The sequence below is a fragment of the Bounagaea algeriensis genome (assembly GCF_054491375.1).
Genome location: NZ_CM137102.1, coordinates 1,943,141 through 2,057,895, shown reverse-complemented (window position 1 = coordinate 2,057,895; position 114,755 = coordinate 1,943,141). Strand labels below are relative to the sequence as shown.

The following is a 114,755-nucleotide window of genomic DNA, read 5'->3' as shown; positions in this document are numbered from 1 at the left end:
CCGCACCAGCAGGTCGCCGCCGGTTCCCTGTTCCATCGCAACCGTCCTCGTCGTCTCGGTCGTGTGCACGCCCGCGGATGCCGTGCGCTGCCGCTGCCGTGCCCTGCCGCTGCCGTGCTCTGTCGCTGCCGCGTCCTGCCGGGGCCGCACCCTGCGCTGTCGTGCCCTGTCGCTGCCGTGCGCCGGTCAGGCGTGCCGTGCGATACCGCCTCCCACGTCGATGTCCGATCCGGTGATGTAGGAGGCGCGCGGGGACAGCAGCGACACCGCGGCATAGGCGACCTCCTCCGCTCGACCGAGACGCCCCAGCGGAATTCCGCGGTTCCGCGCCAGTTCGGCGCTCCAGCGGTGCCAGTCGAGCTCGGTGCCGGACTGCTCGTACCTGCGTCTCCACTGACCGGTGTCGATCAGCCCCAGGCACACCGAGTTCACCCGCACCCCGTCCTGCGCGAGGTCACCGGACAGGGTCTTGGTCAAGTTCAGCAGTGCGGCCCGCGCCGCCGAGGTCGCCGCCAAATGCGCCTCCGGCTGGCGGGCGAGGATCGCGTTCACGTTGACCACCGCCCCGGCGTGCGAACGGCGCAGCGCCGGCAACGCGGCGCGAACCGTGTTGAGCACGCTGAACAGTTTGAGGTCGAGTTCGTCCCTCCACTGTTGCCCGCTGGTCTCGTCCCACGAGGCCAGCAGGGAACGTCCGGCGTTGTTCACCACTCCGTCGAGCCCGCCGAACTCGTGCGCTGCCGCCTCGACGAAACCGCGCGTTCGGGCCTCGTCGAGCACGTCGCACTGCTGGACGTGCAGCTGCGCACCGCACGCGCGCGGGAGCTCCTCGAGCGCCGCGCGCAATCGCTCGGCGTCGCGCGCGCACGCGGCCACGTTCGCGCCTTCGGCCAGCAGCATGGCCGCCGTTGCGAGACCGACTCCGGAGCTTCCCCCGGTGACGACCACGCTCTTGCCCGTGAATCCGAGGTCCATAGCACCCTCCGCACTGGAATTCCGCTGACCGCGGCCGGCGCGCCGGCCGGGCGCAACGCTCAGCGGCAGACGAATCCGCCGTCCACCGGCAGTGTCTGGCCGGTGATGTAGTCGGCCGCGTCCGAGAGCAGGAATCGAACCGCTCCCACCAGGTCCGCCGGCTGCTGCGGGCGCGGCAGTGCCCGGTTTCGCCGGTAGAGCTCGTGGCGTTCGGCGGGGATGCTCTCGGTCGCCTCGCATTCGGTGATCCCCGGCGCGACCGCGTTGACGGTGATCCCGTCCGGCCCGGCATCGCGCGCCATCGCCCTGGTCAGGGCCACGATCCCGCCCTTGGAGGTCACGTAGTGCGCCAGTCGCGGCGGCCCGTAGAAGGCCACGTCCGAGGAGAGGTTGAGGATCCGGCCGTTGCCGCTCGCGCGCAGTTGCGGGTACAGCGCCCGGGCCGCCAGCCAGCTGCCGCGCAGGTTGACCGCCAGCACCCGCTCGAACTCGTCCGGTTCGAGTTCGTAGAAGTACTTCCCGCCCACGCCGTCGGCCAGTGCCGCGTTGTTGACCACCGCGGAGGCACCGCCGAGATCGGCGGTGCGCGCCGCCAGGCGCGCGACCGAGTCGGGATCGGCGACGTCCGTGTCGACCCGGTGCACCGGTGTACCGTGCGCGGCCAGCTCGCGGACGGCGCCGGCGGCCAGCTCGGCGTCCCGTTCGGCGATCACCACGGCAGCACCTGCCGAGCAGAGCTCGCGCGCCACGGCGAACCCGAGGCCGCGGCCGGCCCCGGTGACCACGATCAGGCGATGGTCGAGGTCGAATGTCATGGCAGGCCTCCCGTCTCTCCGGCCGGATCGTCGACGTCGGTCAGGAACCGTTCGACGGCGTCGTTGAACTCGGCCGGTCGTTCCTGGTTCGCGGCATGCCCCGCGTCGGCGATCCGCACCATCCGCGCACCGGGGATCCCCTCGGCGAGGTGGCGGCTCTCGTCCACACCGGTCACACCGTCCTCGTCCCCGACCAGGACCAGCGTCGGGACCGCCACCTCTCCGAGCACCGCCGAGAGGTCAGCACCCGCCATGCTCCGAGCGGCGTTGGCGTAGCCGGGCAGCCGCAGCCCGGACATCACGTCCACGACGTGCGCCGCGACCGCCGGGTCCGCCGCCGGTGCCACCAGACGCGGACCGCTGCGGCGGGCGAATTCCACCGGTCCCCGCTCGGTGCGCTCATCGACCCTCCTGCGCATCGCGGCGGCGGCGGTCGCCGAACGCCCGGAACCGCGCGAGGACCCGGCCAGGGCCAGCGACCGCAGCGCCTCCGGAGCGCGCAACGCCGCGCGGAGGGCGATCACGCCACCCCACGAGACCCCCAGCACGTGCACCGGTCCGACGTCCAGGGCGCGGACGACGTCGAGCACGACCTGGGCGTAGTCCTCCAGGGCCGGAGTTCCACGCAGGTCCGGGGAGGCGCCGTAGCCGGGCGCGTCCCAGGCGAGGACGTGGCGGTGCGCGCCGAGCGCGGCCAGCTGCGGCCCGAACGAGTCGGCACAACCCCCGATGCCGTGCAGCAACAGCAGCGGCGGGCCACCGGTTCCGGACATCGCCAGGTCCACACCGGCCAGTCGGGTGCGTTCGAACGGTGCGGAGCGCCTGCGGTGGTTCATGCGAACGCTCCCGTCGGCGAGGCGAGCCGCGCGACGGCGTCCAAGACCGCGTGCGGAACCACGCCGCTCGTTGCCGGGTTCTCCGCCGAGGGGTGGTTGCCGATCTCGAACCGGTACTCCCCCGCAGGCCCGTGCGCTGTGATCACGTGGCTGGTCCGCGGTGCGTCCGGATCGGCCACGACCGCGGCCGTCACGAGGTCCCAGCGGCCGACGGCCAAGGCCGCGGAAGCGGCGACGTTGGCCGAGGCCGGGAACGCCGCGACGATCTCGCTCGCCGGTCCGCGCGCCAGTTCCAAGGGTTCGGAGGTGGTGCGGACCCGCCGCGCGAGGTCCTGGTCCATCCAGGGCTGCAGCAGGGCCGAGGCCTTCTTCGTGGTCACGATCCGAACGGCGTCCAGCCCGTCCGCACCTGCCGCCGCGGACAACAGGTCCAACCCGCCGATGGCGCCCGTGCACAGTCGCAGCCTGCCGGGGCCGGTCTCGCGCAGCGTCTTGAGCAGCACCGGGTCCGCGAGCGCACCGGTGGACACCGCGAGGAGGTCGGCACCGGCGGCGACCACCGCCGGACCGATCTCCGACAGCGCTCGCTGACCGGCGCATTCGACCACCAGGTCCGACTCCGCCAGCACCTCCTGCACCGCCGCGGCCGGCAGGTCGGGCGGGTCGTGCTCGCCCGCGTGGACCACGCCGGTCAACTGCGCACCTGGCACGTCCGCGCGGTGGATCGCACGCGCCACGGCACCGCCGATGGCACCGCATCCCAGCATCCCCACCCTCATTTGCCGACCCAATCCAAGTAGCCCCGGTCCGGCACGCCCGCCATGTGACTGCGCGCGTCCTTCGACGGCGGGCCGGCCGTTCCCCACTGGTCGGACAGTTCAGGGGTGCGCCGCCACACCCGGCACAGCCACTCGTCCTCGTCGACCTGCGCGACGTCGGAGGTGTACTCGCAGACCAGGCCGGCGGGATCGGCGAAGTAGGAGAACGTGTTCGCCCCGGGACCGTGCCGTCCCGGCCCCCACAGCGGTGTGATCCCGTTCTGCTTCAACCGCCCGATCCCGCGCATGAAGTGGTCGATGGAGGCCATTTCGTAGGCCACGTGGTTGATCGACGTCCACTCGGCCTGGTTGAACGCGATCACGTGGTGGTCGGAGTTGCACCGCAGGAACACCATCTGGTGCTCGGACCAGTCGGAGACCCGCATGCCGAGCACCTCGGTGTAGAAGGCGCAGGCGGCGTCGATGTCCACGGTGTTGAGCACGACGTGCGCCAGCTTGCGCGGCACCGCCGGGTAACCGTCCGGGTCCTGGGCGGGAACCGCCTCGACGTCGCAGGACAGCTCCACCAACCGGCCTTCCGGATCGACGAACTGCAGTCCGTATCCGCCACCGATCTGGTCCAGCCGCCCCGGTTCCCGCAGCAGCGGAACCCCGCGCTCGGCGAGCCTGCGGCCGGCACGGTCGATCTCCCGGGGCGTTCCCACGGCGAAGGCGATCTTCCCGAGGCCGTTGCGCTCGGCCTGGTTGAGCTCGACGATGTGGTGCTCAGAACCGGTTCCGCGCAACCAGGCGACCCCGTCGTCCGCCTCGACGGGCGTGAGTCCCCAGACCTCGCGGTAGAACTCGGCCGCTTCGGCGCACCGCGTCGAACGCAGCCCCACGGACCGCAACGCCCGCAACCGGACCACGGGTTCGGCGTCCTGGAAGTACATCGTTGCCTCCAAAGTGCTCAGTCGACGGCCGCTGCGCGGCTTCGGGGCCGGGGGTGTTCACCTCGTGCTGCGACCTGCTTCTTGGCTTCGGCCCGCAGCATCCGGCGCAGCCGCACCAACGCGATGTCGTGCTGGTAGAGGTTCTCCCTCGCCCAGGCGTCGTCAGGCATCGCCTCGGCCATGGCGCGGTCCTGCTCGAGCACGTCCCAGTGCCGCGCCTCGATCCGGTTCTTGTACAGCAGCCGCCAGCTGTCCCGCTGCCAGCCGGTGACCTTGCGGCAGCGCCAGAAGAAACCCGCGTGCTGCGTCTCGTTGATCGGGGTCACGCAGGCCACGATGGTGAAACCGCCGCCGGGGCCGGCGGTTTCGGGGTACGGGATCTCGAGCACCACCGACTGCAGTCCCGTGTCGACCCACTGCGCCCAGTCGAAGTTGACCCCGCGCTGGTCGGTCTTCTCGAAGACGAACCCGTCGTCGGTGTCTCGGACCTGGAACGCCGCCTCTCGCTTGCCCGAGAACATCGTGTGGCTGTTGCGGTGCAGGAACGCCCCGTGCATCGGGTCGAGCAGGTTGTCCAGTGACAGCAGGTGGGAGGCGTCCCACTCCACGTAGGCCAGGAAGTGCTCCCACTCCCCTCCGGCGATCGGCTCGGGCACCTGCAGCGCGGGCGGTGCGGCTTGCTCGTCGAGTCCGAACCGGGCGAAGACCGCTCCGGCGCGCTCCTCGGCGGGGAAGGTCCGCAAGGCCGACCGCCCCTCCAGCGCACATCCCGGACTTCCGGGGACGGACGCCACAACGCCCTCCCCGTCGACCTGCACGCCGTGGTAGTTGCAGGCGATCCGGTCGCCCATGTGCACTCCCAGGGACAGCCGCGCACCGCGGTGCGGGCACCGGTCCTCCTGAACGTGCACCGTCCCGGCGGCGTCGCGCCACAGCAGCAGCTGCTCACCGAGCCGGTCGATCCTGGTCAGCTCCCCGGGTCGGATCCACCGGGACGGGCACAGCGGGTACCAGCGGTCCCGCAGCCCCAGTCGGACGAGCTGCTCGGCTTCGCCGCGCGAATCGTGCGCGCTCATCGGGCATCCGCCTCCTTCGCGCCCAGCCGGGCGAGCTCCGCGGTGAACGAGCGCTGCGTCCACTCCGCCCCGTCCGGCGGGCGCAGTCCCGTCTCGTTGAAAGCGGCGACGACATCGGACAGTTCGTGGATGCCGCGCCCGTACACGGCTTCCAGCTCGTCGGCGAAGGCGTCCTCGTAGTTCGTGGTGGGTGTGCTCCTGGACTGCACCGGTTCCAGGTTCAGCGGTGTCTTCGGTGACATGTGTTCTCCTCAGCGTTCGATCAGGGGAGATCGAGCACGAGTTCGGTGGAGCGGCAGCCGGAGACGCAGATCATCATCGTTTCGCCCGAATCCCGCTCCCCGTCGGTGAGCACGTGGTCGCGGTGGTCCGGCTGGCCGCTGAGGACCTTCGTCTCGCAGGTGCCGCAGATCCCTTCCTGGCACGAGCTGGGAACCTCGATGCCGGCCTCGGCGAGCGCGTGCAGGATCGGGACACCGGCGTCGACGCGGACCCTCTCGCCGGATCCGGCGCACACCACGTCGAAACCGTTGGAATCGCCGGTTTCCGCCGGGTTCTCCTCCTGCGGCGCACGGAAGCGCTCCACCCGCAGCGCAGCACCCGGCGGCAGGGCCGTTTCCACGCCCTGGATCAGCGGTTCCGGACCGCAGCAGTACACCAGGGTTGCCGGTGCGAGCTCGGACAGTTCGGCCGCCAGGTCGGGCGGTCCGCCGCTCTCGTCATCGGCGCGCACGCGCACTTCGCGCTCGCCGATGTCGTGCAGCTCCGGCAGGAAGGCCATACCGGACCGCGAGCGTCCGCAGTAGAGCATGCTCCACGTTTCCCGCCCGCGCGCGAGCTCCCGCGCCATCGCCAGCAACGGCGTGATGCCGATGCCGCCGGCGATCAGCAGGTAGCGCTGGGCCGGCTCCAGTTCGAAAGCGTTGCGCGGCCCGTCGACCTCGACCAGCGTGCCGGCCGTGAGCCGCTCGTGCACCCAGGAGCTGCCGCCGCGCGAGGACAGCTCCCGCAGCACCGCCACGCTCCAGGTGTCGCGCTCCCCCGGATCTCCGCACAGCGAGTACTCGCGCACCAGACCGTTCGGCAGGTGCAGGGACAGGTGGGCGCCCGGCGACCATTCCGGCAACGGCCGCCCCTCCGGATCGCGCAGGTCCAGCTGCACCACACCATCGGCCTTGAAGGTCGTGCGGTGCACGCGCAACGTCCGGGACATGATCGTCACCCCGCTCGCTTCACATCCGGTTCAGTCGCGTGTGACGCCGTGCATCGGCGAGGTCGTCGGATACGTCGGCAACTGCGGCTTCTGCGCACCGATGATCACGCAGAACAGGGCGTCGCGGTCCCCGATGCACCGGAGGCTGCGCGGCACCCCGGCGGGCACGCGGACGAGATCGCGGTAACCGAGTTCACGGGTCGCGGTCTTCGTTCCGTCGTGCACGTCGTGCACGGTGACCGCCAACGTCCCCTCGAGGACGTAGAAGACCTCCTCCACGTCGTGATGGGTGTGCTCGGGGCCCACCGCGCCCACCGGCAGGCGCATGTTCGAGAAGGTGAAGTGCTCGGACGGCAACGTCGCGCCGTCGCCTTCGTGGTTTCCCGTGGCACCGGACCCGATGTAGCGGACCTGGGCGCGCCGGAACTCCTCGCCGGCCTTGGCCTGGAAGGCGAGCGTGTCCCAGTCCTCGTGCCGGGAGGCCCGGCTGGCGATGCAGGAGTCGATCAGCGCTTCCAGGTCGGCGGTGCTGGTTTCAGTGACGCTCACGGCTACCTCCTAATAATTTAGCTCTAAGTGAGCTATTGGTAAGTGTTTTTAGCACCACGCCGAGAGCCGGGCAACCCCCGCAACAGGAAACCCTGATTCCGCAGGCTTGTTTCTCGGTCAAGAACGATCCGACTTGAGCGAACCACTCGACACCGATGGGGTCTTTCATTTAGTTGTAAAGCATTCGGGGTGGCTGGAGACGAACAGGAGGTGCGCCGTGGCGGGATCGGGAGTCACGCAACCGCAGGACGAGATCCTCGTGGCCGGACGCTGGTCGCCCGGCGGCGGAGAAGTGCTGCGCTGCGTCGACCCTTCCGACGGGAGCCCCCTCGCGCGCCTGCGCGCGGCCTCCGCGGCCGATGTCGACGAGGCGGCCCGCGCCGGCGCCGCGGCCGCGGACGACGCGGCATGGCGCGAGATGCTCCCGCACCAACGAGCGCGTGTTCTCACCCGCGTCGGCGACCTGATCGAGCACCACGCCGACGAGCTCGCGCTGCTGCAAACGCGCAACACCGGCAAGACGCTCGCCGAGACGCGCGCCCTCGTCTCCAGCGCCGCCGGAACCTTCCGCTTCTGCGCCGCGGCGCTGGAGACGGCCGAAGGCTCACTGCCCCAACCGCGCGGAGCGCACCTGACGATGAGCCTGCACGAGCCGATCGGCGTCGTCGGTGCGATCACGCCGTGGAACTCGCCGATCGCCAGCGACGCCCAGAAGATCGCCCCTGCCCTGGCCGCCGGCAACGCCGTGCTGCTCAAACCCGCCGAAGCCACACCGCTGATCTCGCTGGCGCTCGCGCGGCTCATCCAGCGCGCCGGACTGCCGGACGGGCTGCTGTCAGTGCTGCCCGGCAAGGGGCACACGGTCGGCGACGCCGTCGTCCGGCACCGGCTGGTGGGCAAGGTGTCGTTCACCGGTGGCACCGACACCGGCCGCGCCATCGGCCGCATCGCCGCCGACAAGATCATGCCCGTCACGACCGAACTGGGCGGCAAGTCGCCCACCATCGTGTTCGCAGACGCCGATCTGGACCAGGCCGCGGCGGGAATCCTCTTCGGGATCTTCTCCTCCAGCGGGCAGAGCTGCATCGCCGGCTCGCGGATCTTCCTGCACGAGAGCGTCCGGGAGGAGATGACCCGGCGCCTGGTCGACGGTGCCCGCCGCCTGCGACTCGGCCCCGGCACGGATCCGAGCACGCAGGTCGCCCCGCTGGCGACCTTCGAGCACCGGGACCGGGTCGCGGCACTGGTCGACCGCGCGCGCGAGGAGGGCGCGGACGTGCTGTGCGGCGGCGCAGCTCCGCACGAGCCCGAGCTGACCCGCGGTGCCTACTACCCGCCGACGCTGCTCGCCGGCCTGGGAAACGATGCGCAGACCTGCCAGCAGGAGATCTTCGGACCGGTGGGCGTGCTGCTGCCGTTCACCGGTGAGGACGACCTCGTCGAGCAGGCCAACGACACCGTCTACGGGCTCGCCTGCGGGATCTGGACCGGCGACTACCGACGCGCCTGGCGCGTCGCGCGGCGCATCGACGCCGGCACGGTGTGGATCAACACCTACAAGCAGTTCAGCATCTCCACCCCGTTCAGCGGCATGAAGGACAGCGGGCTGGGCACCGAGAAGGGCCGCGACGGGATCCGCTCCTACATGCGCCAGAAGAGCCTGTACTGGGGGCTGGAGGAGAGCCCCGTCCCCTGGGCCCAGTAGCTCCTCCCGCCGCAGCGGGCCCGCCGGTCACCGGACGGTGCGGGCGCGGGCGGTTCACTCCGCGCGCGCCCGCACGGCGGCGAGGTCCAGCGACGTCTCCAGCCTGCTGAGCAGGTCGGCGAGGCGGTCCTGCTCGGTCTCGGTGAGTCCGGCGAGCATCCGCCGCTCGTTGGCGAAGTGCGCGGCGCTGACCTTGTCGATGACGTCCAGCCCCTGTTCGGTCAGGTCGACGTAGACCACGCGACGGTCGTCGGGGTCCCGTTCCCGCCGCACGAGACCCGCTCGCTCCAGTTTGTCGACCCGCTGGGTGATCCCTCCCGTGGTGACGAGGTTCGCGTCGGCCAGTTCCCCTGCGGTCCGGCGGAACGGACTGCCCGCGCGCCGCAGCGCGGCCAGGATGGAAAACCCCGACATGGTCAGGTCGAAGGAGGCGAAGACCTCCGTCAACTGCTCCTGGTACCGGTAGTACGTGCGGTGCAGGCGCCCGAGGACGGCCATGGCGGAGGCGTCGAGTTCGGGGCACTCCCGACGCCACTCCTCCATCATGAAGTCCACGGCGTCCGGCCGCGCACCGTTCCGTCGCGCCACTGTGCTCACCCTCCGAGTCCGGGAGAAGTACTGAGCAGTAAGAATAACAGCGCTAAACGAACGAGCGGTGCCGCCGTGGCTACGACCTCCAGCGCCTCGCGCGGGGACAGGTCCCGCGAAGGATGCGCGGGACCGCCATCCGGCTGGCCCGGTAGGCCTCTCGGCAGAATGGACAGTTTCCAATCTAGTTCTCAACAACTTGTTGAGATACCTGGTGGCGGCACCACGGAAGACACCTCGCGAATATTTCTCATGTTTGTCTCCTTGACGACAACTCGGGGCGTACCCACACTCCGACTTGGCTTTCGGAATCCGATTTCCACATCACGGAACAATGCGCGGGCGAGTCGCTCGCAGAGCTACTGACCTGAGGACGGTGCAGCAGTGCACGAGGGAAGCGACGCTTCGGCCACGGCGCCGCGAAAAGTGAAGAAGTCGTTCCGGATGCCGCACATCTACGTCATTCTCTTCGCCTTCAGCGCGCTCGCCGCCATCGCCACCCACTTCGTTCCCGCCGGGCAGTACGACCGCGTTCCGGGCCCCGACGGGGAGGCCGCCATCGACCCCGACTCCTTCCGGTTCATCGAGTCGGCTCCGGTGGGCCCGGTCGGATTCATCACGGCCATCCCCAACGGCTTCATCGCGGCAGCCGAAGTCGTGTTCTTCACCTTCGTCATCGGCGGCATGTTCATGGTCATCCGCGAAACCGGGATCATCGAAACCACCGTGGACAAGCTGACCCGCCGCTTCGCCGAGCGGCGCATCCTGGTCATCCCCGTGCTCATGGTGCTGTTCGCCGTCATCGCCAGCCTCATCGGCACCCAGGAACTGGCGCTGGTGTACGTGCCGGTCATCCTGCCGCTGCTGATCGCGCTGGGATTCGACTCGGTCACCGCGGCCGCGGTGGCGCTGTGCGCGACCAGTGCCGGATTCACGGCCGGAGTGCTGAATCCGGTCAACACCGGCCTGGGGCAGAAGATCGCGGGGGTTCCGGTCTTCTCCGGCGTCCCGCTGCGGCTGGTCGTGCTGGTAGCGCTCGTCAGCACCGCCATCGCCTACGTCATGCGCTACGCCTCGAAGATCCAGGCCGATCCCGAGCGGAGCCTGGTGCGCGGTGAAGCCGCGGAGATCGAGAAGCAGCAGCTCTACCGGCACTCGCTGGCCGAAAGCGCGCTGACCTTCTCGCCGCGGCAGAAGACGGCGGGTGCGGCCACGCTGGTCCTGTTCGGCGTGCTCGTCTGGGGCGTGCTCACCCAGGACTGGTTCATGGTGGAGATGTCCGGCCTGTTCATCGTCATCGGCATCGTGGCCGGTGTGCTCGCGGGTTTGACCGCGACGCAGATCTGCGAGGCCTTCAACAAGGGCCTCGGCCAAGTGCTGGTCGGTGCGATGATCGTGGGCGTGGCCCGCGCCGTTGCGGTAGTGCTCGAAGAAGGCCAGGTCATGGACACGCTGGTGCACGGCCTGGGCAACCTGGTGGGTGGTTTCCCGGCCGTCCTGTCGGCTGTCGGCATGTTCCTCGCACAGCTCGGGTTCAACTTCCTCGTCCCGTCCGGCAGCGGGCAAGCCCTGGTCACGATGCCCATCATGGCCCCACTGTCCGATGTGCTCGAAGTGACCCGCCAGACCGCCGTGCTCGCCTACCAGCTCGGCGACGGCCTCGGCAACATCCTGTACCCGACATCCGGCTACTTCATGGCCACGCTCGCCCTGGCCGGAGTGCGGTGGGACAAGTGGGTCCGCTTCTTCTTCCCGCTGTTCTTGCTGTGGATCCTCATCGCAGCGGGCTTCACCGTCTACGCCCAGATCACGCTCTGGAACGGGTGATCGGACGGGCCGGAACAACCTCGGTCTCCCAGCGGCCGTGACGCGTCCAACGGGGGCGAGCACCGGCGCCCTACCTGCCAGCAGTCCGCGAATTCTCCGCTCGTCCCGTCCGCGAGCCCGCCCGGGCCGCTGCGACCAGCTTCGCCGCCACCGGTGTTTCCGGCCGCGTCAGCAGACGTCCCAGCGCGGCGGTTTCGACGCACCTGCCACCGTCGAGGACGTGCACGTCCTCGGCGATGTTCGACAGCACCGCGAAGTCGTGGCTGATCACCACCAGGCTCGTGCCGGTGGTGGCGGCCGTCCGCGCGAGGACGTCGAGAAGGTCGGCGCGGGTGACCGCGTCGAGCGACGCGGTGATCTCGTCGCAGACCAGAACGGCCGGGCGCGCCAGCAGCGACCGGGCCAGGGCGGCGCGCTGCAGCTGCCCGCCGGACAGTTCCGCCGGCCGCCGCACGACGTGCTCCGCGTGCAGTCCCAGCGAGGCGAGCATCCCGACCGCTGCCCGGTGGGCGTCGTCCGGGCAGGACCGCAACAGCAGACGCGCCGTTCTGGCCACTTGCTCGACCACCGAGCGGTATTCGTCGAAGGACGAACGCGCGTCCTGGTGGACGTACTGGACCTGCCGCCGCTGCTGCAGGGTGCGACGCCGCAATCCGGCGGGCAACGCGACGCCGTCCAGCCGGACGTACCCGGCGTCCGCGGAGGTCAGTCCCGCCAGACACCGGCCCAGCGTGGTCTTGCCCGCACCTGAAGGCCCCGCGATGGCGACGTGTCGCCCGCGCGGCACGGACAGGTCGATGTCCGCCAGCACCCGGATGCCGCCCCGGGCCGTCTTCCCGAGTCCCTCCGCCGCGAGCACCGGAGGTTCCTCCCGGGACGCCACCTCGCCATCCCGCCAACCGTCCACTGCGGGCACTTCCGGCAACCGCGGTTCGGCGGTCAGCAGAGCGCGGCTGTGCTCCTGATCCGGATCGTGCAGCAGACTCGTCGCCGCACCGCGTTCGACCACGCGGCCCTGCTGCAGCACCAGCACCTCGTGCGCCAGTTCCCGCGCGAGCCCCAGGTCGTGGGTGAGCACCACCAGTGCGGTGCCGTCCCTGGCCAGATCGGACAGCGTGCCGGTCGTTTCGGCCTGCGTCGTCGTGTCCAGCCCGGTGGTGGGCTCGTCGAGAACGATGACCTCGGGACGGGTGATCAGCACCTGCGCGAGCGCCGCCCGCTGTTGCTGACCGCCGGACAGTTGGTGCGGGTAGCGGCGCAGCAACCACTCACCGGTCGGCAGTCGCACCGCCCGGAGCGCCTCCTGGATCGCCTCCCGGCGGGCCGAGCGCCCGCCGTGGCGCAGGGCCGCCAACTCCCCGAGCACCTTCCCGATCCGACGAGCCGGGTTGAGCACGGCAGCGGGATGCTGCGGCAGGTAGCCGATGGTCCCCGCACGGGCTCGGCGACGCTGCGGCGGGGCGAAGCCGAGCAGGTCGCTGCCGCGCAGCCGAGCGCTTCCGGTGAGCTCGACACCAGGGCGCTGCTCGCCCTGCACGGCCAGCCCGAGAGTGGTCTTGCCGCTGCCCGACTCGCCGAGCACGGCGATGACACGTCCCTCGGGCACGTCGAGGTCGACGCCGTCGACGAGCCGCTGCTGCCCGGCACTTGCGCTGAGGCCGCGTGCTGCGAGTATCGGCGCGTTCAAGCCGGCACCACCTCCCTGTTCGCCAGGACGCGGTCGACGACGAGGTTGAGACCCGTGCACAGCGACACCAGCAGCATCGCCGGGACCAGGACCGCCAGCGGTTGCAGGAACAGCGCTTCCCGGTTGCGTTCGACGAGCACCGCCCAGTCACTGGCGCCGGATGTCAGCCCCACCCCGAGGAAGTTCGCCGATGCGATCAGGTACAGCACCAGGCTCAGGCGGCTGCCCGCGTCCATCGCGACCGGCCCGAGCACCGACCGCCCGACGTATCCGATGTGGACACGCCACCACGGTTCGCCCTGCATGCTCATGGCTTCGACCGCCGTGCGGCATCCCGGCGCGAGCGCGGCGCTGCGCACCAACCGCACCACCCCCGGAAATTGCAACGCGGCCACGGCCACCACGACGGTGAACGCTCCGCTCGCTCCGGTGGCGGCCAGCACCAGCAGCACCAGCAGGCCGGGCAGCGCGAGCAGCAGGTCCAGCAACCGCAGCACGGTCTCGTCGAACCATCGTCGCTGCTGCCCCACCAGGGCCAGCGCCAGCGGCATCCCGACGGCGTAGGCCAGCAGCAGGGCGGCTCCCGCGAGAACCACGACCGACGTCCCGCCGGTCAGCGCCAGGGCGAGCACATCGCGTCCGAGGACGTCCGTGCCGAGCGGGTGCCCGGCGGTCGGTGGCAGCACCGGGGCCGAGGAGGAACCGGCCGAGCCGGCCACCAGCGGTCCCACCGATGCCGCCAGCAGCGGCACCGCCAGCAGGAGCCAACCGAGCGTTCCGGCGACTCCGGGCAGCGGCGGGCGGCGCACTACAACACCTCCCGTTGCGGTACCAGCCGGTGCGCGGCGAGATCAGCCAGCAGGTTGACGAGCACGGTGGTCAGTGCGAAAACCAGGGCGTATCCCTGCACGACGGGCAGGTCGCGCGCCTGGACGGCGTCGAGGAAACCGGAGCCCATGCCCGGAAGGGCGAACAGCGCCTCCACGACGACCACACCGCCGAGCAGACCGTCCACGGCGCGGGCGAGCTGCTGCACGGCGGGACCGAGCGCGTTCGGCAGGACGTGGCGGGTCACCACGGCCCGCTCGGGAAGACCGAGCAGGCGCGCGTGAACCGCGTATTCGGCGCGGGAGCACTCGGCGACACCGATGCGCACCTGACGCGACAGCGCGCAGAGGTGTTTGCCCGCCAGAACCGCCACCGGCAGCACCAGCACGGCGGGATCGGAGAGCAACGACCACCCGGACATGCCGGCCGCCGTCGCGGGCAACCACCCCCACTGCACCCCCAGCAGGCCGACCAGCACGAGCCCGAGCGCGAACTCCGGCACCGAGTTCAGCAACACGGTTGCCGTGTTCAACGCGCGGTCCGTGCGCGATCCCTCGCGCAGTCCACTGAGGATTCCGATGGCCAGTGCCAGCGGGAGCACGACCGCCAGCGTCAGGACCGTCAGCAGCGCCGTCGTGGCCACGTCGCGGGCGAGCTGCTCGGCCACCGGCGTGCCCGTCAACAGCGAGGTCCCGAGATCACCGTGCACGAGCCCGCCGATCCAGTGCAGGAACCGCACGGGCACCGGGCGATCCAGGCCGAGCTGTTCGCGCAGCGCGGCCACCTGCTCCGCGTCGGCGTGCTCGTCGAGGATCACCACCGCGGTGTCCCCGGGAAGCAGCGACGTCAGCGCGAAGACCACCACCAGCACCGCGACCGCCTGCGCACCGGCGGTGAGCAGACGTCCGGCCACGTAACCGGACATCAGGTCAGGCGCGCCCGGTCGAAGCGAGCCCAGTCCAGGGAGTTCGGTGGTGCGGCGCGCATCCCGTCCAGCGCGCCGGCGATGCCGACGTTGTAGTTGCTGAACCCCCACACCAGCATGCCGCTGTCGTCGCGCGCCCGCTGCTGGGCCTGCCCCAGCAGGCGGGCGCGTTCGTCGTCATCGGCCGTGCGCAGGGCGCGCCGGAACACCGCGTCGAACTCCGGGGAGGCGTACCCGGTGTAGCTGCTCTCCGTTCCACCGCTGAGCACGCGGTCCGTCAAGTACGTCACGATCGGCAACGTGGCCGTCCGGACGTGCGCGGCCACGCCGTGTTCGGTGATCTCGGAGTAGTACGTCTCCGAGGACCGTTGCCGGGGAGTGACCTCGGCGCCGATTTCGCCGAGCTGCTGGGAGATCAGCGTAGCCGCGCGTTGGAAGTACGGGTCGGCCGTGCTCGTGTCGAGCGGGAAGGCCGGACGTCGAGCTCCGGCTGCGCGCAGCAGCTGCCGCGCGCGCTCGGGGTCGTGGGAACGCTGCGGGAGGTTCTCGGGGTAGTACTGCAAACCCCTGCCGAACAGGTCCTCGCCCACCTCGCCCTGCCCGCTCAGGGCGGTGTCGACCAGCTTCCGGCGGTCCACCCCCAGCTGGACCGCCCGCATGACGCGGGGGTCGGAGAACGGCGGTCGGTCGACCTTCAGCGCCACGGCTTGCATCGACGCTGCGGGTGAGGCGAGCACCTCGGTGCGCTGGTCCCGTTTCAGCAACGTCGCCGAGTTCGCCGCGACGTCGGGAGCGTAGTGGATCTGACCGGACATCAGGGCGTTGACGCGGGCGCTTTCCTCGTCGAGGGAGACGAACTCCAGCTCGGCCGTTTCGGGAGGGCCCGCCCAGTGCTCCGCGAAGGCGCTGAACACCGCCGAGGAGTTCGGCTCGAAGGAGCGGAAGCGGAACGGGCCGCAACCGACCGGCGCGGAGAAGTCGGTGGTGCCTTCCGGCACGATCTCCGTCGCCGGCCCGCCCCACGCCGCGGGGAACTCGAAGTTCGGCGCGTGCAGCACCAGTTCGAGATCGCGCTGCGAGAGTGCTCGACTGGCGGCGAAGTCCACGGCGAGGAAGCTCGAGCGGGCCGGTGAGCCGGTGGCGGGTTCGGCGATGCGCCGATAGCTGTAGAGCACGTCGGCGGCCGTGACCGGCCGGCCGTCGTGGAAACGGGCGCGGCGCAGCCGGATCCGCCAGCGGGATCCGGTGGCATCCGGCTCCCACGATTCGGCGAGCCGCGGTACGACGCGCATGTGGTCGTCGTAGCCGGCGAGCCCGTCGAACAGGGCCTTCGCGCGAGCTTGCTCGACGAACATCGAGCTGACGTGCGGATCGAGTGACTCCGTGGCCCCGGCGGTGGGGAAACCGGCGCGGATGCGCTGCCCGTCGCCGCGGGCCCCGCCGAAGCCGCAGCTCGCGAGCGGAACGGCCGCGGCGGCACCCAACGCCGTGGTCAGCAGGCGGCGTCGTCCCCACCGCGTGCCAGTGCCGAGTGCGGCCATGATCACGTGCTCCTTCCGGTCGGTACGCGGGACTGTTCCGGCTCGCCGGCGGCGAGCAGGCCGCGACGGTGCATGACCGCGGCACCCGCCGAGCCGGCCAGCCCTGCCACCAGCAGCGCTGCCCAGGGCATCCACCCCAGGGGCGAGCCGCTGGTGCTGTCCAGCAGCGTTCCGGTCACCCAGCTGACTCCGGCAGCGATCAGGCTGGAGACGAGGTAGTAGAAGCCGTAGTACGTGCCCGCCAGGCGCTCGCTGCCCACGATCGGGAGCAGCTCCATCGCGAAGGGGTTGGTGACGGCCATCCCGACCGTGAAGACGACCGTCGCCAGCAGCAGGGGAAGACATGCCAGCACGGTGGCGACCCCGGGTTCGGCGGGCTGCTGGGTGGGAAGCAGCGGACTGCTCAGCATCAGCGGTACGAACGACAGCGCCATGGCGGCCAGTCCCAGCACCACGGAACGGCCGGCGCTGAACCTCCGGCGGCACCAGTTGGTGATGCGCACCTGTCCGAACACGCCGATCACAGTGGACACGGCGAACACGGCGGCGGTCGCACCGGCGAAGCCGGACACGCGCTGCGCCTCCAGCGGCAGGGCGAGGTAGAGCTGGTTGTACAGGCCGAAGTAGGCCGAGAGCGCCAGGGTGAACACGAGGAAGCGCCGGTTGGCCAACACCTCGCGCCAGCTGCCGAGCACGCTCGTGTGCTGCGCTTCGATCGGTCGAGCCGGCAGGACGAACAACTGCAGGACCGTCAGGACGGCGAACACCGCGCATGCGATGAGCGCGACGACCCGGAAATCGGTCGCCAGCAGCGCGGCCCCGAGCAGGGGCCCCACGAAGGTTCCGGCGTGGCCGAAGACGTTGAACACCGCGAAGGCCTCGGCGCGCCGATCGCCGGCCTCGTGCATCAGGTAGGTCCGCACGGCGGGGTTGAACAGGGCCCCGGCGAGACCTGTGAGCACGGTGGCGACGACCAGCCCCGGCAGGGAGGTCAGCACGCCGAACAACCCGAACGAGAGCACGCGCAGCGCGCAGCCGGCGATGATCATCGGTCGGCAGCCCAACCGGTCGGCGGCCGTTCCGCCGAGCAGGAACATGCCCTGCTGGCTCAGGTTCCGCACACCGAGCACCACACCGACCAGAGCGGCGCCGTAGCCGAGGTCGTCGGTCATGTAGGAGGCCAGGAAGGGCAGCAGCATGTAGAAGCCCAGGGTGATCCCGAACTGGTTGACCACCAGCAGTCTCGCCGGCCACGAGAGCATCCGGAATCCGCTTGTTCTCACGAGTTCTCGTCCTCTCCGCACACGTCGCAGCGCTCGGCCGCCCCGTTCCTGCGGGGGCAGGGGTCGGTGACGGCCTCGTACCTGCTCCACTCCAGCGCCGCAGCGGCGGCCGGATCGTCCACATCGACCGGTTCCGCAGCACCGTTGCCGTGCAACCCGTTGCGACAGCAGAAATCGTCGTCGTAGATGGTGTCCCAGTACCGGTGCGGGCCGTCCGGGAAGACCGCCACGACCTCGTGGGCGCCGTCCTGGCGGGCGCACCAGGCGGCGACCGTGGCGGTGGCACCGGTGCTCCAGCCGCCGGTGACGAAGGCGTCCCCGGCCAGGCGGCGGCACGCCTCGACCGCCTGCGCAGCACCGACCCAGTGGACCTCGTCGAAGGCCTGGTAGTCGACCGCGGATGGGTGGATGCTGCTGCCCAGTCCCCGCATGATCCGGTGCCCGGCGGGCTGGCCGAACACGGTCGACGCGGGCGAGTCCACACCCACGATCCGTGCCTCGGGCCGGTGCTGGCGCAGCACCGGTGCGATGCCCCCGCTGTGCCCGCCGGTGCCGACGCTGCACACCACCGCGTCCACGTGGTCGAACTGGTCCACGAGTTCCAGTCCCAACTCCCGGTATCCGAGCGGGTTGTCCGGGTTGTTGTACTGGTCCGGCCAGTACGCGCCGGGCAGCGAGTCGAGCAGTTCGCTGACGCGCTCCCGCCGCGCCCGTTGCCAGCCACCCCGTGGATGGGGATGCCGCACGATCTCCACGCGCGCTCCGCGCGCCCGCAGCAGCGCGCGGGTCATCCCGTCGAGCTCGTCATCGGCGACGACGACCAGCGGATGCCCCAGGGCGGCGCAGACGTAGGCCAGCCCCACGGCCAGGGTTCCGCTGCTGGATTCCACGACCGGTGCTCCGGGCAGCAACTCGCCCCGGCGCCGCGCTCCGTCCAGCATGGACAATGCTGCTCTGGCCTTCATGCCGCCGGGTCCGAGGCCTTCCAGCTTCGCCCAGAACCCCGGGTGTTGCCGCGGGAGTGGTGTGTCCACCCGCACCGCGGGGGTGTTTCCGATCAGTTCCAGCAGCGAGAGGCACTTCGCACCGCCGGCCCGCTCACTTGCCCCGGTCAGTGTCACGGACGATCACCGCCGGCACTTCCGTAGAGGTGGATGTCGGTGGCGTCACCGGTGCACCAGAAGAAGGGGTAGGGCTCCGCCGAGAGGGCGTCGACGCGGGAACCGAGCAGCTCCCGCAGGACCGCGCTGCCGGTCTGGGCGAACATCGCCAGGGGAATGCCGCGTTCGCCGCACAGCTCGGAGATCTCGTCGAATGTGCCGTTGCCGAGAACCATCCCGGAGGCCACGACGGCATCCGCTCGTCCGATCGCTTCGGTGTGGCAGCGGATCACCGGCTCGTCCCACTCGGTCCGCCCGCCCTTGAGATCGCAAGCGACGTAGTCGACGCTCCGCTCGCGCAGGGCGGCCAGCAGCGAGTTCACCACTCCGATCACGGCGACGCACCCGCCCGCGGGCACGCGCACGAGTTCGGCGACGGCGCCGGCCCGCGCGGTCGACTTCTCCAGCGAGTCCCCCGCGGGCAACCGCACGGAACGGGCCTGCGGATGCCGGGCGTGCGGGTGCAGGTAGGCCAGGTAGGCGTCGAGCGCGGCCACCTGCACGGCCGGTTCGGCGTCCGACAGCAGGGCGTCGACACCGCACCCGACGACCTCCTGCACCTGCCGGTCCCCGAACGCACCGGGTTCCACGGCGCAGGAGCCCACGGCGTCGCCGACGCGGATGCTGAGCACCGTGTTGACGTAGCTGCTCCGCCTGTCGGAGTGCTGGGACCCTTGCACCGTCAGGAACGCCACGGAGCACGTGAGCGCGTGCGGGAGTTCGTCGTGGTCGCGCGCGAACCACCCGCTCCGCGCGCGTTCTGCCAGCAGCTGCAGTGAGGTGGCGCTGCGTTCGGCCGAGGCCGAAGCGGTCGAAAGCACAGTCGTCTCCGTACGATCCGCGAGAAGAGGGAATTGCCTGCGGGTCGGGGTCGTTCACACGACGTGTGAACCTGCCGCGGCAAGCGGGTCGCCGGGACGCTGCCGTCGAGCGGCGTGCGAGTCGTGGTGCACCTGCGTACCTCCTTCGGGGCTCCGCGACCCCGTTGCGAGTCGGCGCGGCGGCGTCAGTGTCCTGACTCGTGGATCCTCGTCGCCCTCCGGCCTTCCCACCGATCTTATCGGCAGTGGCCGTGGTTGGAGGGGAACTCCCCACTCACAGTGGCGGGACCGTGCCGGATTCGCACCGGCTTCCTGGACGCCGTCGCAGTAACGCGATCCAGAGGTACGCAGCCGCCCCGCCGGATGTCAAGTCGCGCTCGTCGAAGTCGCGTCGATCACACCGCAGCTTGTCATCGCAGCGGAACCCGGTGTGAGCAGCCGTTTTCCTCGGAGGCACTCGCTTTCAGCAACCTCTTCGCTGTTGCAATCATGTTGCATTACTCTCGTGCGCGGAGACCGGCCCCTGCGAGACCGTCCGAGGAGTCACGACATGCCCGAGAGCAACGGCCGAGCGATCGGCGACTACACCGTGCGGCGCGCACGCCCGGAGGACGTCGAGGGAGCGCGCACGCTCATGCTCGACACCTTCTACCACGTGCTCGGCCACGGTTACGTCGCCACGTGGCACGCCGACGTGATCGCTCTCGAGGAGACCTACTTCCACACACCCGGCCACGCCCTGTTCGTGGCAACCCTGGGCGACGAGGTGGTCGGCACCGCATCCGTGCGCTCGGACGGCCCGAAAAGCCCTCCGCACCCGCAGTGGATCGCCGCACGCTACGGAACCGGGGACACCGCGCAGATCTTCCGCACCTACGTCCGCCCCGAGCACCGCAGGAACGGACTCGCCCGCGCGCTCGTCGACCTCGCCCGCGAGTTCGTCGCCGATGTTCCCGAGTACAGCACGCTCTACCTGCACACGAACCCGGCTGTGGACGGGGCGGAGCCGTTCTGGCGCAGCCTGGCCACCGAAATCCACGACGGGCGGCACAACGGTGCGCACAGCCCGTGCATCCACTTCGAGATCCCCGTGCACACGGCGGTGTGATCCCCGGTTCCACCGGAGCGGCCGCGTGCGCCCGGGCGTTTCCCGCCGGGCGGCACCGGTGTGCGACCTTCACACGAACACACGAAGCATTCACCACTCAGCGAGGAAGGGCTTCCAGCGGATGGCGAGTGAACGCAGCTACGACGTGGTGCTTTTCGGCGCGACCGGGTTCGTCGGTGAGCTCACCGCGAAGTATCTCGCCGAGGTGGTGCCGCCGGGCTGCCGGTGGGCGCTCGCGGGACGCGACGAGGACAAGCTGGCCGCCGTGCGGCAGCGGCTCGGCGAGACCGATCCCAGCTTGCTGCACGCCGACAGCACCGACCAGGCCAGCCTGCACCGGCTCGCCGAGTCCACCCGGGTGGTGATCACCACCGTGGGGCCCTACCTGCACTACGGCGAGCCACTGGTCGCCGCGTGCGCCGCGGCGGGGACCGACTACGTCGACCTGACCGGCGAACCGGAGTTCGTCGACCGGATGTACCTGCGACACCACCAGGCAGCGCTGCGCACCGGCGCCCGGATCGTGCACGCCTGCGGGTTCGACTCGATCCCCTACGACCTGGGGGCGTATCACACCGTGCGGCAACTTCCCGCCGACAAGCCCGTCACCATCACCGGCCAGGTCCGGGTCAACTCGACCTTCTCCGGCGGCACCTACGCCTCGGCGCTGACCGCCTTCTCCCGACCGCGCCAGATGGCCGAGGCCGCCAAACACCGCCGCCGCACCGAGCCCCGCCCCGACCACCGGCGCATCCGCACTCCGCTCGGACCGCCGCGGCGGGACCGGGACAGCCGCACGTGGCTGGCACCGATGCCCACCCTCGACCCGCGGATCGTGGCGCGCTCGGCGGCAGCGCTGCCCGAGTACGGCCCGGACTTCACCTACCGGCAATACGCCGCCGTCAAACGGTTGCCCGTGCTCGCGGCCGGGGCGGCCGGTCTCGGCGCCCTCGCGCTGCTCGCCCAGATACCACCCGCCCGGCGTGCGCTCGGCAACGTCCGCGCCCCCGGCACCGGCCCGAGCGAGCAGCGCCGCGCGAAATCGTGGTTTTCCGTGCGCTTCACCGGCGAGGCCGGCGGGCAGCGGGTGCGCACCGAGTTCGCCGGCGGCGACCCCGGCTACGACGAAACCGCGAAGATGCTCGGCGAATCGGCCCTGTGCCTGGCCTTCGACGACCTCCCGGACACCGCGGGACAAGTCACCACCGCAACCGCCATGGGCCCCGCCCTGCTCGACCGGCTCCGCACCGCGGGGCTGACCATCCGCACCATCGACGGCGGCTAGACATCCCAGCGGTGGCGCTCGCGCTACGCTGGCGGCGATGGTTGATCACGACGCCGCGGGCCACGCGGGCGCAGAGCAGGAGGCGCAGTCGACGCAGGCGGACTTCGACCGACCCAGCATCGCCCGCATCTACGACTACCACCTCGGCGGCAACGCGAACTTCGCCGTCGACCGCGCAGCCGGCGACGAACTGGAACGGATCTTTCCCGACCAGCTCGCCTACTGCCGCCACAACCGCGCCTTCCTCGGCCGCGCGGTGCACACCCTGGCCACCGAGCACGGCGTGGACCAGATTTCACCCGCCCCGTGGCGATCCTCGCGCTGGGCATCCTCGACATCATCCCCGAGCCGGACGGGGCCGGGCTGATCGCGCACTACCGCGACGCCTGCCCCAGCGGCAGCGCGCTCGCCGTCTCCAACGGTGCGCAGCTGAGCAGGTCCACGGCGGATGTCGAAGGCGCCCGCGAGGTGTTCGCTCAAACCTCCACGCCACAGCTGCGGGTGCGCACCCGCGAGCAGGTGGCCGCGCTGTTGCCGGGCTACGAGTTGCTCGAGCCCGGCGTGGTTCCCACCGCCGCGTGGCGGCCGGAACAGCCCATCAGCGAGGCAGAAGCCGCCCGGTCCAACGCCCGCGCCGCCGTCGGCATGCTGTCCCGCCCACGAACGTGGAAGTAGGCCACGTTCTGCGCGCAGCGACGATGCCACTCGCGACGCCGCTCGTCGTCGCCGTCTTGACCGCTGCCCTCCGCTTCTCGAACGCGGCAGCGCGACGAGCGGGAGCGCCGGGTTGAACGCAGCGCCAGCGGGAACCCTCGTGGTAGAACGGACGTGCTGCATCGATCAACCCCTCGAAGGAGATACGCATGCGGAGCATCACCCTGGGCAAAACGGGGCTGGAGGTCTCCCGGATCGCTTTCGGCACCTGGCAGCTCGGCGGCGAATGGGGGTCCTTCGACGAAGAAGGCGCGATCACCGCCATCCGCCACGCCCGGGAACTCGGGGTCAACTTCTTCGACACCGCCCAGGCCTACGGCTTCGGCAAGTCCGAGGAAGTGCTGGCCAAGGCACTGCGCGAGGAGCTCGACCGCAACCGCGACGAGCTGGCCATCGCCACCAAGGGCGGGGTCAACCCCGGCGGTGAGCGCCCGCGCGACGCGCGCCGCGCCTTCCTGCGCCAAGGTGTGGAATCCAGCCTGCGCGCGCTGAAGCTCGACCACATCGACCTCTACCAGGTGCACTGGCCGGACGAGCAGACCCCGGCCGAGGAGACCGCCGCGGCCCTGCAGGAACTCGTCGACGAGGGCAAGATCCGCCACGTCGGAGTGTCCAACTACACCGCCGCGCAGATGGCCGAGTTCGACCGCACGCGCCCGGTGGAGACGCTGCAACCGCCGTACCACCTGTTCCGCCGCGGCATCGAGCAGGAGGTCCTGCCCTACACCCGTGAACACGAGATCGGCGTGCTGGTCTACAGCCCGCTGGCAAGCGGGCTGCTGACCGGACGGATGACCACCGACACCACCTTCGAGGATTCGGACTGGCGCGCCCAGTCCTCGGCGTTCAAGGGCGAGACCCTGCAGCGCAACCTCGCGGTGGTCGACCGGCTCTCCGAGTTCGCCGCCGCCCGCGGCCACTCCGTCAGCCAGTTGGCCATCGCCTGGGTGTTGGCCCAGCAGGGCGTGCACGCGGCGATCGTGGGTGCGCGCAGCGCCCGCAACATCGAGAACAGCCTCGCGGCCGCCGAAATCGACCTCAGCGCCGAGGACCTGACCGAGATCGAACGGCTGACCGCCGATGCGGTCTCCATCGAAGGTGCCGCGCCCGAGGGCGTGGTCTGACACCGCCGGCACCGACGGCCCGGGCCTGCGCGCCCGAGGCAGGTCCGGGCGGTCAACCGTCTTTGCGGGCCACGACGGCGAAACCGGGGAAGTCCTCGCCGACCGCTGCCGAGTCCTGCTCGGGGCGCCACAGCGGCACGCGCACCAGTCCCGGATCCATCGGCGTGAAACCGGTCAGCAGCGGTTCGATCTCGTCCCGTTCGCGCAACACCACCGGCCGGGCAGTGGACTGGTAGATCTTGGTGAACTGCTCGACCTCCTCCGGCGGCAATCCGGAGCGGCTCATGTGCGACAGGGCCAGGTAGCTGCCGGCGACCATGCGCTCCCGGTAGTGCGCGAGCACGTCGCCGAGGCGGCGTTCGTCCGGCACGAAGTGCAGCACGGCCGAGACCAGCAACGCCACCGGCCGGTTCCAGTCGAGGTAGGCCGAAGCGCCGTCGAGGACCCTGCCCACATCGCACATGTCCGCCCGCACCACTCCGGCCAGCGGGTTGCCGGCGAGCATCCGGGAAGCGTGCGCCGTGGCGACCGGGTCGATGTCGACGTAGACGATGCGGCAGCTCGGCTCGTCGCGCTGGGCGATCTCGTGGACGTTGCCGACCGTCGGCACCCCGGAGCCGAGGTCGAGGAACTGCCGCACGCCCCGCGCCACGAGGTAGCGCACGGCCCGACCGAGCCACGCGCGGTTGACCTGCGCGCCGATCTCGGTGAACGGCATGGTGGCGATGGCGCGTTCGGCGGCCTGCCGGTCGACCTCGAAGTTGTGCGCACCGCCGAGGTAGTAGTCGTACATCCGAGCGGGGCTCGGCTGGTTGAAGTCGATGTCGTCGGGTACCCACGAACCGGACACGGACGCCTCCCACGTTTGACCGTTGCCGACACACCGTATCGAGCGCGGCACGGCGCGAGAACGCGACCGGCACCGATCCCTGCCGCAGATCGCGGCTCGCGGCGCGCTGCCGCACTCGCCGCGAGCGACGAGAATGGTGCCGCACCCGAGCAACCGCAGGAGAAGCAGGTGGTCATGCGCGTCCTTCGTGATCTGTTCGCTCTGATCGCGCGAATAGGCATCGGCGTGGTGCTCATCGCGCACGGCTGGCAGAAGTTCGCCGAGTGGGGCATCGCGGGCACTGCGCAGAGCTTCCGCGGGATGGGCGTTCCCCTCCCCACCGTGTCCGCCTGGTTCGCTGCCCTCGTGGAGCTGGTCGGCGGGGTGCTGCTCATCCTCGGCCTGCTGCTGCCGCTGGTGGGCATCGCGGTGGCGGTGGACATGGCCGGGGCCGCGCTGTTCGTGCACGCCGGGCAGGGGCTGTTCGTGCCGGACGGGATCGAGCTGGTCCTCGTCCTCGGTGTGGCCGCCCTGGCGCTCGGGTTCGGCGGGGGCCGGTTGTCGCTGGACCACGGCCTGTTCGGCCGCCGCAGCACGCGTGCCGCCGAGCAGGTGCGAGCCGACGCGGCGGGCCGCCGGCCGCCGCGGGCGGACTCGTAGCCGACCGCGCCCGATTCAACACCGCGCGATGACGAGCGGGCGGTCTCGATCCGTGGCAAGGTCGGGACGCTCCGTCCACCGTGCGCGCCGGGAGAAGAACGTGGTCGATCAGGCCGAGACCGCCGAGAGCCACTCCCGGGGCCCGTCGCTGGCGCGGGCGAGCAGCGCGATGGCGGTGGCCACCGCCACCAGCCGCGTCAGCGGCCTCGTCGCGAAGGTGCTGCTGGCGACCGTGCTGGGCATCGGCGTGGTGCACGACTCCTACACCGTCGCCAACACCCTGCCGACCGTCGTCAACGAACTGGTGCTCGGCGGTGTGCTGACCAGCATCGCCGTGCCGCTGCTGGTGCGCGCCCAGCGCGACGGCGAGCGCGCCGGCGAGGCCTACGCGCAGTGGATGATCACCATGGCTGCGGTGGTCCTGCTGGTGGCGACCGTGCTGGCGGTGCTGCTCGCCCCGGCGCTGACGCAGCTGTACCTGGGCACCGACAGCCGTGCGAACTCGGCCCTGACCACGGCGTTCGCGTACCTGCTGCTGCCGGGCATCGTCTTCTACGGTCTGTCGGCGCTGCTGCAGGCCGTGCTCAACACCCGCGGTGTGTTCGCCGCACCGGCCTGGGCGCCGGTGGCCAACAACGTCATGCTGCTGCTGACGATGGCGGCCTACTTGGCCGTGCCGGGTGCGATCTCGACGAACCCGGTGCAGATGGGCGAGCCGAAGCTGCTGGTGCTCGGGCTGGGCACGATGAGCGGCATCGCCGTGCAGTGCTCGATCATGGCGGTGGCGCTGCGCCGCACCGGTTTCCGCTACCGGTGGCGTTGGGGCTGGGACCACCGGCTGGCCGAGTTCGGCGCGCTCGGCGGATGGGTGCTGGCCTACACCGCGGTCAGCCAGCTCGGCATGATCGCGGTGATCCGCGTGGCCGCGCACGGCACCCCGGGCAGCGTGACGACGTTCAACTACGCGTGGCTGCTGTCGCAGGTGCCCTACGGGGTGCTGGGGGTCTCGCTGCTGACCGCGCTCATGCCGCGGATCAGCCGGGCCGCGGCCAATCGGGACGTGCCCGGGTTCGTCGCCGACCTGTCCTTGGGCACGCGGATGAGTTCGCTGCTGCTGGTGCCGATCAGCGGGCTGATGGTCGTGGCCGGTCCGGCGATCGGCGTCGCGTTCTTCTCGCTCGGCGCCAGCGGGGTGGCCGCAGCCGATCGGCTGGGCATGGCGCTGGCCGCGGCGGCACTGGGCATCGCCCCGTACGCGGTGACCATGCTGCAGATGCGCGCGTTCTACGCGCTCAAGGACGCGCGCACGCCCACGTGGATCAACCTCGTCAGCGTGATCGTGCGGGCGGGGCTGTGCGCGGCGTGCCTGGTGCTGCTGCCACCGGAGGACGTGGTCATCGGCGCGGCGGCGGCGATGTCGGTGAGCTTTCTGTGTTCGGCGGTGCTCGGCCAGGTGTGGTTGCGCCGGCGAATGGGTGGGATGCGCACTGCGGGGATCGTGCCGAGCCTGGCGCGCACGACGGGGGTGACCGTGGTGGCCTGCGCGGCTTCGCTCGGCGTGATGGCCGCACTGGGACCGGCTACCGCGGCCCTCGGGGCGATTCCGACCGCGTGGGTGTCGCTGGCCACGCACACGCTCGTCGTCGGTGCGGTGGCGCTGGGTTTGCTCGCGCTGCTGCGGGCGCCGGAGCTGGGGCCGGTGCTGCAGCGGGTGCGGTCGGTGCTCGGCCGCGGCGGGCAGTAGCGCCGGGGGCCGGTTCACTTGCGCTGCCGCGATGTTCGACCGCTGCGGGCCGGTTCACTTGCGCTGCCGCGCGGGCCGGTTCATCCGCTCGTGGCGCAGCGCGCCGATCTCCGCTGGCTCTTCGATCGGTTCGAGCGGCTCGCCGAGGGCCCATTCCAGCAGCAGATCGGCCAGCGCCGGGTTGCGCGCGAGCACGGGCCCGTGCAGGTACGTGCACACGACGTGCCCCTGCACCGCGCCTTCGCTCGTCCCGTCGCCGTTGCCGATACCCCTGGTGAGCCTGCCGAGGGGCTGGGCGGCCGGGCCCAGGTCCGTGCGGCCGAGGTGGTTTTCGAAACCGGTGAGCGTGCCGACGCCGGGCAGCGTGCAGTCGGTGGTGATCTCGCCGATGGACCGGCGCGTGCCGGGTTCGGTGCTGGCATCGACGAGGCCGAGACCTTCGTGCCGCATGCCGTCGCCGGTGACGAAGCTGGTGCCGAGCACTTGGAACCCACCGCAGATGCCGAGCACCGGCACCCCGCGCTCGGCGGCGTGGCGCACCCCGGGACCGCGGGTGAGCACGCGCACCGCGGCGACCTGCGCCACGTCCTCTCCCCCGCCGAGCAGGTACAGGTCGCACTGGCCGGGCACTTCGGCTGCCGAGGAGTGCACGGTGACGGTTTCGGCGGTGATGCCGCGCCAGGCCAGCCGCTGGGTGAGCACCAGCACGTTGCCCCGGTCGCCGTAGGTGCCGAGCAGGTCCGGCAGAACGAAGGCGATGCGCACGGTCATGCGGCCCCCTTGTGCGCGAGCAGATCGCGGAACGCGGTGTAGTTGGCGACCACGTCCGGCTCGTCACCGGGCATGGCGGCCAGCGCCTGGTGCGGTCCGTCGGCGACGCTGCAGGCCACGCCCGCGTAGCGCAACCGCACGGCCACGTCGTAGGCGCGTTCACCGCTGACCCACACCGTTCGGCCGGCCAGCAGGCCGAAGTCGACGTCCCACAGCCACGACACGTCGTGCCCGTCGGCTTCCCTGCTGTTGACCACCAGCAGCAGCGGCCGGTCGTTCTCGGTGACGAGGTGCAGCATCTCCAGCCAGCTGGCCGGGTTCTTCGCCAGCAGCAGCCGCACGCGACGACCGGCCAGCCGCACGACGCTGTAGCGGCCACTGGCCTGGTGCATGGTGCGGATGCGGCCCAGCATGGCGTCTTCGCCGCCGCCGAGCTCGGCTCCCGCGGCCAGGGCGAAGGTGGCGTTGACGCGGTTGACGTAGCCGGGCAGCCGCAGGTCGAGGGCGTGCTCGGTCCCGCTGGGGTCGACGACGCCGCGGTCGGTCACTGTCCAGTCGGCTTCCGGTCGGCGCAGTCCGCACACGCATTCCCACTGCCGGTCGAGCTCGCCGAGGAACGTGCCGCAGCGGGGGCAGTTCCACGCGTCGTCGCGCCAGTGCACTCCGGCGGCGACCCAGGTGACCGCTTCGTGTTCGGCCACGGCCAGCACGATGTTCGGATCGTCGCGGTTGGCGACGACCCGCGTGCTCGGCACGCGTTCGAGCGCGCGGCGCAGGCTGGCGGCAACGGTGCGGACCTCGCCGACGCGGTCGAGCTGGTCGCGGCTGAGGTTGAGCAGCACGATCACCGCGGGTTCGATCTGCTCGGTCACCCGCGCCAGGTGCAGTTCGTCCACTTCCAGCGCGGCGAACGGGGCGCGGCGGTTGCTCATCAGGGCGGTGACGTGCCCGTCGAGCATGTTCGCCCCGGTGGCGTTGCTGACGGCGGGTGCCAGCGAGCGCAGCGCCTCGGCGGTGAGCTGCGTGGTGGTGGTCTTGCCGTTGGTTCCGGTGATCATGACCAGGCGTCGTGCGAGGCTCAACCGCCGCAGCAGGTCGGGTTGCACCCTCAACGCCACGCGGCCGCCGATCATGCCACCGCTGCCGGAACGGGTCAGGCGGGACAGCAGCGCTGCGGCACGCCCGAGTTGGACGGCGAGGGCGGTGCGCGGGTCGGTGCGGCGGCGCGCCGGGACGACGCGCCATTCGCGGTGCTCGGGAGCCTGTTCGGGCGGCCTCGACGGGGCCGGTGTTGATGGTTCGGAGGGTGGTGCGGGGTGCGGCACGGCCTGCTCGTCCTGCCGCGCGGCCTCTCCCCGGGCACCGGTGCCGAGTGCGCCGCGTGAGGCCCGGTCCCGCGCTCGGTCTGTCATTCGAGGTCCCCCTCGGGCAGCCGTCCCCATTGCACTGCTGCGACCGGCGGGCCGGGACATGAAAGGCACCGCGGACGTTCGGGAGGTCGCATTGCGGTCAGTGTGGCTCGACACGCGCGTGCTGGCCCGCCGATCACGCGGCCACGATGCACCGCGAAGCCGGACACAATGCCCTGAGCAGGGATTTCGCAGGTTTCCGGCGGATCAGGCGAGCAGTGTCACATTGCGATGTTGGCTATCGCGGATGAGGCGCGTGCGCCGGGCGAATGGATGCGCGCGAGCTGGGACACCCCCGCGGAAGGAAGCGCTGCGCGGCCGCTTTGGCGGGCGATCAGCGTGCTCGTGCCGGAACCTCGGTGGGCGACGGCGCGCGTGATGGGGGAACCGGGCTTTGTTGAGGAGAGGGAACCGTGGTGGAACTGGTGCTGGTGCTGGCCGCGTTCGTGCTGGCAGCACTCGGCTGGACGCTGTGGGACGTGCTGTCGGCGTGGCGGCGGCCGCGGTTATGAAGCACCGCGGACGACGCGGCCCTCGGGAACGCGGAGGGGGGAACGCAGAGCCCGGGGACCCCGCCGGAGAGAGGCAGGCGGGGTCCCCGGGAAACACCCGGTGCGCTGTGCACCGGTGGTTCGTGCTCGTCCCGGTGATCAGACGGCCAGCTGCTGGCCCGGCACGATCAGGTTCGGGTCGTCGAGCACCTGGCGGTTCTGCTCGAACAGACCTTCCCAGCTCACGCCGTACTGCTTGGCGATGCTGCCGAGGGTGTCGCCCTTCTGGACGGTGTAGTCCTCACCGCCGGTGCTCTGCTGGGCGGGCTGTTCGGCAGGCGCGGACTGGGCCTCGGACTCCGAGGTTTCGGTCTGGCCCTCGGCCGCGGCCTGATCCTCGGTTCCGCCGCCGGAGCCGGAGGACACTTCCTGGTTCTCCAGGCCGCCGTCGGCGGTGAGGCCGGCTTCCTGGCCGCACGAGGGCCAGGCTCCCGGACCCTGCTCCTGCAGCACCCGCTCGGCCACCGCGATCTGCTGTTCGCGAGTGGCGTCGGCGGCGTTCGACGCGTACTCGGTGCCGCCGAAGCCCTCCCACGTGGACTCGTTGAACTGCAGGCCGCCGTAGTAGCCGTTACCGGTGTTGATGCTCCAGTCGCCGCCGCTCTCGCACTCCGCCACGGCGTCCCAGGTCTCCTCCGAAGCCGCGTTCGCAGGCAGGGTCAGGGCGAACGGCGCGGCCACGGCGGCACCGGTCAGGGCGACACGCGCGATGTTGCGAGTAGTGCGATTGTTCGGCATGGTCTCTTCTCCCAGTGGCGCCTGCGAGCGCGGCCCGCCCCTGCCCCATTTCACGATCTCGGGGGTCGGAAATCCGCCGGCAGGGTTCGGCGCTGCGAATTCCCGGATCTTTGCTCGTGGCCGGCTCGGGGAATACCGACCAGGCATCACGCTACGGAGTGAGCCGGGACGAACCAAAATCCTCAGCGAGTGGCTCTCGTCATAGAAACGCACGCCCCACCGCTCACGATCGATCTTATTTACCCTGGGCACAAAGCGACGAAAAAGATCGCGACCAAACAAACTCGATCTTGGGAAGTGTGAACCACACCACCACAGCTGTTCCTTTTCGCATCACGCAGCGCGCCAAGGCGCACGCGCACTGTGGAAACGGGCACAACAGGCGCGTTCGGACCATCAATCTCAGCACGGGTGCAGCCGTTCCGTGATCGTGCCGTGATCGACGACTTGTTCGTGTTCTTTCACCATTAACTGAAACGACGAACAGAGTTGAGGTGCAGTCCAGCGGGGAGCTCGGTTTGACCAACGCCGACGCGCGAAAGCCCGCCGGGCGACCCGGCGGGCTTTTCGATGCGCGGATGGTGAGCCGACTGCTGCGAGCGCGGGAATTACGAGCTCGTCGAAGCTGCCGCATCTCCGCTCGTCTGCGCGGGCGCGGACGTCTGCGCGGGGGCACCGCTGCCGTCCGCCCCCTCCTCGTCCTCGCGGGGACCGGCGTCCTGGGCCGGGGCGTGCTTGGGCAACCACAGCCACGCCACTGCCGCGGCCACGAGGATCAGCCCGGCACCGACGAGATGGGCCACGTGCAGCCCGTCCATCCAGGCGTGCATGACCCGGTCGGCCAGGGACAACCCCTGCTGGCCGAGTTGCTGCGCCACGGCCAGCCCGCCCGGCAGTGACTCGCTGGCCAGCTCCTGCAACCGCTGCGGCAGCCCGGCCACCGCTTCGCCCAAGTGGGCGGCGTAGCTGCTGCCGAGCACGCTGCCGAGCACGGCCACGCCCAGTGAGGCGCCCACCTCCCGGGTGACGTCGTTGGTGGCCGAGCCCATGCCGGCGCGGTGCCGCGGCACGTTGGCCATGAGCTGGTCGGTGGCCGGGGCCATGGCCACTGACATGCCCAGCGAGGTCAACGCCAGGCCGGCCAGGAAGTGCGGATATCCGGAGTCCACGCCCAGCGTGCTCAGCACCGCCATGCCCGCGGCCGCCAGCACCATGCCCGAGGCGATCGTGGTGCGCGGGCCGAAGCGGCGCACGATCTTCGGCACCTGCGGGGCGATGATGACCATGACCACGCTCATCGGCAGCATCGACGCCGAAGCGATCAGCGGCGAGTAACCGAAGACGAGGATCAACGTCTGGCTCAGCGCGAAGAACACCCCGACCATCGCGAAGAACACCAGCGTCAACGCCACCGCCGCGGCGGAGAAGCCGGTGTTGCGGAACAACGAGATGTCCAGCATCGGGTCGGACACCCGGCGTTCCCAGAGCACGAACAGCGCCACGAGCACGAGGCCGACGGCCACGAGGATCCACGTCAACGGCGCGGCCCAACCGGTTTCCTGGGCCTGGATCAACGCGTAGACGACCAGGGTGATGCCTGCGGTGGACAGGACCGCGCCCAGGACATCGACCCCGCCCAGCGTGGCGTCACGACTGCCCTGGTGCTTGGGCACGTAGGGGATGCCGGCGAGCACGCCGAGGACCACGACGGGGATGTTGATGGCGAACACGGCGTGCCAGGTCGACACTTCCAGCAGCAGCCCGGCGATGACGGGCCCGAGCGCGGTGCCGCCGCCGGAGACGGCCGCCCACATGCTCACCGCCTTGGTCCGCTCGTGGCTGGGGAACACGCTGGTGAGGATCGACAGCGTCACGGGCATGATCATGGCGGCGCCGAGCCCGAGCACACCGCGGGCGGTGATCATCTCCGCGCTGCTGTCGACGAACAGCCACACGTAGGCCGAGGCGAGGCCGAAGACCACCATGCCCGCCTGCAGCATCCCCTTGCGGCCGTAGCGGTCGGCCAGCGCGGAGGTCGTGAACAGCAGTCCGGCGAACACCAGCGCGTAGGCGTTGTTGAACCACTGCTGCTGGGCCATGGACGCCCGCAGGTCCTGCGCCAGGTACGGCAGCGCAACACCCAGGGACGTGTTGGCGAGCATGGTCGCCGACAGGGCGAGGCACAGCACGAGCAGGGTGATCCAGCGGTGGCGGTAGGCCTGCAGGTCGATGCCTTCGGCCAGTGCGGCGCGCTCACCGGCGTCGCGCGCCGCCGCTTCACTCGCGCTCGACGTGCCCATCCCGGATCCGATGGACAAAGTACCTCCCTCTGCGGTCGCTTGCTCCCCCAGATTATGTCATGACTGACATCTGTCACTCATGACGCTTACCACCATTGACCCCTGCCCGCCGATTCACGAAGCTGGAGGCATGACGACCGCGTCCCCGACCGGCCGGGGGTCCGGCGCCGGGGCGGCACCGGGCGGAGCGGCCGGTGCCGCGAAACCGCCCGCAACTGCGAGCGCTGCCGCCGACCCTCCCGCACCCGAGAGCCCGACCGACGGGGCACCCGCAACCGAGGAGCCCGCCCCGGACCTTCCCGAGGACCGCCGTCACCGGCGCACCCTGCGCACCCGGCAGGCCATCGAGAGCGCAGCGCTGCGGCTGTTCCAGCAGCAGGGCTTCGAGGCGACCACGGTCGAGCAGATCGCCGAGGAAGCCGACATCGCTTCGCGCACGTTCTTCCGCCACTTCCCCAGCAAGGACGCCGTGCTCTTCGGCGACTCCGCGCGGGAAGCCGAGCAGATGCGGCAGGTGCTGGCCACCCGTCCCGCCGACGAGCACCCGCTGCGTTCGCTGACGATGGCACTGCTCGACGCCGCCGAACGCATGGAGTCCGACCGGGAACGCCACCTGATGCGCGCCCGGCTGTTCACCGAGCTGGAAGGCAACCGCGACTACGAGAAGCACCTCATCCGCCAGCAGTGGGTGCAGGACTACACCGACCTCGTCGCCGAACGCCTCGGCACCGACGTCAACGACCCGCGCGCCGGGGCGTGGGCGCTCATGCTCGCCGGTTCGTTCGGCTCGGCCGTGCACGCCTGGCTGCTGTCCACCGACGGCGCCCCGCTGCGCGAGATCCTGCAACGGCTGCTCGCCGACACCGGCACCGGACTCCTCGAAGCCACGGCCGAGCCCTGAAGCCGCGACCTCCTTTTTCTGGGCTCATTCCAGAGAGCACAATTTTCATGAAAATTGAGCGCCGTCCCCACACGATCGGCCGATCATCCGTCCCCACCCGATCGGCGGTGCATCAGCATCCGCCCGTCAGCGGTGAGGTGTTCGCGCACCCGACCGAAGAACGCGGTCAGCACCCGGTAGTTCTCGTCGGTGATCGCTGCCTCCGCCGGCTCCGCGCAGCCCACCCGCCGGCCCGGGTCAGCGCACGCGGATCGGCGCCGCGTCGCCGGCGGGAACGAGTTCACCGATGACCGGCGCGCCCGGGATCTCACCGGCGATGAGCAGACCGCCGGAGGTCTGCGCGTCCGCCAGCAGCAGCGCCTCGTCCTCGGCCACCCCCGCGAGGTCGCAGTGCGGTCGCACCCAGTCGAGGTTGCGGCGCGTGCCGCCGCTGACGTGACCGTCCGCCAGCGCCTGCCGCGCACCGTCGACGTAGGGCACCGCGGAGGAGTCGAGCACCGCGCCCACCCCGCTGCCCCGCGCGAGTTTGAGCAGGTGGCCGAGCAGGCCGAACCCGGTCACGTCGGTCGCGCACCGCACTCCCGCCGCCACCGCGTCCTGCGAAGCCCGGTCGTTGAGCGTGGTCATCCACGCCACCGCCTCGTCCGAGACCTGGCCGGTGGCCTTGTGCCGCGCGTTCAGCACGCCGAGGCCGAGCGGTTTGGACAGCGACAGCGGCAAGCCCGCCCGTCCGGCGTCGTTGCGCAGCAACTCCTCGGGCCGGGCCGTGCCGGTGACCGCCATGCCGTACTTGGGTTCCGGATCGTCGACGCTGTGCCCGCCGGCCAGGGGGCAGCCGGCCTCGGCGGCGACGGCCGCACCACCGGACAGAGCTGCACGCGCCACCTCGGTCGGCAACGTGTCCCGCGGCCAGCACAGCAGGTTCACCGCCAGCAGCGGGCGCGCCCCCATGGCGTACACATCGGACAGCGCGTTCGCCGCTGCGATGCACCCCCAGTCGTAGGGGTCGTCGACGACGGGGGTGAAGAAGTCCACGGTGCTCACCAGGGCGCGGTCCGCGTCGAAGCGCACCGCCGCGGCGTCGTCGCCGCTGTCGAGGCCGACGAGCATGTCACCGGCCCACGGCGCGTCGAGGCCGGCGACCATGTCCTGCAGTTCCCCCGGCGGGATCTTGCATGCGCAGCCGCCGCCGTGCGCGTACCGGGTGAGCCGGAGCCGTTCCGCCGTTTCCGTCATGCCGCGACGGTAAGACCGCATCGCCGCCGCGGTCTGGCGACACGCCTCACCCGTGCCGGTCGGGGCCCGCGCGGGTGAGGTCGATGCGGACGAGCACGCGCTGCTGTTCGCGCATCGCCGCGCGGTAGGCGTCCCAGTCCTCGTGCTCACCGTTGATCGTGCGGTAGTAGTCCACCAACCCCTCGAGCGCGTCCGGCAGGCCGAGGACGTCGGCGCGGCCGTCGACCTGCACCCACGAGCCGAAGAACGCCTCGGTGAACGCGCACAGCGCCACCTGCGGATCGCGGCGCATGTTGTGCGTCTTCGTCGCGGTCTCGCGGGTGCTGATGAGGGCGCGGCCGCCGTCGTCAACGGCGACCAGCACCGGGGACAGTTGCGGCGAGCCGTCGCGGTGGCGGGTCATCAGCACCGCGCGGTGGTGCTGCCGCAGGAAGTCGCGCGCTTTCCCGAGCTCCATGGCCGCCATCATCGCGTGCGCTCAGGCCGCTGTCGATTCGCCGATGCCGGCGGCGGCACCCGCCGCGTCAACCCAGCTCGGCGAGCACGCGCTGCACGATCCGGCCGGTGCTCAGGCCGTAGCGGTCGTGCAGCGTGGGCAGCGCGCCGGCGCCGAGGAACTCGTCGGGCAGGCCGATCTGCGCGAGCCCCCGCGCGCGGTTGTTCGTGACCAGTGCGCTGGCCACCGACTCGCCCAGCCCGCCGACGATCGTGTGGTTCTCGAGCGTGACCAGCAGCCGGTCGCTGTCGGCCACCCGCAGCAGGGTGGGCACGTCGAGCGGTTTGATCGTCGGGCAGTGCACCACGGAGACGTCGACGGCGTGCTCGGCGAGCTCCTCCGCGGCCGACAGCGCGCGCATCGTCATCAGCCCGCTGGAGACGAGCACGACGTCGCGGCCGGAGCGCAGTTCGGCGGCCTTGCCCAGCTCGAAGCGGTAATCGTACTCGTCGAGCACCGCGGGCACCTTGCCGCGCAGCAGCCGCAGGTACGTCGGTCCGTCCACTTCGGCCAGTTGTGGAACGGCCTGCTCGATGTCCACCGAGTCGCACGGGTCCACAACGGTCAGCCCCGGGACGCCGCGGAGGATCGCGATGTCCTCGGTCGCCTGGTGACTGGGACCGTATCCGGTGGTCAACCCCGGAAGTCCCGCGACGATGTTCACGTTCAGGCCGGGTTCGGCGATGTCCAAGCACAGCCAGTCGTAGGCGCGCCGGGTGGCGAACACCGAGTACGTCGAGGCGAACGGCACCAACCCGGTTTCGGCCATGCCTGCCGCCGCGCCGAACAGCAGCTGCTCGGCCATGCCCATCTGGTAGAAGCGGTCGGGGTGGTTCTCGGCGAACACGTGCATGTCGGTGTACTTGCCGAGGTCGGCGGTCATGCCGAGGACGTCGGCGCGCTCGTCCCCCAGGCGCGACAGGGCGCGGCCGAACGGCGCGGTGGTGGTGCGTTGTCCTTCATCGGCGAAAGATGCGATCATCGCCGAGGTCGTGAGTCGCTTCGTCGTCATCGTGCGCTCCCGTCCAGTTGCTCGCGGGCGATCTGCCACTCGTGCTCGTCCACGCGCATGAAGTGCGCGCGCTCCCGGTTCTCCAGCAGGGGAACGCCCCTGCCGATCCTCGTGTCGCACAGCAGCACGCGCGGATGCTCGTCGGCGATGCCGCGCAGCGCCTCCAGCCCGCGCAGCAGCGCGAACACGTCGTTGCCGTCGATGCGCAGGGCGTGCCAGCCGAACGACTCCCACTTGTCGACCAGCGGGTCGGCCGACAGCACCGAGGCGGTCGAACCGTCGGCCTGCAACGCGTTCAGGTCGACCAGGGCGATGAGGTTGCCGAGCCCGTGGTGGGCTGCTCCCATGGCCGCCTCCCACGTGGCGCCCTCGTTGAGCTCACCGTCGGAGAGGAAGTCGTAGACGAGCGCGTCGTTGCCCTGGTGCCGCAGGCCGAGGGCCATGCCCACGGCGACGGGCAGGCCGTGCCCGAGCGATCCACCGGATATCTCCACACCGGGCGTGTAGGAGGCCATGCTGGACATGGGCAGTCGGCTCTCGTCGGTGGCGTAGGTGTCGAGTTCGGACACGTCGAGCACGCCGGCCTCGGCCAGCGCGGCGTACTGCGCGATGGCGTAGTGGCCGATGGACAGCAGGAACCGGTCCCGCTGCGGCCAGCGCGGGTCCGCGGGGCGGTACCGCAGCTGGTCGCAGTAGACAGCGGCGAGCAGGTCGGACACGCCGAGCGCTTGCCCGACGTAGCCCTGCCCCTGGGCCTCGCCCATGTCGATGATGTGGTGCCGCATCCGGTGCGCGAACGCGGCCACGGCTTCCCGCCGCTGCGGCGAGGGCTCGATGGCCGCGCACGCCGCGGACGCGGGGCTGGTTGATCGTTGCGTCATGGGCACTCGCTCCGTTCGTTCCTCGTTCGAACCCGGTGGCTGTGGTTGCGGTAGCCGGTGGCTGCGGTGTCGCTGCGCCGGGCTCAGACGGCCAGGCTCAGCCCCAGCACCACGGCCAGACCGATGACCGACATGATCGACTGGGACAGCGTGTAGATCTGGAAGGCGCCGCGTGTGGACAGTCCGAGCAGGGCGCGGAACATCCAGAAGGTGTTGTCGCTGACGTGCCCGCCGAAGCTCGCGCCGGCCGCGGCGGCGAGCAGCACGAGCACGGGCGCGGCGTCCACACCGCCCAGCACGGGCGCGAGCAGGGTGGCCGCGGTGATCGCGGCGACCGATCCGGATCCCTGGGCCAGGCGCAGCAGTGCGGCCACGAGCCACGCCAGCAGCAGCGGGGAGGCCGAACTGGACTGGAACAGGCCGGAGATGATGTCGCCGATGCCGGTGCGGCTGATCACCTCGCCGAGCGAGCCGGCAACACCGGTGAACAGCAGGATCGTGCCGCTGGTCGCGGCCCCCTTGCCCAGCGCCCGTTCCAGGGCTTCCCGCGAGAGCATCACCACGGTCACCGCGCAGGCGAGCAGCAGCCCCAGCAGCAGCGCCACGACGGGATCGGACAGGAACCCCACGACCCCGTTCTGCACACCGGCGGTTTCGGCGATCGTGCCGGCAACGATCAGCGCCAGCGGCACGAGCACCGGCAGCAGCGTCACCGCCAGCGGCAGTTGCCGGCGCGGTGTTTCGGCTTCGGCCACGGCCATGCCGTCCATGCCGTCGTCGAGCGGGGCTTCGTCCCTGTCCGGCTGCCAGGTCCGCTGCATGAGCTTGCCGTGCAGGAAGATGCCGCCGATGATGGCGACGATGCCGACGGGGATGCCGAACAGCAGCATCGTGCCCAGCGGCACGCCCAGCGCTCCGGCTCCTGCCAGGGCCGCGGCCCCGGGCAGCACCATGAGCAGGCCGACTTCGAGTCCGATGGCCAAGGCCCCGCCCACCTTGGCGATGCTGACGCCGGTGCGAGCGGCCACGGATTTGGCGATCGGCGCGAGCATCACCAGCGCGACGTCGAAGTAGATCGCCGGGAAAGCGATGCCGGAGGTCAGCCCGAGCACGTAAGGCGACTTCCGCGCCCCGCACACGCGGAGGAGCAGCTCGACGATGCGCTGCAGAGCGCCCGTGGTCGACAGCAGCGACCCGAGCAGCACGCCGAACCCGATGATGAGCCCGACTTCCGCCATGAGATCGCCGAATCCCTCGGAGACCGCTGCGGTGGTCTGCTCGAAGCCGAGTCCGGTGGCCAGGCCGAGATACAGCGCTCCCAGCACCAGGATGACCACCGGGTTGATGCGTGCCACCACGATCAGCAGCACGATGCCGAGCACCGCGATCGCGGTGTGCATCAGGACGAGCGAATCGGACATACCCGTGTCTTTCCGTCGACCTCGTTGTCGAGGGGTGGATGCGGCGGCAACTGGCGCGCCCGGCGGCGAGGGCGGAAGGGCCCGAGGGCCGGCTGGCGCAGACCTTCGCGTCCGGGCGGGGACCGGTCAGTGGATGTGCGAGCCGCCGTTGATGTCGAACGTGGCACCGGTGATGTAACCGATCCCCTCACCCGCCAGATAGGTGATCATGCCGGCGACGTCGGCGGTGCGGCCGTTGCGCCCGACGGGAACGCCGGCGACGAGCTCCTCCTTGCGCTCGCCGCTGAGCAGACCACCGGTGATGTCGGTATCGATCAGCCCCGGAGCCACGGCGTTGACGACGACGCCGTGTTCGCCGACCTCGCGGGCCAGCGCCCGGGTGAGACCGAGGACGGCGGCCTTGGCCGCGGAGTAGTGCGTGCCGCCGAAGACGCCACCACCGCGCTGGGCGCTGACCGAGGAGACGTTGACGATGCGACCGTAACCGCGGTCGATGAGACCGGGCAGCACGCGCCGGGTCACCTGGTAGGTGCCGGTGACGTTGACTTCGAAGACGAGGTCCCATTCGGCGCGGTCGATGTCGAGGAACTTCGTCGGGCGGGTGATGCCCGCGTTGTTGACCAGCACGTCGATGGCGGGCAGTTCGGAGGTCTCCACCGCGGTGACGGCCCGGTCGACCGAGTCGCCGTCGGTGACGTCGGCGGTGACGCCCAACGTGGGCACGTCGTGCTCATCGGCGACGACGGCGGCGGTGCGTTTCGCAGCGGTCTCGTCGATGTCGAGCACGGCGACGGCGAATCCGGCGGCGGCGAGCTGCCTGGCGGTTTCACGTCCGATGCCGCGTTCGGAGCCGGCGCCGGTGATGACGGCGGTCCGCTGAGCGCTGTCGGTCATTGGGACTCCTTCGGTCGGTGGCGGTCTTCCCGTTGAGCCGCCGGATTCATCGCTGAGCGGGGTGCGTTCACGCGGGCAGCAGGGCGGCGATCGTGTCGCGGGCCTTCGCGGCGGCCGTGGAGCGCTCGTGCTCCGCCACGTCGTGGGTTTCGAGTTCGAGCACGTAGCGGCCGGTGTAGCCGTGCTCGGTCAGCGCGTCGAGCACACCGGCGAAGTCAGCGCGTCCGCGGCCGATGCTGACGTTGATGTCGCCGGGTGCGGCATCGCGCAGGTGCACGTGCGCGACGCGTTCGGCGAGTTCGCGTGCCAGGGCGACTTCGTCGATGCCGCCGGCGACGACGTGGCTGACGTCGTAGACGAGGCCGGCCACCTCTGCGGGCACGCGCTGCAGCAGCCCGCGCAGCCGCGCGGCGGTGTGGCAGAAGCGGTGGTGGTGCAGCCCTTCCACAAGCAGGCGCACCCCGCTCTCGGCTGCGAGGGCGCCGAGCAGCCGCAGTCGCTCCGCGGTGCGGGCGAGGTCGGTGGCCTCGTCGGTGAAGGGCTCGTGCGAGGCGGCACCGCACGGCACGATCATCGCGGTGTCCAGCCGCGCGGCGAGGCGCACCAGGTCATGGCCGCTGCGAGTGAGCTCGTCCGCGGACAGGTCGGGATCGTTGAGCGGGCCCGGATCGACGTTGATGGCCCAGACGTCGAGGCCTGCGGCGTCGACCGCCTCGGCCAACCGTTCGGCGTGCGGACCCGCCGGGGTTGGAACGTGGTCGCACACACCGGGCAGGCCGCCGAGGTCGATGCCGGTGAACCCGAGGCCGGCGATCTCGGCCAGTGCGTCCGGTAACGCTTGGTTGCGGAACGTGATGCTCGAACATCCCAGTTCGTTCATCGTCGGTCACCTCGCACCCGGTTCGCCGTTGTTGGGTGCCGCACAGTGAAGCTTAGTCACTTGTTGACTGTCAACAGACAACTGGCATCCGGCAACCGCGGATCGATTAGACTGGGCGGGCACTTCCGTCAGAGCGAAAGGCGAGCAACCGGTGTCCCTGGACGTACCAGCCCTGAGCGGCGTCGATCGCAACACGCTGCGCGAGCAGAGCCTGCACAAGCTGCGGGAAGCGATCAGCAGCGGTCAGCTCGCCCCCGGAACCCGCCTCATCGAGACCGAGCTCAGCGAGGCCCTGTCCGTCTCCCGCGGCACGTTGCGCGAGGCACTGCGCCACCTCGTCCAGGAAGGGCTCGTCGTCTCCGACGAACGGGGGCGGCTGCTGGTCCGGGCGCTGACCATCTCCGAGGTGCGCGACATCTTCGCCGTGCGGCGCTCGCTCGAGACGCTCGCCGTGGAGACGCTGTGCGACCTGCACGACCGCACCGGCGTCGTGCGATCACTGCGGGAATCGCTGGACGAGCTGCGCAACACCGAGCAGGACCTCGCCGCGCTCGTCGAAGCCGACCTCGGTTTCCACCGCCAACTGTGCGCGTTGACCGGAAACGGGACGCTGGTGCAGTCGTGGCTGCACATCTCCGGGCTGACCCGGGCCACGATCAGCCGCTCGGGGCAGAAACTGGCGTTGCGCAACATCGACTGGCAACGGCACGTGCCGATCGTCGACGCCATCGAAGCCGGCGATGCGGACCGCGCCCGCGAGGTGGTGCGCGCCCACATGCAGGAAACCACCGAGCGGATCGTCGCCGTGCTCGACGCGTGAGGGCCACCGGACTCGACGCGTGAGGGCCACCGGGCCAGGTCGCCGCCGCGCCGCGTTCGGCGGATCCGCGCAGCAGCGCGCTGAGCTCGGGGAGCGACTGGCCCGGGCACGGGGTGGCACCAACCGCTCCCCACCGGGAACCGCTGCCGTCAGTTCCGGTTCCGGCGGTGGTGCAGCCACAGCGCCGCCCCGCCAAGGGCCAGCAACGACCGCGGCACGCGCGAGCGGTTCGAGTGCGGAGCTTGCTGCTCGTCCCGGTTGAGCGTGAAGTCCCGGCTGGACAGATCGCGCATGAGCGTGCGCAACTGCTCCGGCACGGCATCGAGGTCGAGCATCGCCTCCGTGGCGGCCCGGGCCAAGCGCGTCGTCGAGAACTGCTCACGCACCAGTGCGGACATGATGCTCTTCATATGTTCGTGGAACACGCCGGTGATGGACAGTTCCGGGGCGAGGCACCGCACCGACCCCTCGATGTTGGCGAACGCTTTGCCGAGCACGGAGATCACCGGATTCGTCTTGATTCCGCGCTTCGTCGACTGCTCGAGCACGCTGGTCAGCGTCACGCCGAAGTCCAGCTCCGACAGCGAGGCCGAGGCGATTTTCGGCGTCAGCCTGGCCATGTCCGACACGAATGCCGGCACGTCCGCCCAGGGCGTGGCATAGCCCAGTTCGATCCACGACTTGGCCAGGCCTTGGCCGTCGTTCTCGGCGAGGTTGAGCAGCACCAGCATGATCATCAGGCTCGTGCGTCGGTCGAACCTGCCGACCATGCCCCAGTCGATGAGCGAGGCCGGTGCGCCCGGCTGCACGAAGATGTTCCCCGGGTGCGGATCGGCGTGGAACATCCTGTTCACGAAGAAGCCGTGATAGGCGAACGCCAGCAGATCTTCACCGATGGCGGTACGCTCCGCCACCGACATCGCCGAGCGGTCGACCGCGCGGATCGACTGGCCCGGCGCCAGCGTCTGCACGAGCACGCGCTGACTCGCCCACACGACCTCCGGCACGGACAGGCTGCGGAAGTCCCGCACGGCGCGCCGAGCTTCGTCCATGTGCCGCGCCTCGACGGTGAAATCGAGTTCCGGGCGCATCGCGTCGAACAGCACCCCGAGCATCGCCTCGATGTCCACCACGGAGTGAAATCGCGGAGCACAGCGTCCGAGGAACCGCGCGGCTCGCCGCATCATCCGCATGTCCTCGAGCACCGTGCTGCGGATGCCCGGGCGTTGGATCTTGATCACCGCGGAGCGGCCGTCCCGCAGGGTCGCGCCGTAGACCTGGGCCAAGGACGCGACGCCGAGCGGTTCGAGCAGTTCGACGTGCTGGAAGCGCTCTTTCCAGTCGGAGCCCAGTTCGTCTTCGAGCACGGGCTCGAAGTTGCTGAACGGTGCGGCCGTGACGCGGTCGTGCAGCTTCTCCAACTCGCCGATGACAGCTGGCGGGACGATGTCGGGACGCGTGGACAGCATCTGCCCGAGCTTGATGTAGAACGGGCCGAGCCGTTCCAGCCCGCGCCGCACGTCCCGGGCGCGCAGCTGTTCCCGCGCCGCCTCCGATGCCTCCTCAGCGGTGCGGGCGCCGAACGCCCGGGTCACTTCGTCCCTGAACAGCCCGGAGAGGACCTCGGCTACGAGCTTGAGCCGTTGTGCGCCCAAGACAGCCCCGTCCGGTTCGCAGTGGTCAAGATTTCTTCCCGTTGCCGGTGGCGGCCTTGCTGGCCGCCTCGCCCACCTTGCCCGCTTGCCCGGCGGCATCACCGACGCCGGGGACGTTCTGCAGCGCCTGCACCAGCGAGTTGACCGTCTCGGTCAGTTCGGCGACCTGCTTGGGCAGCGTGGCCACCGCGGTGGCGCTGTCGGCGGCACCGGCCACGGCACCGGCAGCGCCGCTCGCCCCGCCGACCAACTCCCCGGCCGCGGCCGGCCCGGAAGCCGCGGCGCCGCCGATGTCTTCGCGGTCGAGGAGCTCGTCGAAGGCCTGCTTGGCGTCATCGGCGACGTTGCCGACGAAGTCCTTCAACGTGTCTTTCGTACCCATGTCACTGACCTGCCCTTCTCTCTTCGGCCACCACAGTGGACACTTCGTTCGCCGGATCACCGCGCGCGGTCGGTGCTTTTGCCCGCGAGTTCACCCAGGGCCGCGCGCGCCCACACCGGCACCGCCGGCGCGTCCAGTGCCCGCAGCGCCCGTTCGCGCCGCGCGGCGATGAGCTGTTCGACTTCCGCTTCCGCACCGGTCTCCCGGATGACCGCGCGCAGCCGGTCGGCTCCCCCGGCGTCCAGCCGGGTGCTGCCGTGCAGTTCCCGGATCACCGCGCGCTGCTGTTCGTCGGCGCGCTGCCAGGTCAGCCGCATCAGCACCGTCCACTTGCCCGCGCGCAGGTCGTCCTCGGCGGACTTGCCGGTCGTCGCGGAACGTCCGAAGACTCCGAGCAGGTCGTCGCGCAGCTGGAAGGCCTCCCCGAGCGGGTTGCCGTACTCCGCGCAGCACTCGAGCACCGTGCCCTCCGCTCCCGCCAGCAGCGCGCCCAGCTGGAGGGGCCGGGTGACGGTGTAGGCGGCGGTTTTGTGCCGCACGACCCGCCAGGCGTCGTCGAGGGCGTCACCGGCGGCTCCGATGTCCAGGTCCAGGTACTGGCCGGCCATGATCTCGGTGCGCATCGTGTTGATGAGCGAACGCGCGGCGTGCAGCCGTTCCGGCGGCACACCCGAGGCGTGCAGCAGTTCGTCCGACCACACCATGCAGAGGTCGCCGAGCAGGATCGCTGCGCTCACGCCGAAGTGCTCGGCGGAAGGGCCGTCCGGAGCGCGCCGGGCGAGGACGCGGTGGACGGTGGGCTGTCCGCGTCGCGCGTCCGAGGAGTCCATCACGTCGTCGTGGATGAGCGCGAAGGCGTGGAACAGTTCCAGGGCGGCACCGATGCGCACCGCGGCGGAGTCGTCGAGGTCCCCGCCGCCCGCCGCCCAACCGCACGCGCAGAACAGCGGGCGCAGCCGTTTGCCCCCGGTGATGAAGTCCCGCACGACCTCGACCAGCGGGGGTATGCACGCATCCGGCGCCTCGTGCGCCTGGATGTCCAGGAACCGCGCGAGTTCGTCATCGACGTCGCGACGCAGCCGCTGCAGCAGCGCCTCCACCGAGGCACCGCTGAGCGCCTCGGTCGCAGGAACCGAATGCAGCGTCTTCCCGGACATGTGCCCTCCGATTCGTACGCGCTCCTGCCGGCTCCGCGATCCGGCAGCGGACGGGAATTGCGGTAAACGCACCGCGCATGGCGGCACCCTCGTTGATCAACAGCTACCCTAGCAACGGATCCCCGCTTTTCAACACGCCCATTCGTGAGTCATTCCTCCACTCCCGTTCACACGATCAGGAACACACAATCGGGGCAAATTCATTGACCGGCAGGAGCAGAAACAGTAATAACCCCCTTTCTTGTCGCGCAATCCGTGCTTTGGTACAAATCTCGTTGATCATGCAGCCGGCGGCCGGCAGGCGTTTCCCGCTCCGAGAACACCGGACACATCACGCAACACCGCGCGAGGAGGGTTCATGACCGCAACCGGAACGCATTTCGCGATCCCACCGTTCTACTGCCCGATCGACCCCGCCCTGCACCCCGATGCCGACACGATCGAAAGGCAGGCGATCGCCTGGATCGACGACATCGGGATGTACGAGGACGACGCGCGCCGGCGGCACGTCGTCAAAACCAACAGCGCCGAATTCTTCGCTCGGTTCGCTCCTGCCGGAATCGCCGAGAACGTGCTGCTGGCGGCCAAATGGGTGTACTGGGGGTTTGCCTTCGACGACGTGCGCTGCGACAACGGCCCCCTCAGCACGCGCCCCGACGAGTTCGTCGTCGCAGCCGGCCGGATCCAGCGCGTGCTGGAAGCACCGCACAGCCTGGACACCGCCGAGGATCCGTACCTGCGCGCACTGCACGACATCGGCCTGGCACTGCGCCGGCAAGCCACGCCGACGCAGGTACGCCGGTTCGTCGACGCCCATCGCGCGTGGCTACACGGCGTCTCCTGGCAGATCGGCAATCAGGCACGCGGCGTCGTCCCACCGCTGAACGACTACCTGGCCATGCGCCTGGGCAGCTGCGGCGGTTTCCCGACCATGGCCCTGCTCGAAATCGCCAACGGCGCCGAAGTTCCCGACAGCGAGATGGACCACCCGGCGGTGCGCGCCGCGAGCGAGGCCGCCGTGCTCACCGCGGGCCTGGACAACGACCTGCACTCCTACCGCCGGGAGCAGCACGACCAGCACAGCGACCAGAACATCATCACCGTGCTGACCGAGAACGAAGGTCACACGACGGAGCGAGCGCTGACCGAAGCGGTCGCGCTGCGCGACCGGATGATGCACGTGTACCTGCGCCTGCGCGAGCAGCTCCTACCCGAGGCCGGGGCCGAGTTGCACACCTACCTCTCCTGTCTCGGCGCGGGCATCCGCGGCAACATCGACTGGGCTCTGCGAGTGCCGCGCTACGCGGCCGACGACGGGCTCGGCGAGTCCGAGCACCCGGGGTGGTCGCGTGTGCCGTCGGATCCTGACCCGACGGCTCCGGCGCTGCCTGCCATCGCCTGGTGGTGGCAGCACGTGCTGTAGCGGAACACGGGAGCGTACGACCCCCGCTGCACGAACTTCTGCAGACCGTGCGCGACGAACACGAGGCCGGCGGCGATCCGCGCGAGGAGCCGTGCGAGGTCGCGGAGCCAGCTGGGCGGCTGCGGCATGGACGGTTTCCCTTCTCGTCGTACCCGGCGGGATGCGGCTCCCGGTGCTCATCGGGATCTCGCAGCCACCCGCGGCAGCACGGCACACCGGTCGCTGCACGCCCGGGCAGGCCTGGTGCCGTCTTCTCGTCCACCGCGTTCGTCGCGCTCGGCTCCGCCGACATCTCCGACATCGCCACCGGCGCGCATTCGAGACCCGGACGTTCGACGGAGCGGTCCCGCTCTCCGACGGGGCCGCGCAACCGCGCTGACTTGCACCGTCTCGACTCGGATGATGTACCGTGGACCTCGGAAGTCGCGGCCCACTACGGCGACCCGCAGGGTGCTCCGCTTCCCCCGGCCATTCAACGGGGAGGTTCGGCACCCCCACGCCGGATGGTGATCCGGGACTCCGACTCGCCCGCGGAAGGAGAACGGCGTGGCAGTGCTCAACACACCGCAACCGCCACCTCCACCGGCAGTCGCATGCGCCACCGCGCAGCCTGTGCGCACTTTCACCGCCGGACGGGACGTCCCGGGCGGTGCCGTCGTCGACATCCGCACCTGCATCGAAGAGGCGTGCGGACTGCTGCCACCCTCACACCCCCACCCGTAGCACCACGCTGGTTCCGCACCTCGCGCACGACCGGCAAATCAGACGGCCTGCACGGCAACTCCGCTGCGGGCCCGCATCCCGCGCGGCTCCACGCGCAGCGAGCCCGAAACGCGTGGATCGCGCCGTCGACGCATCGGGGGTACAGCATGAGCAATGCGACCACCACTGTCCCGCGCAAGGACACGACGTACGAAGCGCTGCTGCCCATGTTCAAGGAACTGCACACCTTGAACAACGGCAGTACGCGCCGCCGCCAGCTGCGCGACGAGCTGATCACCGAGCACTTGCCGCTGGCCGAACACCTCGCGCGGCGGTTCCGCGACCGCGGTGAAGCCCACGACGATCTGGTGCAGGTCGCCAACCTCGCGCTGATCAAAGCCGTCGACCGGTACGATCCGGACCGGGAGAGCGACTTCGTGAGTTTCGCCGTTCCGACCATCATGGGCGAACTGCGCCGGCACTTCCGCGACACCGGCTGGTCCGTGCGCATGCCGCGGCGGCTGCAGGAGCGCTACCAGCAGGTGTCGAAGGCGATTTCCGCGTTGTCCCAACAGCTCGGCCGCGCTCCGGTGCCGAGCGAGATCGCCGAACACCTCGGTGTCGCGCTCGACGCCGTGCACGAGGGCCTGCAGGCCGGCAACGCCTATCGCAGCAGCTCGCTCGAGGGAGTCCTGCAGGGATCGGACTCGCTGACCGTGTCGCACACACTGGGCACCGACGACCGCGAACTGTCCGATGTGGAGGACCGCGCCGAGTTGCGCCCGTTGCTGCGGACCCTGCCCGAGCGGGAACAGCGCCTCATCGCCCTGCGGTTCGTGCACGGGATGACGCAGTCGCACATCGCACAGGAGCTCGGCATATCGCAGATGCACGTCTCCCGCCTGCTCACCCAGGCGCTGCAACGCGTACGGGCGCAGGCTGGCGATGCGGACGCGGACGAGATCTCGCAGCAGTTGACCGCAACTGAACGCACTGCCAGCGCGAGCGGAAACGCGGCTTGACGGCGTAGCTTCGGCCCAGCACGTGCACCGCCGCCCATCCGGCGCCGCGTTCCCGTTGCCGACCAGCCGCGCCGCGGCCCCGTTGCCGACCAGCCGCGGCGCGGCGGTGTACCTGGCCCGAATGATCGCCGGGCCCACCTCACTCGCGGACCGGAGCGAGCCAGATGGCCGTGATCGCGTCGATCAACCCGGTGGCGGCCGCGTACCAGCTGCTGCGCGGGGTTTCCGCTCCCTCGTCGAGGGCCCGCTCCCGTTCGGCGCACATGTGCACCATGAGCTGGCGCGCCATGTCGCCGCGTTCGGCACGCACCTCGCCGGGCAAGTCGGGCAGGCAGGTGTGCAGTCCGTCGAGGATCTGGCGCAGAGCTGGCGAGTTGAGCGATTCCTCGACCATGATCGGGCGCATGGCGGGGTCGGTCATCACCTGTGCACCGAACCGGGAGAACCAGGTCGGGTTGCCGAGCGAGGCCAGGTGGTCCGTGTTCGGACGCACCAGGCAGGTCACCCAGTCCCGCACCTGGGCCCGTTCGCCCAGCTCGTCGAGCATCCGCGCGCGCAGCTGCTCGATGTGCTCGGTGTGCTTGCGCACGATCGCCCGCACCAGGTCGACCTTCGTGCCGACGTGGTAGCCGACCGCGGCGTTGTTGCCCTGCCCGGACGATTCGCTGATCTGCCGGTTGGACACCGCGAACACGCCGTGCTCGGCGAAGAGACGTTCGGCGGTGCTCAGGATGCGCTCCCGCGTGGTGTTGAGCCGCCCTGGCCGCGCGTTGCCCGACATCGTCACCTCCTCGCAGGGCGCTCGCAGCACGGATGCAGTTTAAGCCGCGTGACTGAGCGCGCCGAGCGGACCGTGCCGGAGCACGATCCGGCTCGCGAGGCTGCTGGTCAACGCCTCACCACACGCCTCACCATGAGGTGAGCAGTTCGAAGGCCGCGGCGTAGTCGGTGCCGTAGCGGCGCCCCGCTTCGCGGGCGTTGCCGCGCACGTGCTCGACGGACCACTCCGGCCCGCCGAGCGCGGCGAGGTAGGCGCGGTGCTCGCGCAGCGCGGTCAGCCCCGTCCGCATCCAGTCCGTGACGTCGACGGCGTGGTCGATCTCGGGCGAATCCGCGATCGCGACCCACCGCAGCTCCGGGACCGGGGACTCGCGCAGCGCCTGCACCGCAGCTTCGCCGGCGTTGCGGTGATCGGCGGAGTTGCTACCGCCGTAGGCCCAACGGGCGCGGTGGTTGAGCACCACCACCAGTTCAGGAGCGCGGGCGGACACTTCCCGGGCGATGTCGCGGCGCAGCGCAGCGGTGTTCTCCAGCACCGAGTCCGGGTGCCGCAGGAACGCGAGGTCGTGCACGCCCGTGCGAGCAGCGGCCGCTCGTTCCTCCCGCTCCCGCAGCGGTCCTGCTTCGGCAGCCGGCATCCCTTCGATGCCCTGCTCCCCGTCGGAGATGAGCACATAACTCACGGTCTTGCCCTGGTCGGTCCACCGCGCCACCGCGGTGGCCGGGCCGTACTCCATGTCGTCGGGATGCGCCACCACGCACACCGCCGTCGTCCAGTCCTCCGGCATCGGTCTCAGGGATGTACCCGCTGAACTCATGGCGACCTCGCGAACTCGGGGACTGCTGCGACGTCCATTGTGCACGCGTTCGGCGTGGATCTCCCGTCCGCGGCAGGAGCGCCTCATCCGAAGTTGCGGCCCTCTCCGCGGTAGGTGGGCACGCTGGCGACGCGTTCGCCGCCGCGGACGAGGTGGTAGGTGTCGAAGCGTTCGGCGGGTTCGCCGGCTTTGGCGTGGCGCAACCACACGCGGTCGCCGAGGCGCAGCGCACGTGCGGCGCGACCGCGCACCGGGGTCTGCACCTCCCCAGCTCCTTCGGCACCGGTCAGGCGCAGCCCGTCCGGCAGGTGCGGCCGCGGCACCCGGTCGGTGCCCGGTGGCCCGGAGGCGATGTAGCCGCCGCTGTAGAGCGTGGCGATGTCGCGGGCGGGACGGTGCACCACCGGCAGTGCGAACAGCACGGCAGGATGCGGGCGGAACGCGCGGTAGGAGTCGAACAGCCCGGGTCCGACCAGCCCGGATCCCGCGGCGAGTTCGGTCACTTCCGCTTCCGCACCAGTGAGTTCGAGGCTGCCGGAACCTCCGCCGTTGACGAACTCCAGCGGCGCCGACGAGCGCGCAGCCGCAACAGCGGCGGTGCGACGGCGGGCCAGCTCGGCGGCCGAACGGCGGCGCATCCACCGCACGGCCGCGCCCCGCGCACCGCCCGGATCGTCCGGCACACCGGCGATCTGCCCTTCGTAGGCGAGAATCCCGGTGAGCTGGAAACCGGGGCGTGTGCGCACAGCGCGGACGAGAGCGGCCAGCTGCCGCGGGCTGCGCACCGGGGAGCGCCGCGCGCCCACGTGCAGCGCGGGCAGGCCGAGAGGCCGCCACGAGGCGTCGAGTTCCAGGCAGATCCGGACCGGTTCGTGTTCGGCTCCGCCCAGCGCGGCATCGATGAAGTCGAGGTGCTCGGAGAAATCCGCGGTGAGCGTGATCGCCCGGCGGGCTCGCGGGTCGGCTGCGAGTTCGCGCAGCGCCGTGCGGTCCACGCTCGGGTAGGCCACGAGGATGTCCGTGGAGGTTCCCGTGCGGTGCAGCCACAGCGCTTCGGCCAGCGAGTAGCACATGGTGCCGGCGAAACCGGGAACCCGCAGCGCACGTTGCACGAGTTCACGGCAGCGCAGGGACTTCGTGGCGACGCGGATCGGCGTGCCGGCGGCGCGGCGCACCAGTTCGGCGGCGTTGGCCTCGAACGCGTCCAGGTCGACCACGGCCAGCGGAGCCTCCACATCGGCCGTGGCTTCGTCGAGGCTCGCGGGGGGCTCAGACACCGACGTGCCGGTGGCCCGGTGTGCGCGGCGCTCCGGATGAGCAGTGAACATGTGCGCACTGTAGCTCGCCGATCTTGCTAAGTGAAAGAAATTCACTTAAGTTGCCGTCCCACGGAAGGAGACGCCATGCTGGACACTTGGGCGAACTGGGCCGGAACGGCCGCGGCGAAGCCTGCGTCCGTGCACCGCCCGCAGGACCTCGCCGAGGCCGCCGACGCGCTCACCACCGCGGAACGCCGCGGACTGCCGGTGCGCGCGCTCGGCAGCGGCCACTCGTTCAGCCCCGTCGCCGCCCCCACGGGCCTCGCCCTGGACCTGTCGGCGTTCAGCGGGATCGAACACGCCGACCCGAGCACCGGCCTGGTGACCGTCGGCGCGGGCACACCGCTGCACCGGCTCAACGCCGAACTCGACGGCGTCGGACTGGCCATGCCCAACCTCGGCGACATCGACAGGCAGACCATCGCCGGAGCGCTCGCCACCGGCACCCACGGCACCGGTGCGCGATTCGGCGGACTGGCGACCCAGGTCCGAGCCCTGCAGCTGTTGCTCGCGGACGGGACCGCGTGCCGCGGCGCTCCGGACGAGAACCCCGAACTCTTCGCCGCCGCCCGGGTCGGCCTCGGAGCTCTCGGTGTCATCACCAGCATCACACTGCAGTGTGAACCCGCCTTCGTGCTCGAGGCCGATGAACACCCCGAACCGCTCGATTCCGTGCTGGAGCGGTTCGACGACCTGGCCGCGGGAAACGACCACGTCGAGTTCTACTGGTTCCCCTACGGCAAGAACGCCCTGGTCAAACGCAACAACCGGCTCCCGCCGACGGCGAGGCCACGCCCGCTGCCACCGCTGCGGCACTTCCTCGAATACCAGGTCATGGAAAACACCGCCTTCAGCCTGCTGTGCCGGATCGGCCGGGCCGTGCCCGCTGCGGTCCGCCCGCTGAACCGGTTGTCCTCGGCGGCGCTGTCCCGCCGCTCCTACAGCGACCGCTCCCACCGGGTGTTCACCAGCACCCGCTCGGTGCGCTTCGTGGAATCCGAATACGCCGTGCCGGTCGCCAGTCTCGGTGATGTGCTGCGCGAACTGCGCGCGGCGCTGCCGCGGTTGGAGCATCCGGTCATGTTCCCCGTGGAGATCCGGCTGGCCGCTGGCGACGACATCTGGCTGTCCACCGCGCACGGACGCGACACCGCCTACATCGCCGTGCACCAGTTCCACGGCATGCCCTACCGGCACTGGTTCGAGACGTTCGAATCGATCGTCCGGCAAGCCGGCGGTCGGCCGCACTGGGGCAAGATGCACAGCATGGACGCGCAGGAACTGCGCGAACTCTACCCGCGTTTCGACGACTTCCGCCGCGTGCGCGACGCGGTCGACCCCCAGCGCAGGTTCTCCAATCCGCACCTCACGCGGGTGCTCGGCGCCTGAGGCGCCCGGCCCGGCAGGACATGCCAAACGCCCCGCCTCCGGTTCGGGCACCGAATTCCGGTGTCCGAACCCGAGACGGGGCGTGCACAGCTGTTTCGGGATCCGCCTTGAGAACCCCACAGCGGACGCCGCGATGGTGTGAGTAAGCCGCTCGGCCGTTTAGTACCGGTCGGCTGAACTCGTTACCGAGCGTGCACCACCGGCCTATCCACCCAGTCATCTCCTGGAGGCCTTAACCCACATGGGGCGGGACACCTCATCTTGAGGCTGGCTTCCCGCTTAGATGCTTTCAGCGGTTATCCGTACCGAACGTAGCTAACCAGCCGTGCCCCTGGCGGGACAACTGGCACACCAGAGGTCCGTCCGTCCCGGTCCTCTCGTACTAGGGACAGCTCCTCGCAAGTGTCCTCCGCGCGCGGCGGATAGGGACCGAACTGTCTCACGACGTTCTAAACCCAGCTCGCGTGCCGCTTTAATGGGCGAACAGCCCAACCCTTGGGACCCACTACAGCCCCAGGATGCGACGAGCCGACATCGAGGTGCCAAACCATGCCGTCGATACGGACTCTCGGGCATGATTAGCCTGTTATCCCCGGGGTACCTTTTATCCGTTGAGCGACACCCCAGCCACCTGGAAGTGCCGGATCACTAAGACCTGCTTTCGCACCTGCTCGACCCGTCAGTCTCACAGTCAAGCCCCCTTGTGCCCTTGCACTCACCACCTGATTCCCAACCAAGCTGAGGGGACCTTTGTGCGCCTCCGTTACCCTTTAGGAGGCAACCGCCCCAGTTAAACTACCCACCAGGCACTGTCCCCAATCCGGATCACGGACCCAGGTTAGATGCCCGGAACGGCCAGAGTGGTATTTCACCAACGACTCCGCGCACACTGGCGTGCCCGCATCACCGTCTCCCACCTATCCTACACAAGCCGCACCACACACCAATGCCAAGCTGCAGTAAAGGTCCCGGGGTCTTTCCGTCCTGCCGCGCGAAACGAGCATCTTAACTCGTCGTGCAATTTCGTCGAGTCCGTGGTCGAGACAGCGCCCGATTCGTTACGCCATTCGTGCGGGTCGGAACTTACCCGACAAGGAATTTCGCTACCTTAGGATGGTTATAGTTACCACCGCCGTTTACCGGCGCTTCGGTTCAGAGCCTCGCCCCCCACAGGGGGCTCACCCCTCCCCTTAACGTTCCGGCACCGGGCAGGCGTCAGTCCATATACTTCGCAACCACGCTTCGCATGGACCTGTGTTTTTAGTAAACAGTCGATCAGGCCTCGTCACTGCGGCCGGCCCGCGCTTCCGCCGCCACGGGCGTACACGCCAACCGGCTCCCCATCTCCCGAAGTTACGGGGACAATTTGCCGAATTCCTTAACCACGGTTCGCTCGCTCGCCTCGGTATACTCTACCTGGCCACCAGTGTCGGTTTCGGGTACGGACCACCGACGCGTCCGCTAGAGGCTTTTCGAGACAGCATGGGCTCACCCACTTCGCCACTCAGGCTCGGCATCAGGTCTCAGGCACCCGGTGCACGGATTTGCCTGTACACCGCCCTACACCCTTACCCCGGCACAACCACCGGCCGGGCTGGACTACCCTTCTGCGTCCCCCCATCGCGGGCCCGCACACCCAGCGCGGCGCCACGGCCCGCCACGACGCGCAGCCCAAAGGCCACACGCCGCACGAACGATGACACCACCACCACGATGCCGGGCGGATCAGCGCCGGCAGGTACGGGACTATCAACCCGTTGCCCTTCGACTACGCCTGTCGGCCTCGCCTTAGGATCCGACTCACCCAGGGCGGATCAACCTTCCCCTGGAACCCTTGGCCATCCGGCGGAGGAGATTCTCACTCCTCAAACACTACTCATGCCTGCATTCTCACTTCCGGCTCCTCCACACCCGGTTACCCGGCATGCTTCACCGTCACCGGAACGCTCCCCTACCCAAACAACCCCCCACCAGGGGGCTGCTTGTCGCGGCTTCGGCGGTGTGCTTTCCAGCCCCGCTGAATTTTCGGCGCAAAGTCGCTTAACCAGTGAGCTATTACGCACTCTTTCAAGGATGGCTGCTTCTAAGCCAACCTCCTGGCTGTCCCAGCGACCCCACATCCTTTCCCACTCAGCACACACTTCGGGGCCTTAGCCGACGATCTGGGCTGTTTCCCTCTCGACCATGGAGCTTTTCCCCCACAGACTCACTGCCACGCTGAAACCCAGGCGTATTCACCGTTTAGCTGATCTCGGTAACCCACCGGGCCCCTCGACCAACCAGCGCACTACCCCACCCAGGAACCACGCAACGCTGCACCTAAATGCATTTCGGGGAGAACCAGCTATCACCGAGTTTGATTGGCCTTTCACCCCTGCCCGCAGCTCATCCTCCAGGTTTGCAACCCTGGTAGGTTCGGGCCTCCACCCGGTATTACCCGGGCTTCACCCTGACCACGGGAAGATCACTCGGTTTCGGGTCCAGAGCACGCGACTCCACCGCCCTCTGCAGACTCGCTTTCGCTGCGGCTACCCCACACACGGGTTAACCTCGCCACGCACCACTAACTCGCAGGCTCATTCTTCAAAAGGCACGCCATCACACCCCAACCGGTGCTCTGACGGCTTGTAGGCGCACGGTTTCAGGAACTCTTTCACTCCCCTCCCGGGGTACTTTTCACCATTCCCTCACGGTACTGATCCACTATCGGTCACCAGGGAGTATTTAGGCTTACCAGGTGGGCCTGGCAGATTCACACGGAATTCCACGGGCACCGTGCTACTCGGGAACAACCCAGACTTCCACGACAACTTTCACCTACGGGGGTCTCACCCACTCCGCCAGCGCCTTCCAACGCCTTCGGCTAGCCACGCTTCCATCCCCCGGAGCGGCAGCCCCGGAACAAGCCGTCCCAACAACCCCGGACACGCAACGCCTGCCGACTCTCCCACGCACCCGGTTTAGCCTCTTCCCCTTCCGCTCGCCACTACTCAGGGAATCGCTCTTGCTTTCTCCTCCTGCAGGTACTGAGATGTTTCAGTTCCCCGCGTTACCACCCACTGCCCTATACATTCAGACAGCAGCGACCGGACAACACTCCGGCCAGGTTCACCCGTTCGGACACCCTGGGATCACAGCTCGGTCGGCAACTCACCCAGGCTTATCGCAGCCACCCACGTCCTTCAACAACTCCTGGTGCCAAGGCATCCACCGTACGCCCTTCAAAGCTTACTTCACGGCAAAGACCTTAAAGACCATCGCGACGCCCACTGTGCAGTTCTCAAGGTGCCCTGCGGATGCAGAATCGCACCCCCAGAGCCCGACAGTGTGCCAACGGTCCGCAGGGAATCCCCGCGGTCCTGCGGGTCGGTGCGGTTCCGGAGAAAATACCAAAATGTTGTGGCTGTCGACCCCTACGTCATCGGGTCGATGCTCCTTAGAAAGGAGGTGATCCAGCCGCACCTTCCGGTACGGCTACCTTGTTACGACTTCGTCCCAATCGCCAGTCCCACCTTCGACCACTCCTGCCGGACGCATCCGGTTGGGCCATGGGCTTCGGGTGTTACCGACTTTCATGACGTGACGGGCAGTGTGTACAAGGCCCGGGAACGTATTCACCGCAACGTTGCTGATCTGCGATTACTAGCGACTCCGCCTTCACGGGGTCGAGTTGCAGACCCCGATCCGAACTACGACCGGCTTTGCGAGATTCGCCCACCCTTGCGGGATCGCCACCCTCTGTACCGGCCATTGTAGCATGTGTGAAGCCCTGGGCATCAGGGGCATGATGACTTGACGTCGTCCCCACCTTCCTCCGAGTTACCTCGGCAGTCTCCCGTGAGTCCCCAACCACATTGCTGGTAACACGGGACAAGGGTTGCGCTCGTTGCGGGACTTAACCCAACATCTCACGACACGAGCTGACGACAGCCATGCACCACCTGTCCACCGGCCCCAAGGGAAACCCCATCTCTGAGGCGATCCGATGGATGTCAAACCCAGGTAAGGTTCTTCGCGTTGCATCGAATTAATCCACATGCTCCGCCGCTTGTTCGGGCCCCCGTCAATTCCTTTGAGTTTTAGCCTTGCGGCCGTACTCCCCAGGCGGGGCGCTTAACGCGTTAGCTGTGGCACGGAAACCACGACGGTCCCCACACCTAGCGCCCAACGTTTACGGCGTGGACTACCAGGGTATCTAATCCTGTTCGCTCCCCACGCTTTCGCTCCTCAGCGTCAGGCACGGCCCAGCAAGCTGCCTTCGCCGTCGGTGTTCCTCCCGATATCTGCGCATTTCACCGCTACACCGGGAATTCCGCTTGCCTCTACCGCCCTCAAGTGTGCCCGTATCGGCCGCCCGTCCGCGGTTGAGCCGCAGGATTTCACGGCCGACGCGACACACCGCCTACGAGCCCTTTACGCCCAGTAACTCCGGACAACGCTCGCGCCCTACGTATTACCGCGGCTGCTGGCACGTAGTTAGCCGGCGCTTCTTCTGCCCCTACCATCACCTTTGTCAGGGCTGAAAGAGGTTTACAACCCGAAGGCCGTCCTCCCCCACGCGGCGTCGCTGCGTCAGGCTTTCGCCCATTGCGCAAGATTCCCCACTGCTGCCTCCCGTAGGAGTCTGGGCCGTGTCTCAGTCCCAGTGTGGCCGATCACCCTCTCAGGCCGGCTACCCGTCGTCGCCTTGGTAGGCCCTGACCCCACCAACCAGCTGATGGGCCGCGAGCCCATTCCGGACCGGGCACCGCACCTCACAGCACGGCACCTTTCCGTCCCCCCGGATGCCCGAGAAGACGGCTATCCGGTATTAGCCCCGGTTTCCCAGGGTTATCCCCGAGTCCAGAGTAGATTACTCACGTGTTACTCACCCGTTCGCCGCTCGGTTATCTCCCGAAAGAGACACCTCGCTCGACTTGCATGTGTCAAGCGCGCCGCTAGCGTTCGTCCTGAGCCAGGATCAAACTCTCCAACAATTGAACCTAGCAGGAACCGTATCCTGCACTGCCCACCTCAGCGGGCAGTGGACCCGTATTCGGCACACTGTCGAGTTCTCAAGGTGCGAGTTCTCTAGAACTATGCCAGCTCGACTACCCGTCCGCACCCTGCGGGTGCGTTGCCGAGTTCTTCGAGTCTACTCCCGCGCCGGCCCCGGGTAACCCCCCGTTGCCGACTCGTGCCTCTCAGTATAACAACGCGTGCACTGTTGTCCAACGGGACACCGGAGAAGCCGGGGCGTGCCCCGATCACGGCACACCGGAGCCCGCCACCCCGCCGAGTGCCACTGTGCCGCACACGTCGCTGGCCGCCCACGCTGGCCGGTTGCCTGCGGCCGCGCCTGGTTCCCGCCGAGGCGACTGCGCACCGTTCGCAGCGCTGTTCGCGAGATGTTCGCGCAATGATCACCTACCCGGCGGTGCCACGATCCGAGCAAACATGAAAGGTTCTCGTTTCGGTTGGACAAACGTACATACGAGCGAGGACCCCGAGATGGCAGCGTTGAACAGGCGCCGTTTCCTGCTGGCCGCCGGTGTCACCGCGAGCGCGTTGGGCAGCGGAGCGCTCGGCGGTGCGCCGAACGCGGCCGCGCCCCCGCGGCCGGTGCCCCCGGTCGCCCCGGAAGGCACCACTCTGCACACCACCGCGGCCGCCGAGATCGGCGAAGGCTACCGCCGACTGGTACCCGGCGCAGGGTGGCCGATCGTCGTGCGCACCGACCTGGTCGACGCAGACGTCACCCGCGAGGAGCGCCGCGAACCCGTAACCGCGTTCACCCAGTTCACTGACCTGCACATCACCGACGCCCAAAGCCCCGTCCGGTTCGAGTACCTGCACCCGCTCATGGCCGGCGCCTTCCGACCGCAGGAAACGCTCGGTGCACTGGCCACCGCCCGCCTCGTGCAGCGGGTCAACAGCTTGCGGCGCGCCCCGGTAACCGGCCATCCGCTGGAGTTCGCGATCACCACGGGCGACAGCACGGACAACCACGAACGCGCCGAACTCGACTGGTACTTCACCCTCCTCAACGGCGGTCGAATGGCCCAGAACACCGGTGCCGCGGACGTCTACGAAGGCGTGCAGAGCTCCGGGGATCCGCTCTACTGGCACCCCGACGGCGGCGTGAGCGATCGCTTCCGGGAGCGGGGCTACCCCGTCGTGCCCGGTCTGCTCGACGACGCACTGCGCACCTTCGACAGCCCCGGCCTGCGGATGCCCTGGTACGCCACCTTCGGCAACCACGACAACACCGTCGTCGGCACGCTGCCCGACCCGCTCATCCCCGAGCTGGAGGAGCACTACACCGGTTCGCACAAGATCACCGGCCGGGACGAGCGCAGCACACGACGCGTGGCGGAACTGCTGCAGGACCGACGTCGCCGCGACGAGGCCGACCGCGCCCTCGAGCACGGCGGCGGCACCGTGCGCGAAGTGACCCCGGACCAGCGCCGTGCACCTTTCAGCACGCAGGAGTTCCTCGAAGCCCACCTCGACCCGGCCAACACCGGCCCCGGACCCGCTGGGCACGGCTTCGGCCCGGACAGCGCGGCGACTGATGCCGCCTACTACACCTTCCGCATCGCCCCCGGCGTCACCGGCATCGGCTTGGACAGCACGAACACCGCCGGCTTCGCCGAGGGCTCGCTCGGACTCGCACAGCACCGGTGGTTGGAACGCACGCTCACCGCGGCGAGTTCGCGCTACTACGACGACCTCGGCCACGAGCAGCACCAGCCGGTCACCGACGAGCTGTTCGTGCTGTTCAGCCACCACACCAGCGGCACCATGAACGCGCTGCTGCCGGACTTCAGACGCCCCGGCGAGGCCCGCAAGTCCGGCGGGGACGTGGTGCGCCTGCTGCAGCGCTTCCCGAACGTGCTGGCGTGGGTGAACGGGCACAGCCACCGCAACGAGATCACCGCGCACGCCGCCGATGACGGCACCTGCGGATTCTGGGAGATCAACACGGCTTCGCACGTCGATTTCCCGCAGTTGGCACGCGTCCTCGAACTGGCGGACAACCGGGACGGCACGTTGTCGATCCACGCCACGCTCATCGAAGCCGACAGTCCCCACCGGGCCGACTACGACGACCGCTCCCCCGCCGCCCTGGCTGCGCTGTACCGGGAGCTGGCGTTCAACGATCCGCACACCGACCCCGCCAAGCTCGGTGAACTCGGCGACCGGAACGTGGAGCTGCTGGTGCCCGGCCGGCTGCCGGTGCGCTGAGCCGGCTGCTCCGAACCGCGACGAGCACCGCCCGATGTTTGCCGTCGGAGCGCGGGAAACTGCAAAACACGGGTTGGACCGAGGAACTCCTGCGCGGGGATGGGGCGCGGGCACGGGGCGCGGGATGAGCAGCCCACAGTGGACGCTGGCCCGTCCGACCGGGCACCGGCGTGCGGCTTCAGGTGCCTTCCTCGTCGATGACGGCGCGCAGCGCTTCGACGGCGTGGGCCCGGTGCTCGTCGAGGAGCCGCACCAAGGCGTCGGCGTCCTGCGCGCGCAGTGCTTCGACGATGGCCCGGTGCTCCTGCTCGACCCGGGTGCGGTTGCCGGTGTCGCCGTAGTAGACGGCGCGGTAGGCGTCCGTGGAGTCCCACAGCTGCCGCACGAACCGCAGCAGCCGCGGCATGCCGCACGCGTCCAGCAGCGTGAAGTGGAACCGCCGGTTGGCCGCGGTCATGGCCGGCACGTCCCCGGCAGCCCCGGCTCGTTCGACCTCGTGCTGGGCTTGCACGATCCGTTCGAGGTCCTCGGCGGTGATGCGGTCCATCGCCGTCCGCGCTGCTTCGTCCTCGAGCAGCGCGCGGATCCGGTACACCTCGAGCAGGTCGTCGAGCGACAGCTCGGCGACGAAGTAGCCCCGGTGCGCGCGGTAGACGACCTGTCCCTCGCCTTCCAGGATCTTCAGCGCTTCCCGCAGGGGGACCCGGCTCACGTCGAGCTTTTCGGCCAGCAAGTCCTGGCGCACCGGTTGCCCGGGGCGCAGCTCGCGGGAGACGATCGCCTGGCGCAGCGCGGACAGGACGTACTCCTGCTTCGTCGGCGGCCTGCCGCGCGGGGATCCCGCCGCCTCAGCCGTCATCGTCGCTCACCGCACGCACAATCCGCAGGCTACCAACATCATCGCAGGCGACGCGTTCCGATCGAGTCGCTGGCCGATCACTCGTGCCAGCGCGGCGAGGTGGTGCGCGGTGGCAGCAACGCCGCCCGCAGCGTGATCAGCCGCGGCTTGCGACTGCCGGCCGCCTCGACGAGCGCTTCGACGAGATCATCGCCCGCTTCGGCCACGGCGCGGGTCTCGATGCCGAAACTCTCCGCGAGCGCGGTGAGGTCGGGGCCGACCAGGTCGACGCCGCGTTCGGCGTCGCCGGCGTGCTGCTGGTCGTAGCGCAGCATGCCGTATCCCCCGTCGTCGACCACCAGCACCGTCACCGGTAGCTGCTCCTGGACGATCGTCGCGAGCTCGCCGACACCGAACAGCAGCCCGCCGTCACCGCAGACGGCGAGCACCGGACCGCATCCCACCGCGGCCGGGCCGAGCGCAGCGGGCAGGGCATAGCCCAACGTCCCCCAGCCGTACGGGCACTGCAACTGCCGCGGCCGCGACAGGGCGGTGTAACCGCAGGCCCAGTATCCGGCCACGGCCATGTCCGTGATCAGCGTGCCCTCCTGCGGCCACGCCCGGTCGATACCGTCGACCAGCGCCATCGCCTCGGCGGTGCGCGCGTCCTCGCGCAGCCGGTCGCGCGTGGCCTGCCGCAGTTGGTGCACGTCCGGGCCGCGGGCTCCCGCGGGTCCGGTCAACACCGGCAGCAGCGCGTCGATGCCGGCCGCCGCGTCGCCGAGCACTGCGACGTCCGGGGTGTAGTTCTTGGTGAGTTCGCCCCGGTCGACGTTGATCGAAACCAGCCCGGGCGGCAGCGGCATGGACCAGTTCCGCGTGTGCACGCCGTCGAAGTCGGTGCCGATGCCCACCAGCAGGTCGGCAGCGCCGATGAGCTCGGCGACCTCGGGTTCGTGCGGCGGGAGGCCGACCATCCACGGATGCTCGGCGGGCAGGATGCCGCGGCCGCTGTAGGTCGTCACCACGGGCGCGCGCAACCTGCGCGCGAGGGCGTCCACCTGCTCCGCCGCCCCCGACTGGACAGCGCCGCCGCCCACCCAGAGCACCGCGGAACCCGCGTCGTCGATCAGCCGCGCCGCTGCCGAGACCTCGGCCGCCTCGGGCGCCGGCCGCTCCTGGGGCGCCGGGGTGATCTCCGGCGCCGGTGCGTCGAGCAGGTCGGTGGGCACGTCGAGGTAGACCGGGCCGCGCGGCCACGCCAGCGCGGTGGTGATCGCCTCACCGACCATCGCGGCAACTCGTTCGGCCGAACGCGGCCGGAACACCGCCTTCGCGAGCGGTTCGAACAGGCCCGCCTGGTCGTGGGATTCGTGCAGCATGCCGCGCACCGCACCGGGCGCGCGCAGCCGCTGGGGGACTTCGCTGGCGATGACCAGAACCGGGCTGCAGGAGGCGGCTGCTTCACCGAACGCCCCGAGCGTGTTCGCCGCGCCCGGCCCCGTGGTGGTCAGGGCGACGCCCAGGCGACCCGTGGCTCGAGCTGCACCGTCCGCGGCGTACACCGTGGCCTGCTCGTGGCGGACCCCGGTGATACCGGGTCTGCCCGCACCCAGCTCGCGCCAGAAGGCGAGGTTGTGCACGCCGGGCAAGCCGAAGGCCTGCTCCACTCCCCGAGCTGTCAGCGCGTCGAGGATTCGTCCCGCCACCGTCGGCTGCGGCATCACGCCCTCCCGTCGGCAACGACTCCGGCGCCCGTGTGCGCACCGCGGTCACGCGGCGGCGAAAATTGGATACATAATACACAGCAGTGATCGGCGCACCAACCACTTCCCCGGGCCGTCGTGACCCATCGCGATCTCGTACCCGAGGACGACGTCGTTCACTTCCTCGCCGCCCAGCACCTACCTCCATCGGAACGGATTCCGAGCCCTGAGAAGTGCCCGCGCAATGCCGCTCGCGGCCACCGCGGTCTACGGCGGTGGCCGCGAGCGGCGCAGTCCTCCTGAGCGGCGCGGTCAGCCGATCAGCGCTCGCATCAGTCGAACGTGATCACGCCGCGGATGTTCTTGCCATCGCGCAGGTCCTGGTATCCCTGGTTGACGTCCTCGAGGCGGTAGGTGTTCGTGATCAGCTCGTCGAGCTTGAGCTGGCCGGCGTCGTAGAGCCGCAGCAGTTTGCCGATGTCGTACTGCGGGTTGGCGGAACCGAACAGCGTGCCCTTGACGGTCTTGCCGAACAGCGCCATCTCACCGCCGGAGAGGTGCACCGTCAGCTTGGTCGGATCGGCCAGGCCGGTGATGACCACGGTGCCGCCCTTGCCGATGGTGCTGAACGCGTCCGAGACGACGGCTTCGTCGACGGTGCCCACGAGGATGAGCGCGGTGTCGGCGCCCTGCCCCCAGGTCAGTTCGGTGACCTTGTCGCGGGCTTCGGCCGGGTCGGAGAACGCGTGCGTGGCACCGAACTTCAGCGCCGTGGTGCGTTTGAACTCGACGGGGTCGACCACCACGACGTGCTTGGCGCCCGCGTGCACCGCACCCTGCACCGCGTTGATCCCGAGTCCGCCGCCACCGTAGACCACCACCGTGTCGCCGGCGCGCACGTCGCCGGCGTAGACCGACGTGCCCCACCCGGAAGGCACGCCGCAACCGACGAGCACCGCGGTCTCCAGCGGCAGCCAGTCGTCGACCTTGACCACCGAGTGCTCCGAGATCGTGGAGTACTCCGAGAACGTGCCCAGCATGCACATCGCGCCGTAGTCCTGGCCGGCGCCGTGGAAGCGGAACGTGCCGTCCGGCATGCTCCCGTCGAGGATCGTGGCGCCCATGTCGCAGAGGTTCTGCCGCCCCGTCGAGCAGTAGCGGCAGGTGCCGCAGTTCGGGATGAAGCTGCACACGACGTGGTCACCCGGGTTCACCTTCCGCACGCCCGGACCGACGTCCTCGATGACGCCCGCGCCTTCGTGACCGCCCACGACCGGAAAGCGCGGATGCAGGTCCCCGTCCGTCAGGTGCAGGTCGGAGTGGCACAACCCTGCTGCGACGTAGCGGATCAGCACCTCGCCCGGTCCGGGGCCGTCGAGGTCCAACTCCGTGATTTCGAAAGGCTGGTGCGCGTCGGTGAGCACGGCGGCTTTGGTCTTCATCGGGAGCCCTGTTCCCTTCGCTCGGAGAACTGAAGCGGACACCGCACGTCCTGCCGGTCCCGCGGCACACACCGGTGCGTCGCGGGTGCCTCGACGTATTCGGAGGCGTTCATGCGATGTGCAGTACCAGCTTGGCGGAGTGTGACTGCGCGCACAACAGGGCTTCCCCGGGCGTCGCGCCGGAAGCGCCTCGGAACGCGAAACGTTCACTCAGACGGAGTATCAGCCGATGTGGAACGGCTCAGCAGCACGGGCGCCGCGCACGGCTGTCGACGGAGTGCTCCGCGGCGGGCTCGGGAACGTCGAGCGTCGGGTTGCGGTCGAAGAAGCCCACCGGCTTGAGGGTGAAGCCGCACCGGTCGACGGGCATGACGGGCCAGTCCTCCGGCCGCGGGAAGTGCGTCATGCCGAAGGTGTGCCAGACGGCGATGTCGCGCACCGCCTCGACATCGCCGGCGGTGAGCGACGCGGTGACTCCCCGGGCGGCGCCGGACGCCGTGTCCAGCAGCACCGCCTGCACGCGCCGCTGCACGAAGTCACCCGGGGCGTGCTCGATGATCTCCTGTTTGGACGGTTCGAGGAGACCGAGGTATGCGAACCGCGTGTCGGAGCTGAGCAGGCCGGCCCGTTCGAGGACCTGCCGAGCCGTGTCGATCTCCGCGGTGTTCAGGCGGTCGAGGGGGTGCGGGGTCGTACTCGCGTGCGTGACGGCGCTCGTCTCCATCGCCGACCTCCTCCGGAGCGGTACGCGGCGCCGCCGCGAAATCATCCGCGCCGTGCTCCGCCTCGCGGCCCGCGGAGGACTCGAAGCCGTGACCATGCGCGACGTCGCCGCCGAGGCAGGCTTCGCCAACGGCGCGCTCACCCACTACTTCCGCAACAAGGACCAGCTGCTCGCCGCCGCCTACCAGTGCATCTACGACCGGACCAACCAGCGCGCCGAAGCCGCCGCCGGCGGAACGAGCGGACTGGCCGCCCTGCGACGGCTGTGCCTGGAAATTCTGCCGCTGGACGAGGAACGCGTCGTCGAAGCCCGCGTGGCCGTGAGCTTCTGGGGCCGCGCGCTGCACAACCCTGACATGTCGGCCCTGCACGGCCGGGTGCTCGACGACTGGCGCGCGCGGATGCAGCGATGGCTGCGCGAAAGCCGTGACAGCGGCGAACTCCCCGGCGACGCGCCCGTCGAACGCGTCGTCGATGAGCTGCTGACCGCACTGATGGGCGCCCAGGTGAACGTCGCCATGGCGCCCGGTGCCAGCCCACCGGCGCGTCTCGAGGCAGTCCTCGACGGGATCCTCGAGCCGTTGCGCGACGGGTCGCGGCAACAACGTTGAGGCGCAGGCGGAAACGCCGCACCGGGGCCCAGCACCGCATCGATTCGCCGGGCTGCGCCCCGAACCCGCTCGTCCGCGGGCTCCCCGGGCATCGGCAGCCCGGCGAACACGCCGGTGGCGGGCAGGAGGCCGGCACCACCGCCGTCAGTGCGGCAGCAGCTTCAGCGTCGTGCCGCGCGCCTGCGGGGTCAGCATCGGCGGCACGTAGGTGTCGAGGTGCGCCCGGTACTTGCTGCGGTAGGCCTCGTCGATCGCGTCGTTGACCCCGCCGTCGGTCACCTCGGCGACAGCGACGTCCGCGTCCACACCGCCAGCCCGGATGTGCGCCTTGCCGCTGGCCTGGGCGGCCCGGAACCAGGCACCGTTCTGGCCGCGGTAGGAACGCACGTACAGGTCGTCACCGTGCGGGACCACCCAGATCGGCACCGGGTTGCGCACGCTGCCGTCGCTGTTCTCCGGGGCGATCTCCATCTCGTCGGCTTGCGCGATCCGGGTGAACTCGTCCGACTCCCACGTCGCCATCCTCGCTGACCTCCCTGCTCGCTTCCGCGGGGTGCACACCCCCGCCGTTGGGGAGTGCGTCACCGGGTACCGCTCCCATGCTGGCCCGCGGAACCGCTGATCGCAGGACATCGAAGTCGCTCTTGTGCCCGATGTGTTCGGACAGCAGAAGATCGCGATGGAATGCTCCGATCAGCGCGGAGCCATGCGGATCCCGCCGTCGAGCCGGATCGTTTCACCGTTGAGGTAGCCGTTCTCCAGGATGTTGCAGGCCAGCTGGCCGAATTCCGCAGGTTCGCCGAGCCGCGAGGGGTTCGGCACGCTCGCCTCGAGCTCCTGCCGCACGTCCGCGCGCAGCCCACCGAGCAGCGGCGTGTCCATCACTCCCGGTGCGATGGTGCACACGCGGATGCGCCGGCTTGCCAGGTCGCGCGCTGCGGTGATGGTCATGCCCGCGATGCCGGCCTTCGAGGCGGTGTAGGGGATCTGGCCGATCTGGCCTTCGTAGGCGGCGACGGAGGCGGTCATGACGATGGCGCCGCGTTCATCCTCGACCTCGTCGTGCCGGGCCATGCGCGCGGCACCGAGGCGCAGCGCGTTGAACGTGCCGATGAGGTTGAGCCTGATGATCCCTTCGAAGTCCTCCAGCGATCCGGGGCTGCCGTCCTTCTCCAGCACCCGCGTTCGACTGCCCGCGCCGGCGCAGTGCACGAGTCCGCGCAACGGTCCGTGCTCGTCAGCGGCGTCGAGAGCGGCGCCGAACTGGTCGGCATCGGTGACGTCCGCGGGGACGAACCGGGCGCTGCCACCGAGTTCCTCGGCGGTTTTCGCGCCGTCCGATGTGGGCAGATCGATGATGGTGACCCTGCCGCCGGCATCGACCAGGCGTCGGGCCGTGGCCAGTCCGAGACCGGAAGCACCGCCGACGACGGCCGCGGACGTGTTGTGCAGACGCATGGGCATCCTTTCCGTTGTCGTGCTGTCCGTTCGCTGCTGCTGCGCGGACTTCCCTCAGAGCAGTTCGAGCACGGTGGCGTTGGCCAGACCGCCGCCCTCGCACATCGTTTGCAGGCCGTAGCGGATGCCGGTGCGGCGCATGTGGTGGACCAGCCGGGCCATCAGCACCGCACCGGAAGCACCGAGCGGATGTCCCACCGCGATCGCCCCGCCGAGCGGGTTGAGGCGGTCGTCCGGCGCGCCCGTCTCGACCTGCCACGCCAGCGGGACGGGGGCGAAGGCTTCGTTGACTTCGAACGCTCCGATGTCGGCGATGCTCAGACCGGTTTTCCGCAGCACCTTCGCCGTGGCCGCGATCGGCGCGGTGAGCATGATGACCGGGTCGTCGCCGGCGAGGGCGACGCCGTGCACGCGTGCGAGCGGACGCAATCCGCGCGCGGCGGCGGTATCACTGGAGGTGATCAGCACCGCGGCGGCACCATCGGAGATCTGCGAGGAGTTGCCCGCGGTGATGACACCGTCTTCGCGGAAGGCCGGCGTGAGCCCGGCGAGCTTGTCGACCGTGGAGCCGCGCCGCACGCCCTCGTCCTGCTGCAGCGTTCCGGGTACGGGTGCGAGCTGCCCGTCGAGCTCTCCGGAATCGATCGCCGCGCACGCCCGCTGGTGCGACCGGGCGGAGTACTCGTCGAGCGCACCGCGCGCGAGGCCCCACTTGGTGGCGACGCCCTCGGCCCCGAGTCCCTGGTTGAATCCGCTGACGCCGTAGCGGTCGAGCACGCGGTCCGAGTAGGGCTGGCCGCCCTGCCCCGCCGAGCCGATCGGGACGCGGCTCATCGACTCGACTCCACCTGCCACGGCGAAGTCGTAGTGCCCGGCGACCACCCCGGCAGCGGCGAAGTGCACGGCCTGCTGCCCGGAGCCGCACTGGCGGTCGACCGTCGTGCCGGGTACGGATTCCGGCCACCCGGCCGCGAGCGCGGCGACGCGGCCGATGTTGCCGCCCTGGTCGCCGACCTGGCTGACGCATCCCCAGACGACGTCGTCGACCTCCTCGGGTGCCACCCCGGCGCGACCGACCAGGGAGGTGAGCACGTGCGCGGACAGGTCGGCGGGGTGGATGCCGGCCAGTGCTCCGCCTCGCTTGCCGATCGGGGTGCGCACAGCATCGACGATGACCGCGTCCATGGTGACTCTCCTCCTGTGCACTGCGTTTCGTTCGTTTTTCGGCGTTGTCCTTCGGCTGCGGAACACGCGCCGGGTTCAGCTGCCCGCAGGGGCGTGTGCGGTCCCGCCGAGCAGCCGTCGTTTGTCCCGTTCCGGGTTGACGGTCAGCAGCGCGATCGCCCCGCCGACGAGCGCGATGAGGCCGAACACCTGGAAGGCGGTGGCGTAACCCGCGGCGGGTGTGCCGGCGGCGTCGACGATGACGCCGGTGAGGTAGGGCCCGACGAGCCCGCCGGTCGACATGATGGCGAGGAACACGCCCAGCGTGCCCGCGAGTTGCCGCGGCGGCACGATTTCGGAGACGCCGGCGTTGACCAGCGGGAAGATGCTGGCACCGAAGCCGTACCCGACGGATACGACGACCACCGCGAGCCACGGGATGCCGAGATAGGGCAGCACCGCCATCGCCAGTCCGCAGATGAGCAGTGCGACCGCGGGCAGCACCCCGCGCAGCAAACGCGAGGTCGCCCCGCGGGCGATGAGCCGGTCGCTGAAGAACGACAGCACGAACAGCAATCCGAGGCTGGCGATGCTGGGGAAGCCGAACATCGCGCCCGCCTGCACCCGCGAGTACCCGAGTCCGACTTCGAAGTACGACGGCAACCAGGTCAGCACGACGCTGACCAGCGTGTACATCGCGAACGTCGCCAGCGCCCCGCCGAGGAAGCTGGGGGCGGTCATGATCCGCACCCACGGCACGTGCGAGCCCGCGGAGTCTTCGCGCATCGCGGTGTCGGTGGTGTCGTCGCCGTAGGGGCCGGCCTGCCACGTCGGCAGCCAGACCGCGCACCACAGCACACCCACCGCGGCCAGCGCCAGGAACGCGGCGCGCCAGTCCCACATCGCCACCACGAGCGTCAGCGCGGGGGCCACGGCCACCTTGGCGATGGAGGCACCGGCGGTGATGCAGGCCGAGGGCAGCCCGCGCTTCTCCCGCGGGTGCCACGAGTAGGTCCCGGTGTGCACCAGCGCGGAACACGGCCCCTCGGTCAGTCCGAGGAACATGCGGCTGACCAGCAGCACGGCGAAGGTAGCGGCGAAGACGACCGGCAGCATCGCCACCGACCAGGCCAGCGCCATCGCCGCCAGCGACCACCGCAGCGTCATGTACTTGTCGAGCACCCCGGCGAAGAACCCGCCGACGGTGAAGGTGAGGAAGAACGAACTGCCCACCAGGCCGATCTGCGAGGCCGACAGCCCGATCTCCGCGGCCATCGGCTGGGCCACGATGCCCAGCACGGCCTTGTCGCCCCAGTTCACGATGTAGAGCAGCACGAGGATCCCGGTGAATCCCCAGGCTTTCGTCCTCGGTTCCGCGGCGACACCGGTGTCGTTGCTCGGCGGTGCCTGCGCTTCGGGTGTGGACATCGGCCATCTCCCTCGGCGGGCGTGAGAGCCGGTGACTGCGACGGCGGGGCCGGTCCGTCCGTCGCGGCCACCGCTGCGCTGGCGCGCAGCTGCTACCGACGATCTGTGATCTCCGCCACCCGGTCAAAGACGGAGGTGGGAACGCGCCGAATGCCGCTGCCTATGCGCCCAGGTGAGGAGCTTGCCCGGTGCCTGGCACGTGCGCTCGGCAGTACGGTCGCCGTGATGCACCTGCACCAGATCGAGCACTTCCTCGCGGTGGTCGACCACGAGGGGATCAACACCGCTTCGGCCGCGCTCGGACTCGCCCAGCCGACGGTTTCGCAGGCCATCCGCAGTCTGGAGCGCGAGCTCGACGCGGAGCTGTTCCACCGGGTCGGCCGGGGCATGGTGCTGACATCGGCCGGGCACGCCCTCATCGGGCCGGCGCGCAGGATGCTGCGCAGCGTCGTCACCGCCGAGGGGTCACTGGCCGACGCCGCGGGCCGGCCGCGCGGCCGGTTGGACATCGCCACGTTCTCGGCGCTGTCCCCGGACCCGGTGGCACCGCTGGTCGGGGCGTTCCGCCAGGAGTTCCCCGCGGTGCTCGTGCGCATCGCCGATCTGCACGACGAGGCGGCGATCGCGTCGTTGATCCGCGACGGGCACTGCGAGATCGTGGTCTGCCACCTGCCCGTGGCCGACGGTGCGGACCTGACGGTGCACGAACTCGGTGTGCAGCAGTGGCGGCTCGTGTTCCCGCCCGGTTCGTCGGTACCGCCGGAGGATCCGCTGCCGCTGGCGGCGCTGCCCGACGTGCCGCACGTGATCGTGCCGCGCGGGGGGTCGCAAGCGGCGGCGATCGAGTCCACGATCGCCGCCGCCGGGCGCAAACTGCGTCCGGCAGTGGTCATCCAGCACCGGGAAGCGCGCCTGCCCTTCGTCTTCGCCGGGGTCGGGGCGACGTTCCTGGAACGTTCGATGGCCGAAGAGGCAGCGCAGCACGGCGCCGTCATCCGGGACACCGAGCCGCCGCTCAGCCGTGCCTACGGCCTCGTCTACGACGCGGCGGCGCTGTCCCCGGCCGGCCGGGCGTTCGTGGACATGGCTAGCGACGCTGCGCCCGGGTAGCTGCAGCCACGTCGAGCAGCGCCGTCGCCGCGGGCGAAAGCGGGCCCGCGCGGTGCACGAAGCCGATCGTGCGGAGGACCGGCGGCACCAGCGACCGCACGAGCACGCCGCGCAGGGCGTTCTCAGCGACGCCGCGCGGCAGGAACGTCGCCCCCGCCCCGTGCATGACCAGGTCCCACACGGCCTGCCGGTGCGCGCATTCCACCGCGACCCGTTCGGCCACACCTCGCAGCGCCTCGTCCACCGGGACCCGGCCTCCCGCCTCGGAGACCTCCACGACGAGCGGAACGGTGGCGACCTGCTCGAGCGGCACCGGGTCCGGCAGGTCGGCGGCCAAGTGGTGCGGCAGCGCGAGCACGATCTCCTGCTCGCCCACTTCCCGGGTCAGCAGCGTGTCGCTGCGCACGGGCAGTGCCGTCAGCCCCAGCTCGGCTTCACCCCGTCGGACGTGTTCGAGCACCCCGGCTGCACTTCCCGGGTCCAGCACGTTGAGCATGATCGCCGGGTGCTGCTGGCGCAGCCTGCTGGTCAGGTCCGGCAGCGGGTCCACCGACAGCGTCGACAGGGCGCTGATCTCCAACCGCCCCGCGTGCAGGTCACGCACGGACTGCACCCTGGACCTGGCCAGCTCCGCATCGGCGAGGATCTTGCGCGCGGGGCCTTCGAACGCTTCCCCGTCCGGGGTGAGGGTGAGCCGCCCGCCGGAGCGGTCGAACAGGCGCACGCCGAGCTGGCGTTCCAGCGCGCGGACCGCCTGCGAGAGCGAAGGTTGGGCGATGTAGAGCGCCCGCGCGGCCCGGGTGATGCCGCCGTGGTCGATCACCGCGATGAAGTACTCGACCAGCCGCAGATCCACGCCGCGAACCGTACCGCCACGCTCACCGGGGCGTCACCGGTGCGCACAGCACATCGGCGTGGTGACGAGCTCCTCCGCTCCGGAACGGCAGCTCGTCACCACCCCGAGAACCTCCGCGTGCAGGCGGCCGCTCGAGGCTGCATCACTACTTCGCGAGCAAGACGCAACCGAACACGATCCCGCACCGGCGCGCTCGTGGAGCACTCGCCGCCGTGCTCATGAGCGTCGTGCTGGTGCTGACCGGATGCGCGGGACATTCCGAGCCTCAGGACCGGGGAACGTTCTCCTTCGTCTCGCCCGGAGGGGAGACACGATTTTCCTACAACCCGCCCGAAAGCCGCGGCACCGTCGGGGACTTCTCCGGGCCCAGCGTGACCCAGCCCGAAAAGGAGATCACCAAGGGCCAGTATCGGGCCAAGCGCTCGTCCTCAACGTGTGGGGCTCCTGGTGCGGCCCGTGCCGGGCAGAGATGCCCGAGCTGGTCGAGGCGGCACACGCCACCCGCGACGATCCGGTGCAGTTGCTCGGCGTCAACGTGCGCGACGACCAGGGAGCGGCGACCGACTTCCTGCGCAACTACGACGTGCCCTACCCCTCGCTCTACGACCCGTCGGGCAAAAGCATGCTCGCCTTCGACGGCATCCCGCTGTCGGTGGTGCCGCTCACCATCGTGCTGGACCGGCACCACCGCGTGGCCGAGGTGCATCTCGACACGGTCAGCGCGGAGCAGTTGATCCCCACGTTGCAGCGTCTCGCCACGGAGCAATAGCCACGCAACCCCAACTCCGGGGGACACGAGCATGCGGCCGACGGTGATGCCGGTATCGGCCCTGGGCTCAGCACGAGCAGGTCGACCTGAGCTGCAGCTGCCCATACAGCTCACAGGACGTGCGTCGTCAGGTTCCGGTGAGCTGGCATTTTTCAGATCGTCCGTGTCGGCGCTCAACCGACCCGGGCCCTGTTCTGCCCCCGGTTCCGGCCCGAGGAGATGGTGATCGTGCTGTCGGCGGGACGGTGGGGCAGCTCGGTGGCGAGGTCTTCACCCAGGCCGACTGGAGTGACGGCGCGATCGCACAGGCGGTGCTACTGGAGGAAGCCGCCACGGTGCAGCAACGGCATACGCAGTTGCACACCCGGGTGCGGCGGGCCGAACGGCCACCAGGCCCGCAGCAGGCTGAACACGAAGCGCGCGAATGGACCCGGGCTGTGTCCATTCGTCGTTGCCCTCCGGTCACGCGGACACTCCGATCAACTCGAGCGTCCGGTCCAGCGGGGAAGGTCAGTTTCGGGAGCACCAGGCCGGGTTGGGGCGTGATGCAGCTGGGAGGAGGCTCTGAGCCAGACGGCCGGGCCCATTTCCTCTAACGCGGCGCGCTCGGCGGGCGCATCGTGGAAATCGGCGGGCACTGTCGCGGCGACTGGGATCGCTTGCACCGACACGGGTGCCGCAGCCGAAACCGAGCACCACATCACCGACGGAGGGTTGCGATGAGCACGAGTCTGACGCGCGGGGCCATGTGGAGCGGGCACCGCATGTGGCACGCGTTGGGCGCCTTGGTCCTCGTTGCCATCGGCGTCCTGCATGCGATGGCAGGTATCACCGCGGTGGCACGCACCCAGGGGCTCGACCTCGCCTCCACACCGGTGCTGGCTGACTACCGCGCCTACGGATGGGGATTCCTCGTCACCGGCGTGCTGCTCCTCGCTGCAGCGATCGGCGTGTGGTTCGGGCAGTTGTGGGCACGCATCCTCGGCGGTGTGCTGCTCGCCTTGAGCTTCTTGAACAACCTGGCCCTGCCCGCCGGCGTGTTCTGGTCGATCGTGCTCATGGTCGTCGCTGTGCTCGGAATCTACGCGATCATCGCGCACGCCAAGCCGACACGTCCGAGTCCGGCGGACTGAAGTAGCCCTCCCGGCTTGGCCCCGCAGCAGCGGTCCTCGCGCGTTCTCCGTCTCGACGCGGCAGCGTCGAGGGATCACGCGAGCAACCGGGCCCACCGGGGGTTCTCCTGCCCAGCTGCCCCCAACCATCCACCCTCAGCGGGCAAAACAACCCAACGCAGTCCTCCTCAGGCGGCGCCGGCCGCACCGCGGAGCCTGCCGCCGGACCGCAGCTCCGCCGCCCGGACGGTGCGGCTGCGCTCCACGACCAGGCAGCTGATCACCAGGCCGGCCACGAGCCACAGCACCAGGGCCACGACGCCTCCCGCTGAGACGCTCGAGCCTTCCACGATCGCGCGCAGGCCCTGCGTGGCCGGTCCGGTCGGCAGCATTCCGGCGATGCTGCCGAGCACCTGCGGTACGGCGGCGATCACCCCGGTGGCCACAGCAACCACCGCCACGAGCATCGACAGGAACCGTCCGGCCCCGCCGAACGCGGCCGCCAGCGCCTGGTTGACCGCGGTGAACGCCACGGCCGCGAGGACGAGCAGGCCTGCGGCGCTGAACCACTGCCCGACCGAGAGGTCCTGCGCGACGCCCAGCACCGCGGTGACCAGCAACCCCTGCACGACGGCGAGCCCGGCGGGCAGGGTGAACCGGCCCAGCAGCAGCCGCGGCGCCGAGCGGGTGGAGCGCAGCACGCCCTCGGGCAGTGCGCGCAGCACGAGGAACGCGGCCAGCGCACCGATCCACAGCGCCAGCACGGCGTACAGCGGCATGCCCGAGTTGCCGATGCCGAGACCGTCGTTCTCGTCGGCGGTCGTGACCGGATCGGCCACGGTGCGGGCGAGCTGATCGCGTTCGCCGTCGGGATAGCTGGGCATTTCCTCGACGGCGGTGTGCAACCCCTGGCTGAGCTGCTCGGAACCGTTGCCGAGCTGGTCGGCGCCACCGTCGAGCTCCCGCAGGCCGCCGGCGAGCTGGTCCGCGCCGTCGGCGAGCTGGCCGGCACCGCCGGTGGTCTGGGACAGACCTTCGGACAGCTGGCCGGCGCCGCCGTCGAGCTGCTGCGCGCCCTTGGCGAGCTGGCCGACACCGCCGGCGAGGGCGGGCAGGCCGCCGCCGGATTCGGGGCTGCGCCCGGCGAGCCCGTCGAGTCCGGTGGAAATGCCGTCGCTGGCCTGCTGGACCTGGCCGGCACCGTCACTGAGGGCCTTGGCCTTGGCGGACTGCACGGCGATCTTGTTGCAGATCGGCAGGGTCCCGGGTGGACACTGCTCGGACATCTCGGACAGGTCCTGCGACATGGTCTGCAGCTGGGTGTTGATCTGCCGCACTCCCTCGTTCTCCTGCGCGGAGACGTCGGCCAGCGTGCCGACCTGCTGCGGCAGCTGGGCGGTCTGCTCCTGCAGCTGGGCGAGCCCGTCGGCGAGCCCGCTCGTGCCTTGCGAGAGCTGGCTGGCACCGCCGTCGAGCTGCCCGAGGCCGTTGGCCAGCTCGCGCGTGCCGCCGGCCAGCTCGTCGGCACCGTCGGCGAGCTGACCCGTGCCGTCGGAGAGCTGCTGGGCGCCGTCGGCCAGGGAGGTGGCGCCGTCGGCGGCATCGCCGAGCTGGTCGCCCAGGGTGTTGAACCCGATGTAGAGGTTGTCCAGGTAGGTGGTGGTCAGCTGGTCGCCGAGCAGCTGGGTGGCGGTTTGGGTGACCTCGCGGCTGATCGCTTCGTCCGCCGGTTTGCTGCGCTCGCCGGTGCTCACGTCGATCGTGGCCTTCTCGGCTTGGCCCGGTTCCCCGGAGAACGACGTGGCCGCTGCGGAGAAGCCCTCCGGGATGGTCACCACGGCGGTGTAGGTGCCGTCGTCCAGCCCCTCCGAGGCGGTCTCGGAGTTGGCGATTTCCCAGTCGTAGTTGCCGTCGATGTCGTTGCCGACGAGCTTGGACGACAGCTGCCGCCCCAGCGGGGTGAGCTGGCCGTTGACCTCGACGGGTTCGTCGTTGTTGACGATGGCCGCTTTCACGCCGCCCATCCGGTCTTCCGGCTGCCCCAGTGCCCAGGTCAGCACACCCGTGATGGCCACCGGGACCAGCAGCAGGCCCACGAGGGTCAGCGAGATCGACAGCCGGGAGCGGCCGTTCCGTAGCGCACGCACAGCGAGGACCTCAGCTTTCTAGCGGATCGCGTCGGGGAGGACACGGGTCGGTGCTTGCTGGTCACCGGACAGCTCGGTGAGACCGGCCGGCACGTGGGCGGGCAGCATGTCGCGCGCCTCCGCGGTGCCCGTCGTGCCCAGCAGCACGGCGGCGCGGGAACTGCTGACGAGCTGCCCGATGCGCCGACGCGCGGCGGCGTCGGCGAGTCGGTCGGTGCGGTCGAGCACCAGCAGCCGCGGGTTCTCCTGCAGCGCCTCGGCGACGCCTTCCGCGCCGACCTCGCCCACATCGACGTAGGCCGCGCGGGACCGCACGGCCGACGCCCGCGCCGGCAGCGCCATCCCGAGCACTTTGAGCTTGCCCGCGTCGGGTTTGATCCGCCCGGAGACGGTGAGCAGAACCGCGGTGACGGCGGCCTCGTCCGGGCCGCGCACCACGTGCACGCCCTGCCTCGCCAGGCGGAAGGACACGTCGCGGTAGACGGGCGCGTCCGAGTCGGGTTCGGACAGTGCGAGCCCACCGCAGGCCACGGCGTCGTCGGCGCCCGGGTGCGGCCATTCGGCCAGTTCGAGCTCCTCGCGCAGGTTCTCACCTTCGACGTCGAACGAGGGCAGCATCCGGTCGAGGCGGCGCGGCATCCACCAGGCGCGGCGACCGAGCAGCGCGAGCACCGCGGGCACCAGTGTCATGCGCACGATGAAGGCGTCGATGAACACGCCTGCCGCCAAGCCGAACGCGATCGGTTTGAGGTTGGCGTCGCCTTCGGGCACGAACGCGGCGAAGACCGCGAACATGATCACGGCGGCGGCGGTGACGACCTTGGCGGAGGAGACGAAGCCGGTGTTGATCGCGCCGCGCGCATCGCCGGTGTGCACGTACTGCTCGCGCATCCGGGACACGAGGAACACCTCGTAGTCCATGGCCAGGCCGAACAGCACGCCCATGAGCACGATCGGCATGAAGCTGATCACCGGGCCGGTGCTGTCCACGCCCAACGCACCGGCGAACCAGCCGTCCTGGAAGACGAGCTTGAGCAGGCCCATCGACGCGCCGATGCTGAGCAGGTAGCCCAGCGTCGCCTTGATCGGCACGGCCACCGACCGGAACACCATGGTCAGCAGGACCAGCGACAGGCCGACCACGACGATGCCGAACGGCAGCAGGGCCTGCCCGAGCTGTTCGGAAACGTCGATGCCGATGGCGGTGAACCCGGTGACCGAGATCGTGACGCCGTAGGTGTCCTGGAAGTGGCCGCGCAGCGAGCGGATGTCCTCGACGAGCTGCTTGGTCTGCTGCGAGTCCGCGGCGCCCTCCGGCATGACCTGCACGATGCCGGTGTCGGCCGTCGGGTTCGGCGTGGCCAGCGGCACGTCGGCCACCCCGGGCAGCTGTTCGATCTCGGACTGCAGGTCGTTCATCACACCCAGCGGATCATCGCTGGTGACGATGTTGGCGCTGACGACCAGCGGACCGTTGTAGCCCTCCGGGAAGTGCTCGGCGACGAGGTCGTAGGTCACCCGCGCCGGGTCGTCCTTCGGCATCGCACCGGCGTCCGGCAGGGCCAGCCGCAGGCCGGCGGCGGGCACCGTGGCCAGTCCGAGCACGGCGACGACGGCGATCACCGTGACCACGGGGAACCGCGTCACGGCGCGCACCCAGCCGGAGAAGAAGCGGGTTCCCACGGGCTTCTTGGCGGCGTTGCGCCGCCGTGCTCGGGCACGCGGACGCAGTCGTTCGCCGGCGAAGCCCAGCAGGGCTGGCACGAGCGTGAGCGTCACCAGCACGGCGATGCCGACGGCGACCGCGGCGGCCACACCCATCGTGGTCAGGAACGGGATGCCGGCCACGCCGAGGCCGAGGAGCGCGATCATCACCGTCAGCCCGGCGAAGACCACCGCCGATCCGGCCGTGGCCACCGAACGCGCGGCGGCCTCCTGCGGGGACATCCCCTCGCCGAGTTCCTGCTGGTGGCGGGAGAGGACGAACAGCGCGTAGTCGATGCCCACGGCCAGCCCGAGCATCAGCGCCAGCATCGGTGTGGTCGCGTTGATCGTGCCGATCAGCGTGGCCAGCAGGATCAGCGTGGTGGAGATGCCCACCCCGATGAGCGCGTTGACCAGCGGCATCCCGGCCGCGACGAACGATCCGAGGGTGACCACCAGCACGACGACCGCGATGATGAGCCCGAAGACTTCGACGAAGCTCAGCCCGGGGAACTCCTGCGCGAAGACCTCCCCGCCGTGCGAGGCCTCGGCACCTGCGGGCAGCCGCTGTTGCAGCTGGTCAGTGGCCTGCGCGATCTCGTTCTTGGTCTGGTCGCTGACCTGGGTGGCCTGCACGTCGAGCTGGACGTTGATCAGCCCGGCGCGGTCGTCCTCGCTGATCGTGCCGCCCATGTCCTCGTCGTAGGGCGAAACGACCTGCGTGGCGTGGTCGATCTGCTCGAGCTCGTCGACGGCGGTTTCGACCTGCTGCTGCACGGCCGGGTCGCGCACCGTGCCACCGTCCGGCGCGACCACCACGACCTGCCCGGCGGCCCCGCTGGCGGACGGGAACGTTACCGACAGCCGGTCGAGCGCCTCCTGCGCCTCGGTGCCGGGAATGGTGACGTTGTTGTCCATCTCCTTGCTGAACAGGCCGGCCGCGCTGCCGGTGAGGGCGAGCACGAGCAGCCACAACACCAGGACGGTCTTGCGGGCCGCGAAGGCCCTGCGGCCGAGTGAATGCAGAAAAGACGACACGCCAAACTCCTACCGCCGGTCACACCGGACGATGCCGAGCACGCAGAACGCTGCCAGCGTTCCCTGCCGAGCGCTTCGATGCGCTCGATACGAAAGAGTATCCGATGCGGCTGCGTATCCGATACAGGGTTGTATCGGATACCATGACGGCTTCCCGGATGGCTTTCCGTTCGAGCGCTCGAGCACCACCGCAGGAGAGGACGCGCGGGTTGAGCAAGAACAAGGCGGGGGCGCCCGCAGGCGGCCCCCACAGCGCCCGCACGCGCGAGACCGCGCGCCGGGCCAGAACGCGCGAACGCCTGCTGGACGCCGCCTACCGGCAGTTCGGCGCGCACGGCATCAACGGCACTTCCATCGAGGCGATCACCGACGACGCCGACTTCACCCGCGGCGCCTTCTACTCGAACTTCGACAGCAAGGAAGAGCTGTTCCTGGCGCTCATCGAACGCGAGCACCACGCCCGCCTGCAGGCGCTGCGGGAGGAGTTCCGCGAAGCGATCGCCCCACTTCGACGCGCCGCCGGCAAACCCGGCCCCGAGCTCATCGAGGAAGTCCTCGCCGACCTGCTCGCCAGCCAGCCCGAAGCTCGCCAGTGGTGCCTGCTCAACACCGAGTTCCGGCTGCTGGCGATGCGCGAATCGCAGGTGGCCGCGCGTTTCCTCGACGTCAAGCATGCCTTCCAGCAGCAGCTCGCCGAACTCATCGACACGGCCATGGCCTCCATCGGCCTGCGCTTCTCGGTGGAGACGACCCACCTGACGCAGATCCTGCTCGACCAGTTCGAGGCGGCGATGCAGGACGCGGTACTGGCCGGTGCGGAGAATCCGGAGCAAAGCGCGCGCACCACGCTCATGCGCACGCTGCCGCAGTTGGTGCACAGCCTCACCGAACTGCGCGAGGACGACCGGAGCCGGTGAGGCTGCACACGATCAGCATCGCGAACGGAACCGGCCTGCCTCGCGGTTGCGCACCGCAGGAGCACCGCGCCGCGCAGCGGAGGCAGCACCAGGGCACCCTGACGCTCCACTGCGGACGGAAAACGCGCGACCGGCGAACTCGCCCGCGGCGGCCACCTGCCGTGCACGGAGGGGCTGGCACGCCAGTTCCACTGCACTATGATCCACGCGGCCGTCCGTTCCCGCCCACGCGAGGTGATGATGGTGGCGTCCCACGAGCCCGCTGCGCCGTCCGCGGAGATCGACACCAGCGTGCCGCACGAAGCGCGCGTCTACAACTACTGGCTGAGCGGCAAGGACAACTACGCCGTCGACCGCGAACTCGGCGGCCCGACATCGAACCGACGACCGAACAAGCCGCCTACTACTGGGCCGGCATGGCCCGCAAGCCTTAGCAGTTACCCGCGTGCCCGGTTGCCACGTAACCGGCACGGCCGTTGAGAGGATGTTCGCGTGTCCTGGAACGGAGACCAGTACCAGCGCCAGTTCGACGACCTGGCGGCCGCGGGCCGGCACATCCACGGAGAAGCCGACTTCGTCCGCTCCTACGCGCCCGCGAGCGTCCTCGACGCCGGGTGCGGCACCGGACGGGTCGCCATCGAACTGGCCCGCCACGGCATCGAGGTGGTCGGCACCGACGTCGACGCGTCCATGCTGGCCACCGCGCGCAGCCAGGCTCCGCACATCACCTGGGTGCAGTCCGATCTGGCCGAGCTCAACCTGCAACGATCCTTCGACCTCGTCGTGCTGGCCGGCAACGTCCCCCTGTTCACCGCTCCGGGCACGGAACCCGCCCTCATCGCCGGCGCCGCGCGCCACGTGGCCCCGGGCGGGCGGCTCGTCGCGGGGTTCAGCCTCGACCGGGGCTATTCGCTGGCGGACCACGACGCGCACGCCACCGCCGCCGGTCTCACCTTCGCGGAACGCTTCGCCACCTGGGAGGGTGCGCCATTCGCCGGTGGCACGTACGCGGTCTCGGTGCACACCCGCTGAAGAGCGGCCACCTGCGCTCACCCTCGCCCATCACCGGGGTCGTGGCCGTGACGGCGCGGGCCGCCTACGACCTTCCCGTGCACCGTCCACTCGCGACTGGTCGTTGCCGGTCGCCCCGGGATCACCGGTCGTGCAGGAATTCCTGCACGGTTTCGCGCGTGACCACCCGGACCGGGACGCTGTTCGGCGGCCCCGGCTGCGGCTGCTCCGCGCGTGCTGCCCGCACGGCCTCCTGCACTGCGGTCCTCCCGAGAAGTTCGGGCTGTTGGGCGATGTCGGCGCTGATCGAACCGGTCTTCACCGCCGCGAGCCCTTCCGGTGTGCCGTCGAATCCGACGACCTGGACGGCAGATCCGGCCTCGCCGCCGAGAGCTTTGACCGCGCCGAGGGCCATCTCGTCGTTCGCCGCGAACACTCCTTCGATCTCGGGATGGGCCTGGGAAATGTTCTGCATGACGTCGAGCGCCTTGGTGCGGTCGAAGTCGGCCGGCTGGGAGGCGACGACGCGGATTTCCGGATGCTCCCGCAGTTCCGAGCGGAATCCGCGGGCTCGTTCGCGGGCCGCCGAGGTTCCCGGCTCACCTTCGATGACCGCGATCGGCCCGGATCCCACCGTGTTGGCCAGTTGTCGTGCGGCGAGCTTGCCGCCTGCGACGTTGTCCGAGGCCACGGTGGTGACCACCTCGCCGCCGGCGGGCGCGCGGTCCAAGCCGACCACCGGAATCCCCGCCGTGTTCGCGGCCTCGACCGAAGGGACGACGGCGTCGGAATCCACCGGATTGACGACCAGCGCGTCGGCGTTCTGCGCTATCACGTTCTGCACCGCGTTGGCCTGCTCCGAGGCGTCGTCGCCCGCGTCAGTGATCGTCAGCTCGACACCGTGCCGCTCGGCCTCCTGCTGCGCGCCCGCACGCACGTCCACGAAGAACGGGTTGTTCAAGGTGGACAGGGACAGCGCGATCTCCGGGCGTTCGTTCAGCGCAGCGGAGTGCTGCCGCTCGTAGACGCCCCATCCGGCTGCCGCCACGAGCAAGACCAGCGTGACCGCGGTCGCGCGCCGCATGGCCGATGTCCGCAGGAGTGCGGGGGCGGTGCATCCGCGGCGACGCTGGCGCAGGGTGTCGAACAGCACCGCCGCCACGATGACGCCTCCGATGGCGACCTGTTGCCAGAACGACGAGACGTCCAGCAGGTTCAGACCGTTGCGCAGCACCGCGAGAATCAGCGCGCCGATGAACGTGCCCAGCGCGGTGCCCGCACCACCGCTGAGGCTCGCACCACCGATCACCACCGCGGCGATGGCATCGAGTTCGTACCCCGAACCGGCCTCCGGCTGGGCGGACGCCAGCCTGGCGGCGAGCAGAATTCCCGCTACGGCGGCGAAGGCACCGGACAGCGCGTAGATCAGCAGGCGCTGTCGGGTGACCTTGATACCGGACAGCCGCGCGGCCTCGGGGTTGCCGCCGATGGCGTACATGGCGCGGCCGGCGTAGGTACGGCGCAGCACGAACGCGGTGATCATCCCGAACACCAGCATGACCAGGACCGGGTAGGGCAGCACGCCGAAGACGGTGCCGCTGCCCAAATCCGCCAGCCAACCCTCGAACGTGATCGGCCTGCCGTCGGCGAGGACCAGTGCGAGCCCACGCCCCACGCTGAGCATGGCCAGTGTTGCGATGAACGGCGGAACGCGCCCCACCGTGATCAACACGCCGCTGAGCAGCCCGGCACCCGTTCCAGCGGCCAGCCCGATGACGATCGCGAGCAACAGCGGCAAGCCCGCGGTGCTCACCGCCCACCCCGTGGCGATCCCGGCGAGCCCGGCCACGCTGCCGACGGACAGGTCAATGCCGCCGCTGACGATCACGAACGTCATGCCGAAAGCCAGCACCGCCGTTACCGAGGCCTGAACACCGACGTTGAGCAGGTTGTTGGCCGTCAGGAAGTCCGGCGAAAGCAGCGCCAGCAGCAGGACGAGCACGGCGAGGCCGCCCACCGGCCCGCTGTTGCGCCAGAAGGCGTTCGCACCGCGCGCACGTGCGCTGCCCGGCCTCGCCGAGGTCTTCTCCTGGACGGATTCGGCCACAACCTCGCGATCAGGCACCGCTATCCCCTCCTCGCACACCGGCCTGGTCCATGACCGCGAGCGCCATCACGCGCTCCTGCGTCGCTTCCTCGGCATGCAGCTGTCCACGCAGCCTTCCGTCCGCCATGACGAGCACCCGATCGCTGATGCCGAGCAGTTCCGGCAGGTCGCTGCTCACGACGATGACCGTCGTGCCATCGGCGGCGAGTTCCTCGATGAGTTCGTAGATCTCGGCCCGGGCGCCCACGTCGATGCCCCGCGTTGGTTCGTCGAGGATGAGCACACCGGGGCGGGCCAGCAGCCACTTGCCGATCACGATCTTCTGCTGGTTGCCCCCGGAGAGGGTGGCTGCTCGCTGGCCGAGATCGCTGGTGCGGATCCGCAACTGCCGCACGATCTTTTCCGCGCTGCTGCGTTGCGCCGCCAAGTCCACCAGGCTGCCGCGGGTGCGGTCCGACAGCGTGGCCAGGCCCAGGTTTTCCTCCACGGAGGACTCGAGGACCAGGCCCTGGCTGCCGCGATCCTCCGGGATCAGGGCCAACCCGGCCGCGCGGGAGGCCGCGATGTCGCCGCGCCGCACCGGACGACCGGCCACCCGCACCTCGCCGTGGTCGTAGCGGTCGGCGCCGAAGATCGCCCGGACGAGCTCGGTGCGGCCAGCCCCCACCAGCCCTCCGATGCCGACGACCTCGCCCGCACGCGCCGTGAAGGTGACGTCGCGCAGGACTCCGCGCCTGCGCAGCGATCGCACCTCGAGGCGGGTCTGTCCGGGGGAACGGCGCCGAGCCGGGTACTGCTGCTGCACAGCCCGGCCCACCATCAACCGCACCAGCTCGTCGGTGTCGGTGTCGGCAGGCACTTCGGCGACTTTCGCGCCATCGCGCAGAACTGTCGCGCGGTTCCCGATCTCGGCGACTTCGTCGAGCAAGTGCGAGATGAAGACGATGGCCACCCCGCGACGCGTCATCTCCTCGATGAGGGCGAACAGCGTGGTGACCTCCGAGCGGCTGAGCACGGCGGTGGGTTCGTCCATGATCAGGTACCGCGCATCCAGGCTCAACGCCTTGGCGATTTCGACCGTCTGCCGCTGCGCGACGCCGAGATCGCCGACCCGTGCGTCGATGTCCAAGGCGAGCCCGGTGCGCTCGACGAGTTCGCCGGCCCTGCTGCGCAGGCCACGTCGGTCGACCATGCCGAAACGGCGAGGTGGGCGACCCAGGTAGATGTTCTCCGCGACAGTCAACTCGGGCACCAGCGCCGTCTCCTGGTGGATCGTTGCGACGCCGAGCCGCCCGGCGTGCTCGGGTTCGGCCAGCCGGACCTGTTTCCCGCCGATGCGGATCTGCCCGGCCGAGGGGCGGTGCACTCCGGACATCATCTTGATCAGGGTGCTCTTGCCCGCACCGTTCTCCCCGAGCAGCACGTGGACTTCACCCGGATGCAGGTCGAAATCGACCGAATCCAGCGCTCGGACACCGGGAAACGACTTCGACACGCCCACGAGTTCGAAGGCTTCGCCGGCCGTCCCCCTCATCACTCCGCCCTTCCGCGCCGCGAGCGGCGATCCCGTTGTGCCACGAAGGTGTAATCGGTTTCCGCAGACGGATACACTGGCTTGGGAGGTGAGTCCTGTCAAGCCCTCAGTGCGGCCGGTACTCGTGCGCACCGGAGGCCGTCACCCGAGTGGCACTCCCGGACGGCTTCGACTAAGCTGCACCCGAACGGAAACCGATTACCGGAATCTATGGTTCGACGAGCGGAAGTCACAATTCACGACGTAGCGGCCCGCGCCCGGCTCTCGGTGGCGACCGCTTCGCGGGCTCTGTCCGGGCAGCGGGGAGTGCGCGCGGAGAACCGCGAACGAGTGCTCTCGGCGGCCGCCGAACTCGACTTCGAGCCCAACGCCGTGGCCGCGTCGTTGCGCAGCAAGACCACGCACACCATCGGCATGCTCGTCCCCAGGATCTCGAACCCGTTCTTCGCGACACTGGTCGAAGCCGTCGAGCGACAACTGCACGGCGGTCAGCGCGGTCTCCTGCTCAGCAACTCCCACTACGACCCCGAGACCGAGGGGCACCGGGTGCGCGCCCTGCTCGACCGGCGCGTGGACGCGCTGATCATGGTCCCCTGCCACCAGCAGCGCAGCGCGGCCGCCGTGAACGCGGCCGCCGAGCGGGTGCCCACCGTGCAGCTCGACCTGCGCGTGGACGACTGCACCGGCTCCTGGGTCGGTGTGGACAACGAGGTGGGCATGTCGCGCATCATCGATCACCTCGGCGAGCTCGGGGCGAGCGGGATCGCGTTCGCCGGCGCCGAACCCACGGATTCCGCCGCGCAAGCACGGCTCGACGGCTACCGGCGATCAGTCCTGCGCTGGACGGGTTCCACGGCAGCGGTGTTACTCGGGGAGTTCAGCAAGGAGTGGGGGCAGCGCGCTGTCGAGCGCCTGACCGACGACGATGCCGCGCTTCCCGGCGCGATCGTCTGCGGCAACGACACGATCGCGCTGGGCGCGCTGGAAGCGCTGGCGCGGCGCGGCATACGCGTGCCGGACGATGTCCGGGTGACGGGATTCGATGACATTCCGTTCGCCGAGCTGACGCAGCCACCGTTGACGACCGTGCGCCAACCGCAGGAACAGATGGCGGCCGAAGCCGTCCGCGTTCTCAAATCTCAGCTCTCCGGCAGCTCCGCACCGTCGCAACGCATCGCCATCGCCCCGGAACTCGTCGTGCGCTCTTCCGCATGACGACCGGTGCGCGGTGTTCGCGCAGGCAGTACCGCTCGCACGAGCGGGGTCCTGCGCTGCTCGAGTAAGGGCGCCGTTGCCGTGCGCGCGAAACGGGGGTCGGCGACGGGAACGGCACGGTTTCATCAGCGGGTGTGCTGCGCCGTGTCTCGGTACCCGGTCTCAGCGGAAGCCCCAGCGCTCGTGCGCAGCAGCGGAAGCAGCAGCAACGTCAGCACGAGGAACTGCAAGGCGGCACCGGTGATGTGCCCGTATTCCCAGCGGGCGCGCCAACCGCGCCAATCGGCCGGCACGTCGGCGGGGGTCCAGGACGCGAACTCGACGTTGGCCGGGTAGACCACGAGGAAGAACACCGCCAAGGCCACGACCAGCGTCTTCGCCTTCATCGGCGTGTCCACGGGGATCTCCCCTCACGCGCGGCCTCCCCGTGTCCGGGATTCTATCCAGGCCTCGTGCTGCTGAGCCGCGTGAAAGGGACGATCCGCCGCGGTGAACGGCGATGACCGGGGGCAGGAGCTTCATCGCGGAGACACCCGCTCACTGCCCGCTCCGGCAGCGGCTCGGCCGAACGCCCCAGCGAAAAGTGACCCATATCATACCATGTTGTTGCTGCTGGTGCAACATAGTTGTGAACATGCGCTTTCGCAACTCACCTCCGCCGAACGCCAAGACCCATCGCAGTAGCACCGATTTCTTTATCACACCGAACTTATTGGTAGCCGAGCACGGAACCGGGCGGAGTTGACACGACCACGGAGACTGTTTACGTTCCATTCAATGCAACGTTGTTGTAGTAATTCCGGTAGATCTCCGGTGAACAGCGAACCCGCTGACCCGCTTCTGCGGCGTCGGCTCGACCCGCTCGGGGGTGGGTTACATGCCTTCCTCGGCTGCTGATCCCGACCACTCTCCTCGTACCCCGGCGCCGGCGACGATGCGCCGCGTCGTGAGCGCGAGCTTCATCGGCAACCTCGTCGAGTGGTTCGACTACGCCGTCTACGGCTACCTCGCCACCACGATCGCCGGTGTCTTCTTCCCCGAGAGCTCCGCCACCGCAGGACTGCTGGCCACGTTCGGCGTTTTCGCGCTATCGTTCGTCATCCGCCCCGTCGGCGGCCTGTTCTGGGGGCACTTCGGCGACCGGGTCGGCCGGCGCACCGCGCTGTCGCTGTCCATCTTGATCATGTCCGCAGCGACCTTCGTGATCGCGCTGCTGCCCGGCTACGCCCAGGTCGGTATCACCGCACCCGTGTTGCTGCTGCTCACCCGGCTCGTACAGGGGTTCTCGGCAGCGGGCGAATACGCAGGAGCGGCGGCATTCCTCTTCGAGTACGCACCGCGGAACCGCAGGGGCCTCTACACCAGCGTCGTCCCGGCCAGCACCGCCGCCGGACTCCTGCTCGGCTCGCTCGTCGTCACCCTGCTGACATCGACCCTGTCCGAGGACGCGATGTCCTCGTGGGGATGGCGCGTTCCGTTCCTGCTGGCCGCACCGCTGGGTTTGATCGGCCGCTACATCCGGATCAAGCTCGAGGACACGCCCGAGTACCGGGAGCTGGAGCAGCAGCAGTCCGCAACGCAGGCCCCGCTGAAGCAGACCTTCGCACACAACAAGCGCCGCCTCCTGACCGCTTTCGGCGTGACCAGTCTCAACGCGGTCGGGTTCTACATGCTCCTCAGCTACATGCCGACCTACCTGTCCAACGAGCTCGGTCTGGGTGAGACGGGCTCGTTCGCGTCGACCAGCATCACGCTCCTCGTCTACATCGCCGCGGTGTTCGCGATGGGACGCCTGTCCGATCGGATCGGCCGCACGACGATGCTCACCACCGCCGGCGCGCTGTTCGCCGTGCTGACGATCCCGGCGTTCCTCCTGCTCGGGGCCAGCGGCCTGATCGGCGTTGTACTCATCCACGCGGCGCTCGGGATCGTGCTCACCACGAACGACGGCACGCTCCCCGCCTTCCTCGCCGAGCTGTTCCCGACGCAGGTCCGCTACAGCGGCTTCGCGTTCAGCTTCAACACCGCCAACGCGCTCTTCGGCGGGACGGCGCCGTTCGTGGCCACGTCCTTGATCCAAGCGAGCGGGCACCCGGTCGCTCCTGCCGGGTACCTCGCGGCCGCCGGACTCGCCGCGGCGCTGGTCATGCTCGCCGCACTTCGCAGTTCTTCCGGACCCGGTCCCGCAGGGCCGCTGCCGGATGCCGTTCCGCACAACGCCGATCACGAGAAAGGATCCGTCCGATGAGCATGGAACGCCTCAAGAACATCCACAACGGACAGCGAGTCGTGCCGACGTTCTCCGAAGCGGAGATGCAGCGGCGCACGACAGCACTGCGCAAGCAGATGTCCGAATCCGGTGTGGACGCGGTGGTGTTCACGAGCTACCACAACATCAACTACTACAGCGACTTCCTCTACACCGCCTTCGGTCGCAACTACGCGCTGGTGGTCACGCAGAACAGCCACGTGACCGTCTCGGCCAACATCGACGCCGGCCAACCGTGGCGGCGCAGCTTCGGCGACAACATCGTCTACACCGACTGGCAGCGCGACAACTACCAGCACGCCATCGCCAGCGTGCTCGCCGACGCCGGAGTCAACCGGGGGCGCCTCGGTGTCGAGGACGACGACGTCACGCCGATGCTGCGCAGCCAACTCGCCGAGGCACTGCCGGGATTCGAGCTCGTCGACATCTCGGCGGTCACCATGGCGCAGCGCATGATCAAGTCCGACGAGGAGATCGCCCTGATCAAGCAGGGGGCGCGCATCGCCGACCTGGGCGGTGCCGCCGTGACCGAGGCCATCACCGAGGGATCCCCCGAGTACGAGGTCGCCCTCGCGGGCACCCGGGCGATGGTGCGGGAGATCGCGCGGACTTACCCCGACGCGGAGCTGCGCGACACGTGGGTGTGGTTCCAGTCCGGCGTCAACACCGACGGCGCCCACAACTGGCCCACCGCACGGCAGGTCCAGCGCGGTGACATCCTCAGCCTGAACTGCTTCCCCATGATCGCGGGGTACTACACCGCTCTGGAACGCACCCTCGTGTACGGCGAACCGACGGAAGCCCAGCTGCGGTACTGGCGGGTCAACACCGCCGTGCACGAACGGGGTCTGGAACTCATCCGCCCCGGTGCGGTCTGCGCCGACATCGCCGCCGAGCTGAACGAGATCTACGACGCCGAAGGGCTGCTCGCCAACCGGACCTTCGGCTACGGCCACTCCTTCGGCGTGCTGTCGCACTACTACGGCCGGGAAGCCGGCCTCGAGCTGCGCGAGGACATCACCACCGTCCTCGAACCCGGCATGGTGGTGTCCATGGAACCGATGATCACGATTCCGGAGGGGCAGCCCGGAGCCGGCGGGTACCGCGAACATGACATCCTCGTGGTCACCGAGAACGGTGCTGAGAACATCACCAACTTCCCCTACGGACCCGACCACAACATCCTCCCCGCCTGACGGCGGTCCGCGGGTCGCGCCGGTCTCCACCCCCTCGTCCGGGACGGAGACCGGCGCCCTCGCGGTCGGTGCGATGTGCGGTGGCGCAGGAGCAACGCGACCATGACCGACAACGACGAGCTCGAGCGGCAGGAGTCCAGGAACCCTTCCTCGATGCTGCGCAACGGCGTTCGCATCCTGCACGCGTTCTCCGTGGACGAGCCGGCGCTGGGAGTCACCGAGATCGCCCGCAGAGTGGACCTGCACAAGAGCACGGTCTCCCGGCTACTGCACCAGCTCGAACAGATGGACCTGGTGCTGCGCGACTCGGAGAGCGGGCTCTTCCGGCTCGGTCTGGGACTGATCGGCATCACCGGTCCCCTGCTGGCCAACCTCGACGTGCGCCGCCTGGCCTACTCCTCCCTGGAACGCCTCACCGAGCGCACCGGTGAGACGAGCGCCCTGGTCGTGTGGAGCGGCCACGAGTCCGTCTCGGTCGAGCAGGTCGCCAGCCCGAACCAGGTCAAGCACACCACCCCCATCGGGACCCGCTACACCACTTCGGCCAGTGCTTCGGTGCAGGTGTTCCTCTCCGAACTGCCGGAAGGACGCGCGCGGGACCTGCTGGAGCGGGGGTTGATGCGCTCCACCCACCACGACGAGTCCGATGTGGACTCCTACATCGAACGGCTCGCCGCCGTGCGAAGTTCCGAAGTGGCCGTCAACGCGGGTGAGACCCACGTAGAAGAAGTCGGTATCAGCGCACCCGTGCGCGACCACCGCGGCCACCTCGTGGCCGCCCTGCTGCTGTCAGCTCCCAGTTTCCGCATCTCGCCCGAACTGCGCGCCCAGCTGGCCGGAATCGTGCGCGAAACCGCCGCCGAGGTGTCGGCCCGTCTCGGCGCGAGCAGGTGCGGCGGCACGAGCGTGCCGCCGCACCCCTGACCCGCGGCCCCACCACCCGCTCACACCGGCACGTCGACAAGCCGCTCGTGCACTCGGGCGGGTCCGCACACCGGTTGCGCGTGCGCGGCGATCTCGCCGAGCGAGGTCACCCACATCCCGTCGAGCGAGCGGAGCAGCTCCAGCAACCGTTCGAGCATGTCCGCCTTGGCGGGGCGCCCGGATAAGAACGGGTGAGTGGTCAGCACGAAGCAGCCGCCCTCGGCGTGGCGTGTCCTGGCTTCCAGCGACCACATCTGCAGGGCCTTCTCCGGACTCTCGATAACGCCGCTGCCCGTCCAACCTGGGTAGAACGCGAACTGCTCCCAGTCATCGAGCGCCCAGTCCACCGGGATCTCGACCAAGCTCGTCGATCCTGGGCCCGCGGTGGCCATCAGGTACGGCACGTCGTCGTCGAGCAGGCTGGAGTCGTAGGTGAAGCCGCGCTCGGCCAGCAGTCGCGGAGTGTGCCAGTTCATCTCCCACCAGGGCGCCCGGTAGCCGATCGGCCGCACGCCGGCGACCCGCTCCAGCGCCTCGAGACCTCGATCCAGGTATTCGGCCTCCGCCTTCTCGTCCAACCCCCGCATGGCCTCGTGCACGTAACCGTGGTGCGCCACTTCGTGACCGTCGTCGATGATGGCTCGCACCGTGCCCGGATAGCACTCGGCCGTGTAGCCGGGCACGAAGAAGGTCGCCCGCACGTCCTGCCGGCGCAGCACGCGCAGCAGGCGCGGCACGCCCACGCGGGGGCCGTAGGACTGGTGTCCCATCAGCGACATGCGCTCCACCGACTGCGGGTCCTGCACCAGCACGCACGACTCGCCGTCCACGTCGAAGGTCAGTGCCGCGGCTGCCTGCACGCCGTGCTTCCACGGGAAACCACCGGGATTTTCGGACATGTTCGACCTCGTTCCACATCGGAATAACACGATCAGGAAAGGGCGGGGCTGCGAGCCCCGGACGCTGTGCCGGAGTCGCGCTCACCGAGGTAGTTGCGATGCACCCGCCGACCCAGCGAGGCGTAGAGGGCCGCCGAGACCAGTCCGCCGGCCAACCAGGACAGGTCGATACCGCCCATGGCCCCGGCGACGGGACCCTGGAAGATGTCCAGCACGCCGTGCATGAACAACCAGGTGGCGACCACGCCCGCGCCGAAGGAGACGATAGCGGCCCAGTTGACGTCCGGAAGCCGGTCGCTGTCGACGGGGGCGAACAACCGTTCCACGTGCCGGTTGTCGCGCTCGAGTCCGAAGAAGTGCACGAGCATGATGCCGGCCCACGAGGCGATCCAGGCCACCAGGGAGCCGAGCCAGGAGTCCAGCACGGCGGCGAATTCGCCGTGGAAGACGAACAGCGCCACGCACACCATCGAGAACACGCCCACCAGCAGGCTCAGTTTCCGGCGGGAGGCCTTGATGTCCAGAGCTTGCGTGGCGACGCCGAAGGTGTAGATGTTGAGGATGTTCGTGGCGATCGGCCCGTGCACCACGAGGAACAGCACCGGCACGGCCAGCGAACCGTAGTTGTCGACGATCAGGCGGCCCGGATCGGCTTGGCCGTTCTCGGTGGCCAGCGACGCGCCGAGGACTCCGAGCCAGACAACGGGCAGGAACTGGCCCAGCGTGCTGGCGAGGTAGAGCCTGCGGCGCGGCACCGCGGTGCTGACGAACCGCGAGTAGTCCGCGGCATAGGTGAACCAGGTGATGCCCCAGCCGATGCCGATGGCAGTCATCACAGCGGTCATCACGCTGAGCCGCTCGACACCGGTCAACACCTCGCCCGGAGGGCCCGCGTAGCTCCAGTCGATGTCCAGCTGCGTCCACGCCACCAGGGACATGAGCAGCAGCACCGCGATCGTCGGTGGCACGGTCCAGCGCTCGAAGGCGGAGATGGCGCGGTAGCCGATCCAGGAGATCACCACCTGCACAGCCATGATCACCGCGGCCACGGCGATCTTGGCGACGTAGTTCTCGGCAACCGGGTCGACCAGCCCGAGCTCGCCGAACAACGCCATGACGAGGTCCAGGATGATCCACGTGTTGACGGCGCACCATCCCACGGCGAGCAGTGCCTGGATCATCGCCGGCAGGTACGCGCCGCGGCGCCCGAAAGCGGCCCGGGACAGCACCATGCCGGTCACGCCAGTGCGCTGGCCGAGCAGCACGAACAGACCGAACAGGGACATCCCGATGAAGTTGCCGGCGATGAGCACGATCAACGTGTCGGACAGCCCCAGCCCCAGCTGGATACCGAGAGCGCCCAGCACCCAGTTGATCGGCGCGATGTTCGCCCCCGCCCAGATCCAGAACTGGCCGGAGACCCTGGTCGTGCGTGCTCGCTCCGGTATCGGCTGCAGAGAGTCTTCTAGATCATCTGCCGCAGCATCCTCCGACGTAGCGCTCGTCATCGGTACTCGCTTCCACTCGGGCTGCTGTCGCCCGCCCATGCTTGTGGCGCTGGGGAGAGGAAACAAGGTACATTTCGTCAATCAATATCCGACAGTCATTGGACATATCGTCATGTCTATGACGCTCGACACTGTTCTGCGCCATCCCAGCGTGCTGCGTGGAGAACCCACGCTTCTGACCGAAGCGGCCCACGGCTCGCGTGCCGTGCGGTGGATCCATTCCAGCGAAGTCGTCGACATCGCTCCGCTGCTGCGCGGTGGTGAACTGCTGCTCACCGGCGGAGTCGTGCTCTCGGAGACCGATCCGCCCCGCCAGCGCGCCTACGTCCGCGAACTGGCCGCGCACGGTGTAACCGCGCTCGCCGTCGAGACGGCCACCACCGGTCTCGATCTGCCCGAGGCCTTGATCGACGAGTGCCGCGAACAGCGCTTCCCCTTGATCCAGCTCACACGCCCAGTCCCGTTCGTGGAGATCACAGAGAGCATCAACGGCCTGCTGATCAACGAATCCGTGCAGCGGCTCCGCCTCGCCGACTCGCTCTCCGATGCGCTGTCGACGCAGCTGACTTCCGGGGCCGATCTGCAGCAGCTCACCGACACGCTCGCGGACAGCACCGGCGCCTGGATCACGATCCGCGACCGGTCCGGGGAAGCGCTCGCAACAGCACCCCATCACGAGCCGGGCTCCCCCGACGGGAACGAGCCGCACCGCGCACCCATCACCGTGCACTGCGTGACCACCGCCTACCTCGACGTGCACCCCGCGCCGGAGACCGAGCCCGCGGCGCTCGAAGCGGCTCTCGATCGCGCGCCGCAAGCCTTCGGGCTCGCTCTGCTGCGTGCGCAGCCGCCCACGCCCGGTGCACGTGCAGCCCGTGCCCTGTTCCAGCGCCTGCAGGACCCCGCCGCTCACACCGATGATCTTGATGACTTGCTCACGAGCGCGGGGTTGACCAGCACCGACGCGTTCGTCGCCGTCATCGCCGCGCACGCGGAACCGGGCTTGTCCGGAGCCCTGGAACAGGTTCTGCAGCGCAACGGGCGGAAGACGCTCGGCCACATCGACGACCACGAATTCCTCGGTCTCGTCGCCCTCGAACCGCAGCACCCCGAGCGCTGCCGGCAATCCCTCGTCGACGACCTGCATCAGGTCGGCGATCTCACCGCCGAGCGTTCGACCATCGGCGTCGGTCCGCTCGTCACCGGCAGCGGGGAACTCCCGCACGCAGTGACCGAGGCACGTCGCTGCCTGCGGCTGGGCCCCGCGGAAACGGATGCCGGTGGAGTCGTCGACGCCGCCACGTGGTCGCTGCACAGGCTCGTGCACCAGCTCAACGCCGACGATGCCCTGCACCGGTTCGTCCGCGAACAGCTCGGCGGGCTGCTGCACGAACCGCACGGAACCAGACAGCGCCTGCTGCACACGCTGCAGGTCTTCTTCGACTGCGCGGCCAACAAGACCCGGGCCGCGCAACGGTTGCACGTGCGCAGGCAAACCCTGTACCAGCGGCTCGACAAGCTGTCCGAATGCCTGGGCCGCGACGTCACGGATCCCGAGAAGCTCGCCGACCTGCAGGTGGCGGTCCGGCTCCGAACCGTCCTCAACGGACGCGCGGCCGAATGAACGCCCGCACGCCCACTGGACGGAGCGGCGTGCTCCGCGAACGTCCGGTACCACTGCGCCTCGACGGGGACGCGGTCGCAGGTCCGCCAGCTCACCCCGGCACGACCTCCCGAGGCGATGCACCTGGCGACCACCGGGCGAAGCGGCCTGCTGAACCCGGACCACCAACGCACAGATCCGAGCACCGCAGAAGCTGCGGAGCAGAACGCAGCGGTCCGAATTTCCTGAACCGGAAGCGGGCAATCGGTTCGAATTCTTCCGGAAGCCGGGGAAGAACTGGTTGTCGTCGTCGCGGCGACGGAGTGCGCGGCACCACCGCGCGCACCGCTGCACCCTCATCTTTTTTCGGCCACGTGTGTTGAGAACCACCAATTTTTCCGCCCGCTCCTCATTCGCGGCGCGCGCACGCGCGCTGAAAACGGCCCGCAACGCCGCTGAAAAATCGACTTTGACCAGTTGTTCCAACGATTCTCCGGAGGACGAGGTCCGAGTTCCGCCTCGGTGTGCGGGCGATCCGGGGAAGGCTTACAGTCGCTCATGAACGACTCAGCGATGTGAGGTGCTCTCATGAATCTCACTCCGTCCGACACGGAGAAGTTGCTGTTGAGCGTTGCGGGCATGATCGCTCGGGATCGACGCGACCGGGGCGTCCGTCTCAATCACCCGGAGGCGGTGGCCCTGTTGTCGTGCTGGGCGATGGAACGCGCGCGCGAAGGATCCACCGTCGACGACCTCATGAGCGAGGGGCGGCGCGTTCTCGCGCGCGGCGACGTCATGGAGGGAGTTCCGGAAATGCTCTCGGACGTGCAGGTGGAGGCGACGTTCCCGGACGGTCGCAAGCTCGTCACGATCACGGAGCCGATCGCATGATCCCCGGCGAAGTACGCGTCCGCGAAACCCCGCTCACGCTCAACGCCGGCCGTGAGCGGCGCACGCTTCTGGTCGTCAACGACGGGGACCGCCCGATCCAGGTCGGGGCTCACCTGCACTTCCCCGATGCCAATCCGGCCTTGAACTTCGACCGGGAGGCGGTGCGGGGGTTCCGGCTCGACGCTCCTGCCGGGACCTCGGTGCGCTTCGAACCGGGTGTGAGCCGGACGGTCGAGCTGGTCGCGCTCGGCGGGAGCCGGCACGTGCCGGGCTTGCAGGTCCACGAACGGGAAATGCCGAAGCACGTGCGCGAGCCGAAGAAGGTCGTCCCGTTCGGCACGCCGGGTTCCGAACCCGCCGCGCCCACCACCGCCTCGCCCCCGGCCCGGGCGAGGGTCACCGAGGAGGCCGCGCGTGACGAGCACGACGAGGAACCTCACCAGCAGCGACACGAGGAGGACCAGTGAGCCAGATCAACCGTCGTGAGTACGCCAAGCTGTACGGACCGACGACTGGCGACCAGGTGCGACTCGGCGACACCGACCTGTGGATCGAGGTCGAGCAGGACTTCTGCGCCGGCGGCGACGAGGCCGTTTTCGGCGGCGGCAAGAGCATCCGCGAGTCGGGGGCGCAAGGCGTGACCACGCGCTCGGAGGGCGCGCTCGACCTGGTCATCACCAACGTGATCGTGCTCGACCACTGGGGTGTCGTGCGCGGCGACGTCGGCGTCCGCGACGGACGCGTCGTCGCCGTGGGCAAGTCGGGCAACCCGGACGTCATGGATGACGTGCACCCGGATCTGCGCATCGGTCCGAGCACCGATGTCATCGCCGGTGATCGCAAGCTCCTGACCCCGGGCGCGATCGACACCCACGTGCACTTCCTCACCGAGATCGAGATGGCCGAGGCCCTCGCCACGGGAACCACGACCCTCGTGGGCGGCGGCACCGGCCCCACCGAAGGTTCCAAGGCCACGACCGTGACGCCGGGCGCGTGGTCGTTGACGATGATGCACCGCGCCCTCGACCACCTGCCGCTGAACATCATCCTCTTCGGCAAGGGCAGCACGGTCAGCGCGGACGGCCTCGCCGAGCAGGCGTTGGCCGGGGCCGGCGGTTACAAGGTGCACGAGGACTGGGGCGCGACCCCGGCAGCCGTCGACGCGTCCCTGCGCGCCGCCGACGACTTCGGCCTGCAAGTGGCCCTGCACGCGGACAGCCTCAACGAGACGGGCTACGTGCAGCACACGCTCGACGCGATCGGCGGCCGGGGCATCCACGCGTTCCACTCCGAAGGCGCCGGTGGCGGGCACGCACCCGACATCATCGTCGTCGCCGGAGAACCCAACGTGCTGCCGGCCTCGACGAACCCGACCCTGCCGCACACGGTCAACACCGCCACCGAGCACCTGGACATGCTGCTGGTGTGCCACCACCTGAATCCGCAGGTCCCCGAAGACCTCGCGTTCGCCGAATCGCGCATCCGGCCGACGACGATGGCCGCCGAGGACATCCTGCAGGACATCGGGGCGATGTCGATCACCTCCTCCGACGCGCAGGCCATGGGCCGCATCGGCGAGCTGGTGTGCCGCACGTGGCAGGTCGCGCACGTGATGAAGGCCCAACGCGGCTCTCTGGACTCGTCGCTACCCGCGGACAACGAGCGCGCCCGCCGCTACGTCGCCAAGTATTCGATCTGCCCCGCGGTCGCGCACGGCATCGACCACGAAGTCGGTTCGGTCGAGCCCGGCAAGCTGGCCGACTTCGTCCTGTGGGATCCGGCCTTCTTCGGCATCCGCCCCTTCACCGTGATCAAGGGAGGCGCTGCGGTGTGGGGCGCGCTCGGCGACCCCAACGCGACGATCCCGACGCCTCAGCCGGTCGTCATGCGCCCAGCCTTGCCGCAGGGACCGTCCTCCGCGCCGCACCTGTCGGTGAGCTTCGTGGCCCAGTCCGCGTTGGACGACGGCCTGGCCGACAAGCTCGGCCTGCGGCGCAGGCTCGCCGCGGTGCGCCCCACTCGGGAGGTCACCAAGCACGACATGCCGAACAACACCGCGCTGCCCCGCCTCGACGTGGACCCGGAAACCTTCGCGATCAGCATCGACGGTGAACGCGTCCGCCCGAACCCCGTCGAGACGGTGCCGTTGGGCCAGCGCTACACGTTCTTCTGAGGGAGAGACCAGTGGACCCGGACCTGGGCGTCCTGCTCCTCGCCGATGCCCGCCTGCCCACCGGTGGGCACGCGCACTCGGCCGGTCTCGAACCCGCGCTGGCAGCGGGCCTGGACGGTGCGGAGGTTCCCGAGTACCTCCGCGCCCGGCTGCGCTCGGTGGCCCTGGTCGACGCCGCGGCATCGGTGCTGGCCCTGCGCGCCAGCCGTACCCGACCGGTCCGGCTCGTCGCCGTCCACGACGCACTGCTCGCGCGCACGCCGACCGAGCCGATGCGCGAATCCTCCGGTCTGCTCGGACGCGGGCTGGCGCGGTTGGCCGCACGGCTGTGGCCCGAGCACCCGGCGGTGGTCGCACTGGACGAGCTCGGTCCACGCCCCCAACGTCCCGTAGCGCTGGGGGCGGTGGCCGCGGCGATGGGGCTGGCGGAACGGCAAGTCGCCCGGGCCTGCCTGTACGAGGACGCCCAGACCGTGGCCGCAGCGGCACTGAAACTGCTGCCCGTGGACCCGGCCGACACCGCTCGCTGGGTCTGCGAGGCCGCGGACGTCGTCCAGGAATCGATCGACCGGGCCGTCACCACCACCGCCCCCACCGACCTGCCGGCTGTCACCGCCCCGCTGGTCGAGCACTGGGCGCTGCAGCACACCACCCGCGCGAGGAGGATCTTCGTTGCTTGAGCACGAGCACCGCGACAACGCCACCCCCCGGCCGCTGCGACTGGGAATCGCCGGGCCCGTCGGTACCGGGAAGAGCACCCTGATCGGCACGCTGTGCCAGCAGCTTTCGTCCGAAATGGACTTGGCCGTGGTCACCAACGACATCTACACCGACGAGGACGCGCGCATGCTCCGCGCTGCCGGCGTCCTCCCGGTGGAACGGATCCGCGCCGTGGAAACCGGCGCCTGCCCGCACACGGCGATCCGCGACGACGTCACCGCCAACCTCATCGCCGCGGAGGACCTCGAACGGCGGTTCGCTCCGCTGGACCTCGTCCTCATCGAAAGCGGTGGCGACAACCTCACAGCGACCTTCAGCCCCGCCCTCGTCGACGCCCAGCTCTTCTGCATCGACGTGGCCGGTGGCGGAGACGTCGCCCGCAAGGGCGGGCCCGGCATCGAACGCGCCGACCTGCTCGTGATCAACAAAACCGACCTCGCCCCGCACGTGGGCGTGGACGTGCCCAGGATGGTCGCCGACGCACGCACGGTGCGGTCCGGCCTGCCAACCCTGGCGCTGTCCCGAGTGGACCCGGTGGCGACCGGCGAACTGCGCACGTGGGTGCACAGGATCGCCTCCGAGCACCGCAGCGGCGAGCGCACTGCCGCGGACCCGGGACCGATGGCACCGCACACCCACCAGCACGGGTGAGACCACGATGGCAACAGTGTCGATCGACCTCGTCGATGGCGCCGCGCGGGCCGCGGTCCTGCGGGGAGGGAGCTACCTGCGCCCTCTCCTGCTCGACATCGAAGGTCCGTGCGCGCGCATCGCCCTCGTCGGCGTGTGCGCCACGCTGCTCGCCGGCGACGACGTGCAACTCGACATCGAAGTGGGCAGCGGTGCGCACCTCGAACTCGTCGAACCCTCCGGCGTGGTCGCCTACGACGCCCGGGGCGGTCACGCGCGCTGGAGGGCCAGCGCGCACATCGCAGCCGGCGGATCGCTGATCTGGCACGCCGCGCCCTTCGTGGTCTCCGACGGCGCCGACGTGCAGCGCCGGACCGAACTCGTCCTCGACGACGACGCGCGGGTCCTGATCTCCGAAACACTGGTGCTCGGCCGCAGCGGCGAAGACGGGGGGCGCCTGCACGCGCAACTGCGCGCCACCCGAGCTCACCGCGAGCTCCTGGTCGAAGAACTCGACCTGCACTCGCCCGAACTGCGGGCAGCCCCCGGCCTGCTCGGAGACGCCCGTGCGCTGACCACGGTCGCGCTGCTCGGGGTCACCCCGACCGAACTGATCACCTCCGGGGAAACCCTCATCGCCGGTCCCGGAGCGCTCGCACGGACACTCGCGCAGCACGCCCACACCGCCGAGGAGACCCTGCGGAGCACGTGGGCGCGCTGGCGAAGCCTGGTGGAGCCCACTGCATCGACATCGCCGCAGGACCGCTCGACCAGTCATCCTCGCGCGCCGGAACGGGACCCGGCCTGATCAGGTGCCGTCCAGTTCCGCGCCCACCCGATGGACGAGACCGAGAAGAGCCGCGACCAGCGATCGCGGGCCCGCCGCATGCAGACCACCGACATCGGCGGGGGTGGTCAGGCCCGTCAACGGCACGGCGGTGGCACCGAGGAGAGACGCTGCGCGGTCGACTCCGGAACCAGGCCGAACGCGCGGCCGCCCGCGAGCAGGGAGGAACGGCTTCAAGCTACCAACCGACGCGCGATCGTTGGTTGGTCACGCTCCTCCGGTGGCCTAGCATCACCGCAACAGAACCGCAGATCTGCTGGAGCGCCATGTCGACCGCCACACCGCCTGCAGCCGTGTCCGTGTCCACCGAAGTGCGCTCGGCCCTGGAAGCGGGACGACCGGTGGTCGCCCTCGAGTCGACGATCTTCACGCACGGGCTGCCGCACCCCCGCAACGTGGAAGTGGCCCGTGCGGCCGAGCGGCAGCTGCGGGATTCCGGAGTCGTTCCGGCCACGGTCGGGGTCCTCGGTGGAGTCGCCACCGTGGGCCTGTCCGAGGAGGAGATCGAGCACCTGGGTGCGATGGGGTCTCCCGCCAAGGTGAGCGCGCGACCTGCCGGTGGTCGCGGCCAAGGGGCTCGGTGGCGGCACCACGGTCGCCGCGACATCGGTCCTCGCCCACCGCGCGGGCATTTCCGTGTTCGCCACCGGCGGGATCGGCGGCGTGCACCGCGGAGCGGGCACGAGCTTCGACGAGTCGGCCGATCTGGTCACGCTCGCCTCGACCCCGGTCGCCGTCGTCAGCGCCGGGGCGAAGTCCATTCTCGACATCGCGGCGACGTTGGAACGGTTGGAGACGTTGAACGTTCCCGTCGTGGGATACCGCACGACGCGCTTTCCCGGCTTCTACGTCGCCGATTCCGGCCACGAGATCGGACGTTCCGTGGACGGGCCGGACGAGGCCGCTGCCGTGCTCTCCGCCCACAGGTCGCTGGGGCTGCCTTCGGCGGTGCTGGTGGCCAACCCCGTTCCGGTGGCGGAGCAACTGCCGCCGGACCTGCACGAGACGTTGCTGGCCGAGGCGTGGGCGGCCGCGGAGCGCGAGCAAGTCACCGGGCAGGACACCACACCGTTCCTGCTCGACTACCTCCAGCGCGCCTCCGGCGGGCGCAGCCTGGAGGTCAACATCGCGGTCTACCGCAACAACGTCGCGGTCGGCGCCGACATCGCGCGCTCGCTCGCCGACCGCGGAGGAGGGCAACATGCTCGGCGTGCTGGGTGATCTCGTCGAGGACGTCGTGGTCTGGTTGGCCGAGCCCGCGCAGGAAGGCACCGACACCGAGGTCTCCCTGAACCGCGGGCGGGGAGGCAGCGGCGCGAACGTCGCCGCGTTCGCCGCTTCGCGGCACCCGACCCGTTTCCTGGGCTGCGTCGGTCCCGACGCGGTCGGTGATGCGCTCGTCGCCGACCTGGCGGCCGCCGGCGTGGACGTCCGGGTGCAGCGCCGGGGCCGCACCCGCACCGTCGTCGTCCTCATCGACGACCGGGGCGAGCGCAGCATGTTCCCCGATCGCGGGGCCGCGTCGATGGTCGAGAACCTCGACGAGGCGTGGACCAGCGATCTCACGCACCTGCACCTGCCGGCTTACTGCTTCGCCGCCGAGCCGATGGCCGGCACTGCCCGCGGGCTCGCGCGGCGGATGCACCGGCAGGACGCCACCGTGTCGGTGGACGCGTCGTCGACGGGGATGCTGCGCCGGTACGGTCAGCACCAGTTCCTCGACCTGATCTCCGAACTCGCACCGGCGCTGCTGTTCGCCAACCGCGACGAAGCCGACCTCCTGGAACTCGCGCACGACAACGATCCCGGCCCGGGGCTGGCCGCGGTCCCGCAGACCACCGCGATCGTCAAGGACGGCGACCGGCCGAGCACGGTGTTCGTTCCGGGTGACCGACCCGTGCAGGTCCCCGTCGCCCCGGTCCGCAACGTGCGCGACCTGACGGGGGCGGGAGACGCGTTCGCCGCCGGATTCCTGGCGGAGTTCCTCACCCGCGGCGACCTGGCAGCCGCCTGCGAAGCGGGCCACGCCGCGGCAGCGGCGGTGCTGCACGCGCCCGGAGCGTCGATCCGGCCCTCCTGAGCCGCACACGCCGACCTGGCCCGCGCACCGACACGGCCTGCGCGCTGACCGCCCCCGGGCGCAGACGCGGCCCCACGCGCTACTGAGGTGGCAACGTCGCCACGTCAACTCACGAGCCGGAGCCGTTCCGGCGCGACCGATTGGGAGGAGCTGCGTTGACGAACCGGATTCCCCTGGTGCTGGACTGCGATCCCGGACACGACGACGCGTTCGCCCTGCTGGTGGCCGGCGCTTCGGAGGTGGTCGAGCTGCTGGCGGTGACGACGGTGGCCGGCAACCAGACGGTGGACAAGACCACCCGCAACGCGTGCCGAGTGCTGTCCGCGGCGGGCCTGACGAGCGTGCCCGTGGCCGCCGGAGCTGCTCGACCGCTCGTCCGCCCCCTGCGAGTCGCCGAGGACGTGCACGGCGAATCCGGTCTCGACGGGCCGGCCTGGGCCGATCCCGTGGTGCGGCCGATCGACCTCGGCGCCGTGGACCTGCTCAGGCGGACGCTGAGCGCCGCGACCGAACCCGTGGCACTGGTCGCGACCGGTCCGCTGACGAACGTGGCCGCCCTGTTGACCGCGCACCCCGAGATGGCCGAGAACGTCCGGGAGATCTCGTGGATGGGCGGGTCCACCGGCCGCGGCAACGTCGGCCCGTTCGCCGAGTTCAACGCCGCCGTGGACCCGGAGGCGCTGCACATCGTTCTGCGTTCCGGCCTGCCGGTGACGATGTGCGGACTGGACGTGACGCACCAGGCCCTGGCCACGGCACCCGTGGTGACCGCCCTGCGCGAGCTGAACACGCCGTTGGGCGCGGTCACCGCCGAATTGCTGACGTTCTTCGCCTCGACCTACCGGGAGCTGTTCGGATTCACCGCTCCGCCGCTGCACGATCCGGTCGCCCTGGTGCGTGTCGTCGATCCGACGCTCGTGCAGTGCGTGCGGGTCAACGTCGAGGTCGAGTGCAGTGCTCAGTGGACGGTCGGGGCGACCGCGGTCGACCTCGATGGCCGCACCGGTCGCGAACCCAACGTCGACGTGGCACTGCAGCTCGACGTCGACCGGTTCTGGGAACTGATCGTGAGTGCCGTGGCCCGGTACGGTTCCGCCTCCACATCGGACTGACCGTTCCCGCTCCACAACCGTGGATTCGCTCCGCCGCCGCACGCCGCCCTCAGCCGGGCGCGGACGGGTCGGCGGTGGCGGCAACGGCGACGAGGCGGGGATCGCGGTGCGCGCGGGGTGACCCTCCGCTGGCGGTTGCAGACGTCGGCTCAGCTCCCGCGCACCAGGGGCACGCCGGCTCCTGCGGCGGCGCTGTAGTGGTCGTCGATGAGCACCGGTTCGCGTCCGGCGCTTTCCAGCAGGGAGGCGGCTGCGGCGGCGCGGTAGCCGCTGCCGCAGTGCACCCACACCGTCCCGGCGGGGACTTCGCCGAGCCGGTCTTCGACCTCGTAGAGCGGGATGTGCACCGCGTCGGTGACGTGCGAGGTGGCGAACTCCTCGTTGGTGCGCACATCCAGCACGACGTCCGGTGCGGAGGGCCCGTCGGTGGTGCCGGTCAGCGCCGCGGCCAGGTCCGCGAACGTGGCTGTCGGAGTGCTGCGCAGCTGGCCGCGCTCGACCGCCAGCTGGTCCGGGGTGCCCACCGCGGCCGCGGCGAACTCGTCGATGCCGATCCGCCCCAGCTCCCGCTGGGCTTCAGCGACCTGCTCCCTGGACTCGCCCAGCAGCGTGAGCGGGGCGCCCCAGTCGATCATCCAACCCAGCCAGGTCACCATCGGTCCGTCCAGGCCGAGAGCGACCGTGCCGGCCAGGTGCGAGACCACGTAGGCCTTGCGCGAGCGCAGGTCGACCACCCACTCGCCGCGCTCCAGCCGACGCCGCAGCTCTTCCGGTTCGGCGCGGGCCGGTTCGCGCAGGTTGAGCGGCTCCGGTCCCGCGGTGTTCAGCACTCCCATGTGCGCGTAGTAGGCCGGGTAGACGTCCAGTCCGGACAGCGTCTGCTCGACGAAGTCGCCTTCGGCCAACGTCAACGCCGGGTTGCTCGCCTTCTGCTCGCCCAGCGTCGCCGAGTCGCCCGAGGCCTGCGTCGCCGAGCAGAAGCTGCCGAAGCCGTGGGTCGGCCAGATCTGCGCGCCGTCGGGCAGGACCGACGCCAACTTCTGCGCGGAGGCGTGCTGGTGCCGGGCCAGCTCTTCGGTGTACTGCTCGTCCACCAGGTCGGTGCGCCCCGTCGTGCCGAAGAGCAGCGATCCGCCGGTGAACACGCCCACCGGTCCGCTGTCACCTTCCAGCACGTAGGACAGGTGGTTGAACGTGTGCCCCGGGGTGGCCACGGCTCGCACCCGCATGTGCGACGACGGTTCGAGCACGTCGCCCTCGGACAGCGGACGCCGGTCGAACGACACGTCGTCCGCGGCCGCCAACCCGTAGTCGGCACCGGTCAACCGGGCCAGGTCCAGTCCGCCGGAGACGTAGTCGTTGTGCACGTGCGTCTCCAGCACCAGGACGATGCGCACGCCCAGCTGCCCGGCGAGCGCGATCACCCGGTCCACGTCCCGCTGCGGGTCCACCACCACGGCCACGTCCCCGTCACTGGCCAGGTAGCTGCGATCGCCCAGCGAGGAGGTCTCGATCACCTCGACGGTCAGCCCACCGGCCAGGTGGTCCTCCCTCTTGGCAGCACTCGTCGTCACAGCCGGTCACTCCTCTCGATCCCACATCCGGTTCCGATCCGCGGCGCCACGCCGACGCCGTCCACGCTGCCTCAACCCCCCGGGGTACGTATTCACCGCACACCTCCTGCCGGGAGCTGGAGCACCGCGCTCAGGCCAAGGAGAGGAACAGCCGTTCCAGCTCCTGCTCGGTCATCGGTGGCTCGTCACCCTCCTCCCGCGCCTGCTGGCAGTGCCGCATGCCGCTGGCGACGATCTTGAACCCCGCACGATCAAGAGCACGGGAAACGGCGGCCAGTTGGGTGAGCACCTCAGCGCAGTCCCCACCTTCCTCGATGGCCTCGACCACACCGCTCAGCTGACCCTGCGCCCGGCGCAGCCGGGTCAGCGCGTCACCGACCATCTCCGGTTTCATCTCCACGGCAACCATCTCCTTTCGCCCGGTCCCAACGTAACCTACCCCGGGGGGTATTCCGCACGGGCGAGGCGAAACGGCGAGCGCGAGGTCACGAGACCGCGACGCCCGCGGATCGGCACCGGCTTCCGCCGGAGCTGCGCGGCAGCGAGCCCAGAGCTCCGCGGGCACGTCACTGTTCCTCCGCGGCCGAGGTGGCGGTCGCGTCCTCGGCGTCCTCGGCGCTGTCCGCCGCGGCCTGCGCACGACGGGCGCGGCGCGCCCTGCGCAGAGCCCAGGCACCAGCGATCATCGCGGCGACCAGCAGCAGGCCCAGCACGACCGCCTGGTCCGAGACCAGACCCGCGCCTTGCTGCACCCAGGCCTGCAGGGCGAACTGCGCGTCCATGCCGACGACGCCGCCCAACGAACCGGTGCCGTCGGTGAGGATGAAGACGAAGCCCAGCGCGATGAACACCAGTCCGGCGATCAGCGTCGTGCTGTGCACCCGGACGACGCCCAAGTTGAGCGCACGTCCGCGCAGCCACGAGCGCCTCCCCAGGTCGAACCGGTCCCACAGGGCGGCGATGACGAACAGCGGCACCGCCATGCCCAGCGCGTAGATCGCCAGCAGGATCCCGCCGTAAGCGGGGCTGGAGCCGGTCATCGCCATCGACAGCACGGCGCCCAGCAGCGGGCCGGCGCAGAACCCCGCGAGTCCGTACACCGTACCCAGCAGGTACACCGACACGCCGGACGAGATCTTGATCCGACCGCTGAGCCGCTGAGCCGCGTTCGACCCGAAACCGAACCCGAAGATCTGCGCGATGCCCAGGCCGATCATGAGCAGGCCGCCGATCAGCACGACGACATCGCGGTGCTCGTTGAGCACCGCACCGATCGAACCCGCGGCCACCCCCATCGGGACCAGCGTGGTCGCCAGCCCGAAGTAGAAGAAGACGGTGCGCATCAGCAGCCGCACCCGGTCGGCGAACGCGTAGGCGAAGAAGGCCGGCACCAGCAGTGCCGAGCAGGGGCTCAGCAGGGACAGCACACCGCCGAGCAACGCGCCCAGGTACCCGATGTTCATGCCTTCTCCTTCTCCGCTTCGATCACCTCGATGAACTGCTCCTTGGGTTGCGCGCCCAGGATCGCCTGCCCGTTGATCACGAACGTGGGCGTGCTCGTCACCCCGATCCGCTGGCCCTCGCGAAGATCGCGATCGATGGCCTGCATGACCTCGGGACTGTTGCGCGTGGCGTTGAACTGCTCCATGTCCGGAACACCGGCGTTGCGGGCCACTTCCCGGATGCGCTCAGCGGGGAAGTCGGGGTGGCCCTGGCCTTCGCGCGCGCCGATCTCGTAGGCCGCGTCGTGGAACTGCCAGAACTTGCCCTGCTCGGCCGCGGCGCGGCCGGCCCTGGCCATCGCGTAGGACTGCTCACCGAAGATGGGGAAGTCGCGCCACTCGATGCGCAGCGTCCCGTCGTCGACGTAGCGCTTGACCAGTTCCGGTTCGATGTCGGTGGCGGCTTTCGCGCAGTACGGGCAGCGGAAGTCCTCGTACTTGATCATCACCACGGGGGCCTCCGGACTCCCCTTCGCCAGGGGGTCTCCCGGCTCGCGCCGCTGCAGGGATTCGAGCTGCTCGGCGGCTTGCGCCTGCTGGGACCGGGCTTGTTGCTGCTGGCCGCCCTGCTGGTCGGACTGCTGACCGGCGAAAGCGCCCCAGACCAGCGCCACGACGGCGAGCACGCCCACCGCGGCGAACACCCACACGAGCCAGGACGATCGCTTTCCGCCCACCGATGCCATTCCCTCGCTCCCAACGATCGCAGGTAAATCCTAGAAGACGTAGTAGTACTACTATTTAGCATAGTAGTATGTCCCGCACCGTCAGCTGAGCCCCCGCGGGAAAGGTGAGCAACCATGCGCAACTGGAGCGCGCGCCGGTGGGCGGTCGCCGCGGCCGTCTCGCTCGTCGTCGGAATCGGCATGGGAGTCGTGGCCGATCTCATCCCCAACCCACTCTTCGTGCGGATGATCCCCGCACCGTGGTGGAGCTACCCGGTGTGGATCGCTTCCGCGGTCCTGTCCGGGATGCTGGTCGCCACCTACACGAGTTCGGGGACGGGCACGAGCTCCCGCTCGGACGGCAACCAGCGACGCAGCCTCCTCGGCGGCGTCCTCTCCTTCCTCGCGGTGGGATGCCCCACCTGCAACAAGCTCGTCGTGGTCGCGCTGGGCACCAGCGGAGCGGTGACGTGGTTCGCCCCGATCCAACCCGTCCTGGCGGTCGGATCGCTGGTCCTGCTGGGGTTCGCGCTGCGATCCCGGCTGCGCACCGTCGACAGTTGCCCCGTCCCGCGGAAGCGGGCGCGAGCATGACCTACCCTGCGCGGAGAAAGGGGTGCTCAATGCGCAGTCTCGGCCCGCTCGAGTCAGCGGTGATGACCCTGCTGTGGAACAGCGACGCCGCCCTGAGCGTCCGGCAGGTGCTCGACGATCTGCGCGATCGCGACCTCGCCTACACCACGGTGGCCACCGTCCTGGACAACCTCCACCGCAAGCAGTGGGTCGACCGCGAACGGCTGGGACGCGTCTGGTTCTACAGCCCGCGCGTGCAATCCAGCGATCACGCTGCATCCCTCATGCGGGAGGCGCTGGCCTCCAGCAACAGCACCCGCGCCACGTTCCTGAAGTTCGTCGACGAGATCAGCGAGGACGAGGCGACGTTGTTGCGGGAGCTGCTGTCCGAAGCCACTCCTCCGGAGGAACGATGACGTCGCTGCTGCTCGGCCTGTCCGCCTACGTCGCGGGACTGGCCGTGTTCGGCCCGCAGCTGATGCGCGCCTGCCGGCGCTGGCAACGAGCCGCACCGCGGCTCGGCCTCGTGTTCGGGGTCGCCCTGCCCACATCCTGGATCGTCGCGGTGCTCAGCATCGGACTCGCCGCCACCGCGCAACTCTCCGGTGGTCTCGGACTGGCCGGGCTGCTGCACGCCTGCCTCCGCGCCGTGCAGGTCATCCTCGGCGTGCACACGCTGGCCGACGCCCCGGCCGCCATCGCGCTGACGGGCTCGCTGGCCGTCGTCCTGCGCTTGGCAGCCGTCGCTGCGCGGCAGGCCCACCACAACCGGAGGAAGCGGAACTCGCACCGGCGCGTGGTGTGCAACCGGACCGAGAGCGCGCACCACGAGGAGCAGCGGATCTGCGTGGTGGACGACTCCGCGCTGGCGGCGTACTGCGTACCGGGGCGCAACGGAGCGATCGTGGTCACCACGGGCGTGCTGCGCGGACTCCAGCAGCGCGAACTCGACGCGGTCATCGCCCACGAGCAGGCGCACCTGCGCGGCAGGCACCACCTCTGCACGGCCTGGGCATCGGTCCTGGCCCGAGCGTTCCCCTTCGTACCCCTCCTGCGAGCCACTCCCGGTGAAATCGCCCGCCTCGTCGAGTGGCTCGCCGACGACCACGCCGGCAACCGGCACGGCAGGCACACGGTCGCCCGAGCCCTCGCCACGATGGCGACCCCCGCCCCCGAACCAGCTGGCGTGCACAAGACCGCCCTGCCCGCTACCGGATCCGACGTGCTGGACCGCGTGCGACGTCTGGTCAGCCCGTCCGCACGTTCCGGCCCCGCCCACCGGCGGATCGTCGCGGCGATGACGCTTCCCGCCATCGCGCTCACCGCGGCCGCGGCCGCGGTGCTGCCAGCCGCAACCGCCGACCCCACACCGCTGTGCCGCACGCCGATCACCGCTGAATGGTGCGAGGCCCGCGAGGCACAGTTCGGGTGAGGTCGCCGTCCCGCTGCCCGCACACGCGAAGCAGCGGGGCGGCGCCCCCGCGAGCACGTCCGGGACGGAGGGACGCAGGCGCGACCGCTCCGGGCCCACGGCACCGGGGTGTCCACAGTGCTCAATCCCGCAGGATGCGGATCGATTCGCGGTGCGCGAGCACGTCCGCGCGGCTGTGCCACACCGGCTTGCTGCCGAAATCGAAGAACAGCCCCAGCTGGTCGCGGTAGTGCGGCCCGGTCGACCCGTCCGGGGCGACGAACCCGCTCTGGCCGGGCGCTGCCACTTCGACCGCCTCCACGCGGTCCGGCTCGAGGCTGATCATGTTGTTCTCACTACCGCGGTTGGCGAAGACGCCTTCCTCGACGGCCCTTCCCGATGCGGCTTGCGGCACCCCGGCGAAGTTGCTCGTGCCGAACGTGGCCGGCACGACCGGGGCGCGCCACACCCGCATGTCCGGACCGTGCTGCGCGCGCAGGTCTTCCAGAGCTGCTGTGAGCGCCTCGCGGACCACTGCGTGCGGATCGCGCCCGCCGAAGAGGTCGACGTGCTGCTCCACCCCGGCGTCGGCTCCCAGCAGGGCGTGGTGCAGCAGCTGCGTACCCGGTTGGACGTTGAGCGAGGCGAGGCCCTCGCTGGAGTCCGGGTATCCGGCGTCGGCGTAGCGCTGGTACGTGCGCGGGGGCAGCTCGCCGGCCAGGGTGTGCTCGAGCATGCGTTCCAACCACCGCCGCACGATCAACCCGCCGGGGTGGTCGTAGCGGCCGTCGCCGTCGCTGTCGACGTTGGCGCGGTCCCAGGAACGCACCAGCTCCACGGCCCGGGACTCCGCCGACTCCGGCGGCAGGTCGACGACGGCGGCGCTCAGGTGCTCGACGAAATAGCGCGCGTTGACGTCGACGAACGAGGTCTCCCGGATGACCTGCCACGCCTGCTGCGGGGTGATCCCGGAACGCCCCGCCAGCCGGTCGTTGATCTCGCGGACCCGGTCGGCCGCGGCCCACGGGCCCGAGCCCTCGTAGCCCGGGGCGGGTTTGTTGTTCCAGTTGGCGAGGAAGCCCTGCTCCGGGTTGAAGACCTTCGGGTTCCACGAGAACGGTTGCAGCCCCTGCCATTCCATGTCACCGGCACCCGAAGCGGGCAGGCGGGGGTCGGCATCGGGATGGCGCCTGGGGTACGCGCCCGTGTGCGCGTAGCCGATGTTTCCGCGGCGATCGGCGTAGTACCAGTTGATCGTGGTCGCGTTGCGGGCCGCTTGCTGCAGCCACTGCGACCACGAGCGGGCACGTGTGGAGTCGATCCAACCGAGCAGGGACTCGAGCTCGCGCCCGGCCCAGGACCGCTTCTTGCTGTAGGCCACGCCCCGTTCCGGATCGCTGGCGATCACCGGGCCGTGCACAGTGGTGTGCACGGTCGTCTCCACCGCTTCCTGCCCGCGCACGGCGATGGTCTCGGTGCGCGCGTCCATCTGCCGGTAAGAGCCGTTGAACAGGTACTCGTGCGGATCGTCCGGGTTGAGCTGCTCGGCGAAGACGTCGGTGGTCGCGCCCATGCCCGCGGTGCCTCCCCAGGCGATGTGACCGTTGTGCCCGAACAGGATCGCCGGGTACCCGAAGGGGGTGTTCCCCACGAGGTCGAAACCCGCGCCGTGCAAACCGACCGAGTAGGTGTAGGCGGGTTGGAAGAAACCGAATTGCGGCCCGTTGACGAGGATCGCACCGCCGGAGGCGGTCTTGGACCCACCGATCAACCACGCGTTGCTGAAGCGCGCACGACCTGTCGACGGATCCCCCTCAGCGGCCAGTCCCGCGGCTGCAGCGTGCGCAGGGGGCATGTCAGCGCTCGTCCGCGGCGCGGCCGCGGGGGCAACGCCGATGGCCGGAATCCGCACCTGCCGAGCGTCGATCGCCGCGGCGGTCCGCGGGAAACCGCGGTGTTGCGCTTCCGGAGCGGGGACCGTCGTCGGAGCATCGGGGTCGTCACGCCAGACGATCTGGTCGAACAGCAGCCGGCCCTTCCGCTCGCCGTGCTGCTGCACCAGTTCCTGCAGCGTGTCGAGGTTCTCGGGCTGCGAGGTGGCGTCCGAATAGCGGTGCGCCATCGTGCCCACGAAGATCATCACCACGTCCAAGCCGGTGAACGTGGCGGGGTGGAAACCGCTGTCACCGTACTCCTTGGGCAGCGAGGAGTCGGCCTCGGCCATTACCTCGCCGATGCGGGCGTTGACCCCGTCGGCATAACCCTCGAAGATCTCCCCGTCCTGCCGGGACAACCCGTCGTACTGGGCACGCACCGCTGCAGTGTCCACATCGGAGCGCACCGACACGTCGTGGTCCACCCAGTCCGGGCCGAGCACTTCCGCCACGCGTCCGGTGAAGGTGCGCCGCGCCATGTCGAGCTGGAACAACCGGTCCTCGGCGATGCTGTACCCGTACCCGTAGAACAGGCCGTGGCGGTCGGCCGCGTAAATGTGCGGAGTCCCCCACGTGTCCCGAACCACGGTGACTCCCCCGCCCAGCGACCGGCGATCCGCAGCACCGGAAGCCGGGGCGACGGCCGCGGAAACACCCAGCGCGGCGGCAGCGGCCAACGTGCTCCGGCGACTCACCTTCCCGGGGTCCACACCCGCTCCCCTCACCTCGAAAACGGCAGGCACGGAAACCTGATCCGCGGACGCTCGTCACATACCGACCGATCGGTCAGTATTTCGACGTTGACGCAGTCAAGCACGCTCGATCACGGCTGTCAACGCGCGAACTCGGTCGCGCTGTTCCGCGCGTCCACCCGTTTCGCGTACGAGCACCGCGGTCACCGAGCTGGCCGCCGAACCAGTCGGCCTCCAGAAGGTGCTGTGCTCACCAGTCGTGGACCGTTCCGTCCTGCAGCCGGTTGACGGGCAGGTAGGCCCTTTCGTACGGGTACTTCGCCGCCAACTCCTCGTCGAAGTGGATGCCCAGCCCCGGCTCCTCGCTCGGGCGCAGGCCACCTTCGGCGAACTCGTGCGTCGGCCCGAACACCTCGCGGGTCTGCTCGCTGTGCACCATGTATTCCTGGATGCCGAAGTTGTGCAGCGCCAAGTCGAGGTGCACCGCCGCGGCCAGGCCGACCGGCGAAACGTCGGTCGGCCCGTGCATGCCCGATTTGATCTGGTACATCGCCGCGTAATCCATGATCCGGCGCACGCTGGTGATCCCACCGGCATGCGTGACCGGTGAGCGGACGTAGTCGATGAGTTGCTCCGAGATCAGGTGCTGGTAGTCCCAGATCGTGTTGAACACTTCTCCGATCGCCAGCGGCGTCGTGGTGTGGTGGCGCACCCACCGCAGGGCTTGCTGGTTCTCGGCCGGCGTGACGTCCTCGAGCCAGAAGAGATCGTAGGGCTCCAACGACTTGCCCAACTTGGCCGCTTGAATGGGGGCCAGCCGGTGGTGGGCATCGTGCAGCAGTGCGATCTCGTCACCGAACTCGCTGCGCACCGCCTCGAACACCGACGGCACGTGGCGCAGGTAGGAGCGCGTGTCCCACGTCTCCTCGGTGGGGAGCGCGGACCGGCGCGCAGGTTCGTAGTCGTAGCGGGTGTCCGCACCGACCGAGCCCGCCGCGCTGGAAGCGACCCCGTACACCGAGTCCAGCCCCGGCACGCCCGTCTGGATGCGGATCGCGCGGAACCCCTCCTCCAGGTGCTGGCGCACCGAATCGAACAGTTCATGCAGGTCCTGGCCGCTCGCATGGCCGTAGACCAAGCACCGCTGCCGACTCGCCCCTCCCAGCAGCTGGTACAGCGGCAGCCCGGCGACCTTGGCCTTGATGTCCCACAGCGCCGTGTCCACGGCGGCGATCGCGGCCATCGTCACCGGACCCCGCCGCCAGTAGCTGCCGCGGTAGAGGTACTGCCACGTGTCCTCGATGGCGTGCGCATCGCGCCCCGCCAGCAGGGGGGCCACGTGGTTCTCGAGGTAGCTGGCCACCGCCAGCTCCCTGCCGTTGAGCGTGCCGTCGCCGCAGCCGACCACACCGTCGTCGGTGGTGATCTTCAACGTGACGAAGTTGCGCCCAGGACTGGTGATGATGACGTCTGCGCTCTCGATGCGCACTGCTTTCTCCTCGTGTCGAAACGGACGACGGGCAAGGCCCGACCGGATCACGACGCGGCCGGTGCCCGGTGTGCGGGCTGGTACCCGCGGACACCGCGAGGCACACCGGGCTCGGATCTGCTCCCGGCCGCGACGCTGGCTCACGGCCCGGGCGCGGAAGCCCCTGATGTGCTGCCTTGCTCGGCGCGGCGCTGCGCCACGTCCGCGGTGATCTCGCGGAAGCGTTCCTCGGTGAGCGGATAGGCCAGCATGATCACGATGGCGATGCCGCCCAGGGCAGCGGGCACGATGCCGGCTGCGGCCCGGATGCCCCACAGGGCGGATTCGCTCTGCACCGCGGCACCACCGACGTAGCCGGCCAGCCCGATGGCGTACGACGCCGCGGCGCTGCCGACGGCCTGGCCGACCTTGCGCACGAAGGAGAACACAGCGTACGTCACTCCTTCGGTGCGCGCACCGGTCTTCCACTCGCCGTACTCGACCGTGTCCGCTTCCAGCGACCACAGCAGAGTGCTGACCACCCCGAGCCCGAAACCGCAGACCACGAAGCACCCGATCGCGACGGCCGGCATCGAAGCCGGCGCGAACGTGATCCCGAAACAACCGCAGATCACCACGACCGCCCCTCCGACGAATCCCGGCTTCTTGCCGGCCGTGCGTACGATCCACGGCACCAGCGCGGACGCCAGGAACATCGTGCCGGTCTTCGCGATCGTGATGGCGATGTAGAGGTTCGCGTTCCCGAGCACGTCCCGGGCGTAGTAGACACCGATCGTCTGCAACGAGAACAGGGCGCCCAGAAAGACCAGCGAACTCGCGCACAGCAGGATCAGCGGGCGATTCTGCTTGAGCGTGATCAGGCTGTGCTTCAGGCTGACGTGCTCGTTCTGGCGGGGCACGACCTCCCGGGCGGTGAAGAAGGTGAACAGGTAGAGCCCGAAGCCGACGAGCACGAAGGCCGAAGTGGTCAGGGTCAACGAGAACTGCAGGTCCTCGGAACTCTCGATCTGCGGTGAGACGACGAGGGCCAGCATCAGGGTGATCGCCGCATAACCCATCGACCGCGCGGTGCCCAACTTGGACCGCTCGACGGGGTCCTGGGTCATGACCGCGGCCAATGAGCCGTACGGGATGTTGACCAGGCTGTAGGCCATCGCCAACGCAGCGTAGGTCACGTAAGCGTAGACCAACTTGCCGGTCAACTCCCAGCCCGGCGTCCAGAACACCGCGACGCTGAGCAGCAGCAGCGGAACCGGGCCGAACAGCAGCCACGGCCGGAACTTGCCCCACCGGCTGGAGGTCTTGTCCACGAGGCGGCCGGCGATGAGATCGCCGACGCCGTCCCAGATCCGCACGACGAGGAAGATCGTCCCCGCCGCCGCGGCCGGGATCCCGGCCACATCGGTGTAGTACAGCAGCAGGAACATCGAGGCCATCGAGAAGGCCAGGTTGTTGCCCGCATCCCCGGCCGCGTAGCCGAACAGTTGGCTGGTGCGGAGTTTCATGGCGACTCCTCCGGACATCTCCGAGCGGACGGGGCGGAGTCAGCCTTGTTCGCGCCAGCGGCGGCGCAGGGCGAACGCGGCGGCTTTGGGATGGCGTTCCCGGGTGAACACGCCCTTCTTGTTCCCCTGCACGCGGGCGAACCCGGCGCCGGTGGCGAAGTCCGCGAAGTTCCACACCTGCTCGCCGGTCACCGCAGCGATCCGGTCGAAGACGCGGTGCGACATCTCCAGGACCTCGACCTGGTACTCCTCGGTCCACGGCTGCGAGGGGGCCGCGTGCAAGCCTGCGACGGTGTCGGCGCCGTATTCGGTGATGATGATCGGTTTGTCGTGCCGGCTCGCCCAGCCGTTCAAGTCCTCCTCGAGACCGCGTTCGGCAGCGGCGAGATCACCGGAGTGCACGTACCAGCCGTAGTAGCGGTTGAGCATCACGACGTCGGCCAGCTCGGTGACCACGCACCTGTCGGCCGGCGCCATCATCACGTTGACGAACCCGACCGGCCGGGAGGGGTCGAGCTGCCGGGTCTCGCTGAACAGCGGCTCGAAGTACTTCCTTGCTTCCTCGGTGTCCGACTCCGGCTCGTTGGCGATACTCCAGAGCACCACGCTCGGGTGGTTCTTGTCCCGGTCCACCAGCTCGCGGATCGCCTGCCGATGGGTGCGCCTGGTCGCCTCCCCGATGGTTTCCTCGGAGAACGTGGTTTTGGTCACGCTACCGAGGATGCCGCCCGCCACACCGAGGTTCAGCCCCACCGCAGCGGTTTCGTCGATGACGACGATCCCGTTGCGATCGGCGTAGTCGAGGACCTCCTCGGCGTACGGGTAGTGCGAAGTCCGCAGCGAGTTCGCACCGGCCCAGTCCAGCAGCGCGAAGTCGTGGACCATCGACGCGTCGTCGTGCCCCTTGCCGCGCACCGGGTGGTCCTCGTGCATCCCGAAGCCGGTGAAGTAGAACGGTTCGCCGTTGATGAGGAATTCGGTGCCGCGCACTTCCACCGTGCGCACACCGACGTTGAGCACGTAGGCGTCGAGTTGTTCACCCCCGCACCACAGCTCGATGGTCAGCGCGTAGAGGTAGCCCTCCCCCGGACGCCACGGGTGCACCTCGTCGACGACCAGCCTGCCCGCGGTGCCGTCCGCGCGGGCGACCTCGGTCCCACCGGCATCGCGCAGCACGGCCCGCACCTCGAGCGCAGCTGCGCCGCCGGCGGTGGCCACCTCGTAGTCGACGGTGCCGCGCGCACCTTCCAGCCCGGTCACGACCGTGACGTCGTCAACGCGGGCGGGCGGCGTCGTGTACAACCACACTGACCGGTGCAGGCCCGCGTAGTTGAAGAAGTCGTGGTAGTAGCGCTGCCGCGGGCCGTCCGGCGTCTGCTCCACGTAACCCGGCGGGATCGACTCCCAGGAGAGCCTGTTGTCGACGACCACGGTGATCCGGTTTTCGGCGCCCACCGCCACCACGTCGGTCACGTCGGCCTCGAAGGGCGTGTAGCCGCCCTCGTGCTCGGCGACCCGGGTTTCACCGACCCACACCACCGCGCGGTGCGTGGCGGCGTCGAACCGCAGCACGATCCGCTCACCATCCCACCGCGCCGGCACGTGCACCGCGGTCTGGTACCAGACGTCACCGACGTGGTCCCGCACCGCGGAGTCGGCGAACAGGTCGTTGTAGCTGGCTGGCACCGGCACTTCGGTGCGCCCGGGCAACGGATCCCGCCACCAGCCCTGCTCGCGGCCGGCGCCGTCGCGGTCGACCGCGAACCGCCAGAGCCCGTCGAGGCTGAACCGGTCCCGCCAGGCATTGGCACTGGGTCGAAGCATCGTCGCTCCCCCTTCTGCAACTCGGTGATGCGCAGCCCGTCACGTGTCGCTGCTCGTGCCCGTCGACAAGCCATCTCACCGCGGTGACGCGCGTTCGTGCGCGGCGGACGCGCCGATCCGGATGCGTGATCCGAAAAGGCGCGGTGGTGATCGAGATTCGTGATGTCGTGCAGAGCGCGTGGTCGACTCAACGTAGGGTCCAGCCCGTAACCTGGCAATCAGTTGTCATTTGTTGTCTTCGACGGGAGGCCGGCATGGACCACTCCGGACCGACGATCTACGACGTGGCCCGGCACTGCGGGGTCGCCGCATCCACGGTCTCCCGCACCTTCTCCCAGCCGAACCGGGTCAACCCGAGGACGCGCGAGAAGGTCCGCGCCGCCGCGCACGAGATCGGTTACACCCCGAGGCCGCTGGCCCGCGCGGGCGCTGCCGGGCGGGCGCGGACGATCACGCTGGTCGTCACCGACATCGCCAATCCGTACTACGCACCTCTGATCAAAGCCGCCCAGGCCCGGGCACTGGAGAAGGGCTACACGCTCGCTCTGATCGACAGCGACGAGTCGCCGCGCGTGGAGGTGAACAACCTGCGGCAGCTCCTGGCGGCCACCAGCGGTGCGATCCTGGCGACATCGCGCCTGTCCGACGAGGTCATC

The 114,755-nt window shown here is 69.8% G+C and carries 99 protein-coding genes, 2 rRNA genes, 1 pseudogene and 1 riboswitch (2 of these 103 running past the window's edge); of the genes and pseudogenes, 40 read left to right on the top strand and 62 right to left on the bottom strand.

Annotated elements, in window-relative coordinates; translation table 11 throughout:
• The 10 genes from ACVGV2_RS09285 to ACVGV2_RS09240 form a co-directional block, all read right to left on the bottom strand.
• A protein-coding gene (locus ACVGV2_RS09285) for a thiamine pyrophosphate-binding protein (protein WP_459165645.1) crosses the window boundary here: on the bottom strand, nt 1-36 show its 5' portion. It extends 1,653 nt beyond the left edge of the window; only the first 36 of its 1,689 coding nucleotides appear in the window; it begins with the start codon at nt 34-36; its stop codon lies off the left edge, out of view.
• A gap of 150 nt (nt 37-186) precedes the next feature.
• Nucleotides 187-975 carry an SDR family oxidoreductase gene (locus tag ACVGV2_RS09280; RefSeq protein WP_459165644.1) on the bottom strand — a complete coding sequence of 263 codons (789 nt, stop codon included), beginning with the start codon at nt 973-975 and terminating at the stop codon, nt 187-189.
• 59 nt (nt 976-1,034) lie between these two features.
• Nucleotides 1,035-1,790, bottom strand: coding sequence for a 3-oxoacyl-ACP reductase family protein (locus tag ACVGV2_RS09275; RefSeq protein WP_459165643.1), 756 nt, complete (start codon nt 1,788-1,790; stop codon nt 1,035-1,037).
• A complete protein-coding gene (locus ACVGV2_RS09270; RefSeq protein WP_459165642.1) occupies nt 1,787-2,626 on the bottom strand; it encodes an alpha/beta fold hydrolase in 840 nt (279 codons plus the stop codon). Before ACVGV2_RS09270 ends, ACVGV2_RS09275 begins: the two co-directional genes overlap by 4 nt.
• Nucleotides 2,623-3,393, bottom strand: coding sequence for an aspartate dehydrogenase domain-containing protein (locus ACVGV2_RS09265; protein WP_459165641.1), 771 nt, complete (start codon nt 3,391-3,393; stop codon nt 2,623-2,625). Before ACVGV2_RS09265 ends, ACVGV2_RS09270 begins: the two co-directional genes overlap by 4 nt.
• Nucleotides 3,394-3,401: 8 nt before the next feature.
• Nucleotides 3,402-4,337, bottom strand: coding sequence for a VOC family protein (locus ACVGV2_RS09260; RefSeq protein ID WP_459165640.1), 936 nt, complete (start codon nt 4,335-4,337; stop codon nt 3,402-3,404).
• Nucleotides 4,338-4,354: 17 nt separating this feature from the next.
• On the bottom strand, nt 4,355-5,413 hold the full coding sequence (locus ACVGV2_RS09255) for a Rieske 2Fe-2S domain-containing protein (RefSeq protein WP_459165639.1): 1,059 nt from the start codon (nt 5,411-5,413) through the stop codon (nt 4,355-4,357).
• Nucleotides 5,410-5,655: a recombinase-like helix-turn-helix domain-containing protein gene (locus ACVGV2_RS09250; protein WP_459165638.1), complete on the bottom strand. Its 246-nt coding sequence runs from the start codon at nt 5,653-5,655 to the stop codon at nt 5,410-5,412. Before ACVGV2_RS09250 ends, ACVGV2_RS09255 begins: the two co-directional genes overlap by 4 nt.
• A gap of 20 nt (nt 5,656-5,675) precedes the next feature.
• The gene (locus ACVGV2_RS09245) at nt 5,676-6,626 is read right to left on the bottom strand and encodes a PDR/VanB family oxidoreductase (RefSeq protein ID WP_459165637.1); all 951 of its coding nucleotides are present in this window, start codon (nt 6,624-6,626) and stop codon (nt 5,676-5,678) included.
• A gap of 30 nt (nt 6,627-6,656) precedes the next feature.
• Complete coding sequence (locus ACVGV2_RS09240; protein ID WP_459165636.1) at nt 6,657-7,175, bottom strand: cupin domain-containing protein; 519 nt, start codon at nt 7,173-7,175, stop codon at nt 6,657-6,659.
• 217 nt (nt 7,176-7,392) lie between these two features.
• Here ACVGV2_RS09240 and ACVGV2_RS09235 point away from each other — a divergent pair, with 217 nt between their 5' ends.
• A complete protein-coding gene (locus ACVGV2_RS09235; protein ID WP_459165635.1) occupies nt 7,393-8,880 on the top strand; it encodes an aldehyde dehydrogenase in 1,488 nt (495 codons plus the stop codon).
• A 54-nt stretch (nt 8,881-8,934) separates the two neighbouring features.
• Here ACVGV2_RS09235 and ACVGV2_RS09230 read toward each other — a convergent pair whose 3' ends face one another.
• Nucleotides 8,935-9,468, bottom strand: coding sequence for a MarR family winged helix-turn-helix transcriptional regulator (locus ACVGV2_RS09230; protein WP_459165634.1), 534 nt, complete (start codon nt 9,466-9,468; stop codon nt 8,935-8,937).
• A gap of 444 nt (nt 9,469-9,912) precedes the next feature.
• On the opposite strand from ACVGV2_RS09230, the gene ACVGV2_RS09225 reads away from it, so the two are divergent.
• Nucleotides 9,913-11,295: a YfcC family protein gene (locus ACVGV2_RS09225; RefSeq protein ID WP_459165934.1), complete on the top strand. Its 1,383-nt coding sequence runs from the start codon at nt 9,913-9,915 to the stop codon at nt 11,293-11,295.
• A 70-nt stretch (nt 11,296-11,365) separates the two neighbouring features.
• On the opposite strand, the gene ACVGV2_RS09220 is transcribed toward ACVGV2_RS09225, so the two are convergent.
• From ACVGV2_RS09220 to ACVGV2_RS09190, 7 genes are read right to left on the bottom strand one after another with little or no spacing between them, the layout of a single operon-like run.
• On the bottom strand, nt 11,366-12,982 hold the full coding sequence (locus tag ACVGV2_RS09220) for an ABC transporter ATP-binding protein (protein ID WP_459165633.1): 1,617 nt from the start codon (nt 12,980-12,982) through the stop codon (nt 11,366-11,368).
• Nucleotides 12,979-13,791 carry an ABC transporter permease subunit gene (locus tag ACVGV2_RS09215; RefSeq protein ID WP_459165632.1) on the bottom strand — a complete coding sequence of 271 codons (813 nt, stop codon included), beginning with the start codon at nt 13,789-13,791 and terminating at the stop codon, nt 12,979-12,981. The genes ACVGV2_RS09220 and ACVGV2_RS09215 overlap by 4 nt, the downstream gene beginning before the upstream one ends.
• A complete protein-coding gene (locus ACVGV2_RS09210; RefSeq protein WP_459165631.1) occupies nt 13,791-14,735 on the bottom strand; it encodes an ABC transporter permease in 945 nt (314 codons plus the stop codon). The genes ACVGV2_RS09215 and ACVGV2_RS09210 overlap by 1 nt, the downstream gene beginning before the upstream one ends.
• Nucleotides 14,735-16,276: an ABC transporter substrate-binding protein gene (locus ACVGV2_RS09205; protein WP_459165630.1), complete on the bottom strand. Its 1,542-nt coding sequence runs from the start codon at nt 16,274-16,276 to the stop codon at nt 14,735-14,737. Before ACVGV2_RS09205 ends, ACVGV2_RS09210 begins: the two co-directional genes overlap by 1 nt.
• A 2-nt stretch (nt 16,277-16,278) precedes the next feature.
• Complete coding sequence (locus ACVGV2_RS09200) at nt 16,279-17,559, bottom strand: MFS transporter (protein WP_459165629.1); 1,281 nt, start codon at nt 17,557-17,559, stop codon at nt 16,279-16,281.
• The gene (locus ACVGV2_RS09195) at nt 17,556-18,680 is read right to left on the bottom strand and encodes a PLP-dependent cysteine synthase family protein (protein WP_459165628.1); all 1,125 of its coding nucleotides are present in this window, start codon (nt 18,678-18,680) and stop codon (nt 17,556-17,558) included. Before ACVGV2_RS09195 ends, ACVGV2_RS09200 begins: the two co-directional genes overlap by 4 nt.
• The gene (locus tag ACVGV2_RS09190) at nt 18,677-19,540 is read right to left on the bottom strand and encodes a Rossmann-like domain-containing protein (protein WP_459165627.1); all 864 of its coding nucleotides are present in this window, start codon (nt 19,538-19,540) and stop codon (nt 18,677-18,679) included. Before ACVGV2_RS09190 ends, ACVGV2_RS09195 begins: the two co-directional genes overlap by 4 nt.
• Nucleotides 19,541-19,704: 164 nt before the next feature.
• A riboswitch (cobalamin riboswitch) is annotated at nt 19,705-19,911 on the bottom strand.
• 179 nt (nt 19,912-20,090) lie between these two features.
• Between ACVGV2_RS09190 and ACVGV2_RS09185 the strand changes: the two genes are divergently transcribed.
• The 5 genes from ACVGV2_RS09185 (at nt 20,091) to ACVGV2_RS09165 (ending at nt 23,771) form a co-directional block, all read left to right on the top strand.
• Complete coding sequence (locus ACVGV2_RS09185; protein WP_459165626.1) at nt 20,091-20,648, top strand: GNAT family N-acetyltransferase; 558 nt, start codon at nt 20,091-20,093, stop codon at nt 20,646-20,648.
• A 121-nt stretch (nt 20,649-20,769) separates the two neighbouring features.
• Nucleotides 20,770-21,933 (top strand): saccharopine dehydrogenase family protein, encoded by a 1,164-nt coding sequence (locus tag ACVGV2_RS09180; protein ID WP_459165625.1) that lies wholly within the window; start codon nt 20,770-20,772, stop codon nt 21,931-21,933.
• 37 nt (nt 21,934-21,970) lie between these two features.
• Nucleotides 21,971-22,300, top strand: coding sequence for an SAM-dependent methyltransferase (locus ACVGV2_RS09175; protein ID WP_459165624.1), 330 nt, complete (start codon nt 21,971-21,973; stop codon nt 22,298-22,300).
• Nucleotides 22,240-22,608 carry an SAM-dependent methyltransferase gene (locus tag ACVGV2_RS09170; protein ID WP_459165623.1) on the top strand — a complete coding sequence of 123 codons (369 nt, stop codon included), beginning with the start codon at nt 22,240-22,242 and terminating at the stop codon, nt 22,606-22,608. Before ACVGV2_RS09175 ends, ACVGV2_RS09170 begins: the two co-directional genes overlap by 61 nt.
• Nucleotides 22,609-22,796: 188 nt before the next feature.
• Nucleotides 22,797-23,771, top strand: coding sequence for an aldo/keto reductase (locus ACVGV2_RS09165; RefSeq protein ID WP_459165622.1), 975 nt, complete (start codon nt 22,797-22,799; stop codon nt 23,769-23,771).
• A gap of 52 nt (nt 23,772-23,823) precedes the next feature.
• Here the strand turns inward: ACVGV2_RS09165 and ACVGV2_RS09160 are convergent, their stop codons facing one another.
• A complete protein-coding gene (locus ACVGV2_RS09160) occupies nt 23,824-24,621 on the bottom strand; it encodes an SAM-dependent methyltransferase (RefSeq protein ID WP_459165621.1) in 798 nt (265 codons plus the stop codon).
• Between the two features lie 174 nt (nt 24,622-24,795).
• On the opposite strand from ACVGV2_RS09160, the gene ACVGV2_RS09155 reads away from it, so the two are divergent.
• On the top strand, nt 24,796-25,260 hold the full coding sequence (locus ACVGV2_RS09155) for a DoxX family protein (protein WP_459165620.1): 465 nt from the start codon (nt 24,796-24,798) through the stop codon (nt 25,258-25,260).
• A gap of 100 nt (nt 25,261-25,360) precedes the next feature.
• On the top strand, nt 25,361-27,004 hold the full coding sequence (murJ, locus tag ACVGV2_RS09150; RefSeq protein WP_459165619.1) for a murein biosynthesis integral membrane protein MurJ: 1,644 nt from the start codon (nt 25,361-25,363) through the stop codon (nt 27,002-27,004).
• A gap of 54 nt (nt 27,005-27,058) precedes the next feature.
• Here the strand turns inward: murJ and ACVGV2_RS09145 are convergent, their stop codons facing one another.
• The 4 genes from ACVGV2_RS09145 to ACVGV2_RS09130 form a co-directional block, all read right to left on the bottom strand.
• Entirely contained in the window at nt 27,059-27,775 is a 717-nt protein-coding gene (locus ACVGV2_RS09145) for a type 1 glutamine amidotransferase (RefSeq protein ID WP_459165618.1), read from the bottom strand.
• Nucleotides 27,772-29,187 (bottom strand): DUF1727 domain-containing protein, encoded by a 1,416-nt coding sequence (locus tag ACVGV2_RS09140; protein WP_459165617.1) that lies wholly within the window; start codon nt 29,185-29,187, stop codon nt 27,772-27,774. Before ACVGV2_RS09140 ends, ACVGV2_RS09145 begins: the two co-directional genes overlap by 4 nt.
• A 647-nt stretch (nt 29,188-29,834) precedes the next feature.
• Nucleotides 29,835-30,473, bottom strand: a complete 639-nt coding sequence (locus ACVGV2_RS09135; protein WP_459165616.1) for a transglycosylase family protein — start codon at nt 30,471-30,473, stop codon at nt 29,835-29,837.
• Nucleotides 30,474-31,081: 608 nt separating this feature from the next.
• Nucleotides 31,082-32,791 (bottom strand): MFS transporter, encoded by a 1,710-nt coding sequence (locus ACVGV2_RS09130; RefSeq protein ID WP_459165615.1) that lies wholly within the window; start codon nt 32,789-32,791, stop codon nt 31,082-31,084.
• Between the two features lie 112 nt (nt 32,792-32,903).
• Here ACVGV2_RS09130 and ACVGV2_RS09125 point away from each other — a divergent pair, with 112 nt between their 5' ends.
• Nucleotides 32,904-33,674 (top strand): TetR/AcrR family transcriptional regulator, encoded by a 771-nt coding sequence (locus ACVGV2_RS09125; RefSeq protein WP_459165614.1) that lies wholly within the window; start codon nt 32,904-32,906, stop codon nt 33,672-33,674.
• A 237-nt stretch (nt 33,675-33,911) separates the two neighbouring features.
• On the opposite strand, the gene selD is transcribed toward ACVGV2_RS09125, so the two are convergent.
• From selD to ACVGV2_RS09090, 7 genes are all read right to left on the bottom strand, one after another.
• The gene (gene selD, locus ACVGV2_RS09120) at nt 33,912-34,910 is read right to left on the bottom strand and encodes a selenide, water dikinase SelD (protein WP_459165613.1); all 999 of its coding nucleotides are present in this window, start codon (nt 34,908-34,910) and stop codon (nt 33,912-33,914) included.
• Between the two features lie 46 nt (nt 34,911-34,956).
• On the bottom strand, nt 34,957-35,367 hold the full coding sequence (locus ACVGV2_RS09115) for a PPOX class F420-dependent oxidoreductase (RefSeq protein WP_459165612.1): 411 nt from the start codon (nt 35,365-35,367) through the stop codon (nt 34,957-34,959).
• A 67-nt stretch (nt 35,368-35,434) separates the two neighbouring features.
• Nucleotides 35,435-36,418 (bottom strand): transketolase family protein, encoded by a 984-nt coding sequence (locus tag ACVGV2_RS09110; RefSeq protein WP_459165611.1) that lies wholly within the window; start codon nt 36,416-36,418, stop codon nt 35,435-35,437.
• Nucleotides 36,415-37,203: a transketolase gene (locus ACVGV2_RS09105; protein ID WP_459165933.1), complete on the bottom strand. Its 789-nt coding sequence runs from the start codon at nt 37,201-37,203 to the stop codon at nt 36,415-36,417. Before ACVGV2_RS09105 ends, ACVGV2_RS09110 begins: the two co-directional genes overlap by 4 nt.
• Before the next feature lie 179 nt (nt 37,204-37,382).
• Nucleotides 37,383-38,720, bottom strand: coding sequence for a GntP family permease (locus ACVGV2_RS09100; protein WP_459165610.1), 1,338 nt, complete (start codon nt 38,718-38,720; stop codon nt 37,383-37,385).
• A 126-nt stretch (nt 38,721-38,846) separates the two neighbouring features.
• Complete coding sequence (locus tag ACVGV2_RS09095) at nt 38,847-39,614, bottom strand: SDR family NAD(P)-dependent oxidoreductase (RefSeq protein ID WP_459165609.1); 768 nt, start codon at nt 39,612-39,614, stop codon at nt 38,847-38,849.
• A 67-nt stretch (nt 39,615-39,681) separates the two neighbouring features.
• A complete protein-coding gene (locus tag ACVGV2_RS09090) occupies nt 39,682-40,494 on the bottom strand; it encodes a sugar phosphate isomerase/epimerase family protein (RefSeq protein WP_459165608.1) in 813 nt (270 codons plus the stop codon).
• A gap of 151 nt (nt 40,495-40,645) precedes the next feature.
• Between ACVGV2_RS09090 and ACVGV2_RS09085 the strand changes: the two genes are divergently transcribed.
• Nucleotides 40,646-41,314, top strand: coding sequence for a GntR family transcriptional regulator (locus ACVGV2_RS09085; RefSeq protein WP_459165607.1), 669 nt, complete (start codon nt 40,646-40,648; stop codon nt 41,312-41,314).
• A 149-nt stretch (nt 41,315-41,463) separates the two neighbouring features.
• On the opposite strand, the gene ACVGV2_RS09080 is transcribed toward ACVGV2_RS09085, so the two are convergent.
• From ACVGV2_RS09080 to ACVGV2_RS09070, 3 genes are read right to left on the bottom strand one after another with little or no spacing between them, the layout of a single operon-like run.
• Nucleotides 41,464-42,969, bottom strand: a complete 1,506-nt coding sequence (locus ACVGV2_RS09080; RefSeq protein ID WP_459165606.1) for an ABC1 kinase family protein — start codon at nt 42,967-42,969, stop codon at nt 41,464-41,466.
• A gap of 25 nt (nt 42,970-42,994) precedes the next feature.
• On the bottom strand, nt 42,995-43,351 hold the full coding sequence (locus tag ACVGV2_RS09075; RefSeq protein ID WP_459165605.1) for a hypothetical protein: 357 nt from the start codon (nt 43,349-43,351) through the stop codon (nt 42,995-42,997).
• A 56-nt stretch (nt 43,352-43,407) separates the two neighbouring features.
• A complete protein-coding gene (locus tag ACVGV2_RS09070) occupies nt 43,408-44,508 on the bottom strand; it encodes a polyprenyl synthetase family protein (protein WP_459165604.1) in 1,101 nt (366 codons plus the stop codon).
• 241 nt (nt 44,509-44,749) lie between these two features.
• Between ACVGV2_RS09070 and ACVGV2_RS09065 the strand changes: the two genes are divergently transcribed.
• Together ACVGV2_RS09065 and ACVGV2_RS09060 are read left to right on the top strand one after the other, a co-directional pair.
• Nucleotides 44,750-45,931, top strand: a complete 1,182-nt coding sequence (locus ACVGV2_RS09065) for a terpene synthase family protein (RefSeq protein WP_459165603.1) — start codon at nt 44,750-44,752, stop codon at nt 45,929-45,931.
• 869 nt (nt 45,932-46,800) lie between these two features.
• Nucleotides 46,801-47,655 (top strand): SigB/SigF/SigG family RNA polymerase sigma factor, encoded by an 855-nt coding sequence (locus ACVGV2_RS09060; protein ID WP_459165602.1) that lies wholly within the window; start codon nt 46,801-46,803, stop codon nt 47,653-47,655.
• Between the two features lie 139 nt (nt 47,656-47,794).
• Here ACVGV2_RS09060 and ACVGV2_RS09055 read toward each other — a convergent pair whose 3' ends face one another.
• The 3 genes from ACVGV2_RS09055 to ACVGV2_RS09045 all read right to left on the bottom strand — a co-directional run bounded on the left by ACVGV2_RS09055 (nt 47,795) and on the right by ACVGV2_RS09045 (nt 50,530).
• On the bottom strand, nt 47,795-48,436 hold the full coding sequence (locus ACVGV2_RS09055) for a TetR/AcrR family transcriptional regulator (RefSeq protein WP_459165601.1): 642 nt from the start codon (nt 48,434-48,436) through the stop codon (nt 47,795-47,797).
• A 127-nt stretch (nt 48,437-48,563) separates the two neighbouring features.
• Entirely contained in the window at nt 48,564-49,223 is a 660-nt protein-coding gene (locus ACVGV2_RS09050) for a PIG-L deacetylase family protein (RefSeq protein ID WP_459165600.1), read from the bottom strand.
• Between the two features lie 113 nt (nt 49,224-49,336).
• Nucleotides 49,337-50,530, bottom strand: a complete 1,194-nt coding sequence (locus tag ACVGV2_RS09045; RefSeq protein WP_459165599.1) for an alanine racemase — start codon at nt 50,528-50,530, stop codon at nt 49,337-49,339.
• Between the two features lie 129 nt (nt 50,531-50,659).
• Between ACVGV2_RS09045 and ACVGV2_RS09040 the strand changes: the two genes are divergently transcribed.
• Nucleotides 50,660-51,961 carry a D-arabinono-1,4-lactone oxidase gene (locus tag ACVGV2_RS09040; protein ID WP_459165932.1) on the top strand — a complete coding sequence of 434 codons (1,302 nt, stop codon included), beginning with the start codon at nt 50,660-50,662 and terminating at the stop codon, nt 51,959-51,961.
• 138 nt (nt 51,962-52,099) lie between these two features.
• Here the strand turns inward: ACVGV2_RS09040 and ACVGV2_RS09035 are convergent.
• Together ACVGV2_RS09035 and ACVGV2_RS09030 are read right to left on the bottom strand one after the other, a co-directional pair.
• A 23S ribosomal RNA gene (locus ACVGV2_RS09035) occupies nt 52,100-55,195 on the bottom strand.
• A 206-nt stretch (nt 55,196-55,401) separates the two neighbouring features.
• Nucleotides 55,402-56,937: ribosomal RNA gene (locus ACVGV2_RS09030) — 16S ribosomal RNA — on the bottom strand.
• The 16S and 23S rRNA genes sit together here, the layout of an rRNA operon.
• A 514-nt stretch (nt 56,938-57,451) precedes the next feature.
• On the opposite strand from ACVGV2_RS09030, the gene ACVGV2_RS09025 reads away from it, so the two are divergent.
• Nucleotides 57,452-59,188, top strand: coding sequence for a TIGR03767 family metallophosphoesterase (locus ACVGV2_RS09025; protein WP_459165598.1), 1,737 nt, complete (start codon nt 57,452-57,454; stop codon nt 59,186-59,188).
• Between the two features lie 178 nt (nt 59,189-59,366).
• Here the strand turns inward: ACVGV2_RS09025 and ACVGV2_RS09020 are convergent, their stop codons facing one another.
• The 4 genes from ACVGV2_RS09020 to ACVGV2_RS09005 all read right to left on the bottom strand — a co-directional run bounded on the left by ACVGV2_RS09020 (nt 59,367) and on the right by ACVGV2_RS09005 (nt 63,898).
• A complete protein-coding gene (locus ACVGV2_RS09020) occupies nt 59,367-60,047 on the bottom strand; it encodes a GntR family transcriptional regulator (protein WP_459165597.1) in 681 nt (226 codons plus the stop codon).
• A gap of 77 nt (nt 60,048-60,124) precedes the next feature.
• Entirely contained in the window at nt 60,125-61,750 is a 1,626-nt protein-coding gene (locus ACVGV2_RS09015; protein WP_459165596.1) for a thiamine pyrophosphate-binding protein, read from the bottom strand.
• A 314-nt stretch (nt 61,751-62,064) separates the two neighbouring features.
• Nucleotides 62,065-63,174 carry an NDMA-dependent alcohol dehydrogenase gene (locus tag ACVGV2_RS09010; protein WP_459165595.1) on the bottom strand — a complete coding sequence of 370 codons (1,110 nt, stop codon included), beginning with the start codon at nt 63,172-63,174 and terminating at the stop codon, nt 62,065-62,067.
• A 241-nt stretch (nt 63,175-63,415) separates the two neighbouring features.
• Nucleotides 63,416-63,898 (bottom strand): copper amine oxidase, encoded by a 483-nt coding sequence (locus ACVGV2_RS09005; RefSeq protein WP_459165594.1) that lies wholly within the window; start codon nt 63,896-63,898, stop codon nt 63,416-63,418.
• A 52-nt stretch (nt 63,899-63,950) separates the two neighbouring features.
• Here ACVGV2_RS09005 and ACVGV2_RS09000 point away from each other — a divergent pair, with 52 nt between their 5' ends.
• Nucleotides 63,951-64,508: a TetR/AcrR family transcriptional regulator gene (locus tag ACVGV2_RS09000; protein WP_459165593.1), complete on the top strand. Its 558-nt coding sequence runs from the start codon at nt 63,951-63,953 to the stop codon at nt 64,506-64,508.
• 144 nt (nt 64,509-64,652) lie between these two features.
• Here ACVGV2_RS09000 and ACVGV2_RS08995 read toward each other — a convergent pair whose 3' ends face one another.
• The 4 genes from ACVGV2_RS08995 to ACVGV2_RS08980 form a co-directional block, all read right to left on the bottom strand.
• A complete protein-coding gene (locus ACVGV2_RS08995) occupies nt 64,653-65,030 on the bottom strand; it encodes a DUF2255 family protein (RefSeq protein ID WP_459165592.1) in 378 nt (125 codons plus the stop codon).
• Between the two features lie 171 nt (nt 65,031-65,201).
• The gene (locus tag ACVGV2_RS08990; protein WP_459165591.1) at nt 65,202-65,966 is read right to left on the bottom strand and encodes an SDR family NAD(P)-dependent oxidoreductase; all 765 of its coding nucleotides are present in this window, start codon (nt 65,964-65,966) and stop codon (nt 65,202-65,204) included.
• Between the two features lie 54 nt (nt 65,967-66,020).
• A complete protein-coding gene (locus tag ACVGV2_RS08985) occupies nt 66,021-67,151 on the bottom strand; it encodes a thiolase family protein (protein ID WP_459165590.1) in 1,131 nt (376 codons plus the stop codon).
• 75 nt (nt 67,152-67,226) lie between these two features.
• Entirely contained in the window at nt 67,227-68,558 is a 1,332-nt protein-coding gene (locus ACVGV2_RS08980; RefSeq protein WP_459165589.1) for an MFS transporter, read from the bottom strand.
• A gap of 225 nt (nt 68,559-68,783) precedes the next feature.
• On the opposite strand from ACVGV2_RS08980, the gene ACVGV2_RS08975 reads away from it, so the two are divergent.
• Nucleotides 68,784-69,668, top strand: a complete 885-nt coding sequence (locus ACVGV2_RS08975; RefSeq protein ID WP_459165588.1) for a LysR family transcriptional regulator — start codon at nt 68,784-68,786, stop codon at nt 69,666-69,668.
• On the opposite strand, the gene ACVGV2_RS08970 is transcribed toward ACVGV2_RS08975, so the two are convergent.
• On the bottom strand, nt 69,646-70,524 hold the full coding sequence (locus ACVGV2_RS08970) for a LysR family transcriptional regulator (RefSeq protein ID WP_459165587.1): 879 nt from the start codon (nt 70,522-70,524) through the stop codon (nt 69,646-69,648). The two genes, ACVGV2_RS08975 and ACVGV2_RS08970, sit on opposite strands and share 23 nt — an antisense overlap.
• On the opposite strand from ACVGV2_RS08970, the gene ACVGV2_RS08965 reads away from it, so the two are divergent.
• Nucleotides 70,472-71,293, top strand: coding sequence for a TlpA disulfide reductase family protein (locus tag ACVGV2_RS08965; RefSeq protein ID WP_459165586.1), 822 nt, complete (start codon nt 70,472-70,474; stop codon nt 71,291-71,293). The genes ACVGV2_RS08970 and ACVGV2_RS08965 overlap by 53 nt on opposite strands.
• Nucleotides 71,294-72,012: 719 nt before the next feature.
• Nucleotides 72,013-72,426, top strand: a complete 414-nt coding sequence (locus tag ACVGV2_RS08960) for a DUF7144 family membrane protein (protein ID WP_459165585.1) — start codon at nt 72,013-72,015, stop codon at nt 72,424-72,426.
• A gap of 167 nt (nt 72,427-72,593) precedes the next feature.
• Here ACVGV2_RS08960 and ACVGV2_RS08955 read toward each other — a convergent pair whose 3' ends face one another.
• Nucleotides 72,594-74,552: a YhgE/Pip family protein gene (locus ACVGV2_RS08955; RefSeq protein ID WP_459165584.1), complete on the bottom strand. Its 1,959-nt coding sequence runs from the start codon at nt 74,550-74,552 to the stop codon at nt 72,594-72,596.
• A gap of 18 nt (nt 74,553-74,570) precedes the next feature.
• The gene (locus ACVGV2_RS08950; protein WP_459165583.1) at nt 74,571-77,294 is read right to left on the bottom strand and encodes an MMPL family transporter; all 2,724 of its coding nucleotides are present in this window, start codon (nt 77,292-77,294) and stop codon (nt 74,571-74,573) included.
• Between the two features lie 209 nt (nt 77,295-77,503).
• Here ACVGV2_RS08950 and ACVGV2_RS08945 point away from each other — a divergent pair, with 209 nt between their 5' ends.
• From ACVGV2_RS08945 to ACVGV2_RS08935, 3 genes are all read left to right on the top strand, one after another.
• Nucleotides 77,504-78,211 carry a TetR/AcrR family transcriptional regulator gene (locus tag ACVGV2_RS08945; protein WP_459165582.1) on the top strand — a complete coding sequence of 236 codons (708 nt, stop codon included), beginning with the start codon at nt 77,504-77,506 and terminating at the stop codon, nt 78,209-78,211.
• 198 nt (nt 78,212-78,409) lie between these two features.
• On the top strand, nt 78,410-78,691 hold the full coding sequence (locus ACVGV2_RS08940; RefSeq protein WP_459165581.1) for an SAM-dependent methyltransferase: 282 nt from the start codon (nt 78,410-78,412) through the stop codon (nt 78,689-78,691).
• A 12-nt stretch (nt 78,692-78,703) separates the two neighbouring features.
• Complete coding sequence (locus tag ACVGV2_RS08935) at nt 78,704-79,243, top strand: class I SAM-dependent methyltransferase (protein ID WP_459165580.1); 540 nt, start codon at nt 78,704-78,706, stop codon at nt 79,241-79,243.
• A 121-nt stretch (nt 79,244-79,364) separates the two neighbouring features.
• On the opposite strand, the gene ACVGV2_RS08930 is transcribed toward ACVGV2_RS08935, so the two are convergent.
• Both ACVGV2_RS08930 and ACVGV2_RS08925 read right to left on the bottom strand, forming a co-directional pair.
• Complete coding sequence (locus ACVGV2_RS08930) at nt 79,365-81,347, bottom strand: ABC transporter permease/substrate-binding protein (protein ID WP_459165579.1); 1,983 nt, start codon at nt 81,345-81,347, stop codon at nt 79,365-79,367.
• The gene (locus tag ACVGV2_RS08925) at nt 81,340-82,863 is read right to left on the bottom strand and encodes a sugar ABC transporter ATP-binding protein (RefSeq protein ID WP_459165931.1); all 1,524 of its coding nucleotides are present in this window, start codon (nt 82,861-82,863) and stop codon (nt 81,340-81,342) included. The genes ACVGV2_RS08930 and ACVGV2_RS08925 overlap by 8 nt, the downstream gene beginning before the upstream one ends.
• Nucleotides 82,864-83,073: 210 nt before the next feature.
• Between ACVGV2_RS08925 and ACVGV2_RS08920 the strand changes: the two genes are divergently transcribed.
• Nucleotides 83,074-84,078: a LacI family DNA-binding transcriptional regulator gene (locus ACVGV2_RS08920; protein ID WP_459165578.1), complete on the top strand. Its 1,005-nt coding sequence runs from the start codon at nt 83,074-83,076 to the stop codon at nt 84,076-84,078.
• A 125-nt stretch (nt 84,079-84,203) separates the two neighbouring features.
• On the opposite strand, the gene ACVGV2_RS08915 is transcribed toward ACVGV2_RS08920, so the two are convergent.
• A complete protein-coding gene (locus ACVGV2_RS08915) occupies nt 84,204-84,476 on the bottom strand; it encodes a hypothetical protein (RefSeq protein ID WP_459165577.1) in 273 nt (90 codons plus the stop codon).
• A gap of 479 nt (nt 84,477-84,955) precedes the next feature.
• Between ACVGV2_RS08915 and ACVGV2_RS08910 the strand changes: the two genes are divergently transcribed.
• From ACVGV2_RS08910 to ACVGV2_RS08900, 3 genes are all read left to right on the top strand, one after another.
• Entirely contained in the window at nt 84,956-86,326 is a 1,371-nt protein-coding gene (locus ACVGV2_RS08910) for an MFS transporter (protein ID WP_459165576.1), read from the top strand.
• On the top strand, nt 86,323-87,543 hold the full coding sequence (locus tag ACVGV2_RS08905; RefSeq protein WP_459165575.1) for a M24 family metallopeptidase: 1,221 nt from the start codon (nt 86,323-86,325) through the stop codon (nt 87,541-87,543). Before ACVGV2_RS08910 ends, ACVGV2_RS08905 begins: the two co-directional genes overlap by 4 nt.
• A 102-nt stretch (nt 87,544-87,645) precedes the next feature.
• Nucleotides 87,646-88,467, top strand: coding sequence for an IclR family transcriptional regulator (locus ACVGV2_RS08900; RefSeq protein WP_459165574.1), 822 nt, complete (start codon nt 87,646-87,648; stop codon nt 88,465-88,467).
• A gap of 20 nt (nt 88,468-88,487) precedes the next feature.
• Here the strand turns inward: ACVGV2_RS08900 and ACVGV2_RS08895 are convergent, their stop codons facing one another.
• Together ACVGV2_RS08895 and ACVGV2_RS08890 are read right to left on the bottom strand one after the other, a co-directional pair.
• Nucleotides 88,488-89,366 carry a polysaccharide deacetylase family protein gene (locus tag ACVGV2_RS08895; RefSeq protein ID WP_459165573.1) on the bottom strand — a complete coding sequence of 293 codons (879 nt, stop codon included), beginning with the start codon at nt 89,364-89,366 and terminating at the stop codon, nt 88,488-88,490.
• A 32-nt stretch (nt 89,367-89,398) separates the two neighbouring features.
• Complete coding sequence (locus ACVGV2_RS08890; protein WP_459165572.1) at nt 89,399-90,874, bottom strand: purine-cytosine permease family protein; 1,476 nt, start codon at nt 90,872-90,874, stop codon at nt 89,399-89,401.
• Nucleotides 90,875-90,992: 118 nt separating this feature from the next.
• Here ACVGV2_RS08890 and ACVGV2_RS08885 point away from each other — a divergent pair, with 118 nt between their 5' ends.
• From ACVGV2_RS08885 to ACVGV2_RS08840, 10 genes and pseudogenes are all read left to right on the top strand, one after another.
• Nucleotides 90,993-92,498 (top strand): PucR family transcriptional regulator, encoded by a 1,506-nt coding sequence (locus ACVGV2_RS08885; protein ID WP_459165571.1) that lies wholly within the window; start codon nt 90,993-90,995, stop codon nt 92,496-92,498.
• A gap of 567 nt (nt 92,499-93,065) precedes the next feature.
• Nucleotides 93,066-93,368 (top strand): urease subunit gamma, encoded by a 303-nt coding sequence (locus tag ACVGV2_RS08880; RefSeq protein WP_459165570.1) that lies wholly within the window; start codon nt 93,066-93,068, stop codon nt 93,366-93,368.
• Nucleotides 93,365-93,835, top strand: coding sequence for an urease subunit beta (locus tag ACVGV2_RS08875; protein ID WP_459165569.1), 471 nt, complete (start codon nt 93,365-93,367; stop codon nt 93,833-93,835). Before ACVGV2_RS08880 ends, ACVGV2_RS08875 begins: the two co-directional genes overlap by 4 nt.
• Complete coding sequence (locus tag ACVGV2_RS08870; protein ID WP_459165568.1) at nt 93,832-95,541, top strand: urease subunit alpha; 1,710 nt, start codon at nt 93,832-93,834, stop codon at nt 95,539-95,541. Before ACVGV2_RS08875 ends, ACVGV2_RS08870 begins: the two co-directional genes overlap by 4 nt.
• 11 nt (nt 95,542-95,552) lie before the next feature.
• Entirely contained in the window at nt 95,553-96,221 is a 669-nt protein-coding gene (locus ACVGV2_RS08865; RefSeq protein WP_459165567.1) for an urease accessory protein UreF, read from the top strand.
• Nucleotides 96,214-96,912 carry an urease accessory protein UreG gene (gene ureG, locus ACVGV2_RS08860; RefSeq protein WP_459165566.1) on the top strand — a complete coding sequence of 233 codons (699 nt, stop codon included), beginning with the start codon at nt 96,214-96,216 and terminating at the stop codon, nt 96,910-96,912. Before ACVGV2_RS08865 ends, ureG begins: the two co-directional genes overlap by 8 nt.
• Nucleotides 96,913-96,919: 7 nt before the next feature.
• Nucleotides 96,920-97,699 (top strand): urease accessory protein UreD, encoded by a 780-nt coding sequence (locus tag ACVGV2_RS08855; protein ID WP_459165565.1) that lies wholly within the window; start codon nt 96,920-96,922, stop codon nt 97,697-97,699.
• Between the two features lie 305 nt (nt 97,700-98,004).
• Nucleotides 98,005-98,959, top strand: a pseudogene (locus tag ACVGV2_RS08850) (pseudouridine-5'-phosphate glycosidase).
• On the top strand, nt 98,940-99,818 hold the full coding sequence (locus ACVGV2_RS08845) for a carbohydrate kinase family protein (RefSeq protein WP_459165564.1): 879 nt from the start codon (nt 98,940-98,942) through the stop codon (nt 99,816-99,818). The pseudogene ACVGV2_RS08850 and the gene ACVGV2_RS08845 overlap by 20 nt, the downstream one beginning before the upstream one ends.
• 155 nt (nt 99,819-99,973) lie before the next feature.
• Complete coding sequence (locus tag ACVGV2_RS08840; RefSeq protein ID WP_459165563.1) at nt 99,974-100,930, top strand: nucleoside hydrolase; 957 nt, start codon at nt 99,974-99,976, stop codon at nt 100,928-100,930.
• A gap of 149 nt (nt 100,931-101,079) precedes the next feature.
• Here ACVGV2_RS08840 and ACVGV2_RS08835 read toward each other — a convergent pair whose 3' ends face one another.
• From ACVGV2_RS08835 to ACVGV2_RS08820, 4 genes are all read right to left on the bottom strand, one after another.
• Nucleotides 101,080-102,504, bottom strand: a complete 1,425-nt coding sequence (locus ACVGV2_RS08835) for an MBL fold metallo-hydrolase (RefSeq protein WP_459165562.1) — start codon at nt 102,502-102,504, stop codon at nt 101,080-101,082.
• 130 nt (nt 102,505-102,634) lie between these two features.
• Nucleotides 102,635-102,904: a metal-sensitive transcriptional regulator gene (locus ACVGV2_RS08830; RefSeq protein ID WP_459165561.1), complete on the bottom strand. Its 270-nt coding sequence runs from the start codon at nt 102,902-102,904 to the stop codon at nt 102,635-102,637.
• A 166-nt stretch (nt 102,905-103,070) separates the two neighbouring features.
• Entirely contained in the window at nt 103,071-103,967 is an 897-nt protein-coding gene (locus tag ACVGV2_RS08825) for a cytochrome c biogenesis CcdA family protein (protein WP_459165560.1), read from the bottom strand.
• Complete coding sequence (locus ACVGV2_RS08820) at nt 103,964-104,683, bottom strand: DsbA family protein (protein ID WP_459165559.1); 720 nt, start codon at nt 104,681-104,683, stop codon at nt 103,964-103,966. Before ACVGV2_RS08820 ends, ACVGV2_RS08825 begins: the two co-directional genes overlap by 4 nt.
• A gap of 123 nt (nt 104,684-104,806) precedes the next feature.
• On the opposite strand from ACVGV2_RS08820, the gene ACVGV2_RS08815 reads away from it, so the two are divergent.
• Genes ACVGV2_RS08815 through ACVGV2_RS08805 form a run of 3 tightly spaced genes read left to right on the top strand, consistent with a single transcriptional unit; the run spans nt 104,807 to nt 106,676 of the window.
• On the top strand, nt 104,807-105,265 hold the full coding sequence (locus ACVGV2_RS08815; RefSeq protein WP_459165558.1) for a hypothetical protein: 459 nt from the start codon (nt 104,807-104,809) through the stop codon (nt 105,263-105,265).
• Between the two features lie 29 nt (nt 105,266-105,294).
• Nucleotides 105,295-105,660: a BlaI/MecI/CopY family transcriptional regulator gene (locus tag ACVGV2_RS08810; RefSeq protein ID WP_459165557.1), complete on the top strand. Its 366-nt coding sequence runs from the start codon at nt 105,295-105,297 to the stop codon at nt 105,658-105,660.
• A complete protein-coding gene (locus ACVGV2_RS08805; protein WP_459165556.1) occupies nt 105,657-106,676 on the top strand; it encodes a M56 family metallopeptidase in 1,020 nt (339 codons plus the stop codon). Before ACVGV2_RS08810 ends, ACVGV2_RS08805 begins: the two co-directional genes overlap by 4 nt.
• A gap of 121 nt (nt 106,677-106,797) precedes the next feature.
• Here ACVGV2_RS08805 and ACVGV2_RS08800 read toward each other — a convergent pair whose 3' ends face one another.
• From ACVGV2_RS08800 to uidA, 4 genes are all read right to left on the bottom strand, one after another.
• A complete protein-coding gene (locus tag ACVGV2_RS08800) occupies nt 106,798-109,299 on the bottom strand; it encodes a penicillin acylase family protein (RefSeq protein ID WP_459165555.1) in 2,502 nt (833 codons plus the stop codon).
• 232 nt (nt 109,300-109,531) lie between these two features.
• Nucleotides 109,532-110,770 carry a D-mannonate dehydratase ManD gene (manD, locus tag ACVGV2_RS08795; protein WP_459165554.1) on the bottom strand — a complete coding sequence of 413 codons (1,239 nt, stop codon included), beginning with the start codon at nt 110,768-110,770 and terminating at the stop codon, nt 109,532-109,534.
• A 140-nt stretch (nt 110,771-110,910) separates the two neighbouring features.
• The gene (gene uidB, locus ACVGV2_RS08790) at nt 110,911-112,275 is read right to left on the bottom strand and encodes a glucuronide transporter (RefSeq protein ID WP_459165553.1); all 1,365 of its coding nucleotides are present in this window, start codon (nt 112,273-112,275) and stop codon (nt 110,911-110,913) included.
• 39 nt (nt 112,276-112,314) lie between these two features.
• Complete coding sequence (gene uidA, locus ACVGV2_RS08785; RefSeq protein WP_459165552.1) at nt 112,315-114,099, bottom strand: beta-glucuronidase; 1,785 nt, start codon at nt 114,097-114,099, stop codon at nt 112,315-112,317.
• Between the two features lie 254 nt (nt 114,100-114,353).
• Here uidA and ACVGV2_RS08780 point away from each other — a divergent pair, with 254 nt between their 5' ends.
• Nucleotides 114,354-114,755, top strand: the 5' end (the start) of a protein-coding gene (locus tag ACVGV2_RS08780; protein WP_459165551.1) for a LacI family DNA-binding transcriptional regulator. 591 nt of this gene lie beyond the right edge of the window; the window shows 402 of its 993 coding nt (coding positions 1-402); its start codon is at nt 114,354-114,356; the stop codon falls past the right edge of the window.

Coding starts and splice junctions, on each gene's coding strand:
- ACVGV2_RS09245 (WP_459165637.1), bottom strand. CDS start 6,626: ATGTCCCGGACGTTGCGCGTGCACCGCACGACCTTCAAGGCCGATGGT.
- ACVGV2_RS09270 (WP_459165642.1), bottom strand. CDS start 2,626: ATGAACCACCGCAGGCGCTCCGCACCGTTCGAACGCACCCGACTGGCC.
- ACVGV2_RS08965 (WP_459165586.1), top strand. CDS start 70,472: ATGCCGCCGTGGTCGATCACCGCGATGAAGTACTCGACCAGCCGCAGA.
- ACVGV2_RS08805 (WP_459165556.1), top strand. CDS start 105,657: ATGACGTCGCTGCTGCTCGGCCTGTCCGCCTACGTCGCGGGACTGGCC.
- selD (WP_459165613.1), bottom strand. CDS start 34,910: ATGACGGAAACGGCGGAACGGCTCCGGCTCACCCGGTACGCGCACGGC.
- ACVGV2_RS08925 (WP_459165931.1), bottom strand. CDS start 82,863: ATGAGGGGGACGGCCGGCGAAGCCTTCGAACTCGTGGGCGTGTCGAAG.
- ACVGV2_RS09020 (WP_459165597.1), bottom strand. CDS start 60,047: ATGACGGCTGAGGCGGCGGGATCCCCGCGCGGCAGGCCGCCGACGAAG.
- ACVGV2_RS09090 (WP_459165608.1), bottom strand. CDS start 40,494: ATGAACGAACTGGGATGTTCGAGCATCACGTTCCGCAACCAAGCGTTA.
- ACVGV2_RS08900 (WP_459165574.1), top strand. CDS start 87,646: ATGACCGACAACGACGAGCTCGAGCGGCAGGAGTCCAGGAACCCTTCC.
- uidA (WP_459165552.1), bottom strand. CDS start 114,099: ATGCTTCGACCCAGTGCCAATGCCTGGCGGGACCGGTTCAGCCTCGAC.
- ACVGV2_RS09100 (WP_459165610.1), bottom strand. CDS start 38,720: ATGTCCGATTCGCTCGTCCTGATGCACACCGCGATCGCGGTGCTCGGC.
- uidB (WP_459165553.1), bottom strand. CDS start 112,275: ATGAAACTCCGCACCAGCCAACTGTTCGGCTACGCGGCCGGGGATGCG.
- ACVGV2_RS09185 (WP_459165626.1), top strand. CDS start 20,091: ATGCCCGAGAGCAACGGCCGAGCGATCGGCGACTACACCGTGCGGCGC.
- ACVGV2_RS09210 (WP_459165631.1), bottom strand. CDS start 14,735: ATGTCCGGTTACGTGGCCGGACGTCTGCTCACCGCCGGTGCGCAGGCG.
- ACVGV2_RS09205 (WP_459165630.1), bottom strand. CDS start 16,276: ATGGCCGCACTCGGCACTGGCACGCGGTGGGGACGACGCCGCCTGCTG.
- ACVGV2_RS09125 (WP_459165614.1), top strand. CDS start 32,904: ATGACGACCGCGTCCCCGACCGGCCGGGGGTCCGGCGCCGGGGCGGCA.
- ACVGV2_RS08905 (WP_459165575.1), top strand. CDS start 86,323: ATGAGCATGGAACGCCTCAAGAACATCCACAACGGACAGCGAGTCGTG.
- ACVGV2_RS09260 (WP_459165640.1), bottom strand. CDS start 4,337: ATGTACTTCCAGGACGCCGAACCCGTGGTCCGGTTGCGGGCGTTGCGG.
- ACVGV2_RS09010 (WP_459165595.1), bottom strand. CDS start 63,174: ATGAAGACCAAAGCCGCCGTGCTCACCGACGCGCACCAGCCTTTCGAA.
- ACVGV2_RS09265 (WP_459165641.1), bottom strand. CDS start 3,393: ATGCTGGGATGCGGTGCCATCGGCGGTGCCGTGGCGCGTGCGATCCAC.
- ACVGV2_RS09005 (WP_459165594.1), bottom strand. CDS start 63,898: ATGGAGACGAGCGCCGTCACGCACGCGAGTACGACCCCGCACCCCCTC.
- ACVGV2_RS08985 (WP_459165590.1), bottom strand. CDS start 67,151: ATGGACGCGGTCATCGTCGATGCTGTGCGCACCCCGATCGGCAAGCGA.
- ACVGV2_RS09055 (WP_459165601.1), bottom strand. CDS start 48,436: ATGTCGGGCAACGCGCGGCCAGGGCGGCTCAACACCACGCGGGAGCGC.
- ACVGV2_RS09180 (WP_459165625.1), top strand. CDS start 20,770: ATGGCGAGTGAACGCAGCTACGACGTGGTGCTTTTCGGCGCGACCGGG.
- ACVGV2_RS08815 (WP_459165558.1), top strand. CDS start 104,807: ATGCGCAACTGGAGCGCGCGCCGGTGGGCGGTCGCCGCGGCCGTCTCG.
- ACVGV2_RS09110 (WP_459165611.1), bottom strand. CDS start 36,418: ATGACGACGAAGCGACTCACGACCTCGGCGATGATCGCATCTTTCGCC.
- ACVGV2_RS08855 (WP_459165565.1), top strand. CDS start 96,920: ATGGCAACAGTGTCGATCGACCTCGTCGATGGCGCCGCGCGGGCCGCG.
- ACVGV2_RS08990 (WP_459165591.1), bottom strand. CDS start 65,966: ATGCGTCTGCACAACACGTCCGCGGCCGTCGTCGGCGGTGCTTCCGGT.
- ACVGV2_RS08875 (WP_459165569.1), top strand. CDS start 93,365: ATGATCCCCGGCGAAGTACGCGTCCGCGAAACCCCGCTCACGCTCAAC.
- ACVGV2_RS09115 (WP_459165612.1), bottom strand. CDS start 35,367: ATGGAGCTCGGGAAAGCGCGCGACTTCCTGCGGCAGCACCACCGCGCG.
- ACVGV2_RS09050 (WP_459165600.1), bottom strand. CDS start 49,223: ATGCCGGAGGACTGGACGACGGCGGTGTGCGTGGTGGCGCATCCCGAC.
- ACVGV2_RS08885 (WP_459165571.1), top strand. CDS start 90,993: ATGACGCTCGACACTGTTCTGCGCCATCCCAGCGTGCTGCGTGGAGAA.
- ACVGV2_RS09145 (WP_459165618.1), bottom strand. CDS start 27,775: ATGACCGTGCGCATCGCCTTCGTTCTGCCGGACCTGCTCGGCACCTAC.
- ACVGV2_RS09255 (WP_459165639.1), bottom strand. CDS start 5,413: ATGAGCGCGCACGATTCGCGCGGCGAAGCCGAGCAGCTCGTCCGACTG.
- ACVGV2_RS09060 (WP_459165602.1), top strand. CDS start 46,801: ATGAGCAATGCGACCACCACTGTCCCGCGCAAGGACACGACGTACGAA.
- ACVGV2_RS09095 (WP_459165609.1), bottom strand. CDS start 39,614: ATGACCGACAGCGCTCAGCGGACCGCCGTCATCACCGGCGCCGGCTCC.
- ACVGV2_RS09280 (WP_459165644.1), bottom strand. CDS start 975: ATGGACCTCGGATTCACGGGCAAGAGCGTGGTCGTCACCGGGGGAAGC.
- ACVGV2_RS09105 (WP_459165933.1), bottom strand. CDS start 37,203: ATGCGGCACCACATCATCGACATGGGCGAGGCCCAGGGGCAGGGCTAC.
- ACVGV2_RS09175 (WP_459165624.1), top strand. CDS start 21,971: ATGGTTGATCACGACGCCGCGGGCCACGCGGGCGCAGAGCAGGAGGCG.
- ACVGV2_RS09165 (WP_459165622.1), top strand. CDS start 22,797: ATGCGGAGCATCACCCTGGGCAAAACGGGGCTGGAGGTCTCCCGGATC.
- ACVGV2_RS09250 (WP_459165638.1), bottom strand. CDS start 5,655: ATGTCACCGAAGACACCGCTGAACCTGGAACCGGTGCAGTCCAGGAGC.
- ACVGV2_RS09135 (WP_459165616.1), bottom strand. CDS start 30,473: ATGCCGAACAATCGCACTACTCGCAACATCGCGCGTGTCGCCCTGACC.
- ACVGV2_RS09140 (WP_459165617.1), bottom strand. CDS start 29,187: ATGACAGACCGAGCGCGGGACCGGGCCTCACGCGGCGCACTCGGCACC.
- ACVGV2_RS08995 (WP_459165592.1), bottom strand. CDS start 65,030: ATGGCGACGTGGGAGTCGGACGAGTTCACCCGGATCGCGCAAGCCGAC.
- ACVGV2_RS08940 (WP_459165581.1), top strand. CDS start 78,410: ATGATCCACGCGGCCGTCCGTTCCCGCCCACGCGAGGTGATGATGGTG.
- ACVGV2_RS08910 (WP_459165576.1), top strand. CDS start 84,956: ATGCCTTCCTCGGCTGCTGATCCCGACCACTCTCCTCGTACCCCGGCG.
- ACVGV2_RS08880 (WP_459165570.1), top strand. CDS start 93,066: ATGAATCTCACTCCGTCCGACACGGAGAAGTTGCTGTTGAGCGTTGCG.
- ACVGV2_RS08975 (WP_459165588.1), top strand. CDS start 68,784: ATGCACCTGCACCAGATCGAGCACTTCCTCGCGGTGGTCGACCACGAG.
- ACVGV2_RS09015 (WP_459165596.1), bottom strand. CDS start 61,750: ATGCCGCAGCCGACGGTGGCGGGACGAATCCTCGACGCGCTGACAGCT.
- ACVGV2_RS08845 (WP_459165564.1), top strand. CDS start 98,940: ATGCTCGGCGTGCTGGGTGATCTCGTCGAGGACGTCGTGGTCTGGTTG.
- ACVGV2_RS09275 (WP_459165643.1), bottom strand. CDS start 1,790: ATGACATTCGACCTCGACCATCGCCTGATCGTGGTCACCGGGGCCGGC.
- ACVGV2_RS08960 (WP_459165585.1), top strand. CDS start 72,013: ATGAGCACGAGTCTGACGCGCGGGGCCATGTGGAGCGGGCACCGCATG.
- ACVGV2_RS08810 (WP_459165557.1), top strand. CDS start 105,295: ATGCGCAGTCTCGGCCCGCTCGAGTCAGCGGTGATGACCCTGCTGTGG.
- ACVGV2_RS08825 (WP_459165560.1), bottom strand. CDS start 103,967: ATGAACATCGGGTACCTGGGCGCGTTGCTCGGCGGTGTGCTGTCCCTG.
- ACVGV2_RS08980 (WP_459165589.1), bottom strand. CDS start 68,558: ATGTCCACACCCGAAGCGCAGGCACCGCCGAGCAACGACACCGGTGTC.
- ACVGV2_RS08890 (WP_459165572.1), bottom strand. CDS start 90,874: ATGACGAGCGCTACGTCGGAGGATGCTGCGGCAGATGATCTAGAAGAC.
- ACVGV2_RS09070 (WP_459165604.1), bottom strand. CDS start 44,508: ATGTCCGGGAAGACGCTGCATTCGGTTCCTGCGACCGAGGCGCTCAGC.
- ACVGV2_RS08920 (WP_459165578.1), top strand. CDS start 83,074: ATGGTTCGACGAGCGGAAGTCACAATTCACGACGTAGCGGCCCGCGCC.
- ACVGV2_RS09075 (WP_459165605.1), bottom strand. CDS start 43,351: ATGGGTACGAAAGACACGTTGAAGGACTTCGTCGGCAACGTCGCCGAT.
- ACVGV2_RS08895 (WP_459165573.1), bottom strand. CDS start 89,366: ATGTCCGAAAATCCCGGTGGTTTCCCGTGGAAGCACGGCGTGCAGGCA.
- ACVGV2_RS09225 (WP_459165934.1), top strand. CDS start 9,913: ATGCCGCACATCTACGTCATTCTCTTCGCCTTCAGCGCGCTCGCCGCC.
- ACVGV2_RS09025 (WP_459165598.1), top strand. CDS start 57,452: ATGGCAGCGTTGAACAGGCGCCGTTTCCTGCTGGCCGCCGGTGTCACC.
- ACVGV2_RS09155 (WP_459165620.1), top strand. CDS start 24,796: ATGCGCGTCCTTCGTGATCTGTTCGCTCTGATCGCGCGAATAGGCATC.